General features: G+C 74.0%; 109 protein-coding genes and 1 tRNA gene (2 of these 110 cut by a window edge). 34 read left to right on the top strand and 76 right to left on the bottom strand.

Features of this window, described 5'->3' with window-relative positions:
- A protein-coding gene (locus JOD66_RS26710) for a cytochrome P450 (protein ID WP_204839800.1) crosses the window boundary here: on the top strand, positions 1-889 show its 3' portion. The gene continues 320 nt to the left of window position 1, outside the view; only the last 889 of its 1,209 coding nucleotides appear in the window; the start codon falls outside the window, past its left edge; the stop codon is at positions 887-889.
- A gap of 3 nt (positions 890-892) precedes the next feature.
- On the opposite strand, the gene JOD66_RS26705 is transcribed toward JOD66_RS26710, so the two are convergent.
- Together JOD66_RS26705 and JOD66_RS26700 are read right to left on the bottom strand one after the other, a co-directional pair.
- Entirely contained in the window at positions 893-1,264 is a 372-nt protein-coding gene (locus JOD66_RS26705) for a hotdog fold thioesterase (RefSeq protein WP_204839799.1), read from the bottom strand.
- The gene (locus JOD66_RS26700) at positions 1,261-2,103 is read right to left on the bottom strand and encodes an SDR family oxidoreductase (RefSeq protein ID WP_204839798.1); all 843 of its coding nucleotides are present in this window, start codon (positions 2,101-2,103) and stop codon (positions 1,261-1,263) included. Before JOD66_RS26700 ends, JOD66_RS26705 begins: the two co-directional genes overlap by 4 nt.
- A 102-nt stretch (positions 2,104-2,205) precedes the next feature.
- Here JOD66_RS26700 and JOD66_RS26695 point away from each other — a divergent pair, with 102 nt between their 5' ends.
- Positions 2,206-2,940, top strand: a complete 735-nt coding sequence (locus JOD66_RS26695; RefSeq protein ID WP_204839797.1) for a PaaX family transcriptional regulator C-terminal domain-containing protein — start codon at positions 2,206-2,208, stop codon at positions 2,938-2,940.
- A 17-nt stretch (positions 2,941-2,957) separates the two neighbouring features.
- Complete coding sequence (locus JOD66_RS26690; protein WP_204839796.1) at positions 2,958-3,983, top strand: cation diffusion facilitator family transporter; 1,026 nt, start codon at positions 2,958-2,960, stop codon at positions 3,981-3,983.
- Between the two features lie 26 nt (positions 3,984-4,009).
- Here JOD66_RS26690 and JOD66_RS26685 read toward each other — a convergent pair whose 3' ends face one another.
- The 4 genes from JOD66_RS26685 to JOD66_RS26670 all read right to left on the bottom strand — a co-directional run bounded on the left by JOD66_RS26685 (position 4,010) and on the right by JOD66_RS26670 (position 8,328).
- Complete coding sequence (locus tag JOD66_RS26685; protein ID WP_204839795.1) at positions 4,010-5,221, bottom strand: Fic family protein; 1,212 nt, start codon at positions 5,219-5,221, stop codon at positions 4,010-4,012.
- An 80-nt stretch (positions 5,222-5,301) separates the two neighbouring features.
- Positions 5,302-6,270 carry an AurF N-oxygenase family protein gene (locus JOD66_RS26680; RefSeq protein WP_204839794.1) on the bottom strand — a complete coding sequence of 323 codons (969 nt, stop codon included), beginning with the start codon at positions 6,268-6,270 and terminating at the stop codon, positions 5,302-5,304.
- A 243-nt stretch (positions 6,271-6,513) separates the two neighbouring features.
- A complete protein-coding gene (gene curA, locus JOD66_RS29695; protein ID WP_204839793.1) occupies positions 6,514-7,530 on the bottom strand; it encodes an NADPH-dependent curcumin/dihydrocurcumin reductase in 1,017 nt (338 codons plus the stop codon).
- A 9-nt stretch (positions 7,531-7,539) separates the two neighbouring features.
- On the bottom strand, positions 7,540-8,328 hold the full coding sequence (locus tag JOD66_RS26670) for a helix-turn-helix domain-containing protein (RefSeq protein WP_204839792.1): 789 nt from the start codon (positions 8,326-8,328) through the stop codon (positions 7,540-7,542).
- Positions 8,329-8,448: 120 nt separating this feature from the next.
- Between JOD66_RS26670 and JOD66_RS26665 the strand changes: the two genes are divergently transcribed.
- On the top strand, positions 8,449-8,799 hold the full coding sequence (locus tag JOD66_RS26665; protein ID WP_204839791.1) for a nuclear transport factor 2 family protein: 351 nt from the start codon (positions 8,449-8,451) through the stop codon (positions 8,797-8,799).
- 42 nt (positions 8,800-8,841) lie between these two features.
- Here the strand turns inward: JOD66_RS26665 and JOD66_RS26660 are convergent, their stop codons facing one another.
- From JOD66_RS26660 to JOD66_RS26545, 24 genes are all read right to left on the bottom strand, one after another.
- Complete coding sequence (locus JOD66_RS26660) at positions 8,842-9,687, bottom strand: helix-turn-helix domain-containing protein (protein WP_204839790.1); 846 nt, start codon at positions 9,685-9,687, stop codon at positions 8,842-8,844.
- 164 nt (positions 9,688-9,851) lie between these two features.
- Positions 9,852-10,694, bottom strand: coding sequence for a helix-turn-helix domain-containing protein (locus JOD66_RS26655; protein ID WP_204839789.1), 843 nt, complete (start codon positions 10,692-10,694; stop codon positions 9,852-9,854).
- 336 nt (positions 10,695-11,030) lie between these two features.
- Positions 11,031-12,470: an oligosaccharide flippase family protein gene (locus JOD66_RS26650; protein WP_204839788.1), complete on the bottom strand. Its 1,440-nt coding sequence runs from the start codon at positions 12,468-12,470 to the stop codon at positions 11,031-11,033.
- Positions 12,467-13,591, bottom strand: a complete 1,125-nt coding sequence (locus tag JOD66_RS26645) for a GNAT family N-acetyltransferase (protein WP_204839787.1) — start codon at positions 13,589-13,591, stop codon at positions 12,467-12,469. Before JOD66_RS26645 ends, JOD66_RS26650 begins: the two co-directional genes overlap by 4 nt.
- A complete protein-coding gene (locus JOD66_RS26640; protein WP_204839786.1) occupies positions 13,588-14,373 on the bottom strand; it encodes a phosphotransferase in 786 nt (261 codons plus the stop codon). The genes JOD66_RS26645 and JOD66_RS26640 overlap by 4 nt, the downstream gene beginning before the upstream one ends.
- Positions 14,370-15,392: a UDP-glucose 4-epimerase GalE gene (gene galE, locus JOD66_RS26635; protein WP_204839785.1), complete on the bottom strand. Its 1,023-nt coding sequence runs from the start codon at positions 15,390-15,392 to the stop codon at positions 14,370-14,372. Before galE ends, JOD66_RS26640 begins: the two co-directional genes overlap by 4 nt.
- 3 nt (positions 15,393-15,395) lie before the next feature.
- On the bottom strand, positions 15,396-16,196 hold the full coding sequence (locus JOD66_RS26630; protein ID WP_204839784.1) for a hypothetical protein: 801 nt from the start codon (positions 16,194-16,196) through the stop codon (positions 15,396-15,398).
- A complete protein-coding gene (locus tag JOD66_RS26625; protein WP_204839783.1) occupies positions 16,193-17,284 on the bottom strand; it encodes a glycosyltransferase family 4 protein in 1,092 nt (363 codons plus the stop codon). Before JOD66_RS26625 ends, JOD66_RS26630 begins: the two co-directional genes overlap by 4 nt.
- Positions 17,281-18,390, bottom strand: coding sequence for a glycosyltransferase family 4 protein (locus JOD66_RS26620; protein ID WP_204839782.1), 1,110 nt, complete (start codon positions 18,388-18,390; stop codon positions 17,281-17,283). Before JOD66_RS26620 ends, JOD66_RS26625 begins: the two co-directional genes overlap by 4 nt.
- A 2-nt stretch (positions 18,391-18,392) precedes the next feature.
- Positions 18,393-21,164, bottom strand: coding sequence for an oligosaccharide flippase family protein (locus JOD66_RS26615; RefSeq protein WP_204839781.1), 2,772 nt, complete (start codon positions 21,162-21,164; stop codon positions 18,393-18,395).
- On the bottom strand, positions 21,161-21,592 hold the full coding sequence (locus tag JOD66_RS26610) for a hypothetical protein (RefSeq protein ID WP_204839780.1): 432 nt from the start codon (positions 21,590-21,592) through the stop codon (positions 21,161-21,163). Before JOD66_RS26610 ends, JOD66_RS26615 begins: the two co-directional genes overlap by 4 nt.
- A gap of 71 nt (positions 21,593-21,663) precedes the next feature.
- A complete protein-coding gene (locus JOD66_RS26605) occupies positions 21,664-22,800 on the bottom strand; it encodes a cellulase family glycosylhydrolase (RefSeq protein ID WP_204839779.1) in 1,137 nt (378 codons plus the stop codon).
- Complete coding sequence (locus JOD66_RS26600; protein WP_204839778.1) at positions 22,797-23,600, bottom strand: polysaccharide deacetylase family protein; 804 nt, start codon at positions 23,598-23,600, stop codon at positions 22,797-22,799. Before JOD66_RS26600 ends, JOD66_RS26605 begins: the two co-directional genes overlap by 4 nt.
- Positions 23,597-24,169 carry a YveK family protein gene (locus JOD66_RS26595; RefSeq protein ID WP_204839777.1) on the bottom strand — a complete coding sequence of 191 codons (573 nt, stop codon included), beginning with the start codon at positions 24,167-24,169 and terminating at the stop codon, positions 23,597-23,599. The genes JOD66_RS26600 and JOD66_RS26595 overlap by 4 nt, the downstream gene beginning before the upstream one ends.
- Positions 24,166-25,476 carry an O-antigen ligase family protein gene (locus JOD66_RS26590; protein ID WP_204839776.1) on the bottom strand — a complete coding sequence of 437 codons (1,311 nt, stop codon included), beginning with the start codon at positions 25,474-25,476 and terminating at the stop codon, positions 24,166-24,168. The genes JOD66_RS26595 and JOD66_RS26590 overlap by 4 nt, the downstream gene beginning before the upstream one ends.
- Positions 25,473-27,608, bottom strand: coding sequence for a glycosyltransferase (locus tag JOD66_RS26585; RefSeq protein ID WP_204839775.1), 2,136 nt, complete (start codon positions 27,606-27,608; stop codon positions 25,473-25,475). The genes JOD66_RS26590 and JOD66_RS26585 overlap by 4 nt, the downstream gene beginning before the upstream one ends.
- Before the next feature lie 50 nt (positions 27,609-27,658).
- Entirely contained in the window at positions 27,659-28,765 is a 1,107-nt protein-coding gene (locus JOD66_RS26580; RefSeq protein WP_204839774.1) for a glycosyltransferase, read from the bottom strand.
- Position 28,766: 1 nt separating this feature from the next.
- Positions 28,767-29,474 carry a sugar transferase gene (locus JOD66_RS26575; RefSeq protein WP_204839773.1) on the bottom strand — a complete coding sequence of 236 codons (708 nt, stop codon included), beginning with the start codon at positions 29,472-29,474 and terminating at the stop codon, positions 28,767-28,769.
- Positions 29,471-29,854, bottom strand: a complete 384-nt coding sequence (locus JOD66_RS26570) for a hypothetical protein (protein WP_204839772.1) — start codon at positions 29,852-29,854, stop codon at positions 29,471-29,473. The genes JOD66_RS26575 and JOD66_RS26570 overlap by 4 nt, the downstream gene beginning before the upstream one ends.
- Positions 29,855-29,889: 35 nt before the next feature.
- Positions 29,890-31,230 (bottom strand): tyrosine-protein kinase domain-containing protein, encoded by a 1,341-nt coding sequence (locus tag JOD66_RS26565; protein ID WP_204839771.1) that lies wholly within the window; start codon positions 31,228-31,230, stop codon positions 29,890-29,892.
- 46 nt (positions 31,231-31,276) lie between these two features.
- Positions 31,277-32,197, bottom strand: coding sequence for a hypothetical protein (locus tag JOD66_RS26560; protein ID WP_204839770.1), 921 nt, complete (start codon positions 32,195-32,197; stop codon positions 31,277-31,279).
- 50 nt (positions 32,198-32,247) lie between these two features.
- Complete coding sequence (locus tag JOD66_RS26555; RefSeq protein WP_204839769.1) at positions 32,248-32,655, bottom strand: hypothetical protein; 408 nt, start codon at positions 32,653-32,655, stop codon at positions 32,248-32,250.
- 295 nt (positions 32,656-32,950) lie between these two features.
- The gene (locus tag JOD66_RS26550; protein ID WP_204839768.1) at positions 32,951-33,631 is read right to left on the bottom strand and encodes a response regulator transcription factor; all 681 of its coding nucleotides are present in this window, start codon (positions 33,629-33,631) and stop codon (positions 32,951-32,953) included.
- Complete coding sequence (locus JOD66_RS26545; protein ID WP_204839767.1) at positions 33,628-34,308, bottom strand: sensor histidine kinase; 681 nt, start codon at positions 34,306-34,308, stop codon at positions 33,628-33,630. Before JOD66_RS26545 ends, JOD66_RS26550 begins: the two co-directional genes overlap by 4 nt.
- 169 nt (positions 34,309-34,477) lie before the next feature.
- On the opposite strand from JOD66_RS26545, the gene JOD66_RS26540 reads away from it, so the two are divergent.
- Positions 34,478-35,452, top strand: a complete 975-nt coding sequence (locus JOD66_RS26540; protein WP_204839766.1) for a glycosyltransferase — start codon at positions 34,478-34,480, stop codon at positions 35,450-35,452.
- Positions 35,453-35,657: 205 nt separating this feature from the next.
- Here the strand turns inward: JOD66_RS26540 and JOD66_RS26535 are convergent, their stop codons facing one another.
- Positions 35,658-36,287, bottom strand: a complete 630-nt coding sequence (locus tag JOD66_RS26535; protein WP_204839765.1) for a hypothetical protein — start codon at positions 36,285-36,287, stop codon at positions 35,658-35,660.
- Between the two features lie 111 nt (positions 36,288-36,398).
- Here JOD66_RS26535 and JOD66_RS26530 point away from each other — a divergent pair, with 111 nt between their 5' ends.
- Complete coding sequence (locus JOD66_RS26530) at positions 36,399-39,230, top strand: fibrinogen-like YCDxxxxGGGW domain-containing protein (protein ID WP_204839764.1); 2,832 nt, start codon at positions 36,399-36,401, stop codon at positions 39,228-39,230.
- Positions 39,227-40,273, top strand: coding sequence for a glycoside hydrolase family 16 protein (locus JOD66_RS26525; RefSeq protein WP_204839763.1), 1,047 nt, complete (start codon positions 39,227-39,229; stop codon positions 40,271-40,273). Before JOD66_RS26530 ends, JOD66_RS26525 begins: the two co-directional genes overlap by 4 nt.
- A gap of 29 nt (positions 40,274-40,302) precedes the next feature.
- Here the strand turns inward: JOD66_RS26525 and JOD66_RS26520 are convergent, their stop codons facing one another.
- The 13 genes from JOD66_RS26520 to JOD66_RS26460 all read right to left on the bottom strand — a co-directional run bounded on the left by JOD66_RS26520 (position 40,303) and on the right by JOD66_RS26460 (position 56,478).
- Positions 40,303-41,847, bottom strand: a complete 1,545-nt coding sequence (locus tag JOD66_RS26520; protein WP_204839762.1) for an oligosaccharide flippase family protein — start codon at positions 41,845-41,847, stop codon at positions 40,303-40,305.
- Positions 41,834-43,090: a hypothetical protein gene (locus tag JOD66_RS26515; RefSeq protein WP_204839761.1), complete on the bottom strand. Its 1,257-nt coding sequence runs from the start codon at positions 43,088-43,090 to the stop codon at positions 41,834-41,836. Before JOD66_RS26515 ends, JOD66_RS26520 begins: the two co-directional genes overlap by 14 nt.
- Complete coding sequence (locus JOD66_RS26510; RefSeq protein ID WP_204839760.1) at positions 43,087-43,998, bottom strand: sulfotransferase family protein; 912 nt, start codon at positions 43,996-43,998, stop codon at positions 43,087-43,089. The genes JOD66_RS26515 and JOD66_RS26510 overlap by 4 nt, the downstream gene beginning before the upstream one ends.
- Positions 43,995-45,290, bottom strand: coding sequence for a Wzz/FepE/Etk N-terminal domain-containing protein (locus tag JOD66_RS26505; RefSeq protein WP_204839759.1), 1,296 nt, complete (start codon positions 45,288-45,290; stop codon positions 43,995-43,997). Before JOD66_RS26505 ends, JOD66_RS26510 begins: the two co-directional genes overlap by 4 nt.
- 56 nt (positions 45,291-45,346) lie before the next feature.
- Positions 45,347-46,270, bottom strand: coding sequence for a glycosyltransferase family 2 protein (locus JOD66_RS26500; protein WP_204839758.1), 924 nt, complete (start codon positions 46,268-46,270; stop codon positions 45,347-45,349).
- Complete coding sequence (locus JOD66_RS26495; RefSeq protein WP_204839757.1) at positions 46,267-47,577, bottom strand: O-antigen ligase family protein; 1,311 nt, start codon at positions 47,575-47,577, stop codon at positions 46,267-46,269. The genes JOD66_RS26500 and JOD66_RS26495 overlap by 4 nt, the downstream gene beginning before the upstream one ends.
- A 114-nt stretch (positions 47,578-47,691) precedes the next feature.
- On the bottom strand, positions 47,692-48,189 hold the full coding sequence (locus JOD66_RS26490) for a serine acetyltransferase (RefSeq protein ID WP_239547174.1): 498 nt from the start codon (positions 48,187-48,189) through the stop codon (positions 47,692-47,694).
- A 190-nt stretch (positions 48,190-48,379) separates the two neighbouring features.
- On the bottom strand, positions 48,380-50,938 hold the full coding sequence (locus tag JOD66_RS26485) for a CHAT domain-containing protein (protein ID WP_204839755.1): 2,559 nt from the start codon (positions 50,936-50,938) through the stop codon (positions 48,380-48,382).
- Complete coding sequence (locus JOD66_RS26480) at positions 50,935-51,525, bottom strand: hypothetical protein (RefSeq protein WP_204839754.1); 591 nt, start codon at positions 51,523-51,525, stop codon at positions 50,935-50,937. Before JOD66_RS26480 ends, JOD66_RS26485 begins: the two co-directional genes overlap by 4 nt.
- Positions 51,522-52,157 carry an RNA polymerase sigma factor gene (locus JOD66_RS26475; protein ID WP_204839753.1) on the bottom strand — a complete coding sequence of 212 codons (636 nt, stop codon included), beginning with the start codon at positions 52,155-52,157 and terminating at the stop codon, positions 51,522-51,524. Before JOD66_RS26475 ends, JOD66_RS26480 begins: the two co-directional genes overlap by 4 nt.
- A gap of 182 nt (positions 52,158-52,339) precedes the next feature.
- Positions 52,340-53,854: a GTPase gene (locus tag JOD66_RS26470; RefSeq protein WP_204839752.1), complete on the bottom strand. Its 1,515-nt coding sequence runs from the start codon at positions 53,852-53,854 to the stop codon at positions 52,340-52,342.
- Positions 53,851-55,488, bottom strand: coding sequence for a dynamin family protein (locus JOD66_RS26465; RefSeq protein WP_239547173.1), 1,638 nt, complete (start codon positions 55,486-55,488; stop codon positions 53,851-53,853). Before JOD66_RS26465 ends, JOD66_RS26470 begins: the two co-directional genes overlap by 4 nt.
- A gap of 357 nt (positions 55,489-55,845) precedes the next feature.
- On the bottom strand, positions 55,846-56,478 hold the full coding sequence (locus JOD66_RS26460) for a hypothetical protein (RefSeq protein WP_204839750.1): 633 nt from the start codon (positions 56,476-56,478) through the stop codon (positions 55,846-55,848).
- A 238-nt stretch (positions 56,479-56,716) separates the two neighbouring features.
- On the opposite strand from JOD66_RS26460, the gene JOD66_RS26455 reads away from it, so the two are divergent.
- Positions 56,717-56,790 (top strand) — tRNA-Pro (locus tag JOD66_RS26455).
- A 48-nt stretch (positions 56,791-56,838) separates the two neighbouring features.
- Here JOD66_RS26455 and JOD66_RS26450 read toward each other — a convergent pair.
- The 3 genes from JOD66_RS26450 to JOD66_RS26440 are packed head-to-tail and all read right to left on the bottom strand — an operon-like array spanning position 56,839 to position 60,942.
- Complete coding sequence (locus JOD66_RS26450; RefSeq protein WP_204839749.1) at positions 56,839-60,144, bottom strand: error-prone DNA polymerase; 3,306 nt, start codon at positions 60,142-60,144, stop codon at positions 56,839-56,841.
- 40 nt (positions 60,145-60,184) lie between these two features.
- The gene (gene arr, locus JOD66_RS26445) at positions 60,185-60,619 is read right to left on the bottom strand and encodes an NAD(+)--rifampin ADP-ribosyltransferase (protein WP_372442816.1); all 435 of its coding nucleotides are present in this window, start codon (positions 60,617-60,619) and stop codon (positions 60,185-60,187) included.
- Entirely contained in the window at positions 60,592-60,942 is a 351-nt protein-coding gene (locus JOD66_RS26440) for a TraR/DksA family transcriptional regulator (protein WP_204839747.1), read from the bottom strand. Before JOD66_RS26440 ends, arr begins: the two co-directional genes overlap by 28 nt.
- A gap of 67 nt (positions 60,943-61,009) precedes the next feature.
- Here JOD66_RS26440 and JOD66_RS26435 point away from each other — a divergent pair, with 67 nt between their 5' ends.
- Together JOD66_RS26435 and JOD66_RS26430 are read left to right on the top strand one after the other, a co-directional pair.
- Positions 61,010-61,492 carry a nuclear transport factor 2 family protein gene (locus JOD66_RS26435; RefSeq protein ID WP_204839746.1) on the top strand — a complete coding sequence of 161 codons (483 nt, stop codon included), beginning with the start codon at positions 61,010-61,012 and terminating at the stop codon, positions 61,490-61,492.
- A gap of 41 nt (positions 61,493-61,533) precedes the next feature.
- A complete protein-coding gene (locus JOD66_RS26430) occupies positions 61,534-61,746 on the top strand; it encodes a hypothetical protein (RefSeq protein ID WP_204839745.1) in 213 nt (70 codons plus the stop codon).
- A gap of 17 nt (positions 61,747-61,763) precedes the next feature.
- Here the strand turns inward: JOD66_RS26430 and JOD66_RS26425 are convergent, their stop codons facing one another.
- Positions 61,764-63,068 carry a phospholipase D-like domain-containing protein gene (locus JOD66_RS26425; RefSeq protein ID WP_204839744.1) on the bottom strand — a complete coding sequence of 435 codons (1,305 nt, stop codon included), beginning with the start codon at positions 63,066-63,068 and terminating at the stop codon, positions 61,764-61,766.
- A 153-nt stretch (positions 63,069-63,221) separates the two neighbouring features.
- On the opposite strand from JOD66_RS26425, the gene JOD66_RS26420 reads away from it, so the two are divergent.
- Entirely contained in the window at positions 63,222-64,022 is an 801-nt protein-coding gene (locus JOD66_RS26420) for a 2-phosphosulfolactate phosphatase (protein WP_204839743.1), read from the top strand.
- Here JOD66_RS26420 and JOD66_RS26415 read toward each other — a convergent pair.
- Positions 64,019-64,531, bottom strand: coding sequence for a hypothetical protein (locus JOD66_RS26415; RefSeq protein WP_204839742.1), 513 nt, complete (start codon positions 64,529-64,531; stop codon positions 64,019-64,021). The genes JOD66_RS26420 and JOD66_RS26415 overlap by 4 nt on opposite strands.
- Before the next feature lie 142 nt (positions 64,532-64,673).
- On the opposite strand from JOD66_RS26415, the gene JOD66_RS26410 reads away from it, so the two are divergent.
- On the top strand, positions 64,674-65,969 hold the full coding sequence (locus tag JOD66_RS26410) for an ATP-binding protein (protein WP_204839741.1): 1,296 nt from the start codon (positions 64,674-64,676) through the stop codon (positions 65,967-65,969).
- A gap of 17 nt (positions 65,970-65,986) precedes the next feature.
- Here JOD66_RS26410 and JOD66_RS26405 read toward each other — a convergent pair whose 3' ends face one another.
- From JOD66_RS26405 to JOD66_RS26395, 3 genes are all read right to left on the bottom strand, one after another.
- Complete coding sequence (locus tag JOD66_RS26405) at positions 65,987-67,633, bottom strand: DNA polymerase Y family protein (RefSeq protein ID WP_204839740.1); 1,647 nt, start codon at positions 67,631-67,633, stop codon at positions 65,987-65,989.
- Entirely contained in the window at positions 67,633-68,238 is a 606-nt protein-coding gene (gene imuA' / locus JOD66_RS26400; RefSeq protein WP_204839739.1) for a DnaE2-dependent mutagenesis accessory factor ImuA', read from the bottom strand. Before imuA' ends, JOD66_RS26405 begins: the two co-directional genes overlap by 1 nt.
- Positions 68,239-68,729: 491 nt before the next feature.
- Positions 68,730-69,614 carry an SDR family oxidoreductase gene (locus JOD66_RS26395; RefSeq protein ID WP_204839738.1) on the bottom strand — a complete coding sequence of 295 codons (885 nt, stop codon included), beginning with the start codon at positions 69,612-69,614 and terminating at the stop codon, positions 68,730-68,732.
- A gap of 87 nt (positions 69,615-69,701) precedes the next feature.
- On the opposite strand from JOD66_RS26395, the gene JOD66_RS26390 reads away from it, so the two are divergent.
- From JOD66_RS26390 to JOD66_RS26365, 6 genes are all read left to right on the top strand, one after another.
- Complete coding sequence (locus JOD66_RS26390) at positions 69,702-70,463, top strand: enoyl-CoA hydratase family protein (RefSeq protein WP_204839737.1); 762 nt, start codon at positions 69,702-69,704, stop codon at positions 70,461-70,463.
- Positions 70,460-71,353, top strand: a complete 894-nt coding sequence (locus JOD66_RS26385; protein ID WP_204839736.1) for a CoA transferase subunit A — start codon at positions 70,460-70,462, stop codon at positions 71,351-71,353. The genes JOD66_RS26390 and JOD66_RS26385 overlap by 4 nt, the downstream gene beginning before the upstream one ends.
- On the top strand, positions 71,350-72,120 hold the full coding sequence (locus JOD66_RS29690) for a CoA-transferase subunit beta (RefSeq protein ID WP_204839735.1): 771 nt from the start codon (positions 71,350-71,352) through the stop codon (positions 72,118-72,120). The genes JOD66_RS26385 and JOD66_RS29690 overlap by 4 nt, the downstream gene beginning before the upstream one ends.
- A complete protein-coding gene (locus tag JOD66_RS26375) occupies positions 72,117-73,184 on the top strand; it encodes an NAD(P)H-dependent flavin oxidoreductase (RefSeq protein ID WP_204839734.1) in 1,068 nt (355 codons plus the stop codon). Before JOD66_RS29690 ends, JOD66_RS26375 begins: the two co-directional genes overlap by 4 nt.
- A 119-nt stretch (positions 73,185-73,303) precedes the next feature.
- Positions 73,304-73,591: a hypothetical protein gene (locus JOD66_RS26370; protein WP_204839733.1), complete on the top strand. Its 288-nt coding sequence runs from the start codon at positions 73,304-73,306 to the stop codon at positions 73,589-73,591.
- A 54-nt stretch (positions 73,592-73,645) separates the two neighbouring features.
- Positions 73,646-74,020 (top strand): hypothetical protein, encoded by a 375-nt coding sequence (locus JOD66_RS26365; protein ID WP_204839732.1) that lies wholly within the window; start codon positions 73,646-73,648, stop codon positions 74,018-74,020.
- A gap of 16 nt (positions 74,021-74,036) precedes the next feature.
- On the opposite strand, the gene JOD66_RS26360 is transcribed toward JOD66_RS26365, so the two are convergent.
- Both JOD66_RS26360 and JOD66_RS26355 read right to left on the bottom strand, forming a co-directional pair.
- Positions 74,037-74,201 (bottom strand): hypothetical protein, encoded by a 165-nt coding sequence (locus JOD66_RS26360; protein WP_204839731.1) that lies wholly within the window; start codon positions 74,199-74,201, stop codon positions 74,037-74,039.
- Entirely contained in the window at positions 74,201-74,581 is a 381-nt protein-coding gene (locus JOD66_RS26355; RefSeq protein WP_204839730.1) for a VOC family protein, read from the bottom strand. The genes JOD66_RS26360 and JOD66_RS26355 overlap by 1 nt, the downstream gene beginning before the upstream one ends.
- A gap of 69 nt (positions 74,582-74,650) precedes the next feature.
- Between JOD66_RS26355 and JOD66_RS26350 the strand changes: the two genes are divergently transcribed.
- Positions 74,651-75,313, top strand: a complete 663-nt coding sequence (locus JOD66_RS26350; RefSeq protein ID WP_204839729.1) for a PilZ domain-containing protein — start codon at positions 74,651-74,653, stop codon at positions 75,311-75,313.
- Positions 75,314-75,335: 22 nt separating this feature from the next.
- On the opposite strand, the gene JOD66_RS26345 is transcribed toward JOD66_RS26350, so the two are convergent.
- From JOD66_RS26345 to JOD66_RS26325, 5 genes are all read right to left on the bottom strand, one after another.
- Positions 75,336-76,325, bottom strand: a complete 990-nt coding sequence (locus tag JOD66_RS26345; protein WP_204839728.1) for a hypothetical protein — start codon at positions 76,323-76,325, stop codon at positions 75,336-75,338.
- Positions 76,322-76,828, bottom strand: coding sequence for a SigE family RNA polymerase sigma factor (locus JOD66_RS26340; protein ID WP_204839727.1), 507 nt, complete (start codon positions 76,826-76,828; stop codon positions 76,322-76,324). Before JOD66_RS26340 ends, JOD66_RS26345 begins: the two co-directional genes overlap by 4 nt.
- Before the next feature lie 76 nt (positions 76,829-76,904).
- Positions 76,905-78,068, bottom strand: a complete 1,164-nt coding sequence (locus JOD66_RS26335) for an acetyl-CoA C-acetyltransferase (RefSeq protein ID WP_204839726.1) — start codon at positions 78,066-78,068, stop codon at positions 76,905-76,907.
- Between the two features lie 32 nt (positions 78,069-78,100).
- On the bottom strand, positions 78,101-78,904 hold the full coding sequence (locus tag JOD66_RS26330) for an SDR family oxidoreductase (protein ID WP_239545455.1): 804 nt from the start codon (positions 78,902-78,904) through the stop codon (positions 78,101-78,103).
- Positions 78,901-80,103 (bottom strand): acyl-CoA dehydrogenase family protein, encoded by a 1,203-nt coding sequence (locus JOD66_RS26325; RefSeq protein ID WP_204839725.1) that lies wholly within the window; start codon positions 80,101-80,103, stop codon positions 78,901-78,903. Before JOD66_RS26325 ends, JOD66_RS26330 begins: the two co-directional genes overlap by 4 nt.
- 97 nt (positions 80,104-80,200) lie before the next feature.
- On the opposite strand from JOD66_RS26325, the gene JOD66_RS26320 reads away from it, so the two are divergent.
- From JOD66_RS26320 to JOD66_RS26310, 3 genes are read left to right on the top strand one after another with little or no spacing between them, the layout of a single operon-like run.
- A complete protein-coding gene (locus JOD66_RS26320; protein WP_204839724.1) occupies positions 80,201-81,349 on the top strand; it encodes an acyl-CoA dehydrogenase family protein in 1,149 nt (382 codons plus the stop codon).
- Positions 81,346-82,233, top strand: a complete 888-nt coding sequence (locus JOD66_RS26315) for an acyl-CoA dehydrogenase family protein (RefSeq protein WP_204839723.1) — start codon at positions 81,346-81,348, stop codon at positions 82,231-82,233. Before JOD66_RS26320 ends, JOD66_RS26315 begins: the two co-directional genes overlap by 4 nt.
- Positions 82,233-83,225 (top strand): acyl-CoA dehydrogenase family protein, encoded by a 993-nt coding sequence (locus JOD66_RS26310; RefSeq protein WP_204839722.1) that lies wholly within the window; start codon positions 82,233-82,235, stop codon positions 83,223-83,225. The genes JOD66_RS26315 and JOD66_RS26310 overlap by 1 nt, the downstream gene beginning before the upstream one ends.
- 9 nt (positions 83,226-83,234) lie before the next feature.
- Here JOD66_RS26310 and JOD66_RS26305 read toward each other — a convergent pair whose 3' ends face one another.
- The 6 genes from JOD66_RS26305 to JOD66_RS26280 form a co-directional block, all read right to left on the bottom strand.
- Positions 83,235-84,560, bottom strand: coding sequence for a trypsin-like serine peptidase (locus JOD66_RS26305; protein ID WP_204839721.1), 1,326 nt, complete (start codon positions 84,558-84,560; stop codon positions 83,235-83,237).
- A gap of 94 nt (positions 84,561-84,654) precedes the next feature.
- Positions 84,655-85,290: a flavin reductase family protein gene (locus tag JOD66_RS26300; protein ID WP_307823732.1), complete on the bottom strand. Its 636-nt coding sequence runs from the start codon at positions 85,288-85,290 to the stop codon at positions 84,655-84,657.
- Between the two features lie 20 nt (positions 85,291-85,310).
- Positions 85,311-86,207: an iron-dependent extradiol dioxygenase HsaC gene (gene hsaC / locus JOD66_RS26295; RefSeq protein ID WP_239545453.1), complete on the bottom strand. Its 897-nt coding sequence runs from the start codon at positions 86,205-86,207 to the stop codon at positions 85,311-85,313.
- Positions 86,207-87,094 carry a 4,5:9,10-diseco-3-hydroxy-5,9,17-trioxoandrosta-1(10),2-diene-4-oate hydrolase gene (gene hsaD, locus JOD66_RS26290; protein ID WP_204839720.1) on the bottom strand — a complete coding sequence of 296 codons (888 nt, stop codon included), beginning with the start codon at positions 87,092-87,094 and terminating at the stop codon, positions 86,207-86,209. Before hsaD ends, hsaC begins: the two co-directional genes overlap by 1 nt.
- Positions 87,094-88,281, bottom strand: coding sequence for a 3-hydroxy-9,10-secoandrosta-1,3,5(10)-triene-9,17-dione monooxygenase oxygenase subunit (hsaA, locus tag JOD66_RS26285; protein ID WP_204839719.1), 1,188 nt, complete (start codon positions 88,279-88,281; stop codon positions 87,094-87,096). The genes hsaD and hsaA overlap by 1 nt, the downstream gene beginning before the upstream one ends.
- A gap of 139 nt (positions 88,282-88,420) precedes the next feature.
- Positions 88,421-89,566 carry a calcium-binding protein gene (locus JOD66_RS26280; RefSeq protein WP_204839718.1) on the bottom strand — a complete coding sequence of 382 codons (1,146 nt, stop codon included), beginning with the start codon at positions 89,564-89,566 and terminating at the stop codon, positions 88,421-88,423.
- A 149-nt stretch (positions 89,567-89,715) separates the two neighbouring features.
- Here JOD66_RS26280 and kstD point away from each other — a divergent pair, with 149 nt between their 5' ends.
- From kstD to JOD66_RS26265, 3 genes are all read left to right on the top strand, one after another.
- Positions 89,716-91,374, top strand: coding sequence for a 3-oxosteroid 1-dehydrogenase (gene kstD / locus JOD66_RS26275; protein ID WP_204839717.1), 1,659 nt, complete (start codon positions 89,716-89,718; stop codon positions 91,372-91,374).
- The gene (gene chsH3, locus JOD66_RS26270) at positions 91,364-92,251 is read left to right on the top strand and encodes an enoyl-CoA hydratase ChsH3 (RefSeq protein ID WP_204839716.1); all 888 of its coding nucleotides are present in this window, start codon (positions 91,364-91,366) and stop codon (positions 92,249-92,251) included. The genes kstD and chsH3 overlap by 11 nt, the downstream gene beginning before the upstream one ends.
- Before the next feature lie 107 nt (positions 92,252-92,358).
- Positions 92,359-92,799, top strand: a complete 441-nt coding sequence (locus tag JOD66_RS26265; protein ID WP_204839715.1) for an OsmC family peroxiredoxin — start codon at positions 92,359-92,361, stop codon at positions 92,797-92,799.
- On the opposite strand, the gene JOD66_RS26260 is transcribed toward JOD66_RS26265, so the two are convergent.
- Positions 92,771-93,238, bottom strand: a complete 468-nt coding sequence (locus JOD66_RS26260) for an MOSC domain-containing protein (RefSeq protein WP_204839714.1) — start codon at positions 93,236-93,238, stop codon at positions 92,771-92,773. The two genes, JOD66_RS26265 and JOD66_RS26260, sit on opposite strands and share 29 nt — an antisense overlap.
- A gap of 24 nt (positions 93,239-93,262) precedes the next feature.
- Between JOD66_RS26260 and JOD66_RS26255 the strand changes: the two genes are divergently transcribed.
- Entirely contained in the window at positions 93,263-93,853 is a 591-nt protein-coding gene (locus JOD66_RS26255) for a hypothetical protein (protein ID WP_204839713.1), read from the top strand.
- Positions 93,854-93,866: 13 nt separating this feature from the next.
- Here JOD66_RS26255 and rpe read toward each other — a convergent pair whose 3' ends face one another.
- Positions 93,867-94,568, bottom strand: coding sequence for a ribulose-phosphate 3-epimerase (gene rpe, locus JOD66_RS26250; RefSeq protein ID WP_205126574.1), 702 nt, complete (start codon positions 94,566-94,568; stop codon positions 93,867-93,869).
- A gap of 10 nt (positions 94,569-94,578) precedes the next feature.
- Here rpe and JOD66_RS26245 point away from each other — a divergent pair, with 10 nt between their 5' ends.
- From JOD66_RS26245 to JOD66_RS26230, 4 genes are all read left to right on the top strand, one after another.
- Positions 94,579-94,992 carry a nuclear transport factor 2 family protein gene (locus JOD66_RS26245; protein WP_239545451.1) on the top strand — a complete coding sequence of 138 codons (414 nt, stop codon included), beginning with the start codon at positions 94,579-94,581 and terminating at the stop codon, positions 94,990-94,992.
- 82 nt (positions 94,993-95,074) lie between these two features.
- A complete protein-coding gene (locus JOD66_RS26240) occupies positions 95,075-95,281 on the top strand; it encodes a hypothetical protein (protein WP_204839711.1) in 207 nt (68 codons plus the stop codon).
- Between the two features lie 43 nt (positions 95,282-95,324).
- Positions 95,325-95,822 carry a SigE family RNA polymerase sigma factor gene (locus JOD66_RS26235; RefSeq protein ID WP_204839710.1) on the top strand — a complete coding sequence of 166 codons (498 nt, stop codon included), beginning with the start codon at positions 95,325-95,327 and terminating at the stop codon, positions 95,820-95,822.
- On the top strand, positions 95,819-96,931 hold the full coding sequence (locus JOD66_RS26230) for a beta propeller repeat protein (protein ID WP_204839709.1): 1,113 nt from the start codon (positions 95,819-95,821) through the stop codon (positions 96,929-96,931). Before JOD66_RS26235 ends, JOD66_RS26230 begins: the two co-directional genes overlap by 4 nt.
- A gap of 7 nt (positions 96,932-96,938) precedes the next feature.
- Here the strand turns inward: JOD66_RS26230 and ligD are convergent, their stop codons facing one another.
- Positions 96,939-97,886 carry a non-homologous end-joining DNA ligase gene (ligD, locus tag JOD66_RS26225; protein ID WP_204839708.1) on the bottom strand — a complete coding sequence of 316 codons (948 nt, stop codon included), beginning with the start codon at positions 97,884-97,886 and terminating at the stop codon, positions 96,939-96,941.
- A gap of 18 nt (positions 97,887-97,904) precedes the next feature.
- On the bottom strand, positions 97,905-98,450 hold the full coding sequence (locus JOD66_RS26220; RefSeq protein WP_204839707.1) for an NUDIX domain-containing protein: 546 nt from the start codon (positions 98,448-98,450) through the stop codon (positions 97,905-97,907).
- Positions 98,451-98,479: 29 nt separating this feature from the next.
- On the opposite strand from JOD66_RS26220, the gene JOD66_RS26215 reads away from it, so the two are divergent.
- The 3 genes from JOD66_RS26215 to JOD66_RS26205 are packed head-to-tail and all read left to right on the top strand — an operon-like array spanning position 98,480 to position 100,556.
- Positions 98,480-99,199: an AAA family ATPase gene (locus tag JOD66_RS26215; protein WP_307823730.1), complete on the top strand. Its 720-nt coding sequence runs from the start codon at positions 98,480-98,482 to the stop codon at positions 99,197-99,199.
- A gap of 32 nt (positions 99,200-99,231) precedes the next feature.
- The gene (locus tag JOD66_RS26210; protein WP_204839706.1) at positions 99,232-99,750 is read left to right on the top strand and encodes a SigE family RNA polymerase sigma factor; all 519 of its coding nucleotides are present in this window, start codon (positions 99,232-99,234) and stop codon (positions 99,748-99,750) included.
- Positions 99,747-100,556 carry a hypothetical protein gene (locus JOD66_RS26205; RefSeq protein ID WP_204839705.1) on the top strand — a complete coding sequence of 270 codons (810 nt, stop codon included), beginning with the start codon at positions 99,747-99,749 and terminating at the stop codon, positions 100,554-100,556. Before JOD66_RS26210 ends, JOD66_RS26205 begins: the two co-directional genes overlap by 4 nt.
- A gap of 6 nt (positions 100,557-100,562) precedes the next feature.
- On the opposite strand, the gene JOD66_RS26200 is transcribed toward JOD66_RS26205, so the two are convergent.
- Positions 100,563-101,714 (bottom strand): MFS transporter, encoded by a 1,152-nt coding sequence (locus JOD66_RS26200; protein WP_204839704.1) that lies wholly within the window; start codon positions 101,712-101,714, stop codon positions 100,563-100,565.
- A gap of 70 nt (positions 101,715-101,784) precedes the next feature.
- On the opposite strand from JOD66_RS26200, the gene JOD66_RS26195 reads away from it, so the two are divergent.
- Complete coding sequence (locus JOD66_RS26195; RefSeq protein ID WP_204839703.1) at positions 101,785-102,162, top strand: MerR family transcriptional regulator; 378 nt, start codon at positions 101,785-101,787, stop codon at positions 102,160-102,162.
- A gap of 127 nt (positions 102,163-102,289) precedes the next feature.
- Here JOD66_RS26195 and JOD66_RS26190 read toward each other — a convergent pair whose 3' ends face one another.
- The 6 genes from JOD66_RS26190 to metK all read right to left on the bottom strand — a co-directional run.
- Positions 102,290-103,306, bottom strand: a complete 1,017-nt coding sequence (locus JOD66_RS26190; protein ID WP_204839702.1) for an LLM class flavin-dependent oxidoreductase — start codon at positions 103,304-103,306, stop codon at positions 102,290-102,292.
- A gap of 42 nt (positions 103,307-103,348) precedes the next feature.
- Positions 103,349-104,665 carry an RsmB/NOP family class I SAM-dependent RNA methyltransferase gene (locus JOD66_RS26185; RefSeq protein WP_307823729.1) on the bottom strand — a complete coding sequence of 439 codons (1,317 nt, stop codon included), beginning with the start codon at positions 104,663-104,665 and terminating at the stop codon, positions 103,349-103,351.
- 31 nt (positions 104,666-104,696) lie between these two features.
- Positions 104,697-105,623, bottom strand: coding sequence for a methionyl-tRNA formyltransferase (gene fmt, locus JOD66_RS26180; RefSeq protein WP_204839700.1), 927 nt, complete (start codon positions 105,621-105,623; stop codon positions 104,697-104,699).
- Positions 105,620-106,165, bottom strand: a complete 546-nt coding sequence (def, locus tag JOD66_RS26175) for a peptide deformylase (protein WP_204839699.1) — start codon at positions 106,163-106,165, stop codon at positions 105,620-105,622. The genes fmt and def overlap by 4 nt, the downstream gene beginning before the upstream one ends.
- Positions 106,166-106,196: 31 nt before the next feature.
- A complete protein-coding gene (locus tag JOD66_RS26170) occupies positions 106,197-108,242 on the bottom strand; it encodes a primosomal protein N' (RefSeq protein ID WP_204839698.1) in 2,046 nt (681 codons plus the stop codon).
- A gap of 181 nt (positions 108,243-108,423) precedes the next feature.
- Positions 108,424-109,590 carry the 3' portion of a methionine adenosyltransferase gene (gene metK / locus JOD66_RS26165; protein WP_204839697.1) on the bottom strand. Its footprint extends 33 nt past the window's final position, so the window shows 1,167 of its 1,200 coding nt (coding positions 34-1,200); its start codon lies beyond the right edge, outside the window; it ends in the stop codon at positions 108,424-108,426.

The following is a 109,590-nucleotide window of genomic DNA, read 5'->3' as shown; positions in this document are numbered from 1 at the left end:
CCGCGCGCTCGAGGAGCCGGTCACCGGGCAGGTCGACCGACTGTGGGCGTCCTCGTTCTCGGGGGCGAGCGGCGACTGGGCGGCGGACCTGGCCGACCGCCTCCCGCTCGTGCTCGTCGCCGAGCTGATCGGGCTGCCGGCCGAGGACGTCCCGGACCTGCTGCGGTGGGCCTACGACAGCACCGAGATGCTCGGCGGCTGGCTCGCCGAGGGCCGGCTCGACGCGACGGTGCGCGCCTCGCTGGACCTGCACCGCTACCTGTCCGAGCGGTTCGACGCGGCTCTCGACCGGCCGGGAGACGACCTGATGGGCGAGCTGGCGCTCCGCGTCCGGCTCGGGGAGCTCGCGCCCGAGACGGCAGTGCTGGTGCTGCTCCAGCTGGTGGGTGCCGGCGGCGAGTCGACGGCCGGCCTGCTCGGGACGGCTGCCCATCGGCTCGCCACGGATCGCTGCCTGCAGAACCTGCTGCGCGGGCAGCCGGACCTGGTGGACGCCTTCCTCGACGAGTGCCTGCGCCTCGAGTCGCCCTTCCGGGGCCACTACCGGCACGTCACCCGCGAGACCAGGCTCGGCGGGGTCGACCTGCCCGCGGGCGGCACCCTGCTGCTGCTCTGGGGCGCCGCCAACCGGGATCCGGAGCGGTTCGAGGAGCCGGACCAGCTCGACCTCGGCCGCAGCGGCGTACGCCAGCACCTGGCCTTCGGGCGCGGCATCCACTTCTGCGTCGGCTCGGCTCTCGCCCGGTTGGAAGCGACCGTCGCGGTCCGCGCGCTGCTCACCCGGACCCGGTCCTTCCGGCTCGACGGCCCCGAGGAGGAGGCCGCCGCCTGGGTACCGAGCATCCTCGTCCGTCGGCTCTCCCGGCTCCGGCTCGCCCTGGAGTCCTAGGACCTAGCGGGTACGCCGGTTGGCGCGTCCGTTGGCCCGCGCCACGAGCTCGGCGCCGTGGGTGACCCGGACGACGAACAGGTCCTCCTTGGCCAGCCGCTCGGCGACCTCGGCGGTGGCCAGCAGCGCATCGCCCACCCGCGCGGGTCGCACGTAGTCGATGTGGACCGCGCTGACCACACCCGAGTGCTCGGCGTCGTTGGCCGCGGCGGCCAGCGCGATGCCGGCCAGCGAGAACAGGAACGAGCCGTGCGCGGTGCCGTGGGGGTTCAGGTGGTCCTCGGTGACCACGACGCGGGCCTCGGCCCGGCCGCCGCCGTGGCCGACGACCTCGACGCCCAGGGTGGCGGCGTACGCGTCACGGGGGCCGCTCACCGGCCGGCTCCCGACGGCGGGTCCACGAAGATGTCGTACTCCAGCTCGCCGGTGCCGCCGTACGCCGACAGGTCGCTCACGCCGGCCTCGCGGAGCACGTCGACGTCGAGCACGGCGTTGCCGGTGAACTCCCGCGAAGGCCGGGTCAGCACCTCGATCGCGGCGTCGGCCATGATCTCGGGGGTCCGGGCCTTCCGCATCGCCGTGTCGCCGCCGAGCAGGTTCTGCACCGCCGACGTGGCGATCAGGGTCTGCGGCCACAGGCAGTTGGCGGCGACGCCGGCCTCGGCGTACTCCGCCGCCCAGCCGAGGGTCAGCAGCGACATGCCGTACTTCGCGAGCGTGTACGCCGGGTGCTTGCCGAGCCACTCGGGCGACAGGTTGAGGGGCGGGCTCAGCGAGAGCACGTGCGGGTTGCTCCCCCCGCGCAGGTGCGGCAGGCAGGCGCGGGTGAGCAGGTAGGTCCCGCGCAGCTGGATCTGCGTCATCAGGTCGAAGCGCTTGACCGGGAGCTCCTCGGTGGGGTCGAGCGCGATCGCCGAGGCGTTGTTGAGGCAGATGTCGATGCCGCCGAAGCGCTCGACGGCCCGGGCCACGGCGTCCGCCACCGACGCCTCGTCGCGGACGTCGCCGACGACCGCGAGCGCCTGACCGCCGACTCCCTCGATCTCGGCGGCGGCGGTGTGCACGGTGCCGGGCAGCCGCGGGTCCGGAACGTCGGTCTTCGCGAGGAGGACGACGTTCGCGCCCTCACGCGCCGCCGCCAGTCCGATCGCCAGCCCGATCCCCCGGCTGCCGCCGGACATCATCAGGGTTCGTCCCTCGAGTCGCTTCGTCATGGCGGCACCGTTACACATCAGCGACAGCCGCGCCAAGAGCGTTAGACACAGATCACAACAGCTCGCCGACAGTCGCGTCGGATCTGTAACATCGCCGGCGTCATGTCTGTCCTCAAGCCCGTCTCCACCCGGTCCGCGCTGCTCACCCTGCTCCTCGGGGCGGAGGTGCCGCGGCTGAGCACCCGCGAGCTGGTCGCGGGTGCGTCGCTCGTCGGCTTCGCCGAGGCGACGGTGCGGGTGGCGCTCTCGCGGATGACCACGGCCGGCGACGTCGTGCGCGACGAGGAGGGCTGCTACCAGCTCTCGGAGCGCCTCGCGGCGCGCCAGCGCCGGCAGGAGGAGGCCGCCCATCCGTCGCTGCGCCCCTGGGACGGCACCTGGGAGCTGGTCGCCGTCACCACCGCCGGCCGCACGGCGAGCGACCGGGCGGAGCTGCGCACCGCCTTGACCGAGCTCCGGCTCGGCGAGCTCCGCGAGGGTCTGTGGACCCGGCCGGCCAACCTCGACCTGGCCTGGCCGGAGGCGGTCAGCGAGGTGTGCGAGCGGTTCACCGGCGCCGCTCCGGCCGCCGACCCCCGGGCCCTCGCCGCCCGCCTGTGGGACCTCGACGGCTGGGCCGCGACCGCCCGCCTGCTGCTGGACGCGACCGCCACCGACGATCCGGTGCTCCGGTTCACCGCCTGCGCCACCTCCGGACGACACCTGCTCGCCGATCCGGTGCTGCCGCCCTCGCTCCTGCCCGACGACTGGCCCGGTGACGCGCTGCGCGCCTCCCACGTCGCCTACAAGCAGTGGGTGGTCGACATGCGGCGCAGCCTCGCCGACGGCGCCGGCTGAGCCAGCACAATGGCTGGATGAGCACCCCCGAGCACGCGGCCATCGACGACGGCGGGGGCGGGAGCGCGGCCGGCGGCGCCGGTGGCGAGCGCAGCGAGAGCCTGGTGACCGTGCTCGTCGCACTGTGCGCCAACGCCTTGATCGCGCTCGCGAAGTCCGTGGCCGCCGGGGTCACCGGCTCGGCGTCGATGACCGCCGAGGCCGCGCACTCCTGGGCCGACACCGGCAACGAGGTCTTTCTGCTCGTCGGCGAGCGCAAGGCGGCCCGGCCACCCGACGCCGAGCACTCCCTCGGCTACGGCCGGGTCGGCTACATCTGGTCGATGTTCGCCGCGTTCGGCCTGTTCACGGTCGGCTCCGCGGTGTCGATCTGGCACGGCGTGCAGTCGCTGCACGCGACCGAGGAGGCGCCGTCGTACGCCTGGGCGTACGCCGTGCTCGGCCTGGCCTTCCTGCTCGAGGGCACCTCCTTCCTGCAGGCGCTGCGCCAGGCCCGCGACGCCGCCGTACCCCGCCGGCTGCATCCGCTGCGCTACCTCCACATCACCTCCAACCCGATGCTGCGCGCGGTCTTCGCCGAGGACTTCGCCGCCCTGGTCGGCCTGGCGATCGCCTTCGTCGGCATCCTGCTCCACCAGCTCACCGGCGACGCGGTCTGGGACGCGATCGGGTCGATCCTGGTCGGCGTGCTCCTGGGCGCGGTCGCGCTCTTCCTGATCCGTCGCAACATGGACTTCCTCACCGGCGAGGCGGTCACGCCCCTGGCCCGCAACATCGCCCTGCGGGCCCTGCTCGAGCATCCCGAGATCGCGCGGATCAGCTACCTGCACATGGAGTGGGTCGGCGCCGACCGGATCTTCCTGGTCGCCGCCGTCGACCTGGTCGGCGACGCCCCGGAGTCCGATGTCGCCGAGCGGCTCGGCGCGGTCGCCGACGCCCTCCACGAGCGGCCGGAGATCGTGCGGGCGGTGCTGACCCTCACCCGGCCCGGCGACGACACCGACCTGCGTCCCAGCGAGCTGCCGGACTGGTATCGCTCGTGAGCAGGTTCAGCCGGGTGAATACAGTCTCAGCCCAGCTCGCGCCGGGCCCGGACGCCGATCCGGACCCCGAGGTCGTCGAGCTCGTCGAGCACGTCGGCGGCTCCCCAGACCTGGTTGCGCCTGCGGTCGGTGAGGCGGCGGACGATCCCGGCCGACGCGAGCCGCTCGACGGCGCGGTAGGCGCTGGCGGTCGGCACGCCGAGGCGGCGCTCGACCTCGTCGGTGGTGAAGATCGGCTCGGCCCCGAGCGCATCGATGAGCCGCGCGGCCGCGGTACCGGCCTTGGGGCGACCGGCCTGCTCGCGCCAGCCGGAGGGAAGCGCCGCGAGCAGGTCCGCCGTCGCATGCGCCTCCTCGGCCGCGATCCGGGCGGAGCGCGCGACCGCCAGTACCACCGGAGCGGCGTCACCGGCCCGGTAGGCGTCGAGCGCGGAGAAGTAGCGCTCACGCTGGGCGACGAGGGCCGACGCGGTCGGGACGACCACGTGGCGGGCGACGCCGCGGCGGCGTACGACGGCCGCGGCCAGCGCCCGGCCGATCCGGCCGTTGCCGTCGGTGAACGGGTGGATGGACTCGAACTGTGCGTGCGCCACCGCCGCCTGGAGGATCACGGGCACGTCGGTGCGGTGGGCGAACTGGACCAGGTCGTCCATCAACCGCTCGACCATCGTGGGGGGCGGCGGCACGTAGAGCGCCCCGCGCGGTGAGTGGTTCGAGCCACCGATCCAGTTCTGCAGGTCCCGCCAGCGCCCGGCGTACGCCGTCTCGCTCGGGTCGGCCGCCATCAGCAGGCCGTGCGCCCGCCTCAGGCCGGCGCCGTCGATCGCGCCGGCGAGCAGGGCGTCGACCGCTCCCCCGGCCGCCACCATCGCGGTGGCCGACGCATTCGCCCGGCTCCCGTGGAGGGCGCGCGCATAGTCCTCGATCGAGGCCTCCTCGTGCTCGATCTTGGACGACGCGACCGACTCGGCGCGCAACAGCAGGGTGGCGAGGGGGCGCAGGTGGTCGCCGCGCGTCGCGTCGAGGGCGGCGACGGCGCGGATCGCCTCGTCACACTCCGCGGCCAGCGCGGCCGGCAGCCACAGGTCGAGTGCCGCGATCTCCGGCGGGATCGAGGTGACCACGGCCCGCAGCTTCCGGTCCTCGGCGGTGCCGCCGCGGTGCGCCTGGCGCCAAGGGACCTCCCGGGCCCCGTGGGCCGGAACGGAGAGATGCACGGCCACGCCGGAGGTGGACATGGGAACAGTGTAGCCGTTGTTCTCATTGGAGCGTCTCTATTGAGAATAGCGTAGGTCTCGCTCTCGGAGATCGCCCGATGTCAGTCGGCCGCCGGCGCCGGCTCGCTGCGGAACCGGTTCGGTCGGCCGGCAATGCCGAGCGCCCGCCAGACCCGGCGCGCGACCGGGTTCATCAGGCCGGTCTCCTCGGCCAGCATCCGGACGTCGCCGAACATGTCGCGCAGGAACTTTCGCGACTCCGGGCTGCGCCACCACACCTCACGCGCGACCTCGCGCGGGATGCCCATGGCGCGGATCGCCTTCGGGCCGGGCACCACAATCGCGTCGCACAGCACCCGCATCAGCACCGGCGTGAGCACCGAGGCGAAGGCCCGCTCGAGCGCGTTGAGCCGGGGCGCGCGGTGCTCGAGGTACTGGTGGGCGAAGCCGATGTGACGGGCCTCCTCGGCGACGTGGATCTGGCTGATCCGCTCGAGCAGCGGGTGCATCGGGGCGCCGGAGCGCAGCATCACCTTCTGCACGTAGTCGATCGGCTCCTCACCGCCGAGCACGCCGACGAAGAAGATGAAGGGCAGGTGCTTCGCGGCCAGGGGCAGGAACGGCCCGAGCGCCCGGAACAGGCTGTGGGCGCCGGGGACGTCCAGGCCGGTCCGGTTCACGAACTCCTGGAACATCTGGGTGTGGTGGCACTCCTCGGTCGCCTCGTGCGTGGAGTACCGGAACTCGGCGCGCCCGTTGGGGAGGTCGAGGCAGTACATCATCAGCCCCGCGATGAGCACCTGCTCGAACTGCAGGCCGACCTTGACCACATTGGTCTGGCGGTAGAAGCCGACCTCGATCTGGCGCTCCCGCGGGAGCGAGCGGTACCACGCGGTGCGGCCGAGCGGGTCGACGTCGGGAAGGATCCAGCGCGGGTCCCGCGGGTCGACGGCGTACGCCGGGTCGTCCCACGCGATGTCGACGAAGGCGTCGAAGTGATGCTCGACCGAGGCCTCGGAGAGAGTCCGGAGCTGGTCCTGGTAGCTGGTCGCGTCGACGCCGATGCCCATGGTCAGATGTTACCGCGAGTAACACCTAAGGCAAGGGTGCCTTTGCGGGTCGGCGGGGCAGGGATTCACCACGGGATGTAGGTGAATGACCGCTTCTGTAGTGGAACTCCGCTACAGAACTATGGGTTCGCCGACATCCCGTGATGAATCCGCGCCCACCAGCCCCAAGCCCGCAACCGGGTCGATGACCAACCAGGCCAGCGCACCCACCCTGGACCCCCGCGGGCCGCATCACCGAGAGGCTCAGTCCCCGACCTTCACCAGCAGCTTGCCGAAGTTGCGGCCGACGAGCAGGCCGCGGAACGCCGCGGGCGCGTTCTCGAGGCCCTCGACGATGTCCTCGCGGTAGCGGATCCTGCCCTCGCGCACCCACGGGGTCATCTCGCGGCGGAACGCCTCGGACAGGGTGGGCTCGAACTCGCTCTGGATGAACCCCCGGACGGTGAGGCTCGAGGTGAGGACCCGGCTCATGAACGCCGGCAGCCGGTCCGGGCCGGCCGGGGCCTCGGTCGCGTTGTAGTCGGCGACCAGCCCGCAGACCGGGATCCGGGCGTACAGGTTGAGCCGCCGGGTCACCTCGGCGGCGACCTGGCCGCCGACGTTCTCGAAGTAGACGTCGATGCCGTCGGGCGTGGCCGCGGCCAGGTCCTCGCGGAAGCTCGGCGAGCGGTGGTCGAGCGCCACGTCGAAGCCGAACTCCTCGGTGAGGGCGCGGACCTTCTCCGCTCCCCCGGCGATGCCGACCGAGCGCGCGCCCTTGAGCTGGGCGATCTGCCCGACCGCCGAGCCGACCGGGCCGGTCGCGGCGGCGACCACGACCGTCTCCCCCGGCTGGGGGCGGCCGATCTCCAGCAGCCCGGCGTACGCCGTGAAGCCCGGCATCCCGAGCACGCCCAGCGCGGTCGAGACCGGCGCCGCCTCGGGGTCGAGGACGCGGGTGTGGCGCGCGTCGGCGACGGCGTGCGTCTGCCAGCCGGTGTAGGCGAGCACGACGTCGCCGACCGCGCGGCGCTCGGACCGGCTCTCGACCACCTCGCAGACGGTCTGGCCGACCATGACGCCGCCCACCGGCACCGGCTCGGCGTACGACTTCGCGGCACTCATCCGACCGCGCATGTAGGGGTCGAGCGAGAGGTAGAGGGTGCGGAGCAGCACCTGGCCGTCGGCCAGGGCCGGCAGGTCCTCGGTTACGAAGGCGAAGTCGTCGTCGGTGGGCTCTCCGACGGGGCGGGCGGCGAGGCGGATCTGAGTGGTCTGCACCCTTCGAACCTAGCGCCGAACCTGGCGCGACAGGATCTCGCGGGTGACCTCGTCGGCGGGCAGGAAGGTCTCCAGTCGCAGCCCCTCCAGCGCGGCGTCGGCGGCGGTCGTCAGCTGGGCCGAGGTGCTGAACATCCGCAGCAGGCCGGCGTCGGTGCGCAGCTCCAGCCCGAGCACCGGCCCGAGGGCCGGGTCGAGCCGGGGTGCGCCGCCGGACAGGTCCACGATCTCGGCGACCAGTGCGTGGTGGCGGGGGTCGTGGGTGCGCTCGGCCCGGCTCAGCGCCTGGTGGTGCAGGTGGCCGGTCCACGCGGCGAGGTTGGCGATCCGCGGCGCCAGCCCGCCCGGGTGGAGGCAGAGCCGCACCACGTTGATCGGCGGCTCGAGCAGCGCGGGCGCGCAGCCGGCCAGCAGCACGCCGGTCGCGGCATTGGCGTCGACGATGTCCCAGTAGTCGTCGAGGAGCACCGCCGGATACGGCAGGTGGGCGTCCAACAGGTCGCGCAGACCGGCCATCACCACGGCCAGCGAGCCGTCGTCGAGCGAGCGCTCGGAGTAGCGGGGTGCGTAGCCCGCGGCGAGCAGCAGCCGGTTGCGCTCCCGCAGCGGCACGTCGAGGCTCTCCGCGAGGTGCAGGATCATCTCGGGTGTCGGGTGCGCACGTCCGGTCTCGACCCGGCTCAGGTGCCGGGTCGAGACCGTCGAGAGGTTGGACAGCTCCTGCTGGCTGAACCGCCGCCGCTCGCGCCAGGAGCGCAGCAGCGGCCCGACCCGGGGGCTCTCCACGGCGGTGGTCATGCGGCTCAGCCTAGGCAGCCGGCGGACGCCCACCCATGACCTCGCAGGTCATGGTCGCGACGCCGTCCGGGGCACCACGGTGGTGCCCGTCCACCACCGCACCACGAACGGAGCAGAGTCATGAACCACGTCGTCGACGCCTACCTGGCCACCTGGAACGCCGCCCCCGCCGAGCGCGAGCGACTGCTGGCCGAGCACTTCGCGCCGGAGGTCGGCTACACCGACCCACTCGCCCAGGTGTCCGGTCGCGCCGCCCTGCACGCCCTCGTCGACGGCGTCCGGGACCAGTTCCCGGGCTTCGTCTTCAGCCCCGTCGGCACCGTGGACGGCCACCACGACCGGCTGCGCTTCCAGTGGGGCCTGGGACCCGAGGGCGCCGAGCCCGTGGTCATCGGCTTCGACGTCGTCGTCCTCGACGCCGAGGGCCGGATCCGCGACGTCCACGGCTTCCTGGACCGGGTGCCGGTCTGAGACCTCGCCCGCCGTCACCACTCCCAGCCGGGTCCTCGGGTCTCACGCGCGGGCGGTCGAGGCGGGACCCAGCTCTCCTCGGAAGGCGCGGGCCGAGCGCTGCATGCGCAGCAGCAGCGTGGCCGAGGGCGTCACCGAGCCGGTGACATAGCTCGACAGCCGCGACGGCGAGGTGCCGATCCGGGCCGCGAACTGACGCTGGGTGACCCCGCTGAGCGCGACCAGGCGCTGGACCTGCCGTCCGACCAGGCGCCGGTCCTGGTCGGTGCGCCACTCGCGGCTCCAACCCACCAGGGTCTCGACGATCTCCAGGTCGGCCGCGTCGGCGCCCTCGACGAGCTCCTCGGCCAGGGGACCCCACGGCTCGGCGGCGAGGCGCCCGAGGGCGCGCCGACCCGCCGCGACCGAGCCGCCCCGGGCGAACGCGACGAGCGCGGAGCGGACCGCGGCGACCTCGTGGGTCGTGCCGGTCTCGACGTCGACGCCGGCGAACAGCAGGGCCCGGCCCAGGTCGGCGGTGTCCTGTGCGGCCAGCAGCCGGTGCACGACGGTCGTGGTGAGCGGGCGGTCGTCGTCGAGCTCCAGCACCCGGCCGGCACGGTGCTGGAGCTGGGCGACGCGCTCGAGTCCCAGCTCGGCACCGAGGGTGGCCGCCCGGTCGACGTCCTCGGGGTCGTCGAGGACCGCGAGCGCGACGAAGCTCGCCAGCACCGCCGCGAAGGTGGCCGGTCCCTTCCGCCCCTGCTCCGCCTCCCAGCGCTCCCAGGCGGCCCCGGTCGCGGGATCCCGGGCCTCGATCCGGTCCGCTCGGCGGCGGACGTCCTGCACGGTGTCCTCGAGGAGGACGGCCGTCGGCAGGGTGGGGACGGAGGCTGGGGAACGGGTCATGGCGGTCACCTTCAGGGGGAGTTCCGAGGAGCTGCCGGCGCGAGCCGACAGCCACTGGACGGAGTGAGCGCGCTTTCATGACGCGATTTCCGCGAGAAGAAGGTAAAAAGTGAAAATCCGTCACCCCTTCGGGTGACGGACGGGCTTGACCTGGGAGACACGCTCTAGTCAGCGGTGTCGCCGCGCCGGACCCGACGGGCGGCCCGGTTGATGCGCAGCAGCATCGCCGCCGACGGGGTGACCGTCCCCGTGACGTACGTCGAGAGCCGCGACGAGGAGGTTCCGACCAGGCTGGCGAACTCGCGCTGGGTCAGCCCGGTCTCGGCGATCGCGTTGCGGATGTGGGCCGCGATGGCGGCGCGCTCCTCGTCCTCGACGATGCGCCGGATCATCTCGCTGACCGCGCGCAGGCAGCTGACCTCGGCGGCGTGCGCCACCGGGTCCAGCAGCTTGAGGTGCTCCTCGCTGACGCCCGACCACGGCTCGGCCCGGCTCGCGGCGACCAGGGCACGCCACGCGGGCACGCCGCCGTCGCGGAACACCGCCAGGACGTCCTCGACGGTGGTCAGCACGGGCGGCTCGGGGTCCGCCGCTCCGACGCACATCAGCCAGATGCCCGCCTCGGCGCAGGCCGTGACCAGGTCCGGGCGCGCGGTGAGGTCGACGCCGCCGGCCGGTGCCGGCTCCAGGCCCCAGGCATGGTGTCCGAGCGCCTGGGCCAGGGCGGTGGTGAGGGGGCGGTCCGGTCCGTCGACGACCCGCAGCCCCTCGTCCTGGAGCTCGGCGACCTGCCGGCCGCCGAACTCGCGCACCAGGCGGTCGAGCAGCTCGAGGTCGGACAGCTCGCCGAAGTGGATGACGGCGAGGGCGTTCGCCACGACGGCGCGCGCGAGCGGGGCGGGCACGCCCCGGCGCACCGTGAGACGGCCGACCGCCCGCGACCAGACCTCGGTCAGCTCCGCGTCGCCGTCCGCCCGTCGTTCGAACGACGCGACGATCCCCCACATTCTCGAGCGCCCCCTTCGCCGGCCGGACTCCGCGCCGTGCGGGACAACATTGCCCTGCCGGGCCAAGCGAGCTCGCGCATTTGCGGCGGCGCGATATCGGATCTGACATCGACGGGCTCGCCCCGCTTCGCGGAACTACGATTGCCGGACCATGTCGTACCGCATCCAGCTGGCCGCGCTCGCCCTTCTCGTCAGCGGGATCAGCGTCCCCGCCCTGGCCGGCAGCTCCCGGCTCTCGGGGCCGATCATCCTGACCCTGAGCGCCAGCCACGGCGTCCACCTCGACGACCTGCTCGTGGTCGCGGCCTGGGCGCTGTGCGTCGGATGGTGCGCGCGTCAGTGGCGACGCAGCCCGCGGGCGTCGCGCACCAGCGCGGGGTCGGCCGCCAGGCTGACCACCCCCGTCGCGACCAGGTACGCCGACCCGGCGGCCAGCACCGCCGGCCACAGCGGCGAGACGGCCGAGCACCAGGTCGCGGCCGCCGCGCAGCCCACGGCGAGGCCGAGCAGGCGGCGTGGTGGGACGAGCGACCCGATCCGCTGATGCACCACGACCAGCAGCACCACCGCCTGGATCGCGAACGAGACCGTCGTGGCGATCGCGGCGCCGAGCAGCCCCCACCACGGGATGAGCACCAGGTTGAGCGCGATGTTGGCCACCAGGGCGAGGACGCTCGCGAACAGCACCATCGGGTCCGGGTGCAGCGCCAGCAGCAGTGAGGCGCACTGGTGCCCGATGCCGAAGAACGCCGGTGCCAGCGCCAGCGCGACGAGCAGTCCCGGGTCGGCGTACTCGGCGCCGAGCAGGGCGGTGACGATGTCGTCGCCGCGCAGCGCCATCAGCACGCCGTAGGGCAGGTACACCGCCAGCATGGCGAGCATCGACAGCTGGCCCCACCGGCGGACGTGGTCGAGGTCGTCGGGCCGGCTCGCCATCACCGGGACCACGCCACGCGACAGGGTCCAGGTCACGAAGGTGACGGTCTCGAAGATCCGGTAGTTGGCCGAGTAGACGCCGACCGCGGTGGTGCCGAGCAGGACGCCCACCAGCGCGGTGTCGATGCGGAACAGGCCCATCGAGGCGAACGCGTTCAGGCCCATCACGGGGACCGCCTGGAGCAGCAGCCGGACCTCCGCGCGGCTGCCCCGCACCTGCAGGCGGACCCCGGCGCGGCGGGCGGCCAGGTGCATCGCGACCACGCCGCCGAGGGTGCCGACGACATACGCCAGCGCGGCCAGGTCGGCCCGCGGCGCCACGGCGAGGGCGCCGGCGACCAGGGCCAGGGTCAAGAAGCGCTGCACCACGAGCACCACCGCCGAGCGGTGCTGCTGCTGCCGGGCGCCGCAGCAGCCGCGGGCGGCGTCGGTGAAGATGTCGAGCAGGCAGGCCACGACGACCAGGCCGACCGTCACCGCCTCGGACGGCGCCATCACCAGCAGCAGGACGGCGAAGGTGACCACGCAGATCGCCGCGCTGAGCACCGCCCGGATCGCGACCAGCGCGCCGTAGCAGCGGTCCAGCAGCTCGGGCTGGGCACTGCCGAGCTGGATCAGCCGGGAGTCGAGCCCCGACGAGGACAGCACGGCGAGCAGCAGGCCCAGGCCGAAGCCGAGGGAGAGCACGCCGAACGCGGCCAGCCCGAGCACCCGGGCGAGCAGCAGGAACATCACGAAGGTGGCGACCTTGCCGAGCAGCTCGGACGCGGCCAGGGCCGCGACCGTCGTACCGGTGCGGCGCAGGGTGTCGTCGGGCGGGGCGCTCGTCGTGGTGGTCACCGCGCGGCGATCCTCCGCAGCGCGGCGCCCGGCAGGGCGGCCTTGACCCGGTCGCGGGCGGCGCGCTCCCAGCGGTCGAGCCGTGCCACCGCCGGCCCGGAGGTCGCCACCAGCCCGACCCGGCGCTCCTCGTGGTTGCCGAACTTGCCGTCGGTGCGCCCCCGCAGCCAGTCGAAGGTGGTCACGCTCGGGTCGGCCTCCGCGCGGGCGGTGGCGGCGAGGTCGCAGACGAGCGCGCCGCGGTAGTGCTCCAGGCCGTCGGCGACCCGGCCGTCGAACACCCGGTGCACGCCGCGCTCCTCGACGACCATGCCGTAGCCGGCGACGGCGTCGTCGACGAGCAGCAGGTCGAGGGTGAGTGCGCCCGCGGCACACAGGTCCCGCACGAACGCCTCGTGGAAGGCGCGGACCGCGGGATCGTCGAGGTGGCTGCGCCGCCCGCAGGCGTGGTCACGTCGACGTCGAACGTCGGTCACGACGGGCAGCCAGCGCTCCAGCTCCGCGCGGTCGCGGACCACGAGCTGCTCGGCGCGGCGCCCGTCGGCGGCGATCCGGTTGAGCGCGTTGTTGGCCTTGCGCCGCCGGTTGCGGCTCACCCGGTAGTCGGTGCCGATGCCGCGGATCTGCGGGATCGGCGCGCCCGGCTCGAGCCGGGCGCGGGGCAGGCGCGCGAGCAGGCCGGCGACCACCGGGTCGTCGGCGGGCAGCTGCGCCAGGTCGAGGGACCAGGCGGCGTGCTCGGTCACCACCCACGCGGCGAGGGCGTCGGCGAGGGCCGCGCCGGCCGCGGCGTCGTCGTGGTGGAGCCGGCCGTAGTCGTTGAGCTCACCACCGAGGAGCTCGATCCGCCAGATCCCGCGGCGCCGGGTCCGGCTGAGGGCGGCGACGCCGGCGACCGGCCCGTCGGCGGAGCCCACCGTGAGCACGACCGGCTCGCCGGGCAGGTGGGTCGCGGCCGCCGTGAGCCAGGCCGCGGTCGTGCAGTACGCCTCACTCGCGGCGTCGAGGTGGTCGGCCAGCTCGCGGATCCGGGCGCCGGCCGCGGCACCGGTCACGACCCGCGTGGTCCAGGGCGGGGCCGCGGTCAGCTGTTCGGTCACGATCCTCCAGTGCGTGCTCACGGCCGGTTTGATCCACGCGGTCGACGCAGGGACGACGACCACCGCCGGGCCTGCCGCCAACGCTTGCGGTTGTGGGCGCGCTGCGCGACGTCGCGGTCCGGGTCGGCCGCGGTGAGCTGCGAGGCGTAGGTGCGCAGCGCGAGCCACGGGAACTGCCGGCCGATGAGCTCGTGCTCGGCGGCCGGAGCCTGGCGGAGCAGCAGCTCCCAGCCCTCGTGGGCGAGGTCGTCGTCGCGGACGTTGACCAGGAGCTGGAGGAAGTCGCGGTGCGGGGGGCCGGGGGTCAGGAACTCCCAGTCGATGACCGCGACGCCGGCTCCGGCACCCAGGTCGAGCACATTGTCGCGGTGGAAGTCGTTGTGGATCATCGCCGTGCTCGGCACCCGCTGAGCGGTGGCGCGGGTCGCGACGTACTCGCGCGGGCTCACTCCCCCGGCCGCCAGCCGCGCGGCGTTCGCGACCGCTGCTGAGCGCGGCGCCTTCCAGGCGTCGGCCACGGGGGCCAGCCGCGGGCGGGGGGCGTGCTGGATCCGCTGGGCGACGTCGAGCGCGGCCTGCAGGTACGCCAGGCTGACGCCCGGCCGGTCCTCGAGCCGGCGGCTGACCAGCCAGGCACCGTGGCGGCCGACGGCGACCGTCTCCGCCGTCGGGATGCCGTGCTCGGCGGCCCACTGCCGGCCCTCGACCTCCCGCAGGATCCGGGCCCGGTCAGCGGGCCGGCGCGCCTCGTCGATGACGAGGGACGGGTCCCGGCGGAGGTCGTCGAGCAGCTGCCGGCTCATCGGACCGCCGTCGCGAGATCGGGCAGCACGCTGCCGCGGTGGACGGACCAGGCCAGGGCGTCCCGCACGCCCGCGGCGAGGTCCAGCTCGGCCTTCCAGTCCAGCAGCTCGGCCGCCCGCTCGCACCGTGCGTAGCCACCCACGGCGTCGCCGTCGCGGCGCGGCGCCTCGACGACCTCGACGCTCCGACGGGAGACCGCGGCGAAGGTGTCGACCAGCTCGCGGACGCTGGTGCCGCGGCCGGTGCCGAGGTTGATCACCTGGTGCCGGGATCCGGCGAGCGCCCGGTCGAAGTCCTCGACCGCGGCCACGTGGGCGCGGGCCAGGTCCCAGACGTGGACGTAGTCGCGGATCCCCGTGCCGTCCGGCGTCGGGTAGTCGACGCCCGTGAGCCGGAACGGCTCGCCCCGGCGGGCACACTCCACGAGCCGGCCCAGGACGTGAGCGGGCACCGGCTGCTGCGGGCCGGTGCGCAGCGCCGGGTCGGCCCCCATCGGGTTGAAGTAGCGCAGGGCGAGGGTGCGCAGGCCGGTCACCGCGCTGACGTCGGCGAGGACCGCCTCCATCATCGCCTTGGTCCGCGCGTAGGGGCTGCTCGGTCCGAGCGGCGCGTCCTCGTCCAGGCCGAGGGCCTGCCCGGCGTCGGGCCCGGCGGCGTACACCGACGCGGAGCTGCTGAACACCAGGTCGCGCACGCCGCCGTCGGCGAGCGCGGCCGCCAGCTCGAGGGTGCCGGCGACATTCGTGCGGTAGTAGCCGACCGGGTCGGTCACCGACTCGGGTACGACGACCCGCGCGGCGCAGTGCACCACGGAGCGGAGGTCGGGATGGGCGGTCAGGATCCGGCGTATCAGCGGCTGGTCGGCGATGTCACCGCGGTGGAAGGGCAGGCCCCGGACGAACTCCGCGCGTCCCGAGGACAGGTCGTCGAGGATGATCGGCCGGTGCCCGGCGTCGAGGAGCGCGGAGACCACGGTGCTGCCGATGTAGCCGGCGCCCCCGGTGACCAGGACCTTCATCGCTCAGCACCGGCCCTTGCCACCGTGGGGCACGCCGTCGGGGATCGAGTGCGCCACCACGCGGTCCAGGCGCAGGTCGGCGGGCACCGGCCGGTAGAGCTCGAGCCGGATCCGACGGCGGGTGCCGGGCTCGTAGCACCAGTAGCGCCCGGAGATCACCTGCGCGAGGTTCCCCGCGGAGTCCACCAGGATCGCCTGGGCGGCGACGTGGTCGCCGACCGGTCCGGTGGCCCGCAGCGTCACGGTGACCACGGTGTTGTCGTCGGTGCGCTCGAGCCGGCCCTTGCGCGCGACCACCCGCGCCTCCTCCGGGCGGACCGGGCGGAAGTCGGTCGAGACGTACTCCACGGTCACGTCGGTGATCTCGGCGGCGGCCGGGTCGATCGGGGCGTAGACCCCGAACTCCTCACCCGGCGGGAGGCCGAAGACGGTGCAGCACACGTCGTTCTCGGGGCCGCTGGTCGACACCACGACGTTGCCCGCGGCGCTGCGCCCGGTGATCCGCACCCGGGCCTCGTCGAGGACCTGGTCCGAGTCGTTGCGCAGGACGACGGCGAGCTGGCGGCCCTCCTGGCCCCAGGACACCACCTCGGGACCGACTCCGGCGGTGCCGGCGGTCGCGCCTCCGTCGCCGGGCGTCGCGGGGGCCGGCGAGGCCGCCGGTGGCGGCGCGTCGTCGTGCGACCCGCCGTCGCCGCCGAGCATGCCCGACATCAGCAGTGGGCCGGTGACCAGGCCCGTGGCGATGCAGCCGGCGCCGAGGTACAGCAGCCACCGGCTGTGGCTGTCACGGGTGGGACTCATGGTGAAACTCCCGTCGTCGTGGGGATCCGGACCGAGCTTCCGGTCATGGCGGCTTGGAGGTCGCGGTAGCGCGCGATCATCGGGTCGGCGGCGAAGCGCCGGTCGAAGGCGAAGGTGCCGGCGGCCGACAGCCGCGCCCGCAGCGCCGGCTCGACCAGGACGGCACGCAGTCCGGCGGCGAGGTCGGCGGCGGAGCCGGGCGGGACGACGTGGACCGCGTCACCGAACTGGTCGGTGATGCCGGGCACGTCGGAGGCCACGACGGGCAGGCCCGCGCCGAGCGCCTCCAGCACGGCGATCGGCAGGCCCTCCCAGTCCGTGGCCAGGGTGAGCAGGTCGCTGGCGGCCAGCAGCCGGGGCAGGTCGGCCCGCTCCCCGAGCAGCCGGACCCGGTCGCGCAGTCCGTGGCGGGCGATGGCGGCCGTGACGTCCGGGCGGCGCGGTCCGTCGCCGGCGAGGAGAAGCAACGGCGGCCGGTCCAGGGCGGCCCAGGCCTCGACCAGGAGATCGTGGCGCTTCTGCTCGACCAGCCGGGCCGGGCACAGCGCGACGACCTCGTCGGGCGCGATGCCGAGCTCGGCCCGCGCCCGCTGCCGGGGGTACGCCGGCAGCCGGTCCACCCCGTTCGGCACCACCGAGACCCGGTACGCCGGGAAGCCGTGCACGAGCAGCCGCTCGCGCAGGTGCGGGGAGACCACGACGACGTGGTCGGCGGCCCGGCGCAGGATCCGGACGGCGGTCCCGAGCTCGTGGTCCGCGACGCCGTGGAGGGTGACGAGGAGCGGGGCCCGGTGTCCGAACGCGAGGCGGCAGAGCAGCGCGGCCTTCGGGTTGTGGGCGTGGACCAGGTCGGGCGGGGGCAGCCGGCGCAGGCGCACGACGGCGCGCAGCAGGTCCCTGGGCCGCCGGCCCATCGTGGGCAGCGCGGTGTGCGCGATGCCGGCCGCGGTGGCCTCGGCGACGCGGAAGCCCGGGGCGCTGGCGATGCGGGAGTGGTGCCCGTCGGCGGTCGCGGCCCGGGCCAGGGTGAGCGCGACCACCTCGGCGCCGCCGGCGCCGAGCTCGGGGATGACGGTCAGGATCCTCATCCGGCGACCCCCTCGTAGACGTCCACCAGCGCCCGGGTGGTGCGGTCGATCGCGTAGTTCTCGCGAACCCGGAGCCGGGCACTCTCGCCCAAGCGGCGCCGGAGCACGGCGTCGGTGGCCAGGTCGGTCAGGGCCCGGGCCAGCCCACCGACGTCGCCGGCGTCGACCAGGAGGCCGTCGCGTGCGTGGCGGACCAGCTCGGGGACGCCCCCCACGCGGGTGGCGAGGACCGGCCGGCCCAGCGCCATCGCCTGCAGCAGCGCCATCGGGAAGGCCTCGGCCGCCGACGGCAGCGCGACGACGTCGGCGGCGCGCAGGGCGCGGACCGGGTCGGGGTCGAAGCCCGCGAAGGCGAACCGCTCGGGGTGGGTGGAGCCGGCCGCGGCGGCCTCCACCCGGGACCGCTCGGGACCGTCGCCCACCAGCCGCAGCCGGACGCCGGGCACCCGGTCGACGGCGGCGACCAGGTCGGGGAGTCGCTTCACGGGCTGCATCAGGCCGAGCCAGACGACCCGGACCGGGCCGGGGTCCGCCGCCGGGCCGGTCTGCTGGCCGAGCCAGTGCCGCCCGACTCCGTTGGGGACGGCGTGCACCCGGTGCCCGGCGATGCCGACGTGGTCGCGGGCATAGGCGGCCAGCGCCTGGCAGGGGGTCACCACCGCCGAACGGGGCGTCCGGGCGAGCAGGCCCTCGAGGCCCAGGTAGCGGAGCCGGTCGCGGCGGCGGGGCCGCGCGAGCGGGAGGTTGCCGGGCACCAGGCCGGCGAGCCGGTCGGGGACGCCGTGCAGCGTGTAGACCGTCGGGACCGACCGCGGTCCGGCGAGCACCCGCCCGACCAGGCCCGCCCGGCGGTCCTGGAGGTGGACGACGTCGGGGTCGACCGCGGCGAGCACCCGGCGCACCTCACCCACGCCGCGCAGGTCGCCGGCCCGGTCGACGGGCGCGACGTGGACGGTCACGGCGTGCTCGGCGGCCGCGGCGAGGTGGGGACCGGGCGGGCCGGCCAGGTGACTGTCGTGGCCCTGCCGGGCGAGCTCGATCGCCACCTCGACGGCGTGGTCGACCGGGCCGCCCCGGCCCTGGGTGATCAGCTGGAGGACGCGCATGCTCAGACCCGCCTCTCGGAGGCGACCGGCCCCGGGTCGAGGGCGACGCCCAGCGCCACGAGCAGCCAGACCGGCAGGTAGAACTGCTCGCTCAGGAAGCAGGCCGCGGTGAGCGTCCCCGCGAACCCGAGGAGCACCGCGTCCGCCACCACCCGGCGCTCGGGGACGCGCCGGGCCCGCGCCGCGCCGCGCGCGGCGTAGCCGAGCAGGGCGAGGAAGGCGACCAGCCCGAGCAGGCCCAGCTCGGACGCGACGTCGAGGTACATGTTGTGCACCACCGTCTGCGGCACCGCGGCCACGTCCCCGGGGACGAACGCCGGCGTCGCCGCCGCGAACCCGCCCGGGCCCTGGCCGAGCAGCGGGCTGTCGGCGGTCATCTCGGCCGCCATCGTCCAGGTCGTGTAGCGCGAGTCGACGTTGGCGGCCGCGATGTGCTCCTTCTCGGCGATGCTGCGCTCGACGAGGTCGGCATGGCTCGCCCACAGCAGCCCGAGCGCGGCCGACGCCGCGAGCCCCAGCCCCACCACGGTCGTCAGCCGCAGGGTGCGCAGCGCGAGCGCCGCGAGCAGCATGACCACGAGCGCGAGCAGCGCTCCGCGGGAGAAGGTCGCGCAGGTCGCCACGACCAGCGCCGCCGCGCAGGCCAGGACGCCCGCCGTCGCCAGCGGCGAGCGCCGGTGCGCGACCACGAACCCGAACGGCAGCGCGGCGACCAGGAAGAAGGCCAGGTCGTTGGGGTCCTCCAGCGGGCCGGCGGCCCGGCCACCCGTCGAGAGGAAGCGGAGGGTCGCGACCACGGCGGCCGCGGTGCACGCGAGGAAGAAGCAGGTGGCCAGCCGCCGCGCGACCGCCTCGGCACCCGGGCGGCCCCGGCGTACGGCGTCGACCAGGGCCGCCACCACGAGGGCGTACGACGCATAGCTGACCGCGTGGTCGAGGCCGACCGCGAGATCCATCCCCCGCAGGACGGACGACGCCAGCAGGGCCAGCACGATCACGCCGAGCGCGCCGCCGGCCGGATGCCGGGTCACGGACGGGCCCGCGCCGGCGACCAGGCGCAGCAGCCAGGAGGCGAAGAGCAGCAGTCCGACCGCCTTGACCGCCTCCGGGTGCGCCTCACGGAGCAGGTCGCCGAACGGCTCGGCGACGACCAGCAGCACCGCCGCCCACTCGAGCCGGGCGAGCGCCGCGGCGACCACGGCTCCCCCGGCGAGGGTGACGAGGACGGGCACCGGCGCCAGCACCGCCAACGCGGCGGTGGCGAGCGCGGCCGCGGTCAGCCCGGCGATCATGGCCGACGGCGCGGCCCAGCGGCCCGGGCGCAGCACCCGCCCCAGGCCGGTGCGGCCGGCCCGGTCGAGCAGCACGACGGTCGTCAGGTAGGCCACCGACGCCGCCCCGCCCGCCGCGAGGACGCCGACGAGCGAGCTGCGGGCGACGGGCAGCAGGCCGCCGACGGCGAGGGCGGTCAGCCCGAGCGCCCCGCCGCCGGCCGCCACCGGGAGCAGGCCGCGACCGAGCTCGGGCCAGGAGATCGACGGGACCCGATGTGCGACCAGGACGCCCGCCGCGACGACGGTCAGCACCACCGCGCCGAGCTGGGCGGCCGCCACGGCGGTGATGCCGCGGTCGACGACCAGGAGCAGCAGCACGAGCAGCAGCACCAGGTGGAGACCGGTCAGCGCCAGGACGTCCGTGGTCCGGCCGGCCGCCTTGAGGACCACCACCAGCACCTCGAGCGCGCTGAGCACCAGGCCGTAGGCCGCCAGCCAGCGCAGCGCGGGGACGGCGGGCGCCCACTGCTCACCCAGCAGGGTCAGGCCCGGGGCGAGCACGAGCAGGCCGACGTACAGCGGGACGACGAGCGCGTGGACCAACAGCGCGGCGTCGACCGCGGCCCGGCCCACGGCTGCGGCGCGCATCCGGCTGAGGTGGGCGAACAGGCTGCCGCCGATCACCATCGCGATGAGCAGGTACGGCATGTACGCGAGCCGGAACGCCATCGAGTAGGTACCGACGTCGTGGGCTCCGAGCCGGTGGGCGACGAGCAGGAAGTCCAGGTTGAGGATCAGCAGCGTCAGCAGGCTGCTGCCGGCCCAGCCGCCCCCGAAGGCGAGCAGCGCGCGGACGTCGCCGCGGGACCAGCCCGGGAGCACCGGACGGCGCAGCGCCCAGAACAGCAGCTGCACCAGCGCCGCCTGCACGAGCTGGCCGGTCACCAGCGCGAACGCGCCCTGACCGGCCGCGAGCGCCGCGACCGTGACGAGCGCACCGACGAGATTGCCGCCGATGTCGGGCAGCACCCGGCGCCGGAAGTCGAGCGAGCGACGCAGCAGCTCCGCGCTGACGCCGGCGGCGGCCGCCAGCGGCAGGCAGAGCACGATGCCGCGGAGCACCCCCGCCCCCTCGGCGCCGATCCGGAGCTGGACCGCGAGCCACGGGGCCGCCAGCCACACCACCGCGACGATGGCCGCCGACAGGGCCAGGGCGAGCGACAGCGCACTGCGCGCCGCCCGCTCGGCGTCGCCCCGGAACGGCACCAGGGCGGTGCTGGTGCCGAGGTCGGCGAGCACGACGCACACATTCAGCAGCACGGCGGCCAGCGAGATGATCCCGAACTCGTCGGGCGCCAGCACCGCGGCGAACACGAGCAGGACGGCCGTCTGGCAGGTCTTGGCCGCGACCGCGCCCAGACCCAGCCAGCCCGAGCCCGCGACCGGGCTCACCGGCGGCGGGCTCACGCGCGGCGGGCCGGTGGTGACGGCGGCCGTCATCGGATCCGCTCCTCGTCGAGGATCCGCGTCAGGTCCCGCTCCCCCGCGCGCAGCGCCGCCAGCGCGGCGTCCAGTCCCGCGAGCACCTCGACCGCGGCGGCCCGCAGCGGCAGCACCGCTCGCACCCGCTCGGCCAGCTCGAGCCGCGCGGCCGCCCGGTCCGTGTCCGCCCGGAGCGCCGCGCGGACGGCCTCGCCCACGACATGGGCCAGTGCCCGCGCCTGGGCCTCGTCGACCGCGGTCACCCGCGCCCGGGCGCGGATCAGGTCGGCCGCCTCGGTGCGGTCGGCAACCAGCCGGGCCAGCACCGTCTCGACGTACGCGAGCCCCTGGTCCCAGCCGGCGACCTCCTCGACCGCCCCGTTCGGGGGCAGCACGAGGGCGCCCTCCTCCGCGGAGGGCTCGCTCGAGCGCGTCGGATCAGCCATGGCCCCTCACCAGTGCGGGCGGCGGGCCGGGTTGATCCATCGGGGGCCGAAGTGCCGGCCGGGTGACCTCGTCATTCGCCCCGCACCGCCGCTTCGAAGGACCGCAGCGCCGGCTTGGCGCGCAGGTCGGGGTGCAGCAGGCCGAAGCCGTCCTGGTACGCCTCCGTCGGGCCGTCGACGTCGCGGTACCAGATGATCGGCCCGACATAGGGATACTCCGCCCGGACCAGGCGCACTGCGCGGCGCAGGAAGTCGGCCTGCTGCGGGACGGAGACCGGTCGGTTCCAGGCGTTGCCGTCGTTCTCGGTGCCGGTCGACCAGCCGAGCTCGGTGATCCAGATCTGCTTGCCGCCGTCGCCCCAGGTGGTCATCACGTCGTGCACCATCGGGGTGCTGGTCAGCCGCCACACGGCGCCGACCGACGCGGTCTCGGGGGCCGCGTCGCTGGGCCCGATGTAGGGGTGGACCGCCAGCGCGTCGAAGCAGCCCGCGGCGCCGGCCTCGTAGGCCCGGGTCAGCCAGGGCGCGTCGTTGTACATGATGCCGCCGAACAGGACCGGGGCGTCGTCGTACTCCTTGACGGCGGGGTACGCCGCGCAGAGCAGGTTCACGTAGGTCTGCGGGTCGGCGCCCTCGAAGAAGCCCTCGAAGTTGGGCTCGTTCCAGATCTCCCAGGCGTCGACGAGGTGGCCCCAGCGCTGCGCCGCCCGGCCGATGGCGCCGGCGTAGGCGCCGGGGTCGGTGGGTGGGGCATAGCTGCTTCCGTTGGGGCTGGCCCAGGCCGGGGTGAGCCAGAACTCGAGGATCACCTGGATGTCGTGGTCGCGGGCCGCGGCGAGCACGTCGTCGATCAGCTCGGCGTACCACCGCTCGAAGGGGCCGGTCCGGTTCGGCTGGAGGGTGGCCCAGCCGACGTCGACCCGGACCCAGCGCGCGCCCGACCGCGCCAGCCGTGCCAGCACCTTGCGGGCATATCCGGGGCCCGGCCGGTGGTGGGCCGAGAGCTGGACGCCGAGCCGGAGGTCGGGAACCGCGGCGGCGGCCGGCTCGCCCGGATCGGGCGTCGGGTCGGGTGTCGCCGTCGGGGCCGGGCGGGCCGGTGGCGGGTCCGCCGACTGCGCGGAGTTCAGCTGGGTGACCAGGGTGCCGGCGGCCCACAGGACCACCACGGCCACCGCGATGAGCACCCGGCGCAGCAGCCGCCTCATGGGCGCGCCACCGCCAGCGCGCCGGAGTCGTCGTGGGCGCTGCCGAGCAGGTCGTGGACCAGGCGCCTGGCGCGGGGCACGTGCCGCGAGGTACGCCGGGCGGCCGGGTAGAGCCCGTGCAGCTTGACCCGGAGCGTGCGCAGGGTGTCGGTCGCGTTGACGTCGACCCGCTGGATGCCGAACCGGCCCGCGGCCTCGTGGACGGAGAAGGCGGCACGGTAGCCGGCCGCCGCCACCGCGTCCCGCACCCGCGCGTCATGGGCGCCGTACGGGAAGGCGAAGGTCGGCACCTCGGTGCCGAGGAGCTCGGCGAGGGTGTCGCGGGTCTCCTGCGTCTGGCGGAGCAGCTCCGCGTCGCCGAGGCGGGTGAGGTCCGCGTGGTCGAGGCCGTGGGCTCCGATCGCCATCCCCTGCGTACGGAGCCCCTGCACCTCCCCAGCGGACAGCAGTGGGTAGCGGAGCCGGTCGCCGAGCCAGTCGGCCCGCCCGCCCAGCAGGCCGACCGGCACGTAGAGCACGCTCGGGATCCCCAGCGACTCCAGGATCGGCGCGGCATGCTCGCCGACGCCCTGGTAGCCGTCGTCGAAGGTGATCAGCACCGCCCGGCGCGGGAGCCGGTCGCCGCCGAGGGCCGCCAGGTAGGCGTCCTCGGTGACCGGGACGAACCCGGACTCGAGCAGCAGCTCCATCTGGGCCCGGAAGTTGGCCGGCGTCACGAACATGCCGTGCGGGTCGCGCTCGCGACCGACGTGGTCGACACCGTGGTACATCAGCACCCGGGCAGGTGCGCGGGTCCTCACGTCCGCTCCCGGATCCGGTACAGCCCGCCCGCCAGCACCAGCGCGGCGAGGCAGAGCAGGGCCGCGATGTAGAGCTTGCGGGGAGGGACGGCGGACACGCCGGCGACGCCCGCCTCGACGACGGGGACCACGCGGGTGGTGGTGTCGTCCTCGCCCTGGGCCACGGCGTACGCCGCCAGCTCGTTGGCGACCTGGATCGCGGCGCTCCGGCTGGTCGAGGCGACCACGATCCGCAGCGTGGCGGTGCCGGGGTCCTGGACGGTGCTCACCGACACGTCCGCGTCGTTGCTGCCGGCCGTCCCACCGGAGGCAGCGTCGGAGCCGGCCAGGTCGGCGGTCTCGGCCGAGCTGAGCGAGACGCCGTACTCGTGGGCGAGCATCTCGACCGTGTCGGCCGGGACGTCGGCCGCGAGCGGGCGCAGCGCCACCGCGCTGGTGGCGGTGTAGGTGGTGGGGATCAGCAGGATCAGCTGGATCCCGAAGCCGATCGCGAGCGCCAGCCCACCCACCAGGATGCCGATGTAGCGCCATCGGTCCCGCTGTCGTTGGGCCTGTCCTGCGGTGGTCATGGGGTGGTCCTCGCTTCTTGCTGGGGGGTGCGGACGGTCGGGACTGCGGCCCGCGCGGAGCCGGCGAGCGGAACGGTCTCGGCCACGATGGCCATGCCGAGGAGGGTCCAGGTGAAGACGTAGACGATGGGGTTCCACAGCGGCATGTCGAAGACGCCGTGGACGGCGATCGCCAGCAGCCCGGCGAGCACCGCCAGGCTCCGCGCCGACAGCACGGCACTCTCCTGGTCGTCGACGCGGGCCGCGGCGGCCTGGGCGAGCAGGTGCCGACGACCGGCGACCAGGCAGCCGGCAAGGACGACGATCCCGGCGGTCATGCCGATCACGCCGCGCTCGACGAGGACGGTGAGGTAGAGGTCGTGGGCGTGGTCGGCGCCGTACGCCGAGACGGTGCTCACCGAGTCCGTCGCGGCGACCCGGTAGCCGTCGGGGCCGACACCGAACCACGGGTGGTCGGAGATCTGGCGCCATGCCTCGCCCCAGATCAGCGGACGGGCGTCGTACTCGTTGGCGCCGGTGTTGCCCATCGAGCGCAGCCGGGTGCCGAGGATGCCGAGCAGCGGGACGCCGGTCGGCAGCACCAGGGCCAGCACGCAGGTCGCGACCGCGGCCGCGCCCGCCCGCCGCAGCAGCCGTCGGGTCCGCGGCACGGCGATCGCGATGGCGACGAGCGCCACGCAGCCGCCGATCCAGGCGCCCCGCGACATGCTGAGCACCCAGGCCAGCACGATGCTCGACGTGGCCACCGCGAGCACGACGGTCCGGGCCCGCGAGCGGGCGGTCACCAGGCAGGTGACGGCGACCGGCAGCAGGCCGGCGCAGAAGATGCCGAGCTCGTTGGGCTGGGAGAACGGGCCGGTCAGCCGGCCGTCGACGACCCAGCCGCCGGCCGCCGCCTGCAGCGCGCCGGCGCCCGACAGCGCGTAGGCGCCCACGCAGCCGCCCATCACCACCAGCAGGTCGAGGCCGCCGTGCTCGAAGCCGGGCCGGTGGGCCATGGCGATGCCGACGGCGTAGCCCAGGGCGATGCAGGCGATCACCACCCGGATCACCGCCTCCCCCGGGTTCACTCCCCCGGCCGCGGCGACCAGGCTGGTCACGACGCCCAGGCCCAGGCCGAGGAGCAGCAGCGAGGCCGGCACCGGCCGCTGGTCGGTCACCAGGAACCACAGCGCGATCGCGGCGGGCAGCGCCATCGCGAGGAAGGCGACGCTGAGCACGATCGAGACGGCGCCACCGAACGGCAGCACGGCGATCACGGCCATGACCGCCAGCGCGGGCACCGGAGGGCGGGCCGGGAGCGTCATCGCGGTCGGCTCCGACGGCGGGAGGCGGCCGCGAGTGCGCCGTACGCCTTGGCGAGGTCGCGCGCGGCCGCGATCGGCGGCACCAGCGCCGTGGAGCGCAGCGGGTCGGGGCCCTGGACGGCCCGGGCCACGGGCAGGGAGAGGTAGGCCGCGAGGCCGGCCGCCGCGGCGGCCCGCGCGCCCCTCGAGCCACGGACCGCGACGCCCGCGGCCGCGGTGTAGGCGGCCACCCGGGCGAGGTCGCGGCCGAGCAGCCGAGGGTCGAGCGAGTTGCCGCTGCCCTCGCCGTAGCGGCGGAACATGGTCAGGTTGGCCCGGAGGGTCGGGCGCTGCGCCCAGCTCACCTCGGCGTCGCGCACCATCCGGGCGGTGCCACCGGCCGCGACGATGCTGCGCCCGAAGAGCACGTCCTCACCGGTCTGCAGATCCTCCGGGAAGCCGCCCACGCTCGCCCAGGCGACGCGGGCGAAGGCCACCGAGCGGCCGGTCGGCATGGACGCGTCGAAGGCGCGCCCGAAGAGCCGGCCGTAGGCGCGGACGAGCGGGGTCGGCCGGGCCAGCTCCTCGACCTGCGGGTAGCCGACCGCGGCGAGCGCGTGCTCCCAGGGCTGGTGCGACTCGACCCGGTAGGTCCCGGTCCACAGGTCGACCTCGGGGTGCCGGGCGAAGGCCCGGCGGAAGGCCGTGAGCCAGCCGGGGGCCGGCACGCAGCCGGCGTCGGTGCAGGCGATCCGGTCGTGAGTGGCCGCGCGGATGCCGATGTTGCGGCCCCGCGAGATGCCGGCGCCGGGCTCGACGATCAGGCGCACCCGCTCGTCGAACGCGGCGAAGGCCCGCACGACGCCGACCGTGTCGTCGCGGGACCCGCCGTCGACGACGATCACCTCGTCGTCGGGGCCGAGCTGGGGCACGAGTGCGGAGAGCAGCTCCTTGGCCGCCGCCTCGTCGTTCAGCACGGTGGTCACCACGCTGATCGCGGGCCCCGTCGTCCGCTCGCCGACGCCGGGCCGGTGCGCCAGGTCCGCGAGGAAGTCGACCAGGACGCCGGCCGCCGTCGGTGCGTCGGGATACGCCGCGGCCACCCGGGCGCCCGTCGCGCCCCGCCGGGCGCGGGTGCCGGGGTCGGCGAGGGCCACCAGCGCCGCCGCCACGTCGGCCGGCGCGCCGGGGCGGACCTCGACGCCCCCGTCCTGGGCCATCGCGCCCAGCGGTGGCGTGACGACGACGGGGACGCCGGCCGTGAGCGCCTCGAAGGCCGCCATCCCGAACGCCTCGCGGTGCCAGGGCATGGTCGCGGTCGGCTTGGTCAGCACCAGCACCGCGTCGAAGGCCCGGGCGAGCCGGCCGAAGCCGGGGACCTCGCCCAGAAAGCGGACCCGGCCGCCGACGCCGAGCTCGTCCGCCAGTGCGGTGAGCCGGTCCTGCTCGCCGGTGTCGTCGGGGTCGTGGATGCCGGCGACGACCAGGTCCCAGGCCTCGGTCGCGGGATCGGCGAGGGCCCGGATGGCGTCGTCGATGCCCTTGCCGTGGACGATGCGGGTGCCCATCGCCGCCACCAGGCGGTCCTCCGGGCGGTCGACGCCGAGCGCGGCACGCGCCTGGTCCCGCGTGAGGTGGTCGGTGGTGCGGGGTGGGTTGAGCAGCAGGGAGCGGGCGGCGTGCCGGCCCTCGAACAGCCAGGAGCCCGTGGAGATCTGGCCGTCGGTGACCCGGTCGAGGAGAGCGGTCGGCCAGCCGGCGAACGAGCCGTCGTGGCGGACCCACACGAAGGGGATGCCGAGCGCCCGGGCCGCCGGGGCGGCGGCGAGCGCGGCCTTGACCCCGTGGGCGAGCACGACGTCGGGCTTCGCCGAGCGCAGCGCCGCGCCCACCCGGGCCGCGAGCAACGGGATCCGTGCGGCTCGCCGCTCGGAGCGCACCCGCGCCACCGGTACCCCCCGGCGCCGCCAGGCGTCCGCGGTCGGACCGCCGCCGAGCGCGATCACGGCGAGGTCCAGCCGGTCGGTGGCCTCGGCGAGCGTGAGCTGCCAGCGCTCGGCCCCGCCGAGCACGCCGCCCTGCTGGACCACGGTGACCCGCAGTCGCTGCGGCTCGCCCGCGGGCACGGTCACGGCATCGAGGACCGGGGTCATCGTCGTACTCCGCTCTGATGGGGGGAAGCCGGCCCGTCGGGGGCCGGCCGTCACCGAACCAGTGCGTCGGGAAGCCGGTCGTGATCCATCCCGGCCCCGGGAATTTCGGGACGCCGGCGGGCCGCGGCGGGCACGTGCCGGTAGGCGGTGGTGAGGCGGTAGCGCTGGAGGGACACCGAATGGTCGTCGGAGAAGGCCAGGGAGCGCCGGTGGGCACGGGTCCACGCCAGCTGACCGCGCAGGTCGAGCAGCCGCTCGGCCAGGCCCTCGACCGTGGACTCCAGGCCGGGGACGTCGTCGCTGACCAGCGTGGGCAGCGCCCGCGCGACGATCGGCAGACCGATGGCAGCCGCCTCGAGGATGCTGACCGGCGCACCCTCCCAGGCCGCCGTGTGCAGGTACGCCTGGGCCGAGCCCAGCCGCGCCAGGACCTCGGTGCGCGGCAGCCAGCCCGACACCTCGACCCCCGCGTCGCGCAGGGCGTCCTCGCCGTCGGCGTCGCCGCTCCCGAGCCACTCCCAGCGCAGCGGCTCGCTCTCGTCCGCGACCGCCTGCCGGTCCGCCTCGCGCTTCACCGCGATCAGGTGGCGCCAGTCCTTCTGAGCAGCGACCCGGCCCACGGCCACGACCCGGAACGGCTCACCACGGCGGACCCGGCCCTCCGGCGGGTGCAGCGCCCGGTTCGGGACGGTCACCACCCGCCGGAAGCCGAGCTCGGCGGCCAGGCCCGCCTCGTGGGGCGAGCACGCCACCAGGACGTCGGTCCGACGCACCAGCGACCGCTCGACCTCGCGCAGCGCCGTCCGGCTCATCGTCCCCAGGTCGGTGCGCTCGAAGGCGAAGCAGTGGGGGCTGTAGGCCACCGGCACGCCGAGGTCCGACGAGCGGGCCAGCACGCCGGCGTACGACGAGTGCGCGTGGACCAGGTCCGGCGCCAGCGCGGCCACCAGGTCGCGCAGCGAGCGCGCGGCCCGGTGGGGCGGGCCGGGCAGGTCGTGGACGCCGCCGAACACGGCGCGCTGGTCGCCGGTGTCGGCATGCTCGCGTCGATGCCAGATCGCCAGCTGGTGGTCGATGTCGGAGGTCGCGTCGACCATGCTGAGCACCGAGCTCAGCACTCCCCCGCCGAGCGACTCGACGACGTGCAGGACCCGCATGTCAGTACGCTCCGCGGCCACCGAAGACGGCCGGCAGCGTGCGCAGCAGGATGGCCAGGTCCATCCTCAGGGAGTGGTGGTCGACGTACTCCAGGTCCAGCCGGATCGCCTCGTCCCACTCCAGGTCGCTGCGCCCGTTGACCTGCGCCAGCCCGGTCATGCCGGGGCGCACGGCGTGCCGGCGGTGCTCGGCGGGCGCGAAGCGCGCGACCTCGGTCGGCGTGTTCGGGCGCGGGCCGACCAGGGCCATGGTGCCGTTGACGACATTCCACAGCTGGGGCAGCTCGTCGAGCGAGACCCGGCGCAGCCAGTGCCCGACCGGGGTGACCCGCGGGTCCGACCGGAGCTTGGTGAGCGGCCCCGAGCCGTCGTTGTGCGCGCTGAAGACCTCGGCGGCGCGCGCCTCGGCGTCGGCGTACATGGTGCGGAACTTCAGCACCTCGAACACCCGGCCGCCGTGACCGACGCGCTCCTGGCGGAAGAGCACCGGGCCGCGGCTGGTGGTGACGACGAGCAGCGCGACCAGCACCACCACGGGGAGCAGGGCGACCAGCAGCAGGCCGGCCAAAGCGGCCTCGGTGACGCCTCGCACCCGGCCGTGGCGCTGGACCCGGAAGAAGGGGACGTCGGCCGAGGGCTCCTCGACCTGGGCCGGGACGAGAGGGACCGCGACGGAGAGCAGCTCCGGGGAGCTCTGCTGGGCGGTCACGGCGCGGGCTCCGGATCCAGCCGCTCGGCCCGCAGCTCGATGTCGACGGCGGTGCGGGCCGCGGCGGTCACCCGGTCGGCCTCCGCGACCCGGTCGTCGAGCGCGACCAGTGCGGAGCGCAGGATCCGCTCGGCCTGGGCCGTGGACTGCGCCACGATCCGGTCGGCCTCGCGACTGCCCTCGTCGAGCATCTCGGTGGTCCGGCGGAAGGTGCTGCTGCGGACCCGGCGGGCGTGGTCGGCCAGCGAGCGCAGCACGTGCGGCGCCTCGTCGGCGTCGACGGTGACGGCGTACTCGAGGTGGGCGAGGAAGCCCGCCATGCCGGCGAAGGTCTCGGGACGCTCCGAGCTGTCGGGCGGAGCCTGGGTGGTGGTGCTCATCGGTGCCACTCCTGGGAGATGTTCGGTCCGAGACGTCAGGCAGAGCGGGGACGACGCTTGCGGCGGCCGGGCCGGGCGCCGACGAGGACGGTGCCGAGGACACGCAGCCGGATGGTGCGCAGGTGCTCCGCGGCGCGCTGCACCGAGCGGGGGTGCACCCGGCCCGATGGCACGGTGAGCACCATCGCGCCGTGGATAGCCATGATCCGGGCGTCCTCGGAGCTCGCGACCGAGGCGGCGTGGACGATCACCACGTCGTAGAGGCCCTCGGTGTCGTCGAGCATCCCGCGGAAGCGCATCTCGAGCAGGCTGGGCGCGGCGAGGTGCGCCTGACCGAGCGGGAGCACGTCGATCCGGGGCGCCGGGCCGGCGATGACGACGTCGCGCAGGTCGCAGGAGCCCGCGAGCACGTCGTACAGGCCGGGCTCACCAGGGTTCTCCAGCGCGGGGTGCACCTTGGCGTCGCGGTCGGCGTTGATCACCAGCACCCGGTGGCCCACGTCGGCCAGGGCGGCGGCGACGTTGACCTCGAGCCAGCCGGCGGCCGGCTCGGAGGTGCTGGCCGAGGACACGACGAGCAGCCGGCTCGGGTCCTCGACGCTGGCGAACTCGATGGCGATCCGCAGCGCCCGCAGCGCCTGGAACTCGTCGGCGCGGGGCTCGATCGCCGGCACGCTGTCGAGGTCCTCGGGCTTGGGGATCACGCCGAGCACGGAGGTCTGGGTGATCGCACCCACCTCCTCGGCCTCGGTGACGGTGCGGAAGAGCCGGTCGACCACGGCGGCCGCGATGACGGCGAGCAGCAGCGCGAGCAGCAGTCCGGCGAGCGCGGTCACCGGCACGTTCGGCGAGCTGAACCGGTCGGGGGCGACGGCCTCCTCGGTCACCTTGAACTCGAAGGAGCCGCTGCTCGGGTCGTGCTCGGGCAGCGCGGCGACCACCAGGTTGGCGATCTCGGCGGCCCGGTCCGGGTCGGTGTCGTGGACGGAGACCTGGATGATGACCGTGCCGGGGATGACCTTGCCCTCGACCTCGTCGCGCAGCTTCGAGACCGAGCGGTGCGAGACCTGGGCCGCGACGTCCTGGAGGAGCGGACGGGACCGGGCGACGTCGGCCACCGTGCCGAGCAGGTCGGTGTAGCTGGCCGGCGAGCCGGTGGTCGCCGTCGCCGGCGGGGTCGCCGCGACCCGGGCCGACGCCGTGTACTCGCGCGGGGCGATCACCAGGCCGGCGGCCACCGCGTTGATGACGAGGGCGAACACCAGCAGGACCACCCAGCGGCGGCGCCAGACGAGGGCGCCCAGTGCCCGGAAGCCCCCTCGGGCCACCGACGACACCGACGGCTGGTCGGTGGGGTCAAGGAGTGTGGTGGTCATGACTGGTCCTCACTGGATGTACGGCGTGCGGTGATGGGGCGAGCGGTCAGCTGGCCTGGTCGCGGAAGAGCGCGCCGAGCTTGCGGGAGCCGTCGGCCGGCTCCTCGGTCTGGGCCGTCGCGGCGGTGTCCTGGTCGGTCTGCGCCGCCGGCTCGTCGGCCGGCTCGACGGCCGGCTCGTCGCTCGCGGACGAGGGCTCGGGTGCGGGCGCCGGCGCGGCCGCCGAGTCCCGGCGCACCTCGTCGAGGAGGGCGTCGATGGCCTGCAGCTGGTCGCTCACGGCCCCGGTCGCCAGCTGGAGGACCTGCACCAGCTCGCCGAGGGAGGTCTGCAGGTCCGAGCCGAGCTCGGCGGCGCGGTGCAGCACCTCGCGGGCCGTGCCCCGGATCTCCTCGGCGTCGCGGGCGCCGCGGGCGGCCGCCTCGCCGACGTAGAGCCGGGCGGTCTGCTCGGCCTCGATCATCGCCGAGCGCATCGCCTCGGTGCGGATGTTCTCGGCGTCGCGCTCGGCGTTGCGGGTCAGCAGCGCGGTCGCGCTCTCGACGCGGCTGCGCTGCTCCTTGACCCACTCGACGGCCTCGAGCCGGGTGCGCTCGGCCTCCTCGTCCGCCGCCGCCCGGACCTGCTCGGCCGCGGTCTTCGCCTCGAGCACGATCTGCTCGGCCTGGTCGGTGGCCTCGCTGCGCGCGGTGGCGGCGAGGGCGAGCATCTCCTCGGCCTTGTGCTGGGCGTCGCGAGTCGCCCGCAGGGTCTCGGCGTGCTCGGTGATCCGGTCGGTCACCGACGGAGCCGGGGCGGCGGCCGGGGTCGCGGTGGCCTCGGCGCCGTCGCCGCCCTCGGGGGCGTCGGTGGCCGCGGCCTCGGTCGTGTCGTCGGCGGACGTCGAGCCGAGCTCGGCGAGCACGTCGTCGAAGGCGGAGGCGATCGCGGACTGCTGTCCGCTCTGGTTGCGCGGGCGGTTGAACATCGGTTCCTCCAGGGAAGGGTCGTCGGGGGTGGTCGCGGCGGTGGACGCGGTCAGGCGTCCCTGAGGTCGGTGGCGCGCAGCTCGAGGCGGAAGGCCTCGCGGACCGTCGCCATCAGCTGGTCCGCCTCGTCGAGGCGGGAGTTGAGCGTCGCGAGCCCGACGCTGCGCATCGTGTCGGCGTGGCTGAGCGCCTCGCTGAGGATCCCGCTGGCCTCCCGATCGGCCTCCGCGAGCTTCTCCGTGGTCATCCGCAGCGCCATTGCCCGCAGCCGCTGCGCCTCCTTCGAGATCATCCGCAGCAGGCGGGCCGCCTCGGCGGGCTCGACGGCGGCGGCGTTCTCGATGCGCTCGAGCAGCCCGTCGATCTCACGGTGGGGGATGAACGCCGGCCAGCTCGGCCTCTCGGCCGCGGCGGGGTCGCCGGGGTGCGGGGCGGCGTCATCAGTCGGGTCGGCCAACGGAACAGCTCCTGTGTCGGTCAGGGATGGGGTGCCAGGTCGTCCGGAAGTGGGGCCGGACGACCTGACCTCCCTCCAGTGCGGGCCGGGGCGGGCGTTGATCCACCGCGGCGGAGATTTCTTCGAGGCGTCGCTAGATGACTGACTCCAAGGGATCGTGCAAGCGAGCGGCGCTCAACGCGTGCGATGACAAGGAACCGTCGCGATGGCATACCGGGCGTACGTCGAGCGTCGGCAACGCCGTCAGCGTGCGTGGTGAGCGTCGCGGAGCGTGCGAGACCTTGGAGTTGGTCATCTAGGCGGGCACCGGCGGGCGCCAGTTGCTGCGGTGGGCGAGGGTCACCGCCGCCAGCTGCGACGACACGTCGAGCTTGGTCAGGATGGAGTGCACCTGGGAGCGCACGGTGGCCTCCGAGACCACCCGGTCGACGGCGATGTCGCGCACGTGCATGCCCTCCATCAGCAGGCCGAGGACCCGAGCCTCACGCGGGCTGAGCCGGGCCAGCCGGACCTCGTCGGCGCCCCGCTCCGCCAGCCGCTCGCGCCAGGCGGCGATCAGCTCGGCGCGCTCCTCGGGCGTCAGCACGGCATGGCCGTCGTCGACGCGGCGCACCGTCGAGATCACCTCGATCAGCGCGCTGGCCTTGGACAGCACCGTGTGTGCCCCCTCGGCCAGGACCCGGCCCCACCGGGCCCGGTCGGTCTCCCCCGTCAGTACGACGACCCGCACCCCGGCCGCGCGCAGCGGCGCGACCAGGACCGTCGCGTCGCCGAAGCTGCCGAGGTCGAGGTCGAGCAGCAGGACCCGAGGACGCAGCCGGACCAGCGCGTCGACGAGGGTCCGGGGCGCGCCGCCGTCGGCGGGCACCGGGACCCGGCGCACGTCGTACCCGTGGACGGAGAGCGCGATCTCGAGCGACTCGGCGAGCAGCTCGTGGTCGTCGAGGATCGCGACCCGGCGCTGGACGGTGCTCATCGGCGGCCCACCGGCAGGTCGATGACGAAGGTCGTGAGCGGCGCGGCCTCCAGGCGCAGGTCGGCATTCCACTCGCGCAGCCGGCCCCGGGCCACGGCGAGGCCGATGCCCTGTCCGGGCGAGTCCTGCCGGTGGCGGCCCCAGCCGAAGACCTCCGCGCCCAGCTCGGGCGGGACGCCGGGGCCGGAGTCGACGACGCTGACCTCCACGCGGTCGGCGTACCGGCGGGCGTCGATCCGGATGTCGTCGGGCGTGCCGTGCCGGGCGGCGTTGTCGAGGAGCACGTTGACCGCCTCGCTCAGCACGTCGGCGCTGCCGGCCGCGTGCAGCCCGCAGCCGGACCAGTGCACCGTCCGCCCGCGGGCGGCGTGCGCGGCGACCAGCGGGGCGAGCACCTCGTCGACCACGATCTCGCCCCAGGCGGTCGCGGGCTCGCCGACGATCACCCGCTGCAGGCGGCGCAGCTCACTGAGCATCATCGTCTCGAAGCGCGCGCGCTCGGCGCCGGGCAGCAGGGGCAGCAGCTCGGCCGCCGAGGCGAGCCCGGCGACGGTGGCGTTGATCTCGTGCAGCTGCGCCTGGTAGCGGCGAACCTGGGCGTCGGCGGTGGTGCCACCCGGATGACGAGCGGGCCTCGGATGCTGGGCGGGACGCGACCGGGCCTGGCGTGTCGTCATCGGGCTTCCTCACTGTCTCGCTGTCGAGCGGGTCTCACCGAGCGCCCGAACCCGGCGCTCCCCTCTCCAGTGCGGGAACCGACCACATCTGATCCATCGGCTTCGCCAAGATTGTTGAAGCTTTCCGATCGGCCACCACTCGGGTGATCGGCGGAGGTTGCCTCGGTGCATGGCCCGTACCGCTCTCGACCCGGTCCTGCTGACGTCCTCCGTCGGCGGGCACTTCAACGAGCTCGAGTTCGTCGTCGACGCGCTCGAGATCCCGCGGGCGGAGCGACACTGGGTGCTGCCCCGTCACATCCAGACCGACGAGCGGCTCGCCCGGGAGCAGGTCACCTGGTCCCCGCTGGTCCAGTCGGGCGAATACGTGAAGGCGGCGCGCAACCTGGGCTTCGCCGTCGCGCTGCACCGCCGGCTGCGGCCCCGCCTCGTGGTCTCGACCGGAGCCGCCCAGTCGACGCCCCACCTGGTCGCGGCCGCGCTGCTGCGCACCCCGATCCTGTACGTCGAGTCGGTGGCCCGGATGGACAGCCCGTCGGTCACCGGGCGGCTGGCCGCGCTGCTGCCGAAGGCCCGGCTGCTCGCGCCGCAGCCGGGCTGGCCGGCGCCGTGGGAGCACGGTCTCGACGCGTTCAGCGCCTTCGAGGTGACGGCCGGCCACGCCGACCTCCCGCTCCGCCGGGCCATGGTGGCCCTCGGCAGCGAGCACTTCCCGTTCCCGCGCGCGGTCGACGCCATCGTCCGCGCGGTGCCCACCGGCGTCGAGGTGACCTGGCAGGTCGGTGAGACCCTCGGCAGCGACGGCGCCGACCGCAACCGCTGGCTCACGGCGAAGCAGATGACGGCCTCGATGCGGTCCGCGGACGTCGTGATCACCCACGGCGGCGCGGGATCCATCCTCACCGCGCTCGACGCGGGCCAGGTCCCGGTCGTGCTGCCGCGGCACGCCGCCCACGGCGAGCACGTGGACGACCACCAGGTCCGGATGGTCCAGAGCCTGGCCGCGCGCGGGCTGGTGGTCGCCGTACCCGACCCGGCCCAGCTGAGCGTCGACCACCTGCGCCGGGCCGCGACGCTCGCGGTCACCCGACGCAGCCGGCCGGCCCTGGTGCCCGTGCCGGCCGCGATGTCGCACGTCGCCTGAGCAGGCCCCGGCGTACCCGGTTCGTCAGGTCGTGGTCGTCGACCCGGCTTCCCGGTGGGGTGGGGTGGGGATTCACCACGGGATGTAGGCGAATCCGTGGTTCCGTAGCGGAGTTCCACTACAGAAGCGGTCATTCACCTACATCCCGTGGTGAATCCCCAGCCGGACACCCCGCTCACGAGGACGCCGACCTGAGAGACCAGCCCTAGCAGTCGGGGTCGGCGGGGAAGGTCTGCTCGACGACCTGCCAGCCGGCGTCGGTGCGCACCAGCGTGAAGATCATCCAGGTGCGGGGCGCGCCGGTGCCGGTCGGCAGCCGGTTGCCGGCGCTGTCGGTGACCACGACGGCGGACTGGTCGACGCAGGCCCGGACCCGGACCCGCGCGCCCTTGCCCCGCACCACCGTGCGCACGATGGACGGCTGGCCGGTGACGGTCCAGCCGTTGTCCTCGTACTCCGCCGCCTGTGCGAGCAGCGCCTCGCGCGCCGCCCCGGCGACCACCGCGTCGTCGAGGAGCGAGGCCGCCTCGGCCGGCGTCCCCAGCGCGGCGTTGAGGGAGGCGAGCGCCTGGCCGACGGTCGCGGACGCCTCGGACGCGGTCGCCGACGGCACGCCCTGGGCGCGGACCTGGGGCGGCGCCGGACTCGCGGCGCCCGGGCTGCCGCTCGGGGCTCCGCTCGGGGCGCCGCTCGGGGCGGAGCCCGAGGACGACGTGGCCTCGTCCGCGCTCGGCGAGGCCGCCGGCCGGTCCGGGTCCTCGCCGCCGGAGCAGCCCGCCACCAGGACCGCGGTCGCCAGCGCGAGCGCGACCCGCGGCGTGACCTGTCTCACCATTCCTCGACCTCTTCTTCAACAACCTTGTGGACGACGCGGGGCGGCCGCTCCGACCACACTCGTGCCCGCATGGGGCACACCCTCCCATGCCCGACACGTCAGGATCCCCCGTTGCCCAAGCTTCGCGTCCGTGCCGCGGTCCTCAGCTCCCTCGCCCTCGCCGCCGGCCTGGTCACCCTCACCGACCCCGTGCCGGCCACCGCCGCGGTGGCGAGCCAGCCGATCCCGGCGGCCCAGCTCGGCAACGCCCCCGAGACCGCGGCCGGCTCCTGCTGGGAGATCAAGCAGCAGCGCCCGAGCGCGCCGAGCGGCAGCTACTGGCTGCTGACGCCCGCCATGGCCGAGCCGCTGCAGGTCTACTGCGACCAGACCACCGACGGCGGCGGCTGGGTGATGGTCGGCAAGGGCCGCAACGGCTGGACCACCGACTACGACGGCCGCAACGCCGACGCCGGCCTGCTCGACCCCGGCTACGCCGGCGGGCAGGACGTGCACCAGATGGCGAGCGCGACCATCGACCAGCTCCTCGACGGCGGCCGGGTCGACGCCCTCGCCGACGGCATCCGGCTGCGCCGCGCGGCCAAGAACGACGGCTCCAGCTGGCAGGAGACCCGGTTCAAGCTCGCGCGCCGCGACCGCTGGGTCTGGAACTTCGACGCGCTGCACCCGATGTCGTCGTACACGATCGCGGGGACGGTCAAGACCGGCGGCACGACCAACGCCTTCGGCACCGACAGCACGTGGAAGTGGGTCGACACCCGCAGCCGCGAGATCACCGGCTGGAACTACGGCTTCGCCTACGGCTCCAAGGCGATCGGGTCCAACGCCGCGTCGGCGTACCTCTACTCGCCGACCAACGCCGGCAGTGCGCTGCCGGTGACCCAGGTCTACCTGCGCCCGCGGGTCACCTCGACCTCCTTCGCCGCGATCCCCGACGGCGGCACGCCCGCCGTCCTGCAGCGGGCCCAGGCGGCCTCGCTGGCCGACTCGCTCAACTGGAGCGTCTCCGGTCTCGCGTCCAACGCCTCGGCCGAGGGCGACGTCGAGGTCCAGGCGTTCACCCAGTCCGGCAACCGGATGTTCGTCGCCGGCAACTTCCGCTACGTGACGACCGACGACGGCAGCCAGTGGGAGCAGCCCTATCTCGCCGCGTTCGACGTGAACACCGGCAACTGGATCTCCTCCTTCCGGCCCACCTTCGATCAGCAGATCCGCACCCTCGCGACCCTGCCCGACGGCCGGATCGTCGCCGGCGGCCTGTTCAGCCAGGTCAACGGCCGGCCCGCGGCCGCCCTGGTCGCCCTCGACCCCCAGACCGGCGCGACCGCGACCGACTGGTCCACCCAGGTCGAGAACCGGCTCACCGGAGGCGTCGCCTCCGTGCGCTCGCTGGCCGTGGTCGGAGACAGGCTCGTCGTCGGTGGGGGCTTCACCCACCTCAAGGCCGACAGCCAGTCCGGCTGGTCCTACATGCGCAACCTCGCCCTGCTCCGGGCGTCCGACGGGGTCCCGGTCTCGGGCTGGAATCCCGAGCTCAACGGCACCGTCGCCAGTGTCGCCGGCTCGGAGGACTCCGCACAGGTCTACGCCGTCGGCTTCTTCTCCCAGGCCAAGGGCGCGGTGAGCGCCCGCCGCGCGGCGGCCGTCCTGGTCGCGGGCTCGGGCTCCCTGGCCACCCCGGCCTGGAACCCGACCTGGAGCAACACCAACGACTACCAGCGCACCGTCGCCACCGGGCCCGGTCAGGTCTGGGTCGGCGGCTCGGAGCACAGCATGTTCGGCTTCTCGCCGACCACCTTCGCCCGCCAGCGGACCACCATCTTCGACCCGCACGGCGACCTCCAGGCATTCGGCCGCGACGGCGACGTCATGTACGCCGGCTGCCACTGCAACGCCAACTCCTACACCGACGCCGTCACCTGGCCGCTGAACTCCACCCCGTGGACCCAGGCCGACACCGTGCACTGGGCCGGTGCCTTCGACGCCGCGACCGGCGAGCGGATCCCCGGCTTCACGCCGACGCTCAAGTCGCGCCTCGGCAGCGGCATCTGGGCGATCACCACCGACTCCAACGGCCGGGTCTGGATGGGCGGCGACATCGTGACCGCCGCGTCCGCCCGCAGCGCCAAGGACCCCTCCGGCGGGTTCGCCCGGTTCAGCCCGCGCGACGTCAGCGCGCCGTCGCGGCCCACCAACCTGCGCGTGGTCGGCCAGACCGACACCTCGGTGACCCTCGGCTGGGACGCGAGCAGCGACCCCAGCGGCGTGCGCTACCAGGTGCTGCGCGGCGACCGCCCGATCGTCACCACGACCGCCACCACCATCACGCTCCCCTACGACGGAGCCGCCCGCTACTTCGTGCGCGCCGCCGACGGCGCGGGCAACGTCTCGGCCAGCACCCCCGTGCTCACCGTCGCCCAGGTCCGGGAGCTGGTCGCGAGCAACGCCTCCTGGTCCTGGTGGTACCAGAGCACCGCGCCCGGTGACCGCTGGGCGCAGCCGGACTACGACGACGCCGCCTGGCCCAGCGGCTCCGCGGTGCTGGGCTGGGGAGCCACCTCGGTCACCACGCCCATCGACACCTTCGCCGCCACCAAGGACCGGCCGCTGACGGCCTACTTCCGGCGCACCGTCGACATCGCCGACCCGAGCCGGCTCGCCTCGCTCAAGCTGATCGCGCTCGCCAACGACGGCGCCGCCGTCTACGTCAACGGGGTCGAGGTGGGCCGCAAGGGCCTGCCCGACGGACCGCTGACCTCGACGACGTACGCGACCGCGGCGATCCGCGACGCCGCGGCTGCCGCGGATCCGCTGGTGATCGAGGTACCGTTGGGCCTCCTGCGTGCGGGGGCGAACGAGATCGCCGTCGAGACGCACCTCAACTACCGGGCGACGCCGGACCTGACCTTCCGGCTGCAGGCACTCGCGACCGACGCGGGATGACCTGGCTGACCCCGGGCCCGACCTGGGAGGGACTTCGGCCGATGCCCGCCGCGCCCCGTCGCCGCCGCGTGTGGCTCGGGCTGGCGCTGGTCGCCGCCCTCGCGACCGCGCTGGTCGTCGTACGACTCGACGAGGCGGCCGTCCGCGGCGAGGGCGCCGACGCGGGCGGCGCGGACGCTCCGGCCGCGCCCACCCGGCCCTCCGGCGTACCGACGCCGTCGGGGCCACTCACCCTCACCGACCTGCGGCAGGTCCCCGCCGCGAGCCGCGGCTGCCTCCTCGGCCGGCCACGCTCGGTCATCTCCCCCGACCTCCCCGCGAGCTCCGCGAAGTGGCGCTCCGACCTCACCGAGGACTTCGACCGGCTCCGGCCGAGGATCTGGCGCACCCGCGACCAGACCCTGCTGAACCACGACTCGGCGTACCTGCTCGAGCGCAATGTCACGACCCGCAACGGCCGGCTCGCGATCACCGCCCGCCAGGAGTCCGCCGGCGGCCGCAGCTACACCTCCGGCTACGTCGACACCGACGGCCGCTACGCCCTCCCCACCACCTTCCAGGTGGCGATCCGGGCCAAGACCCCCTCGCGCCAGGGCTTGTGGGCCGCGCCCCTGTGGCTGCGCCCCACCGACCGCAGCGGCGGGGAGATCGACCTCGTCGAGACCACCCGCCGCCCCGGCGAGCCGCCCCGCGTCAGCCAGAGCATCCACACGGCGTACGGCGACGACCACCAGGTCTCCGCCCGCCGCTTCGACCTGGCCGACCTCGGCGACCGCACCGGCACCGCCTGGCACGACTACGTCATCCGCAAGACCCCCGGCCTGATCGTGATGTGGATCGACGGTCGGGTGACCTCGGCGTTCTGCGCCGGCTCCCCGAGCTGGTACGAGGAGTACTACGACGCCGGCAAGCGCTGGAGCCTGCGGGTCAACCTCCAGGTCGGCGGCTGGGGCGGCCAGCCCCGGCCCGGCGACGACTGGTCCGGCCAGCGGGCCACGATGCTCGTCGACTCGCTCCGCACCTGGGTGCGCAAGGGCGCCTGACCGGATCGGCGCCGATCACCCGCGACGGCTCAGGGACCACCCGCCGCGCCCCGCCGCCGCACGATCCCCGAGAACTGGTCGAGGTGCAGGAAGGACCGGCCCACCCGGGCCGCGGCGAGGACGCCGACACCGGTGAGGACCAGGGCGACGGCGAAGCCGAGGAGCGACTGGCCGCCGACGGCGATGCCGACGAGCGCGGCCGGGGCGGTGACGGCGGTGCCGGCGCCGATCCCGGCGGCGATCCGGCCGACGGAGGGACGGATGCCGGTGAGGCGGCTGACCTGGACCGCGGAGAGCAGGCCGTCGAGGATCCAGCACAGCGCCCACGTGGCGGCGGCGCCGGCGATCCCCCAGGCGGGGATGAGCAGCAGGTTGCACCCGACGCCGGTCGCGACGACGACCACCTTGTTGACCAGGGCCCGGCCGCTGCGGCCGGTCATCAGCAGCAGCGACTGGAGGTTGCCGGCGGCGAGGAGGGCCACCCCGCCGACGCAGAGCACGATCATCGCGGTCCGGCCGCCCGCGAACTCGGGACCGGGGATGGACAGCACGAAGGGCGCGAAGCACGCGAGCAGCACGTAGATCGGCACGCCGAAGAAGACGATCCAGGTGGAGGTGATCGCGTACAGCCGCCCGGCCTCGGCGTTCTCTCCGGCGGCGAGCCGGGCGCTGAACTGGGGGGCGACCACGATGCGCAGCGCGGTCATCAGGACCAGGCCGCCGGCGACGAAGCGGGACGCGACGCCGTAGACACCGGCGGCGGCGGGCCCGAGCAGGATGCCGACCAGGACGACGTCGAGCCAGCCCAGGGCCTGCTCGAGCAGCGTCGACACCGTGCGAGGTACGCCGAAGCCGAGGATCTGGCGCACCAGCGCCCGGGACGGCCGTCCCGTCCCCGGTACGCCGAGCACCCGCTCGGCGCCGCGCAGCCGGCGGGCGAGCACCAGGACGGCGAGCACCGCCCCCGGGACGAGCACGACGGCCCAGCCGGTCGCCGCGGCGACGGCGGAGCCGCCGAGCGCGCCGATCACGACCACGATCACCGGGCGCAGCCCGGGCACGGCGATGTTGCCGATCAGGTTGAACGGCAGCACCCCGCCGAACCCGCGGGTGGCGGCCAGCGCGGTCATCATCACCGCGCCGAACGGCAGCGCCCAGGCCACCGCGGAGAAGGCGTCGTCGACCCGCGCGTCGCCCAGCACGGTCCCGCCGGTCGCAGCGTCGACGACCGGCCAGGCCAGGGCCACGACGCTGCCGCCGAGCGCGGCGACGACCAGGAGGGTGGTGCACGCGGCGCGCAGGGCGCCGGGGTCCTGGGTCCGCAGCCGGGGCAGCAGCCAGACCGCGGTGGTGTCGGTGCCGACCCGCCCCAACGCGAGGGCGAGGGTCGCGACGGCGATCACCTGCTGGACGACGCCCGCGCCGGTGGCGCCGAACTGCCGCGCCAGCACCATGGTGAGCACGAAGCCCATCGCCGTGCTGGTCGCGGCGCCGGCGACGGTCACCACGCCGCCGCGGGCCGCGGACCGCAGCTCGGCGCCGACCTCCGGCCGGCTGGTCTCAACCGCGGACATCGGCCCCGGTCCGCTCGGGTGCGAGCGCGCGGGCGTGCGCGACGAGCGCTACAGCCTCGTCGCGGCGCAGCCACGCGTCGTCCCACCGTCCGTTGCCGACGGCCAGGGCGACCGCGCGCTCCACCAGGGAGGCCACATAGAGCAGCGGTACGACGGCCGCGCTGGCCCGTGAGTGACCGGCGGCGGTGAGCGCGGGACCCGCCTGGCGCAGCGCCGCGGCGAGCAGGGCGCCGTCGTAGCGGGCGCCGGTCATGGTGGCGCCGCCCGCGACCCAGTGCACCGCGTCGAGCCCGGCCACGGCGTCCGCCTCGGTCGACTCCCAGTCCCAGCACCACAGCCGGTCCTGCTCGTCGCGCGCGGTGTTCCACGCGGTGAGGTCGCCGTGCCAGCGGGCCGCGACCGGCACCTCGGTGTCGGCCAGCCGGTCGAGCAGGTCGTCGAGGGCGTCGACCAGCTCGGCGTCGACGCCGGCGGCCCGGAGCCCGTCGATCCGGTCGCGCAGGCCCTGGAACTGCCCGGAGCGGGCGACCAGGTCCCGGCGCACGACCGGGCACAGCGCGAACAGCTCCTCGGCGCTGGGCAGCGCCCCGGCCGCGGGGCGCCGGCTCGCGGCCGGCAGCGGCTCGGTGACCAGGTAGGGCCGCCCCAGCCAGGTCCCCCGCGCCAGCAGTCGCGGCGCGCGGACCCCGTCGACGCCACCGCCGAGGGCGTGCAGCGCCGCTGCCTCCGTGGCGACGGCGGTGGTGCTCGCCTCGTCCCAGGCGAACTTGGCGAAGCCGACCGCCGCGCCGTCGTCGTCGACGAGCTGAAGGGTGGCCTTGCGGTTGGAGCCGGTGCGGACGCCGATCGACGCGTGCACCCGCGGCAGGCCGAGGTCGACGGCGACCTGCTCGGTCGGCAGCGGCACCCGGCCGGCGCCGGACCGCGCCTGGAGCCGGACGTGCGGGAAGGGCAGGGGCAGCCCCCCGGCCACGACGGAGCCGAGCACCCGGCGCTGGGCCCGGGTCCGCGGGTCCCGCAGCCCGCGGAAGTTCAGCAGCGAGCCGGCCAGCACCCGCCGGTCGGCGGTGGGGAGCAGCATCGTCGCGGCCGTGACCGACGGCAGCGCCTGGTAGGTCTCCACGTCGGTCCAGCCGGGGGTCGGACCGCGGCCGACCTCGAGGCGCAGGTCGCCGGTGGCGATTGCCGGAGCCCACAGCTGCTCGACCAGGTGCGCGAGCGCGCCGAGCTCTGCCCCGCTCATCGCAGTGCGCCCGGTGCGGTCCAGCCGAGCTCGCGCCCGAGGAACTCCTCGAGCGCGCGGTTGTGCGGCTCGAAGAACTCCGCCAGCTCGCGGCGGCACGGCTCCGGGACCGAGGACTTGGTCCGGCTGGCGTTGCGGGGTCGTAGGTCGGGCAGTGCGTACTCCCGCACCCCGAGGAAGGCGCAGATCCGGTCGAAGACGGCCTGCACGTCGTCGTACATGTCCTCGCTGCGCAGCACCAGTAGCTGGTCGGCCGGGAAGACCGAGAGCCAGTTGCGCAGCTGCGGCAGGTAGACCCCTCGGGCGCGGTAGGTGTACCAGTCGTGCGCGGTGCTGTGGTACGTCGGGTCGGCGAGCATCCGCTCCAGCTCCCCGGCCGTGCGGGACTCCTCGGCGGCCAGCGCCTCGGCGAAGCCGAGCGGCTCGACGCCGTTCTCGGTGCGCTCCTGGTAGTGCGACCAGGCCCGCTCGACGGGATCGCGGACCAGGGCGATCGCCTTCACCTGGGGATAGGCGGCGTGCACCCGGCGGGCGATCCGCGGGTCCCACAGGTAGTACGGCGACGCCTCGCCACCCAGCGGCCGCTCCCCCTCGCGGCGGGCGACCCGGCTGCGATAGGCCTCGGTGTGGAAGTGGGAGCGGTACCAGCGGTCGCTGTGCTGCCCGGAGGCGAAGAAGTGGTCGGTGCTCTTGCGGCCGCGGGGCTGCGGGAAGAGCCCGAGCAGCGAGGGGTGCTGCTGCAGGTAGTTGAAGAGCGAGGTGGTCCCGCCGCGCTTGGTGCCGACGACCAGGAAGTCCGGTCCGGGACGGGTCGCGGAGGTCCCGAGGGCGTAGCCGCGGGTGGTCAGGTTGGCGACGTCCTTCAGCCAGCGGGGCGCGGCCTCCCGGCGCTCGGCGAGCATGCTCATCGCGACTCACCCTTCTGCAGCTCGGCGGCCGGGGTGGCCGCCTCGGCCGGTGCCGGCGAGCCCGTGCCCGGCTGGGTGGCGACCGGCTCGGCGAACCGGTGCGCCACGACCGTCCCGGCGGGCTCGACGCCGACCGCCCGCAGGTGGTCGGCGAGCACGGCCAGCCGGCGCACGGTGGTGCGCCCGTCCTCGGCGACCAGGACCACGACGGTGGCCCGTGGGGCGAGGGAGAGCGCGACGGCGTACCCCTCCTCGGCCGGCACGGCCAGCGCGCGGACCCGGCGCGAGACCTGGGGGCTCGCGTCGTCGACGGCCGCGGCGGCGAGCTCGAGCGCCCGGGCCACCTCGGCGACGGGTGCGCCGACGGAGGCGCCGATGACCAGGATCACCGGGATGTCGTCGGCGATCTGGATCCGCAGCCGGTGCCAGACCGAGCGCAGCGCGTCGGAGTCGGCCGGGTCGTCGAGGTCGGCCATGGTGCGGGCCCGGAGCCGGGCGAGCAGCGGACCGCCGTTGCCGTCGACCACGTCGCCGGTGTCGTAGACCCGGCGCCGAATGATGTCGCCGAGGACGACCACGACCGCGCCGAGGATCAGCCCCAGCACGCCGGCGCCGAGCAGCAGGGTGGACGCCTTGGTGCCGGTGGCCGGCGTGGTGTCGCTCGCCTTGACCAGGACGGTGCCGCCGGAGGTCGCGAGGCCGGACACCTTGGTGATCTGGCTGAGCACCAGGTTCAGCTCGCTGAGGATCGCGCTCCGGCCGGCGTCGGTCTGCTGGAGCTGGGCGTTGAGCGCGTCGCGGCGGGCGACGAGCGGCTCGAGCGCGTCCTGCTGACGGGCCGTGGCCTGCTCGCCGCGGTAGGCGAGGTACTCCGTCGCGACCGCGTCGGCGACCTCCTGGGCGTGCCGTGGGTCGGCGCCGGTCCAGCTGATCCGCATCACCGTGGACCCCGTGACCATCTGGGCGTCCAGCCCGGCGCGCACCGATCGGGCGGTGGCGCCCTTGCCGAGGTCCGCCGCGGCCCGCTCGACGACCTCCGACGACAGCACGATCTGGCGCTCCGTCGCCGCGTCGATCAGGTCGGACGACGTGCGCTGGGCCGCGAACGGGTCGGTGGCGATCACGTTGACGTTGACCTGGGTGGTCGCGGTCGCCGAGCTCGGCGCGAGCACCAGCCACAGGCTGGCCAGCACGACCAGGCCCGCCGTCACCAGGGCCACGACCGCCCACCGGCGCCGCAGCACCAGGACCAGGCGGCCGATCTCGACCGTGGACTGCAGGTCTGCGCTCACTGTCCGGGTTCCCTCTCTGCTGGTGGTGATCTGCTGCTCGGTGTGCGTCGGCGCGCTCACACGCCCCTCCCGAACCGGTGCAGCGTGTTGAGCACCCGCTCCGCGTTGGGCGGGTGGGGCAGCACGGCGAGCGCCACAGCCGCGCGCCACTGGCGCGGGTCGGTGCGCAGCGTGCGCCGGATCCACTGCCAGGACTCGGCGCGCTCGCCGGCGGCCGCCGTGCCGAAGGCGAGCTGGCCGTAGACCCGGGCGGCGCCCCTGCTGTCGGCGGCGATGGCCGGGTGGAGCTGCAGGATCGCCCGCAGCGCGGCGTTCTTGGAGTCCCAGCGGCGGGCGAACATGGAGGCTCGGCCCCACTGCACCACGGTGAGCGGCTCGTCGAGGTGGGCGATCGGCCGTCGCTCGGCGGCGCGCAGCTTGATGTCCCAGTCCTCGAGCTGGCTCTGCGGCAGCTCTTCGTTGATCAGGCCGATCTCGTCGACCAGCGCGCGGCGGTCGAAGAAGAAGCAGGAGGAGTGGAGCATCGCGTAGATCGACCGGGTCAGGTCGGCGTGGGTGACCGTGTCGGTGCCGGCGAAGCGGTCGGTGCGGGTGCCGTCGTAGTCGACGGTGATCGAGCAGGTCACCAGCTCGGGCCGGTCGGGCTGCTCGGCGCGGGCGACCTGCCGGCGTACCTTCGACGGCAGCCAGTGGTCGTCGTCGTCGCAGAAGGCGACGTACGCCGTGTCGAGCGCGAGGATGCCGGTGTTGCGGGCCCCCGAGAGGCCGGCGGTGCGCTGGTTCGTGACCACGCGGACCGGGCGCCGGGGCTCGGCCGACGCGAGGCTCGGGTCGGGCGCGGTGCCGTCGTACACCACGACGGTCTCGACGACGCCCGGGTAGTCCTGGGCGACGACCGACGCGATCGCCCGGCGCAGCAGCTCGGGACGGGCGCGGGTGGGGATCACCACGCCGACGCGGGGCGGGGACGTCGCGGTCATGAGGGGTCTCCTTCGGTGAGGACGAGGCGCTCGGGACCGCGGGCCGCGACGGCGGCGGCGATCATGAGGAGCGGCAGGCCGTAGGGCAACATGCCGTAGAACAGCAGCTGGACGGTGCCGACGAGGAGCGTCGTGCACGCGGCGACGCCCAGCGGGTCTCCTCGGTGCCGGCCGCGGGCGTACATCGCCAGGAAGAAGGCGACCCACGCCAGCGCCGCGACCGGTCCGTGGGAGACCAGCATCATCCACAGCTGACCCTGGGTGCCCACGCTCGGCTCCTCGGGGTTCGCCGACGGGATCGGGGTGGCGTGTCCGAGCAGCGGCGATGAGGCCACCGCCGAGAGCGACTGCTCGTAGAGCGAGAGCCGGGCGGTGTTGCTGGTGCCCTCGGCCTCCTCGTTGAGCCGCAGCCCCATCCGCTCGCTCACGGGCAGCACGTTGAACAGCACCACGCCGAGCACCGCGCTCAGCGCGACCGCGGCGACGATCGCGCCCTTGCGCGCGAGCGCGGCCCGCACCGCCAGGTAGGCCACCGCGATGCCGAGGCTGATGAACATGCCGCGGTTGAGGGTGAGGAAGGCCGGGATCGTCGACACCAGGAGCAGCACCGCCACGGCCGCCCCACGCCGGGTGCGCCAGGTGTGCAGCAGGTAGACGAGGACGAAGGGCGCGAGCAGCGAGTACACGCTGCCCCAGTTGTTGGTGTAGAGGAAGGGCGCGGTGGGCCGCGGCGAGACCTCCAGGAAGCCGTTGGGGTTGTACTGGGCGAACGGCCGGACCGTCATCTGGCCGATCAGCTCGTTGGCGCGCGCGGCGCCGGGCAGCAGGTGGCTGGCTGGGGTGCGCAGCGATCCGGTGGGGACCGCGAGCCCGAGGTAGCCGCCGACGGTGACGTAGAGGAACCAGAGGGTCAGCGTGCCGGTGAGATAGCGCGAGGTGATCGTCGCCCGGGCGTTGAAGACGTAGGCGAAGATCACGCCGGCGGCCACGCACAGCAGCCAGCGGTAGCCGAAGAGCACGATCCCGGCCGCGCGGTCCAGCATCACGACGGAGGCCAGCGCCCACGCGCAGTAGAGCACCCACCAGCCGAAGCCCCGCGGGACCCGGATCCCGCCGGCGCGGGCCATCAGCCAGGCCATGAGCAGCGCGAAGGGGATGGTCACCACGTCGAGCACGCCGCTCGCCCACCACAGCGGCAGCCCGGCGAAGAGCACGCCGAGCGGCCAGGTCGGCAGGTCGGGCGCCGAGCGCGGCCGCCCGTCCGGCCGGCCGGGCGCCTGGCTGGTGGGGTGCTCGCGCACGTTCATCGGTCGATCGGGCCTTCTGCTGGGTGCTGGTGTCCTTCCACCAGTGCGTCCCGGGCCCCGCCCTGATCCAGTGATCGCCGATTTCTTTCACCGATCACCGACAACGCTCGGACCTCAGCGCAGGCGCATCGGGTTGCCGACCGCCACGGCACCGGCCGGCACGTCCTTGGTGATCACCGCGTTGGCGCCGATCCGGGCGCCGTCACCGACGGTGATGCCGCCGACGATGACCGCCCCGGCGCCGATCTCGACGTCGTCGCCGATCACCGGGCACGGCCCGCCCGCCCGGGCGTTGCCGATCGTCACGCCGTGCCGCAGCAGCACCCGCGCGCCGATCACCGAGCGGTCGTTGACGACCAGGCCGACACCGTGGCGCAGCCGGGCCCCGGGCCCGATCGAGGTCTTCCAGGGGATCTCGATGCCGAGGACCCACTCGACGAGCACCCGGTAGAGCAGCCCGTACGCCGTCGCGGGCACCCGCCAGGCCCCGGACCGGTTGCGGCTGGCGCGGTGGGCGAGCCGGAAGGCGGCCAGCACCAGCCGGCCACGGGGGTCGGGTCGGTTGGCCCGCCAGTCCTGCAGGACCTCGGCGCGAAGGGACGTCGGCGGCATGCTCACGTCGCACTGGTGCGCGCCGCCGGCCCCCGTGATCCCGCGAGCCCGGAATTTCCGCCCGATGGTGGATCAGACCCGGCCCCACCACGCACCAGTGGTGCATGAGGCCGACGTCCACACCCCCGACCACCGAGCCGAGCTGCCGCTGCCACCCCTGCTACCACGACCTCGGCGTGCACGCCCCGGGCTACGACGCCGGCGTGAAGTAGCGGAAGGCCGCCCAGTAGTAGGGGTGCGGGTAGGACGCTGCGACCCGTCGGCGCGCCAGGCCGAGCGCACGACGTGGTGTGTCGCCCGCCGCGAGATGCCGGTAGAACTCGGTCATCAGCTCCACGGTGACCGCGTCGTCGACCACCCACAGCGAGGCGACCACGCCGGCGGCGCCGGCGTTGAGACAGGCCCACGCCAGACCGATCGGCTTGACCAGGTTGCCGGCCGCGCGGCCCGAGCCACAGGCGCTGAGCACGACCACCCGGTCGTGCATCGGGTAGCTGCCGTCGACCAGCTCGGCCGCCGTCAGCCAACCGTCGGAGAGGCGGAGCGCGGAGAACAGCGGGTTGCCGGCGTGGAAGCGGCCGTGGGTCGCGAGATGGACGACGTCGGCGTCGACCATCCGCTCGGCGAGCACCTTCGAGGTGGCCGCCTCGCCACGGTGCACCTCGGCGTCCGGCAGCAGGGCGGCGATCATGTCGGCCTCGGTGGCGATCTCGGGCGCGTCCTCGTCGGCGAGCGCGAGCACGAGCACCGAGGTGCCGCAGGCCGCGGCCTCGACCGGCGCGTCGACCAGGTCGCGCACCGGCGCGAACCGCTCGCGCCACGGCGCGCCGACGTCGAGCAGCGCGTCGAAGGGCACGCCGAGCAGGTGCCGGTGCGCGGCGACCGAGAGCGGCTCCAGCTCGAGGTCGCTGAGCAGGTCGGCGAGCGGGGCGACCAGCACCTCGTAGAGCGCGTCCAGGCGGGAGGACGTCGGGCCGGTGGCTCCGAGCGCGGCGACCATGTGGCACTCGTGCCGCCAGCCGTCGACCAGCCGCGCCGTCTCGGAGCTGATCCCGGTCAGTCGGCGCACGAACACCTGCGCCTCGCGGATCACGAACGCGATGACGTCGTTGCCGATGACGTAGTAGTCGACCGCCGGCCCCTCCGGCACGGGCGGCAGGTCGGGCGCGTCGGCCCGGCCCGGGTCCGTCGTACGACGGCGCGCGGCGTCGATCAGGTCGTCGGTGTCCGCGACCGAGCCGGCCGCGTCGTCGACATGCCAGCCGGCGGTGTGCTCGCGCAGCGTGGTGAACGCCGACGCCTTCGAGGCGCGGACCCGCTGCCAGGCCTCGATCACGGTCGAGTGGCGGCCGTCGGCGACCAGCAGGTCGATCAGCTCGTCGCTCGCCTCGGCCAGCAGCCCGCCGCGGCTCGAGGTGGCGCGGGGGCGCTGGGCGAGCAGCGGCTGCATCGCGCAGGCCGCGCGGAGCTCGTCGGCGGCGTCGCTCGTGCGGCCGGCCCGGCGCAGGAAGCGGGCGCGCGCGAGGCGCAGCTCCATCCGCAGCTCGGGGCGGGCCAGCCGGTCGACCTCCGCCGAGGCGCGCGCGATCCGGGCCTCGGCCTCGTCCGGGTCGGTGGCGGCCCAGGCCGCGAGCACCATCGCCCGGACCCGGTTGACCTCGAGGGTGGTGTCGTCGCTCTGGATCCGCGCCAGCCGCATGCCGACGGCGGTCTGGTTACCGTCCAGGTGGGCGATCCGGGTCAGCAGCAGCCGCGCCTCGTCGCGGGTCACCACGTCGCCGCACTCCTCGCTGAGCCGCTCGGCGGCGTCCAGCGAGCGGGCGGCGGCGTCGGTCCGTCCGAGCCGCAGTGCCGCGGCGGCGCAGACCAGCTCGGTGCGGCCCAGGTCGGCGATCCGGCCGGAGTCGCGGAAGCTGTCGCGGGCCGAGGCGGCTCGCGTCAACGCCTCCTCCGCCAGTCCGGCGCTGAGCAGGGCCTCGGCGAGCACCCGGTCGCGCTCGGCCAGCCCGACTCCCTGGGCCTCCAGGGTCGGCGCGATCCGCTCCAGCAGCTCCATCGCCGACACCGGCGTGCCCGCGGCGGCCAGCGCCTCGGCGATCGGGATCACGGCCTTCGCCGCGTCCAGGGTGGCGCCCTCGCGCAGCAGCTCGCGCCGCGCGTCGCAGAGCACGTCCAGCGCCCGGTGCACCAGCCCGTCGGCGACCAGCACCCGGCCGCGGTGCAGCCCGATCTTCGCCACGGACAGCCGATCGCCGATCCGGCGGGCCAGGTCGTCGGCGAGGTCGAAGTGGCGCACGGCGGCGGCCAGGTCGCCGACCGCGGCGTGGGCCGAGCCGAGCTGCTGGTGGGCCCGGACGTGGAGCCGGGTCGCGACGTCCTCGTCGCCGACGCTGCCCCGCTCGATGCCAGTGAGGATCCGGCCGACGACGAGCACCACGTCGGCATACTCCCCCGCGGCCAGCATCACCGCGGTGCGCCCGAGCATGGCCTCCCGCGCCTCGAGCGTGCGGCCGGCGGCGAGCCAGTCCATCCGCGCGATCTGGAACGCCGTGATCGCGCCGATGAGGCTGCCGCGGTCCAGCTCGATCTCGCCGCGCAGCACGCCCAGCCGGGCTCGGCTCGCCGGGTCGTCGGTGTCCTGCAGCAGGGCCGAGATCCGGTCGAGCAGCTTCGCGCAGCGAGGCAGGTCCTGATGCTGGATCCGCTCGGCCTGGTCCAGCAGCCGGGCGACCTCGTCGGCGCGGTTCATCCCAGCTCGAGCGGCGCCGCGACCCGGACCCCGTCGAGCGAGATCCGCAGCTCGTCGACGACGACCGGCACCTGGTCGAACTCGAAGCGGCCGTCGGAGGTGGACACGGCCCGTCGGCGTACGACGCCGCCCTCGAGCAGGGTGACCTCGGCCGCGACCGGGGCGCGCTCGGTGAGCAGCAGCCCGCGCAGCTCGACGTGGCCGGCGGACGCGGGCCCGGTCTCGAGCACGAAGCGCCCGGCGTCGCTGTCGAAGGCGAGGTGCGACTGGCCCGGCGTGTCGGGTCCGCGGACGCCGGCGACCCGCGGCTCCCGAGTGTCGTAGAGCAGCCGGGCCCGAGTCCAGCCCTGGTCGGCGGGGAAGTTGGCGGGCTCGCGGAACATCGCGCGCAGCTCGCCGCGCAGGTCCGACGGCGGCGCCTCCAGCTTGAGCCGCTCGGTGGTCGCCAGGAAGTCCTCGACCCAGGCCGCGGCCTCCGCGGCCTCGTCGTCGCGACGTACGGCGTCGGCGACGCCCTGCCCGCGCTCGGCCGGCAGCCGGCCCTCGATCCAGTCGACGATCTCGGTGAACGTCGCGCGCCGGGTCACCAGGCACCTTCCTCGGTCAGGATGCCGCGCAGCTTGTCGAGGCACCGGCCGCGCAGCGGTCCGATGCCGCCGATCGAGCGCCCGAAGCGCTGGGCGATCTCGGCGTAGCTCGGCGACTCGGGGTCGAGGTAGAGCGCCTCCAGCAGGTCCTTGCAGGTGCCGCCGAGCTCGGCGAGCGCGTCGTGGAGGGCGAGGGTCGCGGCCCAGTCCTCCTGGGACTCGTCGACCTCCTCGGGCGCGACCTCGAGCTGGACGTCGCGCCGGCTGAGGTTGCGCACCCGCCAGGACTGGCGTCGGGTGACGGTCATCAGCCAGGACGCGAGCCGCTCCTCGTCCTTGATCCGGTCCAGGGAGTCGATCAGGGTCAGGAAGGTGCCCTGGGTGATGTCGGCGGCGTCGTCGGCCGAGAGGCCGTTGCGGCGCGCCACCGAGTAGACCAGCCGCTCGTAGCGGCCGACGAGCAGGTCCCAGGCCTCCGGGTCGCGCTGGCGGCAGCGGGCGAGCAGCTCGCCGTCGGTCGGCTCGGCCTCCGTGGCGCGCGGCAGCGACCGCAGCGGGATCACCTTCGCCACGGGGGCGTCCTGGTCGTCGGTCTCGGGGTGGGCGGGAGCGCCGCAGGAGGGGATGGCCATGGTCCTTCGCTTGGTTCGAGGCGGGAGGCGCGGGTCACGCGCGCGACGCCCAATACGGGTGGTGCCCGGATGCGGGCCCCGAGCCCCCACTCCGACGCTCATCCAACGGGCACGTGGAGACCCCGTCACGACATTGGGTCGCAGCGTTCTCAGACCTGATATGACGTCTCGCCAAACCTCGCTCAGCGTGTTGCGCGGCTCACAGTCGCGGCGTCCAGGCCCGCCCGGAAGCGGTGGTACGACGCGAGCTCGGCCTGCACCGGGTCGACCACCTGGGCGCGCACCACCCGGCCGATCACCTGCTCGCTGTCGGCCGCCAGCGCGCGGCCGTCGTCGAGCGCCCCACGGCGGCGCGCCGAGCGTGCGGCGAGCCAGCCACCGGCGCCGACCAGCACCGCCAGCGCGCCGAGCACGGCGCCGAGGACCGGCCGGCCGAGACCGGCCAGGACGCCGGCGCCGACCAGGGCGAGCAGCGCGACCCCCGCGGAGCCGGCGAGGGTGCCGCGACCGGCGTCGGCGCCGAGCGAGGGGCGCACCGCCCCGAGCTCGGCGTCCAGCCGCTCGGTGAGCAGCGGCAGCCGCCCCGTCGCGGCCGCGCGCACCGGCGCCCCCCAGACGTCGGTGAGATCACGGGCCGCCTGGTCGGCGAAGGCACGCACCGCGGCGCTGACTGCGGCGCCGTCGACCGGACCGACCCGGACGCCGGCGCGCTCGCGGCGCTCCGCGCGCTCGACGCGGACCGCGGCGCCCGGGACGCCGCCGGCCTCGGCCACCCGGCGGACCAGGTCGTCGACCCACACGTCGGGCACGGTGCGCGGCGCGTCTCCGGCGGCCCGGGCCAGGGTGGCGGCGGCCGCGTCGACGTCGGCGGCCATCCGCTCCTCGGCGTGCTGGTTGTCCTCGACCCGGCGGCGTACGGCGGTGCGCAGCTCGTCGACGCCGAGGCCGCCGCGGGCGCTGATGCCGAGCACCCGGGGATCGCGCATGCCGTCGGCCACCAGCACCTTGCGCAGGTCGCGCAGCAGGCCGGGCCGGTCCTCCTCGGCGACGGTGTCGACCTGGTTCATCACCACCATGGTGACGGCGCGGTGGCCGGCCAGGGGACGCAGGAAGCGCTGGTGGATCGCGGCGTCGGCGTACTTCTGTGGGTCGACCACCCAGATCATCGCGTCGGCGAGCTGGATCACCCGCTCCGCCTCCCGGTGGTGAGCGGTCTCGACCGAGTCGTGGTCGGGCAGGTCGAGCAGGATCAGGCCCTCGGGCAGGATCCCGCGCGGCGGCGCGTCGGGCAGCGTCGAGCGGAAGAACTGGTGGGCGGGCGGCACGCCGAGCCAGGCCAGCAGGTCGCTCACCTCGGCGTCCGGCTCGCCCCAGACCAGGGCCTTCGCGACCGCGGTCGTCGGGCGCTGCGCGCTCGACTCGGAGAGCGGCACGCCGGCCAGTGCGTTGAAGGTGGTCGACTTGCCGGATCCGGTCGCGCCGGCGATGGCGACCACCGTGTGCCGGGCGGACAGGCCGAGCCGGCCGTCGGCACGCGCCGCGGTCGCCTCGATCTCGTCGAGCAGGCCGTCGTCGAGGCGGCCGCGCGCCTCCTTCACCGCGCTTCGCAGCCCGTCCAGGCGGCGCTCGAGCGCCGACTGGCGGCCCACCAAGGACGCCGGGGCGTCGCGGAACACCGCTCCCAGACCTCCGCTCATGCCGGCACCTTCCTCTCCCGCGGCGCCATGGCCGGCATCGAGCTGGGTCGTCCCAGGACCTCGTCGACGGTCCTGCGTGCGCCACGGACCAGCCGGGGCGCGTCGGGCGTCAGGCCCCAGGTCATGACGGGGCGCAGGTAGCGGTCCCGTTCGAGCGCCATCAGGTCGCCGAGCAGCGCCTCCAGGCTGGTGCGGGCCGCGGGGACCGCTCCCGGGCCGGTCAGGGCGCCGACCGCCAGCGCGACCGACAGCAGCCGGGCGACCCGGCCGGTCTCGTCGGCTCCGCTCGCCGCGCTCCCGAGGGCCCGGCGCCAGGTCGCGACGGCCGACCGGCTCCGGGCGGCGAGGGTGCGGCCGGGCCGGGTGAGGTCGTCGGCGGACCAGTCCAGCAGTGCAGCGCCGTACGGCGTCGCCCGCAGCTCACGGCCGGTGGCCTCGGCCGCCTGCTCGGCGTGCTCGAGGACGAGCGCCTCCAGGGCCAGGTCGAGTGCGAGCTCGATCGCGTCCAGCTGCTCGGGCGCCACGGTGGCGCCGCGGTCGCGTACCCGCTGCAGCAGGTCGGCGGGCGCGAGCGGCTCGTCGGTGCCGACCAGCTCCTGCCAGCGCGCCAGCAGGCCGCCGCGCAGCACCGAGCCGTCGGTCGCGGCGCGGACCAGGGCGGCCTGCGCGGCGTCGTAGGTCCGGTCGGCGACGCGCAGCAGCTCGCCGACCGCCCCGACCTGCTCGTCGGCGGCGGCCGCGACCTGGTCGGCGACCTTGCCGGCCTCGCGCAGCGCGCCGGCCACGCACTGGGCGGCGATGTCGCGGCGGATCACCGGCGCCGCCGAGAGGTCCTGGATCGCGCCCCGGATGGCGTCGACCTGGTCGGTGTCGAGCAGGCCGTCGGCCACCCGGCCGTGCTCTACGATCACGACCTTGCCGCGCCCGATCCCGCGGCGGTTGAGCTGGCGGACCAGGTCGGTCGAGACCACGTCGAGGTCCTCGGGCTGGATCCGGTTGAGGACCACCATGAGCGGGGTGTCCCGCTGGCGGGCGATGTCGAGCTGGTGCCAGGGCACCTGGTCGGCGTACCTGTTCGCGGAGGTGACGAAGAGCCACATGTCGGCCGCCGCGAGCAGCCGGGTGGCCAGGCGCCGGTTGGCGTCGTCGATCGAGTCGAAGTCGGGCGCGTCGAGCAGGGCGGTGCCCCGCGGGACGGCGGTGGTGGGCACCAGCTGGAGCACGCGGGGGTCGTCGGTGGTGTGGTCGACCCGGTCGAAGGCCGCGAGGATCCCGTCGCGCGCGAACCACGGGGCGTCGTCGGGATGGTGGATCAGGACGGGCGAACGAGTCGTCGGCCGGATCAGCCCGGACTGGCTGACCCGCTCACCCACCAGGGTGTTGACGATGGTGGACTTCCCGACGCCGGTCGGGCCGCCCACCACGATCAGCAGCGGCCGGTCCGGCTCGGACAGCCGGGGCAGCAGGTAGTCGTCGAGCTGGTCGAGCAGGATCTCCCGGCGCTCGCGCACCGGCTCGCTCCCGGGCAGCGCGAGCGGCAGCACCGCGGCCCGCAGGGCGTCGCGCAGGGCTCGGGTCGCCTCGGCGCCGGGCCGGCCCAGGATGTCGGGCGAGAGGAGGTGGCCCGCGCCCATGGCGCTCACCGGCGCTCACCTCGACCCGGCCGGATCTGCTCAGCGCCCACCAGTCACCTCGTCCTCGCACCGCCCGCGCCGGGGTGCACCCAGCCTGTCGAGACACCAGTGCGCCGGCCGGCGACAAAAGATCCGCGCCGCGCCGAGAAAAATCGCCACCGCCATCGGGTCCGCGCGACCCCCGCGCGGTGCTGACCAGCGTTGGGCGGTTGGGCGGTCGTGCTGGGTGGGGATTCACCACGGGATGTAGGCGAATGACCACTCCTGTAGTGGAACTCCGCTACAGAACCACGGGTTCGCCTACATCCCGTGATGAATCCCCACCTGCCAGCCGCCACCACTGACCGCCGGGTACGCCTAGCTAGGGCCTGTCCCCGAGCCGAGGGCGACGCTGACCCGCAGGTCGTGGTTCTCGGCGACCAGCTCACGCAGGTCGTCGGGCAGCGAGGCGAAGCTGAACCGGCCCAGCCGGTCTCCCTCCACCGTCCGGAAGGTCTCCCCGCCCGCGACCACCGACGCCTCGAAGACCGTCGAGGTGGCGGCGTCCGCCGGCAGCACCTGCCCCTCCAGCCGGACCCGGTCACCGGCGAGTGGCGTCACGTCGACCATCACGTCGACCTCGTCGCTGCCGAAGGCGAGGTGGAAGGTCTCCGCGGCGCCCGCGGAGGCCTTCTCGTCACCGGACCGGGTGCCGGTGCGGGCCCCGGCCCGGCGGCTGTCGAAGATCAGCCGGGCCACCACGCTGCGCGGCGACGTGCGGTCGACCGGGCGGGCCGCCCAGTCCTGGAACGCCTGGCGCAGGTTCTGGCGCACGATCGGCGGGGGCGAGGAGAGCTGCAGCGAGGCCGCCGCCGCGTTGAACCGCTGCAGCCAGCGCACCGCCTTCCAGGTCCGCTCGTCGCCCGCGTCCAGGGCGCGCTGCACCTGGGCGGCGGCGGTCGGGTCGAGCCGGCCTTCGTACCAGTCGACGATGTCGGTGAATCGGACCATCGGGATCACCAGAGCCTGTTCTCGGTCGGCAGGGACCGGAGCAGGACCGCAGAGGGGAGCATGAGTCTCGGCAGCCTTCGAACGAATCGGGGGGTTGGGGGGTTTCCGAGAAGCCCCCACCCTACGACGCGACGCGACGCGCGTCATGCAGGCCGCGCCACGACAGGGGCGATTCGGGGGTGCCCGAGGGGCTGCGGTAGTGTTCCGTTCGCCCCACCGGCCGTCTGCGGCGGGGCTTCGGGCTGTAGCGCAGCTTGGTAGCGCACCTGACTGGGGGTCAGGGGGTCGCAGGTTCAAATCCTGTCAGCCCGACCGAACGAGCCGGCTCCGACCACACCAGGTCGGGGCCGGTTCCGCTTCTCACCGGAAGTCCCGCGACGACTGCCGCGCCTGCAGCGCGTCGCCCGTGCCGGGCAGGACGACGTCGAGCGGCTCGACCCGGTCGGCGACCAGGTTGGTGACACCGTCCTGACGCTCGACCAGACCGCGGATCACCACGGCGACCCGGTTGCGCGCGGCCTGCCGGTGGGCGCGCATCACGCCCGGCGAGCAGACCACGTTGAGCATGCCGGTCTCGTCCTCGAGGTTGAGGAAGGTGATCCCCCCGGCCGTGCCCGGGCGTTGGCGGTGCGTGACCAGGCCCGCGACGTGGACCCGGCGGCCCGCCTCGGTGGTCGGCAGGTCCCCCACCGCCTTGATGCCGGCGGCGCTCAGGGTCTCGCGGAAGTGCTGGATGGGGTGGACGTCGGTCGAGATCCGCGTTGCCCACAGGTCGGCGAGGGTCACCTCCAGCGGCGTCATCTCCGGCAGGGTCGGCGGGGCCGGCGCGGGGGTGCTGCCGGGCAGCTGGGCGCCGTCCTCGGCGTACCCGGCCATCCACAGCGCCTGGCGCCGGTCGAGCCCGAAGCCGTCGAGCGCGCCGGCGGTGGCGAGCGCCTCGAGCTGGGCGGGGATCAGCCCGGCGCGGCGGGACAGGTCGCGGATGTCGGCGTACGGTGCCTCGCCGCGAGCCGCCACGATCCGGGTCGCGACCTCGGCGCCGATCCCCTTGACCGCGTCCAGTCCCAGGCGCACCGCCAGCGCGCCGTCGTGGCGCAGCGGGTCGTCGCCGGTCGGCTCGCACGGCTCCAGCCCGGCCTGGACGCCGGAGCGCGCCAGGTCCGGAGGCAGGACGACGACGCCGTGGCGGCGGGCGTCGGCGACCAGGGACTGGGGGGAATAGAAGCCCATCGGCTGGTTGCGCAGCAGCCCGGCCAGGAAGGCCGCCGGATAGTGGAGCTTGAACCAGGACGAGGCGTAGACGAGCAGCGCGAAGCTGAGGGCATGGGACTCGGCGAAGCCGAAGCCGGCGAAGGACAGCACCTGGACGTAGATCGCGTCGGCCGCGTCACCGGTGATGCCCTTGCGGGCCATGCCGGCGTACAGCTTGTCCTTGACCTTCTCGATCCGCTCGATGCCGCGCTTGGAGCCCATCGCCCGGCGCAGCAGGTCGGCGTCGTCGGGCGTGCAGTCGCCGAGCGCGACCGCCATCTGCATGAGCTGCTCCTGGAACAGGGGTACGCCGAGCGTGCGCTCGAGGATCGGCTCCAGCAGCGGATGGGGATAGCTCACCTCGTCGCGGCCGGTCTTGCGGCGGATGTAGGGGTGGACCGCGCCGCCCTGGATCGGGCCGGGGCGGATCAGCGCGATCTCGATGGCGAGCTCGTAGAAGCGGTTCGGCTTGAGCCGCGGCAGGGTGCCGATCTGGGCCCGGGACTCGACCTGGAAGACGCCGATCGAGTCGGCCCGCCCGAGCATCTCGTAGACCGCCGGCTCCTCCTTGGGCAGTGTCGCGAGCGTCCACTCCTGGCCGAGGTGCTCGGCGACCAGGCGGATCATGTGGTCGAGGGCGCCGAGCATCCCGAGACCGAGCAGGTCGAACTTCACCAGTCCCATCGACTCGCAGCCGTCCTTGTCCCACTGCAGCACGGTCCGCTTCTCCATCCGCGCCTTCTCGATCGGGCACACTTCGCCGATCGGGCGCTCGGTGAGGACCATGCCGCCGGAGTGGATGCCGAGGTGGCGGGGCGCGCCGATCAGCTCCTCGGCGAGGGACACGACGTGGTCGGGGATGCCGAGGTCCCGCTCGACCTCGCTCCCCCAGCTGTCGACCTGCTTGGACCAGGCGTCCTGCTGACCCGGCGAGTAGCCGAGCGCCTTCGCGGCGTCGCGCACCGCCATCCGCGGCCGGTAGCTGATCACGTTGCAGACCTGCGCGGCGTTGCGGCGGCCGTAGGTGTCGTAGACCCACTGGATCACCTCCTCGCGCCGGTCGGAGTCGAAGTCGACGTCGATGTCGGGCTCCTCCTCGCGGTGCTGGGAAATGAACCGCTCGAAGGGCAGGTCGTAGAGCACCGAGTCGATGGCGGTGATCCCCAGGGCGTAGCAGACCGCGCTGCTCGCCGCCGATCCCCGCCCCTGGCACAGGATCTTCTTCTTCCGGGCGAACTCCACGATGTCGTGGACGATGATGAAGTAGCCGGCGAAGTCCTTCTCGAGGATCACCCGCATCTCCGCCTCCACCCGCTGGCGGGCCGCGTTCGCGTGGGGCAGGTGGGCGTACCGCTCGGCGAAGCCCCGCTCCAGCAGGAACCGGAGGTGCTCGGCCGGGGTGCTGCCCTCGGGGATGCCCTGCTTCGGCAGCCGCGGCGAGGCCTTGCGCAGGTCGAAGGCCAGCTCGCGGGACAGGACGACGGAGCGGTGGACGGCGTCCGGCCGGTGCGCGAACCGCCGCAGCATCTCGGCGCCGCTGCGCAGGTGGGCACCGCCGGACAGGTCCAGCCAGCCGTCGAGCTCGGCGATGCTGCGCCGCGCCCGCACCGCGGCCATCGCCGCGGCCAGTCGCCGCCGCTCGGGGACCGCGAAGTGGACGTTGCCCGTGGCCAGGACCGGCAGTCGGCGGTCGTCGGCGAGCCGGGCCAGCAGGTCGTTGTCCTCCTCGCCGCCCGGCTGGTCGCTGGCGGTCAGCTCCACCACGACGTGCTCGTGTCCGAACCGGTCGGTCAGCTCGTCGAGCACCGCGGCCGCCGCCGCGGGGCCCGCCGCGGCGAGGGCCTGGCGGACCGGGCCCTTGCGACATCCGGTCAGCACCACCCAGTGCCCGCGCCCCCGCTCGGCGAGCTCGTCGAGGTCGTGGGCGGGGCTGCCCTTCTCCGGCGCCCGCAGTCCCGCCTCGGTGATCGCCCCCGACAGCCGGTGGTAGCCCTCCACGCCACGGGCCAGCACCAGCAGGTGGCTGCCCTCCGGGTCCGGGATGCCGTTCTGGGAGCGGTGGACGCCGAGGGTCAGCTCGGCGCCGTAGACCGTCCGCAGCTCGTAGTCGGCCCCGGCCTCAGCGAACAGCGGCGCCCCCGCGAACCCGTCGTGGTCGGTCAGCGCGAGCCCGTCGAGGCCCAGCCGGACCGCCTCCTTGACCAGCTCGACCGGCGAGCTGGCGCCGTCGAGGAAGCTGAAGTGGCTGTGACAGTGGAGCTCGGCGTACGGCGTCGACGCGGCCGGCCGGACGACCTGGTCCGGCTCGACCCGAGGGCGCTTGCGGCGCGACACCGGCGCCTCGAGCGCGGGCGCGCGCCCCGACAGCCGCCGCTCGAGCTCGTGCCACGGGACCGGTGGGTTGTTCCAGCCCATGCGGCCAGCCTAGTCGAACAGGTGTTCGACCGCCAAGGCGTCAGTTGATGATCTCGCCGCGCTCGCTCTCCCGCAGCTCCGCCAATCGCTCCCGCCAGGTCGCCAGCGCCTCCGGCGTCAGCCGGGTCCAGTCGTGGACCTCGCCGACGACGCGGAGCGGGTCCCGGCTGCGGTAGGAGCGCGTGGGGTTGCCCGGGAACTTCTTGTCGGTGACATTGGGATCGTTCTCGAAGGGCCCGGTCGGCTCGACGGCGTACACCCGCGGCTCGGCGTCCCCCGGCGCGAGCTCGGCCGCCAGGCCGGCACCGTCGGGGAGGGCGGTGAAGTAGACGTGGTTCATCACGACCTCGGGCCGGTAGTTGGACCGGAAGCCCGCGGTCAGCAGGTCGCCGACCCGCAGATCGGCCTTGGTGCCATGGAAGAACGGCCCCTCGTCGAGTACGTCGCTCACCGGGCCAGCGTAGGCGGGGCACACCCGACGCAGGTGCGGGCGGTGGGCCGCGCCTCGAGCCGGGCCGCGGCGATCGGCCGCCCGCAGGCCTCGCACCGGCCGTAGCCGCCGGAGTCCAGCCGGGCGAGGGCCGCGTCGATCTCGGCCAGCCGGTGGCGCACCTGGGCCACCAGGGTCGCCAGCTGGGAGCGCTCGAACGCGATCGTCGCGCCCTCGGGGTCGTGCTCGTCGTCGGCGTTGGTGTCGCGCGAGGCGGCGACCACCTCGGCGAAGCTGCCGGTGAGGCCGGCCAGCCGGCGTACCGCCTCGTCGCGCTCGGCCAGCAGCAGGGTCCGCGCGTCGTCCACCCACCCGATGCTGCCACCCGGCGCCGACACCCTCGACCAGATCTAGAACACGTTCTACAGTGCCGCCATGGACCTTGTCGCGATCGAGGAGATCAAGCGCCTCAAGCACCGCTACTTCCGCACCCTCGACCTCAAGCTGTGGGACGAGTACGCGGACTGCCTGGCCGCCGACGTCAGTGCGCGCTACGGCACCCAGGCGATGGGCGAGCCGCTGCACTTCGACAGCCGCGACGCGGTCGTGGCCTACATGGCCGAGAACCTCGGGCCCGGGATCATCACCGTCCACATCGCCAACCACCCCGAGATCGACGTCGACGGCGACACCGCGACCGGTTCGTGGGCGTTCGAGGACACCGTGATCGTGCCCGACCTCAAGGTCCGGATCCGGGGCGGGGGCTACTACGTCGACAGCTACCGCCGCGACCCCGACGGCGCCTGGCGGATCGCCTCGACGCGCTACGAGCGCATCTACGAGGCGCTGACCTCGCTCGACGACCTCCCCAGCTTCAGGCTGATCGCCAACCGGTGGGACGCCGCGCTCGAGCACTGAGCGCGGCGTCTGCGCCCGGGAGCAGCGGGTACGGCGCCCTCATGACCGAGACCCATCCCGACCAGCCCGACCGGCCCGACCGGCCCCGCGACGACGAGCGCGTCGCCGAGCGCGCCGAGCTGCTGCCCGAGGAGCGGGAGGCCGGCAGCGACGCCCCCGAGGACCAGGCCGCGGCGATCCTCGAGGAGTCCGACGAGCGCACGGACGACCCCGAGGGGACCCGCCGGGACAGCAGCCAGACGCCCGGCGGGTGAGCCCGCCCGCGGCGGGCTCAGCCGAGCTCGAGCTCGTGGAACGGGTAGTCCTTCGGCGCGAGGAACTCGGTCCCCGGCACGATCCGGCCGTTCGGGTCGGCGGAGTTGACGTAGTTGTTGATGCTGCGCGGCGCCTGCCGGTAGATCAGATCCACCTGGTCGGCGTACTTCGCCGCCAGGGCGGCGTCGTCCCAGAAGATCACGTTCTGCTCGTCGGAGTGCCAGCCCAGCTGGGTCCAGTTCTCGCTGCTCGACAGCACCACGTTGCCGTCGGCCCGGCCACCCACGTTGCCCTGCACCGACAGGCCCTTGAGGTGGACATAGCGGTCCTTGAACTTGTTGGCCGTCGCGCCGGTGATGTAGACCATCTGCTTCGCCGGCAGCCCGCGCAGGATGTTGCGGATCTTGAGCGGCATCATCATGAAGACGATGCGTACGTCGCAGCCCGCGTTGGCGAGGGCACGCACCTTGCGGGCGACCTTCACGCCGCGCTGGTCGCCCCACACGGCGTTGGCGATGCGCACCTTGGTCCGTCCGCCCGGGACGTTGCTCGCGCCCGTGCACTGGACCTGGTTGAGCACCTTCAGCGCCGGGTCGACCTTCTTCTTGTGCGGCGCGAAGATCGAGGTGATGGTCGAGCCCGGGGTCGTGGTGCTCGGCACGGTGAATCGCAGCGGCTTGGTGTTCTTGTCCTTCTTCGCCTGCTTCCACATCGTCATCCAGCCGTCGTAGAGCGGCTGGTTCTCGGTGATGGTGGTCCAGTCGTTGAACTGCTGCACCGCCGCGGCACCGGTGAAGTTGCCCGAGCCCTGCATCGCGATCCAGCTCGTCGCGCCGGAGCGGCTGACCAGCATCAGCTTGGAGTGCATCGCGCCGCCCTTGCCCCGGCAGGTCGAGGCGCAGGTTCGGATCCAGCTCCGCAGCGGCTTGGGACGGTCCGCATTGCCCTTCGCCAGGGCCTTGCGCAGCGTCGGGTACGAGCGACCGGGCCCCTGCGACTTCGCCAGCCCCCGCGCCATGATGATCTGCACCGACACGCCGCGCTTGTGGGCGTTGACGAAGACCTTCGTCAGCTTCGGCGAGTCGAAGTTCCAGGTCATCAGCCGGATCGTCTCCCCCGCCGGGACGTTCTTGACGGTGCTGATGATCTTGCGCTGGATCCGGGTCTTCTTCTTGGTGCTGCGGAAGGGGTGGTTGAACACGATCCCCGGGGTCACCACGCGCGCCGGGTCGGGCGCCCGCTTCGTCGCGGCCGCCTCGGTCCGTCCCGGCCCGGCCACCAGCAGCCCGGCCGTGAGCAGGACCGCGACCGCCGTCGCCACCACCCCCCGCGTCGTACCGACGACCGACCGAACTCCCGTGAACCGCACGATCTCCCACTCCCTGTCATCCCGAGCCCTTGTCTCCCCCTCACAGCGGCCGGGACCACGGATTCGTTACAGGAGTGACCCGTCCGGCTCGCCTAGGCTGCGGCGATGGCCCACCCTCCCCCTCGTCGACCGGCCCCCGCGCACCACCAGGCGCGCCACCGGATCCGGCTGGAATGGGGACCGACCGGCGGCGCCGCGGTCGTCGAGGGAGCCGACATCGCGGTCGTGGTGGACGTGCTCTCCTTCACCACGAGCCTGTCGGTCGCCGTCTCCCGCGGCACCCTGGTCCATCCCTTCGCGTGGAGGGACGAGCGCGCCCAGCAGTACGCCGACCAACGCGACGCCGTCCTCGCCGTCGGCCGGCTGGAGGCGCGCCTGCTCGCCGAGCCGGCCCCGAGCCTGTCGCCGGCGCACCTCCTCGCCGGACCACAGGTCGCGCGGCTGGTGCTCCCCTCGCCCAACGGCTCCACGATCTGCTCGGCGCTGCGCGCCGGCGCCCCGGACCTCCTGGTCGTCGGCGCGGCGCTGCGCAACCGCTCCGCGGTCGCCCGGTGGCTCGTGCACCGCATCGAGGAGGGAGCGAGCGTCGCCGTCGTCCCCGCCGGCGAGCGCTGGCCGGACGACTCGCTGCGTCCCGCGGTCGAGGACCTGTGGGGCGCCGGCGCCGTCCTCGACGCACTGCCGGCCTCGCTGGCCGGTCTCCTCGCGCCGGAGGCGAGGCACGCCCTGGCGGCGTACCGGGCGGTGGCCGGCACGCTGTCCGGCGCCCTCGACGAGTGCGCGAGCGGGCAGGAGCTGATCGACCTCGGCTTCGGCGCGGACGTGGTGGTCGCCGCGGACCTGGACGCCGACGACGTCGTACCGGTGCTCACCGGCGACGGGTTCGCCCCCGCCGAGCGCTACTAGCTCAGCAGCCGGTCGATCTCGGCGAGCACGCCCTTGCGGTTCCTGCCGGTCACCTCGCGCTCGCGGACCCGCCGCAGCTCGTCGGGGCCGAGCGCGGCCAGCCGGGGCTTCACCTGCGCGATGGTGAGACGGGCGAGGTCGGGGACGACGAGCGACTCCACGTTGTCCGGCACGTCGGCCGCGGGCACCGGCGCCAGGTCGGTGCGCCGCCGGCCGGGCCGCAGCTGCGAGGGGATCGGCGGGAGCGGCAGCTTCGGCACCGGCAGTCGCGCCGGCTGGCGCACCGTGTCGAGCACCTGCAGCAGCGCCTGGGAGTAGGCCCGGCCGGTGCTGACGAGCTGGCCGAGCAGCTGGTCGGCCTCGGCCCGGGTCAGCGAGCCGCGCGCCACCAGGTCGTCCATCAGGCCCTGCAGGCGGGCCATCTGGATCGTGACGCTGTGTTCGAGCGCGCCGTGGAGGGCGCGCAGGTTGCGCCCGACCAGGTCGGCCGACTTGCCGGTGCGTCCCATGACTCCTCCAAGGGTGACGCCCTCCCTCCAGCAGGGTAGGTCGCGGGCGGTCCGGATATCCAGTGGCGTGGCGGGCGGAGGTCACCGCACACTGGCCGACTGTGCCCCGTACCCGTCCCCGATCGAACCGAAGGTGGTGACCATGACCGACATCGACGCCCTCGAGCTCCTCGCCGAGGCGCCCGCCCCCGCCCTGCGGCTGCTCGCCACCGCGATCGACCGCGAGTTCGAGCGCCGCGAGCAGACCGAGCCGACTCCCTACGAGCATGCCGCCGCCTGGCTCGGTGTCGCGGTCCCCGACCTGGTCGTGCTGAGGGAGGCGCCGGAGCACCCCGTCGCCCACGCCGTCGGACACTGGCTGTTCGAGGCGCGGGCACGCTGGAGCGCCGAGCATGTCGGCGCGTCGCCGTCCCGGCCCGCGCGGTCCGAGACGGTCCCGGGTGCACGCGGCGACGTGCGGGCCTTCAGCTCGGTCACCATGTCGCTGCCGGCCGGCACGCTCGCCGGCGTCCCCGTCGTGGTCCGGCTGGCATCCGACCGGTTCGGCACCGAGCTCGAGCTGATCGGCCGTCCTCGGGACGCGGACGGGCTGCCCGACCTGCTCGACGGGCTCCTGCGTCGCTGCCGCACCACCGGCTCGCCGTACCGCCAGGGCACCTATCGGCTGAGCGCCGGCAACCGGGGGCTGGTCCTCGAGCGCTGGACTCCCCCGGCCGCGTCGCGCGACCTGCTCAAGCTCGACGCCGCCGTGTGGCACACCGTGGACCGCGGCGTGCACCGGGTGCTGGAGCTCGCCCCCGACCTCGCCGCCCGCGGCCTCGGCACCAGCACCGGGCTGCTGCTCGTCGGACCTCCCGGCACCGGCAAGACCCAGCTCGGCACGGTGATCGCCCGCGAGCTGCACGGGACGACGACCGTCCTGGTGCCCGACACCTACGTCACCGAGCACTTCCTCACCGAGCTCTTCGACCTCGCCGCGGACCTGTCGCCCAGCCTGATCCTGATGGACGACCTCGACCTGATCGCCGGCGAGCGCGGCCAGACCAACCCGCACCGGCTGCGGGAGTTCCTCAACGTGATGGACGGCGGCCTCGCCGACCGCAGCGGCGTCGTGGTCGTCGCGTCCACGAACGACCACCGGAAGATCGACAAGGCGGCCCGCCGCTCGTCCCGCTTCGACACGGTCATCCGGATGGAGCCGCCGGGCGTCGAGGGCCGGCTCGCGATCCTCCGGCGCTATCTCGCCTGGTGCGACGCCCCGCTCGACCTGACGGCGGTGGCGCGGGCCACCGAGGGCGCGACCGGCGCGGACCTGAAGGAGCTGGTCCGGGCCACGGTGCTCGAGACCCGGGACGCGGTGACCACTGCCGCGCTGCTCTCCCAGGCGGGCGAGGGCGGGTGGCGTCCGTCGGCACCGGCGGCCGGCGACTACCTGTGAGGCTCAGGCAGCCAGGCTCAGTCATAGGCCGCCTCCACCTCCCAGCTGCCGGGCGAGCGCCAGCACATCAGCCAGGCCCGGCCGTCCACGCCGACCAGCTGGAACCGGGCCGCCCGGCCCGCCTCGGCGCCCGAGCCCGAGCCGGCTGAGCCCGGCGCCAGCCACCAGCCCTCGTCGACCGGCCACGGCCCGGCCCAGGAGGCGACGGGGCACCAGCGCCGGCCGATCCGCAGCCGCCACGGCTCGCCGGTCACCAGCCCGCGCGCGGTGACGGCCACGGCGACCCCGACCTCGTCGACCACCTCGGCCTCGAGCGGGGCGGCGAAGACCCGGCTCGGGGCGGGGCCGGGGATCCGGCCGGGCCAGGGGCGCTCGACCGGACGCAGGCCGACCGGCCGCTCCCCCCACGGCACCAGCGCCTGACGGTCCGCGGCGCCGCGCCCACCCTGGAGCACGGGGACCCGGACGGCGTCGTACCCGACCATCGCCTGGACCCGGGCGACGCCGCGGACGACCTGCTCCTCGGCACCCCCGCCCCACAGCCCGTCGGCATGGTCGCCGGCCGGCTCGACGACATCGGGCAGGAAGCGGACCAGGGTGACCGCGGAGGTGATCGTCTCGCCGGTGCCCTTGCGGCTGCGCAGCCCCGAGGACGCCATCCCGGCCTGGAGCTGCCAGTGCACCCGGTCGACGAGGTCGCGGGAGCTGAAGCAGCGGGGATGGAGCCAGGTCCGCGCGGAGACCCCGTCCTCGAACTCCGCCTCGATCCGCACCGAGGTCGCCACCAGCTGCCGGTCGGCCAGTCCGGCGACGAAGCGCTCGGCGGTGGTGCGGACGCTGAACGTGACCGCCTCGGCGGAGTCGAGGGGCGGCTCGAAGGCGATCTCGCAGGCGAGCTCGGGAGGAGGAGTGCGGGAGGCGAGCCGGGTCACCTCCCGCCCCTGGACCCGCCGCCACACGTCGGCGCCGTAGCCGCCGAACCGGTTGGCGACCTCGCTCGCCGTGAGCCGGGCGAAGTCGGCGAGCAGCACCAGGCCGAGCCGGCGCAGCAGGTCGGCGAGCTCGGCGCCCTCGGGCCCGTCGTCGGCGAGGACCGTGACGGGCAGGCCGCGGAGGAACTCCGCCGAGGACCCCGGCGCGATCGAGAGACATGCCTGAGGCGGCGCCTCCCGCGCGGCCCGCTCGGCGGTGTAGAGGTCGTCGGCCGCGCCGAACCGGCTGTCCCACACCCCGGCCTGGACGAGATGCTCGGCGAGGACCGCCGCCGCGGCCTCCTCGCCGTCGATCGCGCCACCGGCCCCACGGCGGGCGAAGTAGCGTCCTGGCGCCGGGACCGCGAGCAGCCCGGGCCGCAACGGCGCCACCCCCGGCCGCACCGTCTCCACCGCCGTCAGGACCGGCTCGAACCACCGGGCGTCGCGGTCGGGGTTGGCGTCGAGCAGGACCACCTCGGGACAACGCGCCTGGGCGTCGCGGCGCCGGTGCCCCCGGCGTACGCCCTCGGCGCGGGCGGCGGCATTGCACACCACCACCTTGTTGTTGGCCAGGACGACGGCCGGCGCCGCGGCATCCAGCGCCACCCCCTGCTCGGCGCCGGAGTCCGCCAGCTCGAGCAGGCCAGCCGTGACCGACCAGTCGGGGCACCAGAGCACCATCGTCCGCATCACAGCACCACCTCCGCCCGCATCGGCATCCGCCCGCCGCCCCGGGCGACGAGGGTGGTCCGCCGCTCGCGCAGCCGGCCCCGCCCCTGACCGATCCCCTCCCAGCTGACCTGCTCGGCACTGATCCGCGCCTCACAGCGCGGCCACTCCCCCTGCACGACCAGCACCGCCGACCGCGCGCGCAACCGGGCCTCGAGGAGCGAGGCGGAACGGGCGTCGACCCCGCCCGGCGGCCGCAGCACCACGACCTTGAGCACGTCGACCAGCGCGGCGGTCACCTCGAGCCAATGCTCCCCGGGGGTGGGCACCAGGACCGTGCGGCCGAGCACGATCCCCTGCTGCTGGGCTGCCTCGGCGCCGAAGTCGTCCCAGCCGGCGAACCCGACCCACTCCCCGGCCTGGGACGCGCCCGCCGCGAGCGCCAGCCCGAGCGTCGCCGAGTCGACGCCGTAGACCCCGCCGGTGCGCAGCTGGACCAGCCCGGCGAGCAGGGGCAGCACCGGCACCCCCAGCCGGGTCGGACCACCCTCGAGGGCAGCGATCCGCCCCCGCAGCTGGTCGACGACCGACCGGGGGTCGTCGATCTCGAGGGGGCGGACGCTCATCCCACCATGTTCGAACAAGTGTTCGAACAAAGCAAGTGGTGGCCCCGCCGCTCCCGCCGACCTCCGGGTCAACGTGATTGCGGTTTGGGACCAAACCGCAACATTTCGAGCCGATCACCTGCAGTCTCTGCCCAATCCCGAGCTGGCCTGACCACCTCGCCACCCGGAGCGCGACACCACGCCGACCTCGGCGCCACCCCCGAACCCCACGGGCCAGCTCAACTGCGGTTTGGGACCAAACCGCAACATTTCGAGCCGATCACCTGCAGTCTCTGCCCAATCCCGAGCTGGCCTGACCACCTCGCCACCCGGAGCGCGACACACCACGCCGACCTCGACAACACCCCGAACCCCACGGGCCAGCTCAACTGCGGTTTGGGACCAAACCGCAACATTTCGAGCCCATCACCTGCAGTCTCTGCCCAATCCCGAACTGGCCTGACCACCACCCGCCCCGCGAACCAAGAGCGGCCGGTCAGCAAGCACCGCGCTCAGGCAGTCCCGTACACCGGCTCCGGGGTCGGCGCCTCGGCGAGCAGGTCACGCAGGGCGACACCGACCTTCTCGGCCTCCCACCGGGCGCCGTTGTCGCGCGCGGGGCCGTGCGACCACCCGTTCTCGACGGTGATGACCGATCCGTCGATCTCGATCACCCGGCCGGTGACGTCGCCGGCCTCCTCGGAGGCGAGCCAGGCCACGACGGGCGAGTTGTCCTCGGGCAGCGCCATGGCCGAGGTGTCGAACGCGCCCTCGGTCATCCGGGTCTTGGCGACCGGCGCGATCGCGTTGACGGTGACGCCGTACCGGCCCAGCTCGACGGCCGCGACCAGGGTCATGCCGGCGATGCCCGCCTTCGCGGCGGAGTACGTCGTCTGGCCGAGTGAACCCTGGAGGCCGGCGCCGGAGGAGGTGTTGATCACCCGGGCCGCGCGCTGGCGGCCCTCCTTGGCCTCGGCGCGCCAGTACGCGCCGGCGTGCCGGAGCGGGGCGAAGTGGCCTTTGAGGTGGACCCGGATGACGGCGTCCCACTCCTCCTCGCTGGTGTTGATCAGCATCCGGTCGCGCAGGAACCCGGCGTTGTTGACGAGGATGTCGAGCCCGCCGAAGGTGTCGATCGCCTGTCGGACCATGGCCTCGGCGGCGGCGAAGTCGGCGACGTCGGCACCGTTGACCACTGCTGCTCCGCCCATCGCCTCGATCTCGGCGACGACCTGGTGCGCGGGCGACTCGTCGGTGCCCTCGCCGGCGGCGGACACGCCGAAGTCGTTGACGACGACCTGCGCGCCATGGCGCGCCAGCTCCAGCGCGTGGGCGCGTCCGATTCCTCGTCCGGCACCGGTCACGATCGCGACCCGGCCTTCCAGCAACCTGCTCACTTCGGTCTCCTCTACGACGTCGGTTCGCCCACTCCGATGCGGGACAGGACGCACAATACCAAGCAAATGCTTGGTAGCATTCCCGGCATGACAGTCACCAGCGAGTTGCGGCCGGACGGGATCCGCGTCGTCACGATGAACGCTCCCCCGGTCAACGCCCTCACGGTCCAGGGCTGGTTCGACGTGGCCGCCGCACTCGACGAGGCCAGCGCCGATCTGGCGACCAAGGTCGTCGTGCTCCGCGCGGAGGGCAAGGGCTTCAATGCGGGCGTCGACATCAAGGAGATGCAGAACACCAGCGGCTTCGACGCCCTGCTCGGAGCCAACAAGGGCTGCTTCGCCGCCTTCAAGGCTGTCTACGAGTGCTCGGTCCCCGTCGTCGCGGCCGTCAACGGATTCTGCGTCGGCGGCGGCGTCGGCCTGGTGGGGAACGCCGACATCGTGGTCGCGAGCGACGACGCGTTCTTCGGCGTACCCGAGGTCAACCAGGGCGCCCTCGGCGCCGCGACCCACATGGCGCGCCTCGTCCCCCAGCACATGATGCGCACCCTCTACTTCACCGCCCGCACCATCCCCGCGCGAGAGCTCGTGCAGTTCGGCTCCGTGCTCGAGGTCGTCCCCCGCGAGCAGCTCGACGAGGCCGCCTTGAAGGTCGCCGGGGAGATCGCCGCCAAGAACACCAAGGTGATCCGGGCCGCCAAGGAGGCGCTCAACGGGATCGACCCGGTCGACGTCAACAAGTCCTACCGCTGGGAGCAGGGCTTCACCTTCGAGCTCAACCTGATGGGCGTCAGCGACGAGCTCCGCGACGACTTCGCCGGAACCACCAAGGCCGGAGGCGCCCAGTGAGCCGCAAGCCCCGCGACAAGCGGACGTCGATCGACGACGTGATCGCCTCGCTCGAGAGCGGGATGACCATCGGGATCGGCGGCTGGGGCCCGCGGCGCAAGCCGATGGCCCTGGTCCGCGCGATCTGCAACTCCGACCTCGAGGACCTCACCATCGTCAGCTGGGGCGGTGCCGACGTCGGCCTGCTCGCCCGTGCCGGCAAGATCCGGCGCCTGGTCTACGCCTTCGTCAGCCTCGACTCGATCCCCCTGGAGCCGAACTTCCAGCGCGCCCGCCAGACCGCGGCGATCCCCGAGATCGTCGAGCTCGACGAGGGGATGTTCCAGACCGGACTCAAGGCCGCGGCCGAGCGGCTGCCGTTCCTGCCGATGCGCGCCGGGCTGGGATCCGACGTCCTGGTCAACAACCCGTGGATCAAGACCGTCACCAGCCCGTACGACGACGGAGTCGGCCACGAGGAGCTGGTCGCCGTGCCCGCGCTCAAGCTCGACGTCGCACTGGTCCACCTCAACCGCGCCGACATGCACGGCAACGCGACCTACCTCGGCCCGGACCCGTACTTCGACGACCTGTTCGCGATGGCGGCCGACCGCACCTATCTCAGTGTCGAGCAGATCGTCGACACCGCCGGGCTCACCGTCGACACCCCCGTCCAGCGGGTGCTGCTGAACCGGATGATGGTCACCGGCGTGGTCGAGACCCCCAACGGTGCGCACTTCACCAACTGCGTGCCCGACTACGAGCGCGACGAGCGCTTCCAGAAGGCGTACGCCTCGGCGGCGTCCGGATCCGACGAGGACTGGCAGGCATTCCACGACCGCTTCCTCGCCGGCGACGAAGCGGCCTACCAAGCGGCCGTTCGGGCCTTCACCGAGGAGAACGCCAAGTGAGCGACTACACCCGGGCGGACGTCTGCGCCGCCGCGATCGCCGACGCCTTCAAGGACGACGGCGAGATCTTCGCCAGCCCGATGGGACTGCTGCCCATGCTCGGCGTCCGGCTCGCCAAGCTCACCAGCAACCCGGACCTGGTGATCTCCGACGGCGAGGCGTTCTTCCTCGCCGGTACGCCGCCGCTGTTCGCGAAGGGCGACGTCGTCGAGGGCTGGATCCCGTTCCGCAAGGTCTTCGACGTGATCGCCTACGGCCGGCGGCACGTGATGATGGGCGCCACCCAGGTCGACCGCGACGGCAACCAGAACATCTCCGCGATCGGGCCGTTCGCCCAGCCGACCCGCCAGCTGCTCGGCTCCCGCGGGGCGCCGGGCAACACGGTGGGCCACCGCACGTCGTACTGGGTCCCCCGCCACTCCCCCCGCGTCTTCGTCGAGCGGGTCGACACCGTCTCCGGCGTCGGCCCGAAGCGCGCGAAGGCCGCCGGCATCGGCGCGAGCCGCTACAACGACATCCACCGGGTCGTCAGCAACCTCGGGGTCTTCGACATGGGGGGCGCGGACGACACGATGCGCCTGGTCTCGCTCCACCCCGGCGTGAGCGTCGACGACGTCGTCGCCGCCACCGGGTTCGCGCTCGAGATCCCGGCCGAGGTCGCGTCCACCCGGGAGCCGACCTACGAGGAGCTGACCCTGATCCGCGAGATGCTCGACCCGAAGGGTCTGCGCTTCAAGGAGGTTCCCCAGGAAGAGGTGGCGCAGTGATCGCCCAGCAGCTCCGTACGCCCTTCACCGACCTGGTCGGCGTACCTCACCCCGTCGTCCAGACCGGCATGGGCTGGGTCTCCGGCCCGCGCCTGGTGTCCGGCACAGCCAACGCCGGCGGCCTCGGCATCCTCGCCTCGGCGACGATGACCTTCGCCGAGCTCGAGGCCGCGATCATCGAGGTCAAGGGCCGCACCGACCGGCCGTTCGGCGTCAACCTGCGCGCCGACGCCGGTGACGCCGCCGACCGCTGCCAGCTGCTCATCGACCACGGGGTGAAGGTCGCGTCCTTCGCACTCGCCCCCAAGCCCGAGCTGATCGCCAAGCTCAAGGAGCACGACATCGTCGTGATGCCGTCGATCGGCGCGGCCAAGCACGCGGTCAAGGTCGCCTCGTGGGGCGCCGACGCGGTCATGGTCCAGGGCGGCGAGGGCGGCGGCCACACCGGCGCCGTACCCACCACGCTGCTGCTCCCGACCGTCCTCGACGCCGTCGACATCCCGGTCATCGCCGCGGGCGGCTTCTTCGACGGCCGCGGTCTCGCCGCCGCGCTGTCGTACGGCGCGGCCGGCGTCGGCATGGGCACCCGCTTCCTGCTCACCCGCGACTCCGCGGTCCCGCAGGCGGTCAAGGAGCTCTACCTGTCGAAGGGCCTGTCCGACACCGTCGTCACGACCAAGGTCGACGGCATGCCGCACCGGATCCTGCGCACCGACTTCGTCGAGTCGCTCGAGGAGACCTCCGCGGTACGCCGGCTCGGCCCGACCGCGCGCCGGACCCTGGAGTTCAAGAAGGCGTCGGGCATGTCCTGGGCCGAGCTGCTCAAGGACGGTCGCGCGATGAAGAAGGCACAGGGGCGCACCCTCGGCCAGATGGCACTCGCCGCCAACACCCCGACCATGCTGCGTGCCGGGCTGGTCGAGGGCGACACCTCCGCGGGGGTGCTCGCCAGCGGCCAGGTCGTGGGCGTGATCGACGACCTGCCGTCGTGCGAGGAGCTGATCGAGCGGATCGTCGTCGAGGCCGCCGGCGAGCTGAAGCGGGCATCGTCGTACGTCGTGTGATCGATCTCGCGAACGAGGGCGCGACGGGCAGGTCCCGTCGCGCCCTCGCCGCGTCTCCTCGCCGCCCCCACCCCCGTTGTGTCGGACCCCTCCCCTAGGGTCGGTCGGGTGAGTGGCCGATGAGCAAGATGGATGCAGTGCGCGCGATGCGCGAGGCCCGGTACGCCGAGGCCCAGGCCCGCGCGGGTGGTTCGGCCCCGGCCGCGAAGCGGGCCACGCCCGCCAAGGCCGCTACGCCGGCCAAGGCGGCGAAGGCCACGAAAGCCGCGAAGGCCGCGAAGGCTCAGCCGGCGGTGGCGCCGGCCGAGGACGGCGCCGACGAGGCGCTCTGCGGGCACCGCAACATCAGCGGCCGCACGTGCACCCGCGAGCGCGGGCACGCGGCGAAGAGTCACCGGTACTCCTAGCTCAGGCGCTGCTCCGATGCGGGCCCGGCCCGCGCCCACCGATACCCTGGGCTCGTGAACCAGACGTCGCAGCAGGGGGCCGGCCCGAACCCAGCGAGCCCTCGCCGCCGTCACCTGATGGACCCCAACGCGCCCCGCAAGGCGCCGGACCCGAAGGACATCGAGCGCCTGCAGCGGGTGCAGCGCCGGGTGGTGTCGGTGCTGGTGGTCACCACGATCCTGCACCTCTCGGCCGGCTTCGTGATCGCGGCCGACCACGTAGCCGACGACCGGATGGACGCCCGGATCGGGCTCAACCTCATCGCGGTGGCGTTCATGGTCGGCGGGATCGCCGCCACGCTCGTCATCAACGGCCGCTCATGGCGTTCGCCGTGGCTGCTGCTGGGACTGGTTCCTGGGATCGTCGGCCTGTGGTGGACGGTGCTCTGAGCCCGACCGGCGGCGTTCAGTCCTCGATGTCGGCCTCGTAGACGTCGTCGACCCCGTCGGCGACCGTGAACACCCAGCCGGTGTCGCGCCGCTCGTGATCGGGGTCGAGGCGCGCACCGTGCAGCACCTCGACCTCGGGGGTGACGCCCCGCGCCAGCATCGGGGCGAGGTCGGGGCTCATCAGGCGTCGGGGGCGTGACCGTGGAAGACCGCCTCGATGTTGTTGCCGTCGAGGTCGCGCACGAACGCGCCGTAGTAGCCCGGGTGGTACTCCGGCCACGCCCGCGGCGCGTGGAGCACCTCGGCGCCGACGGCGACGGCCGCCTCGTGGAAGGCGTGGACGGCGGCGACGTCCGCCGCGCGGAACGCGACATGAACCTCGCGCTGGGCCGGCATGTCGGCGTAGCTGCTCAGCCAGAAGGCGGGATCGCCCTCGGGGCCGTAGCCGACGGCGACGTCGTAGTCGAGGACCCGGCCGTAGCCCAGCGGCGCGAGCACCTGGTCGTAGAAGGACTTGGCCGCCGCGAGGTCGGCGCAGTTGATGCCGAGGTGATCGATCATGAGGACATCGAAGCAGTCAGGTCCGACATCCTCGCTCAGGTACGACGGCGCGCGGCCGATCGGGACGGCATGCAGCACACGCACGTCCCGCCCGATGTGCATCCCGGCGTGCTGCAGACGGTCAGCCTGACCCTGCGGCCGACCGCCGGAGCGCCGGTGGCGCTGGAGGCCAGGGTGCTCGACCTCGAGCCGCAGGCCGACGGCTCCACGACCCTGGTCGTGGCCTGTCCGGCCGGCCTGGACCCGCAGGAGTACCACTTCGACGCCACGGTGGCCTGGACCTACCCGCTCGGGCGGATGGAGTGCCCGGTCAGCACCCGCCCCGGACGTCGTGCGTACGGCGAGGTCTGGCTGCTGCGCCCGACCGCACCCGCCGCTCGGCTCCAGGAGCGGGCCTACTTCCGCGCCCGGATCTCGATGCCGGTCCTGCTCCGCTGGCACGACGACCTCGTCGAGGACGAACGGGAGCTGATCGGTGTCGTGGTCGACGTCAGCGAGGGCGGGCTGATGGCCAGCGTCCGCACCCAGCCGCCGCCGGTCGGCGCCCCCGTGCAGGCCACGGTCCGGCTCGCCGGCGACAACCTGGTGCAGGCCGCCACGGTCGTGCGGCACGTCCGGTTCGCCAGCGGCGGGCTCGGCGTCGCGGTCGGCTTCGTCGACCCGTCCGTCCACGGCGACCGGATCCGGCGGCTGGTCTTCGAGACCGAGCGCCGCCGGCGCCGCCGCAGCTGAGCTCGGCTGACCTGGGCCCGGATCAGCGCACCTCGCAGTCGACCGGGTCGTCGCAGTCGCGCAGGGGGTGGTCCTCGATGACCTCACCGGAGGCGTCGTACGCGATCACCCGCGCCAGCGGCCCGGCGACCTCGCCGAAGAACATCGACTCCCCGGGGACCAGCGTCCCGGCCAGGACCGTGCCCTCGACCTGGGCGCCGTCGGTGCCGACGAACACCGCGCGCGCGACGTCGGTGCCGTCGAGCCCGGCGATCGCGAGCGTCCCCGGCACGCCGTCGGCGTCGGACTCCGTGGTGAAGACCTCCATCGGCGCACCGCGCTGGAGGAAGCGCTCGGTGCCCATTCCCCACTCGTAGTTCCAGCTGTCGCCCTGACGGGTCAGCATCGCGGGGTAGCAGGTCACCCCCTCGGGCAGCTCGCCCGCGCCTTCCGTCGTCACGCAGCCGAGGTAGCGCGGTCCGGCGTCCACGGCGACGCCGGTGAGGTCGGTCGTGCCGGTCTCCCAGCCGTCCTCCTCGTCGCCGGCGGCCCTCTCGGTCGCCTCGGTGCCGTCGTAGAGCCAGGCCGGCAGGTCCTTGCGGTCGAACAGCGTCACGCCGAGGAATGCCTCGTCGGGCAGCTCGACGGCCTCGCCGTGCACCTCGACCGGGATGTCGCCGCCGAGGGAGCGCGATCCCGGCGCCGGGATCGCCACCAGGGACGGCGAGACCTGCTCGGCGCCCGGGATCTCGGCCAGCGCCCGGCGGGCCAGCTCGCTGAGCCCCTCCGACGTGGGTGCGGCGGACCTCGTCGGCGCCGCGGGGTCGGCCGCCCGTTCCGACCCGCCCGTGGCCGCCACCGCGATCACCGTGACCAGCGTCGCGCCGGCGACGACGGTGCCGGCCGCGCCGAGACGCCGCACCCGCCGGCGGCTCCGTCCACGACGGCGGATCAGGTCCAGGTCGGGTCCCGGGCCGGACGCACCGGTCCCGGTCAGCAGCTGCTCCAGCTCGGCCACATCTCGCTCGCTCACAACGCACCCCTCAGCTCGTCGGTGTCCTCGGTGATCGACACCCGCAGCTTGGCGAGGGCGCGCGACAGCGCGCTCTTCACCGTGCCCGGAGCGATGCCCAGCTCGGCCGCGACGGCGGCCTCGCTCAGGTCGCAGTAGTGACGCAGCACCACCACCCGCCGCTCCCGCTCGGTCAGTCCGGCGAGCAGGCGCACGATCAGGTCCCGGTCCTCGACCGTGGACCGCCCCGCCTCCGGGACGACGTCGAGTGCGGCGTCGCCCACCTCCACCACGCGCCTGCGGCGCAGGCGGTCGATGTTGAGGTTGAGCAGCACCCGCCGTGCGTACGCCGGGGCGTCGCCGGCCCGGACCCGGCTCCAGGAGGAGTAGGTCCGCACCAGCGCCGCCTGGGCGAGGTCCTCGGCCAGGTGGTGGTCGCCGGTCAGCAGGTAGCCGATGCGGTGCAGCCGCGGCCATGCGGTCGTGGCGAACTCGTCGAACGCCTCGTCGTGCTGGTTGCGCATCGCAGCTCCCTTCAGGTGTCACCCTCCCTTACGCAGGGAGGGCACACCGGGGTTCCGCGGTGAGCGGTGCGACTTCTCAGAGACGCTCGATGATGGTGACGTTCGCCTGCCCACCGCCCTCACACATGGTCTGCAGGCCGTAGCGCCCGCCCGTGCGCTCGAGCTCGTTGAGCAGCGTCGTCATCAGCCGGGCGCCGGTCGCGCCGATCGGGTGTCCGAGGGCGATGCCGCCGCCGTTGACGTTGACCTTCTCGTGCGGGACCCCGGTCTCCTTCATCCACGCGAGGACGACGGAGGCGAACGCCTCGTTGCACTCGAACAGGTCGATGTCGTCGACCGACATCCCGGACCTGGCAAGCGCATGCTTGGTCGCCGGGATCGGGCCGGTCAGCATCCAGACCGGGTCGTCGCCGCGCACCGACAGGTGCACGATCCGAGCCCGCGGGGTGAGCCCGTGGTCCTTGACGGCCTGCTCGGAGGCCACGAGGAGCGCGGCGGAGCCGTCGCAGATCTGCGAGGCGACGCCCGCGGTGATCCGGCCGCCGGGAGCGAGCGGCTGGAGGGCCGCCATCTTCTCGAGCGAGGTGTCGCGCGGGCACTGGTCGGTGTCGAAGACGGTTCCGTCCTCCAGCGCGTACGGCGCGATCTCGCCCGCGAACCGGCCGGCATCGATCGCGGCCCGGGCCCGCTCGTGCGAGGCGAGCGCGTAGCGCTCCATGTCCTCGCGCGAGACGTCCCACTTCTCCGCGATCATCTCGGCGGAGCGGAACTGGCTGACCTCCTGGTCGCCGTAGCGCTTGAGCCAGCCCGGCGACTCGGCGAACGGCGTGGAGAAGCCGTACTGCTGACCCGCGAGCATCGCCGCCGAGATCGGGATGGCACTCATGTTCTGCACGCCGCCCGCGACCACCAGGTCCTGGGTGCCGGACATCACCGCCTGGGCCGCGAAGTGCACGGCCTGCTGGGACGAGCCGCACTGGCGGTCGATGGTCACGCCGGGGACGTGGTCGGGCAGGCCCGCGACGAGCCACGCCGTACGGGCGATGTCGCCGGCCTGGGAGCCGAGCGTGTCGCAGCAGCCCAGGATGACGTCGTCGACGGCGCCCGGGTCGATGCCCGTGCGGTCGACGAGCGCGCTGATCGAGTGGGCGCCGAGGTCGGCGGAGTGGACGCCGGCGAGCGCGCCGCCGCGCTTGCCGACTGCGGTGCGGACCGCGTCGACGATGTAGGCCTCAGCCATGGCAGGTCTCCTTGCGTTGGAAGTTCGGGGAATCAGGCGTGCTGGCTGCTGACCGAGATGACCTCGCCCGTCAGGTACGACGAGTAGTCGCTCGCCAGGAAGACCATCACGTTGGCGACCTCCCAGGGCGCGGCGGCCCGGCCGAACGCCTCACGCTGCTTGAGCTCGACGAGCAGCTCGGGCGAGGTGACCTTCTCCAGGAAGGGGTGCATCGCCAGCGACGGCGAGACCGCGTTGACCCGGATGCCGTGCGGCGCGAGGTCGAGCGCCGAGCAGCGGGTCAGCGCCATCACGCCGGCCTTGGCGGCGGCGTAGTGGGCCTGGCCCTCCTGGGCGCGCCAGCCGATGACCGAGGCGTTGTTGACGATGACGCCCTTCTTGCCCGCGGCGACGAACCGCTGGCCGACCGCCCGGGTGGCCCGCATGGTACCGGTGAGCGTGATGTCGATGACCCGGTTCCAGACCTCGTCGGTGACCTCGAGGATCGAGTCCGTGCCGCCCAGGCCCGCGTTGTTGATCATGATGTCGACGCCGCCGAACTCGTCGGCCGCGTCGAGGAGGGCGGTGATGTCCTCCTCCCTCGTCACGTCGCAGACCAGCTGGCGGACCCGGTCGGCGCCGAACTCCGCGGCCAGCGCCTCCTCGGCCTCCTTGAGCCGGCGCTCGTGGGTGTCGCTGAACACCACGGCCCTGGCGCCCTCCTCCAGCGCCCGGCGTACGACGGCCGCACCGATCCCGGCACCGGCCGCGGCGGTCACGACGACCACCTTGCCGGCCAGCAGGTCGTGGCCCGGGACGTAGTCGGGGGTCGGCTGCTCGGGTCGCATGGCGGTCATCCGCGGGGCTCCTTCGGTAGGCCGAGCACGCGCTCGGCGAGGATGTTTCGTTGGATCTCGTCGCTGCCGCCGTAGATCGTGTCAGCACGCGAGAAGAGGAAGAGGCGCTGGTGGTCGTCGAGGTCGTACGACGATCCGCCGCGCGTGAGCAGGCCGTCGCGGCCCGCGACGTCCATGGCGACCTCGCCGAGGGTCCGGTGCCAGCCGGCCCAGGCCAGCTTGAAGATCGAGCCCGCTCCCCCACCGGCGGCCGAGTCCTGGCCCCCCTCGACGAGCGCGAGCGCACGCAGCGCGAAGCTGCGGATCACGGCCAGCTCGGTCTTGAGCGCGGCGAGCCGGTCGCGCACGACGGGGTCGTCGATGGAGCCGTTGTCCTTGGCCCGCGCGACGACGCTCTCGAGCTCGCGCGCGAAGCCGACGGTCTGGCCCAGGGTGGACACGCCACGCTCGAAGCCGAGCAGGCCCATCGCCACTCCCCAGCCACGGCCGGGCTCGCCGACCACCAGGTCGACGGAGGTGCGTGCGCCGGTGAAGAAGACCTCGTTGAACTCCGACCCGCTGGTGAGCTGTTCGATCGGGCGGATCTCGACCCCGTCCTGGCGGAGTGGGACGAGCAGGAAGGAGAGGCCCTGGTGCCGCTGTGAGCCCGGCTCGGTCCGCGCCACGACGAAGCACCAGTCCGAGAGGTGCGCGAGCGAGGTCCACACCTTCTGCCCGTCGATCACCCACTCGCCGGCCGACTCGTCCAGGCGGGCCCGGGTCTGCACGTTGGCGAGGTCGGAGCCGGCACCGGGCTCGGAGTAGCCCTGCGCCCACAGCTCGCGGACGCCGACGATCTCGGGCAGGAAGCGCTGCTGCTGCTCGGGCGTGCCGAAGGCGATCAGCGTCGGACCAAGCAGCTGCTCGCCCAGGTGGTTGACCCCGGCCGGCGCGTCGGACCGGGCGTACTCCTCGTGGAAGATCACCTGCTGCCACAGCGACAGGCCGCGACCACCGTGCTCCGTGGGCCATCCGACCGCGGTCCAGCCGTGCTCGGCGAGGTGCCGGTTCCACGCCAGCCGCTCGTCGTGGGCCTCGTGCTCCCGCCCCGGGCCACCCAGCCCACGCAGCGCGGCCCACTCGCCGGTCAGGTGGTCGCCGAGCCATTCCCGGATCTCGGCGCGGAACGCGCGGTCCTCAGGCCCCTCGGTGAGGTTCATGACTGGTACTCTACCAAGCAAATGCTTGGTTTGGGCATCGCCCTCGCCTACATTTCCCCTGTGCCGACCGCCACGCCGATGAGGAACCCCGACTGACATGGATCTCGAACTGAGCGAGTCCGAGCTGGCCTTCCAGGCCGAGGCCCGGGCCTGGCTGGCGGCGAACGTCCCCGCCGAGCCGCTGCCGTCCCTCGACACCGCGGAGGGCTTCGTGCTGCACCAGGAGTGGGAGGCCAAGCTGGCGGCCGACCGGTGGTCCGTCGTGTCGTGGCCCACGGCGTACCACGGTCGCGAGGCGTCGCTCGTCGAATGGGTGATCTTCGAGGAGGAGTACTACCGGGCCGGCGCGCCGCTGCGGGTGTCGCAGAACGGCATCTTCCTGCTCGCGCCCATCATCTTCGAGCACGGCACGCCCGAGCAGCGGGACCGCTTCCTGCCCTCGATGGCGACCGGCGAGCGGGTCTGGGCGCAGTGCTGGAGCGAGCCCGAGGCCGGCTCCGACCTCGCCTCGCTCAAGTCGACGGCCCGGCGCGACGACCAGCGGGGCGGCTGGGTGCTCAACGGCCAGAAGATCTGGTGCTCGCGCGCCGCCCTGGCCCACTGGGGCTTCGGACTGTTCCGCAGCGACCCCGAGGCGCAGAAGCACGCCGGCCTCACCTACTTCCTGTTCCCCCTCGACGCCGAGGGCGTGACGGTCCGCCCGATCGCCCAGCTCGACGGCGAGGAGGGCTTCGCCGAGGTGTTCTTCGACGACGTGTTCGTGCCCGACGCCGACGTGCTCGGTGCTCCCGGCGACGGCTGGCGGGTAGCGATGAGCACCGCCGGCAACGAGCGCGGGCTCTCGCTGCGCTCCCCCGGCCGCTTCACCGCGGCCGCCGACCGCCTGCTCGCGCTGTACGACGAGCAGCCCGACCCGCGCGTCGCCGACCGGGTCGTCGACGCCTGGCTGGCCGCCGAGGCCTACCGCCTCTACACGTGGGGCACGGTCACCAAGCTCAAGAACGGGGGCGATGTCGGCGCTGCTGGATCGGTCAACAAGGTCTGGTGGAGCGAGCTCGACGTCGCCCTCCACGAGACCGCGCTCGACCTCCTCGGCGCGGACGCGGAGCTCGAGTCCCGCTGGCTCGACGGCTACACATTCTCGTTGTCCGGACCGATCTACGCCGGCACCAACGAGATCCAGCGCAATATCGTCGCCGAGCGGATCCTCGGCCTGCCCCGCGAGCCCAAGGGAGTGCAGAAGTGAGGTTCGAGCTCACCACCGACCAGCAGGACTTCGCCGCGTCCCTCGACGCGCTCCTCAGCGCCGCCGACCCGGTGGCCGCGGCCCGGGCCTGGGCCGCGGGCGACCACGACCCCGGCCTGCGCCTGTGGGAGCGGCTCGCCGAGCAGGGCCTGACCATGCTCGCCACCGAGGCCTCGCCGGTGGAGGTCTGCGTGGCCTTCGAAGCGCTTGGTCGGCACGCCGTCCCTGGTCCGTGGGTCGAGTCCGCGGCCTACCTACCGCTTGCTCTGGGCGTCGAGGTCGACGGCGTCGCCACCGTCGCGATGCCGCGTGCTTTGGACGCCGACGTCGCGGACGCCATCTACACGGTCGTCGACGGCGCCCTGCACACCGCCACCGCCGCGACCGCCCACACCTCGGTCGACCGCAGCCGCCACCTGTTCGACGTCACCCCCGGCCCGGCCGTCGAGCACGGCGACCTCGCGGCGGCGTACGACCTCGCGGTGCTCGCCACCGCCGCCCAGCTGTTGGGCGCGGGCGAGCGGGTGCTCGCCGACGCCGTGACCTACGTGAAGCAGCGCAGGCAGTTCGGCCGCGAGATCGGCTCGTACCAGGCGATCAAGCACAAGCTCGCCGACGTGCGGATCGCGCTCGACTTCGCGCGTCCGCTGGTCTTCGGTGCCGCGCTCGACCCGACCCCGCGCGCGGTGTCGGCGGCGAAGGTGGCCTGCTCCGACGCGGCGTACCTCGCCTCGCGCACCGGGCTGCAGGTGCACGGTGCGATCGGCTACACCCAGGAGTTCGACCTCAGCGTCTGGATCACCAAGATCCGCGCCCTGGTCTCCGCCTGGGGCACGCCCGCCGACCACCGCGCCCGGATCCTGGCCACCCTGCGGAGCGCATGATGCGGTTCGAGCTGAGCGAGGAGCAGGCCGAGCTGGCCGCCACCGTCCGCGGCCTGCTCGACAAGCGGGCCGACTCGGCCGCCGTCCGCGCCGCGTCGGTCTCGGACCGGGGCTATGACGAGGCGCTGTGGACGACGCTGTGCGAGCAGATCGGGGTGGCGGCACTCGCCGTTCCGGAGGAGTACGACGGCGTCGGGGCCACCTTCTTCGAGACCGCGGTCGTCCTGGAGGAGCTGGGCCGCACCGTCGCGCCGTCCCCGCTGCTCGCCACGACCATCGCCACCGAGGCGCTGCTGGCCGGCGGTACGCCAGAGGCCCGGCAACGGCTGCTCCCCCGCCTCGCCGCGGGCGAGATCGGCACCCTCGCACTCGACGAGGGGCCGGTGCTCGACGGTGACCGGGCCGCCGTAATGCTGGCGGTCCGCGGCGACGACCTGGTCGAGGTCGTCGGGGCACGCGCCACCTGGGCGGAGTCCATGGACCAGAGCATCCGGCTGGCCCACCTCGAGCTGTCCGACGCCGAGCTCACGGTGGTGGGCGACGGCGCCGCCGCCCGCGCCCGGGCCGAGCTGATCGGCGCCGCGGCCGGCGCCGCCCTGGCGGTCGGTCTCGCCGACCGGGCGCTGCAGATGACCGTCGGCTACCTCCAGGAGCGGGTGCAGTTCGGCCGCCCGATCGGTTCCTTCCAGGCGCTCAAGCACCGGATGGCCGACCTGCTCGCGCGGGTCGAGCTGGCCCGCTCGGCGAGCTGGGCGGCGTCGTACGCGCTCGCCGACACCGCGACCGATCCGGACGAGGCGGTCTTCCTGACCCACACCGCTGCCGCGTACGCCGTCGAGACCGCGACCCTGGCCGCCAGCGAGTGCGTGCAGCTGCACGGCGGCATCGCGATCACCTGGGAGCACGACGCCCACCTGGTGTTCAAGCGCGCCCACGCGCTCGGGCAGCTCGCGGGCGCGCCGCACCGCCACCGGGCGGCCGTCGAGCTGTAGGGGCGCCGGTCAGCCGACCGGGCTGGTGCAGCGGACCGCGCTGAGCACCCCCGGCGAGCGGTCCAGCGGCAGCGGGCAGGCGCCGACGGTGACCGCGACCGGGGCGCTGTGCCGTCGGGTGCCCCGCTCGCGGATCCGGTACCAGCGGGTGCCGGGCGGCGCCGCCTGCTCGAACACCCGGACGCCGCCACTCATCCGGGCCCGGGCGACGCGCTGCCAGGGTCCTCCCGGCACGGTACGCATCTGGAGCACGATCCGCCGGACCCGGCGGGTCTCGGCGACCAGCTGGTAGGTCTCGCCGTAGCCCACGCTGGCGCTCATCGCGACCAGCCGCAGCCTGCGCTTGGGACGTGCCGGCACGGCTCGGCCGGTGACCGGCCGTGCGGCAGCGCTCCGGGCCGCGCCGAGCAGGCTCTCGATCGTGGAGTCGAAGGGCACCGCGAAGAGAAGGGGCGTGCCGTCCTTGGGCCGGCGCGAGGTGACGGCGAAGATGAAGCCGGTGTCGGCACCGGCCATCCGCAGGAACCACGGCCCACCACTGGCGCCACCCGTCATCGGGCAGGCGATCTGGGCGTCTCCCACGGTCGAGGTGTAGCCCGAGGCGGTCGTCGATCCGCCACACTCCTGGCGGCTCTCGCCGTCGTACGGCGCCTGGGCGGGCCACCCGACCACGCGCACGCCGTCCTCGCGGGCCGGGTAGTTCCAGGCCAGCCCGTTGCCGCCGACGACGTCGACCAGGTTGACGCCACCGCGCGGCGCGAGCTGGACCAGCGCCTGGTCGTGCGCCTCGTCCTCGGCGCTCACCCAGGTGGGCTGCGCCACGACGGCCACGCCCACCCAGCTGCCGTAGGGCGCGGCGCCGTGGTCGTAGCCGGGCACGAACAGGAAGTTGCCGTAGTAGTGGCGCGCTCCGCACAGCAGCTCGCAGCCGAGCCGCAGCCCGTGGACGCAGTGCCCGGCGGTGATGATCAGGTTGCGCTCGGCGGTGTTGACCGACGACGCCGAGCACACCGCGGTGCCGCCGGCGTCGCTGAAGTACAGCTTGCCGGTGCTGCGCAGCCCACTCGGCGCGGCCGCCGCGGTGGTGCGCCCCCGCACGGCGGAGCCAGGGAGCGAGCCCGACGCCCCGAGGTCCAGGGGCACGGCGTCGCGCATCCGCTGGGGCGTCCAGAAGTCCCGGACGCCGGCGTGGGGCACCGGGCGCACCTCGACGGCGGGTCGCGCCGGGTCGCGCGGACCGGACGGAGTCGCGCTCGCCCCGGGCAGGGCTCCGAGCACGCCGACGACCAGCGTGACCACCAACGCGACCACCAACGCGACCGCCAGCCCGGCCACCACCGGCATCTCGGCTGAACAGCGCCTGCGCATCGATCCCCCCGGATCGCTCGTCGTACTCGATCAGGGGCTCAACGGCCCGGTGGGGTCCGGGTCACGAGTCGGTGGTGCGGTACCGGCCTCGGAAGAAGAGCAGCGGCTCGGTGACCGTGGCGTCCTCGGGGTGGGCCTCGAGGTGCTCGACCCTGCCGACCACGATGAAGTGGTCGCCGCCCTCGTAGACGGCGTGGATCGTGCAGTCGAGGTGGGCCAGCGTGCCCTGGATGACGGGCGAGCCCGTCACCTCGGCCGGCTCCCACGAGATCCCGGCGAACTTGTCGATGCCCTTGGTCGCCATCTGCCCGGAGACGTGCTCCTGGTCGGCTGCCAGCACGTTGACGCAGAACCGTCCCGAGCGCTGGATCGCCGGCCAGGCGCGAGAGCTGCGCGCCGGGATGAAGGTGATGAGCGGCGGGTCGAGCGACACGCTGGAGAACGACTGGCAGGTCATGCCGACCGGCTCGTCGCCGCTCATCGTGGTGATCACGGTGATGCCGGACGCGAAGCAGCCGAGGGTGTCGCGGAAGCGACGGGCGGCGGCCCGGGCGTCCGGGTCGTCGTGGACCGCGACCTCCTCGCCGGGCCGCAGCTCGAAGTCGACCTCCGCGTCCCCGAGCCAGGACTGGATCAGCTCGGGGTGCGGCCAGGTCTCCCGCGCGTCGGGGCTGATGCCCTCGGGGATCTCGCTCACACCGGTCACGCTAACGCGGCTCACTGGCCGCCGAAGACGTGGCCCCAGTACGACACCGCGGTCGACTCGCGGGCGACCCAGCGGGCATCGTCGACGGTCATCCCCTCGGTGCCGAACTCCACGTCGAAGCCGCCGGGCGAGCGGACGTAGAACGAGATCATCTCGTCGTTCATGTGCCGCCCGAGCGTTGCCGACAGCGGCGCCTGGTGCTTGCGGACCCGCTCCAGCGCGCGGCCGACGTGGTCGAGCTTGTCGACCTCGAGCATGACGTGGACGCACTTGCTCGGGTTGGGCATCGGCAGGAACGCGAGCGAGTGGTGGCGCGGGTTGACGCCGAGGAAGCGCAACCAGACCTTGCTGCCCGGCTCCTTGCCGACGAACTCGCCCGGCATGCTCATCGAGTCGCGCAGCCGGAAGCCGAGCACCTCGGTGTAGAAGCGCAGCGCCTCGACGTCGTCGAGCACCGGCACCACGATGTGCCCCATGCCCTGCTCGCCGGTCACGAAGGTGGCGGCGTACGGCGTGACGACGGGTCGCGCCTCGTAGGTGATGCCGTGGAACAGCTCGAAGACGTTGTCCCACGGGTCGCGGAAGCGGACCAGCTCCTGCACCCGGCGCTCGGCGAGCTCCTCGGGCGTGCCCTCCTCGAACTCCACGCCGGCCTTCTGCAGGTGCTCGCGGGCGTTCTGCAGCGCCTGGTGGTCGGCGAGCTCCCAGCCGGTGCAGTCGAGCTGGTCGACGTCGGACGGGAAGACCACGATCCGCGCGGAGACCTCGTCGATGCGCCAGTACTGGTGGTCCGGGTTCGGGCCGCGGCCCTCGGCGAGGCCGAGCACCTTGCCGGCGAACGTGGTCCAGGCCTCCAGGTCGGTGCTCGCGACCCGGATGTAGCCCATCGACTTGATGTCGATCGTCATCAGGCGCCCCTCTCTCGGTGGCGGTTCAGGAAGCCGACGGTGATCTCGCGGAACTCGTCGGCGGCCTCGATCTGTGCCCAGTGCCCGCAGTTGGGGAACACGTGCAGCTGCGCCTTCGGGATCAGCTTGAGCGCCGCGAACGCGCCGTCGAGCGGGTTGACCCGGTCCTCGCGGCCCCAGGTGAGCAGGGTGTGCTTGCGCAGCCGGTGCGCCTCGCGCCACAGCATGCCGTCCTCGGCGGTCTCGGGGTTCCAGAAGGACATGCCCATCGAGCGCATCGCGTCCTGCGCGCCGGGCGCGGTGGCGTCGGCGAAGCGCTCCTCGACCAGCTCGTCGGTGACCAGCGCCTGGTTGACGACCATGGTCGAGATGAAGGCGCGCAACGACTCCCGACTGGGGTGGGCGCCGAAGTCCATCAGCCGCTGCACGCCCTCGGTCGGGTCGGCGTGGAACAGGTTCAGCGAGAGCCCGCCCGGTCCCATCAGGACCAGCCGGCCCACCCGGTCGGGGTAGCTCAGCGCGAGCCGCATCGCCGTCCCGCCGCCGAGGCTGTTGCCGAGCAGGTGCACCTTCTCGATGCCGAGCTCGTCGAGCAGGGCGACGACGGCGTCGGCGGCGAACCGGTAGAAGTTGCCGACCACCGGCGGCTTGTCGGAACCGCCGAAGCCCGGCTGGTCGACCAGGATGGTGCGGTAGTGGGCGGCGAAGCCCTCGAGCGCCGGGCCGAAGTTCGACCAGGAGGACGCGCCGGGGCCGCCGCCGTGGAGCATCACCAGCGGCAGCCCGGCGCCCTCCCCCGCCTCGTAGTAGTTGAGCGTGATCTCGCCGGCCGCCTCGGTCTTGACCTGGGCGCTGCGACGGGTCGCCTCCTTCGAGAAGTCACCCATCAGTACATCCCCGGGTCGACCTTGTGGCCGAACTGCTGGCCGCCGTACATCTGCAGCGCGCGCTCGGGGTCGTTGGCGGCATGCACCCGGCCGGCGTGCGCGTCGCGCCACGCCCGCTGGAGGTAGGTGCCCTCCGCGAGCGCCCGGCCGCCCGACGCCTCGAACAGCGCGTCGATCGCCTCGATCGAGCGCGCGGTGCCGAGCACCTGGTCGCGCCGCACGCGCAGGCGCAGCTCGAGCGGGATCTGCTCGCCCTTCGCGACGTGGGCCTGCTCCTCGCGGATGTTGTTGACCAGCAGCGCCCAGGCGGCGTCGATCTCGGAGGACGCCCGAGCGATCCGGACCGCGGCGAACGGGTCGAGGGACGCCTTCTCGCCGAGGTAGGCCGCGCGGACCCGCTTCTGCTGCATCTCGACGTGCTCGGCGTACGCGCCCTTCGCCATGCCGATGATCGGCGTGGCGATGGTGCTGGTGAAGATGGAGTGGAACGGCAGCTTGTAGAGGTCGCTGTCGTTGACCGCCTGGCCAGGACCACGGCAGGCGCCGGTCTCCCCCATCGAGAGGGTGAACGCCTCGGGGATGAAGGTCTCCTCGACCACGATGTCGTTGGAGCCGGTGCCGCGCAGCCCGACGACATTCCACACGTCGACGATCTGGTACTTCTCCCGCGGGACCATGAAGGTGCGGAAGTCGACGACCTGGCCCTCCTCGTTGAACACCAGGCCACCGAGCAGCACCCAGCTGCAGTGGTCGGAGCCGGACGAGAAGCTCCACTTCCCGGAGAGCCGGAAGCCGCCCTCGGTGATGACGGCCTTGCCGGTCGGGGCGTACGACGACGAGAGTCGCACGCTCTGGTCGTCACCCCACACCGCCTGCTGGGCCTCGTCGGCGAACAGCGCCACCTGCCAGGGGTGGACGCCCACGACGCTGGCGACCCAGCCGGTGGCGCCGTCGGCGGAGGCGATGTCGCGCACCGCGGTGTAGAAGGCGACCGGGTCGGCCTCGATGCCGCCGTACCGCTTCGGCTGGAGCAGCCGGAAGAAGCCGGTCTCCTCGAGCTCCTTGATCGAGGCGTCCGGGATCACCCGGAGACGCTCGCCCTCCTCGGCCCGCTCACGGATGGTCGGGAGGAGGTCACGCACGCCGTCGAGGACGGCGGTCACCTCGGGGGCGAAGTCCTGGTTCATGGGAGCTCCTGTGTCTGCGACAGTGTGTGCTCGACCAGATTAGAACAGGTTCTACTTTTGGCACAAGCGGGCGCGCCCCAGGACGCGAACGGGGCGCCGGACCCACCGGTCCGGCGCCCCTGGTGCTCACCGCCAGCCGTCAGTGACGCAGCTGGCGCCACCACACGGCCTGCTCGCCCGCGGGGTCGAAGTAGAAGGGGGTCTTGCCGTACTGGACCGACTCACAGCCCTTGGTCTTGACCTTCTTCACCGCGATGTTGAAGAACACCCGGTCGGCACCCGGACCGCACTTGATCGTCATGCCCTTCGACGGGTTCTTGATGTAGAGCGTGTCATTGCCGGCGCCGGGCTTGAGCTTGGTGCCCTCGTCGACCTCGCCCACCCAGTAGGTGTCGTCGCCGGGGCCGCCCACGGCGCTGAACAGACCGGTCAGCAGAGCCCCCCGGTCGCCGAAGGTGTCGTTGCCGGGGCCGCCCTTGAACACGTCACCCTCGGCCGCGACCTGGCTGCCGACGTACGACGCGTCGTCGATCTCGACGAAGCGGTCGTTGCCCGGGCCGCCCTTGACCTTGTCCTTGCCGGGACCACCGGAGAGGTAGTCGTCGCCCCCGCCACCGGAGACCTTGTCGTCGCCGCTGCCGCCGAGAACCGTGTCGTAGCCGTTGCCGCCGACGACCTTGTCGTTGCCGGCCTGGCCGTAGAGGCTGTCGGAGCCCTCGGAGCCCTTCAGCTTGTCGTTGTCGTCGCCGCCCGCCAGGACGTCATTGCCGAAGCCGCCCCAGAGCTTGTCCTTGCCGCCGTCACCCGAGAGGTTCGCGCCCCGGTAGCCGTCGGGCACCTGGGTCTTGGTCGCCTCGTCCCAGCGGGTCTCGGGAATGGTCGGGTCGCCGTTGCCGGCCCGGATCTTGTCGTTGCCGTCGGCTCCGGCCGCGCTGTCGGCGCCGTCGCCGGTGTTGATCTTGTCGTTGCCGGCGCCGCCGTCGATGTAGTCGCGCCCCGCCTCGCCGAAGATCTTGTCGTTGCCCTCGCCGCCGATCAGGGCGTAGTCGTCGCCGTTGCCGCCCCAGATCTTGTCCTTGCCCGGGCCACCCTCGATCCGGTCGTCGCCCTCGCCGCCCCAGAGCTTGTCGTTGCCACCGAGACCCATGATCTGGTCGCTGTCGGCGGTGCCGACGATCTTGTTCTTCTTGGGCGTGCCGACCAGGTCCGCCGCCATGGCCGGCGCCGCGGTCCCGAGAGCGAGTGCGGCCGCGAGCGCGCAGCCGACCGCGTTCGTCTTCTTCATGCTTGTCCCCCAATGCGGAGTGTGACGAATGATTCGTTCTGGAACTGCCCGGACGAGGCGAGATGAAACCCCCGGGAGCGCCACCCCTGCCGCGCCACACCGCGCCGGCGGCCCCGCCGCCACCAACTAGAACCTGTTACAGTTTTGCCATGAAGGACTCCTACGACGTCGTCGTGGTCGGCGCCGGCGGTGCTGGCATGTCGGCCGCGCTCGCCGCCGCCCACCACGGCCTCGACACCGTCCTGGTCGAGAAGAGCGCCCACTTCGGCGGCTCCACCGCCCGCTCCGGCGGCGGCGTGTGGATCCCCGGCAACTACGCGCTCCAGGCCGCCGGCCAGGTCGATGCCGGCGACCGGGAGGCGGCCCGGACCTATCTCGACTCGATCGTCGGCGACGTCGTCCCGAAGGTGCGCCGCGACACCTACCTCGACCGCGGCCCGGAGGTGCTCGACTTCCTGCGCGAGAAGACGCCGCTGCGCTTCACCTGGGTCCCGGAGTACGCCGACTACCTGCCCGAGCAGCCCGGCGGCCGCCCGCGCGGGCGCAGCGTCGAGCCGGTCCCGATGGACGCCCGGTTCCTCGGCGAGGAGCTGGCGCGGCTGCACCCGCCGTACACCAAGGCGCCGGCCAACCTGATCGTCACCCAGGCCGACTTCCGCAAGCTCAGCCTGGGCCTGCGCACCCTGCGCGGTCCGCTGACGATGGTCAAGGTGATGGTCAAGCGCCTGCTCGCGATCCTCACCGGCAAGAAGATGTTCGCGATGGGCAACGCGATCGCGATCGGGCTGCGCAAGGGCCTGGTCGACGCCGGCGTACCCGTCGCGTACGACACCGCGCTGCTCGACCTGCTCGTCGAGGACGGCAGGGTCGTCGGCGTCGTGGTCGAGTCCGGCGGGGCCCGTCGGGAGATCCGGGCTCGACGCGGCGTGGTCCTCGGCTCCGGCGGCTTCGAGCACAGCCAGGAGCTGCGCGAGAAGTTCCTCCCCCAGCCCACCTCCGCGGAGTGGTCCACGGGCGCCGCGTCCAACACCGGCGCCGGCCTGCTCGCCGGTACGGCGGCCGGTGCCGCCACCGACCTCCTCGACGACGCCTGGTGGGGACCCACCATCCCGCTCCCCGGCCGGGCCTGGTTCTGCCTGGCCGAGCGCAACCTGCCCGGTTCGATCATCGTCAACTCCGCCGGCCGCCGGTACATGAACGAGGCGCTCCCCTACGTCGAGGCGACCCACGAGATCTACCAGGGGCAGGCCACGGGCGTCGACCACGTGCCGTCGTACATGGTGTTCGACCAGACCTACCGCAACCGCTACCTGTTCGCGGGCGTCCCGGGGCGCCAGCCGTTCCCCGGGCGCTGGTACAAGGAGGGCGTCGTGGTCCGGGCGGACACGCTGGCCGAGCTGGCCGGCAGGCTGGGCCTGCCCGAGGGCTCCCTCGACGCGACGGTCGCGCGGTTCAACGGCTTCGCCCGCTCGGGCGTCGACGAGGACTTCCACCGCGGCGAGTCGGCGTACGACAAGTACTACTCGGACCCGACCGTGAAGCCGAACTGCTCGCTCGCGCCGATCGAGAAGGGCCCGTTCTACGCCGTCAAGATCGTGCCGGGCGACCTCGGCACCAAGGGCGGCCTGGTCACCGACGAGCGGGCGCGGGTGCTGCGCGAGGACGGCTCGGTCATCCCCGGCCTGTACGCCGCCGGCAACGTCTCGTCTGCCGTCATGGGCAACACCTACCCCGGCCCGGGTGGCACGATCGGGCCCGCCATCGTGTTCGGATATCTCGCCGCAGAGGACATCGCCCATGCCGATTGACCCGTCCATCGCGATCGGCGCCGACCTCGGCGCCCGCACTTTCTCCTGGACCGAGTCCGACGTCCTGCTCTACCACCTGGGCATCGGCGCCGGCTCGCGCGCCGGGGACAACCTGTCGCCCTCGGCGCTGCGCTACACGCTCGACGACGCGGCGCTCCAGGTGCTGCCGTCGTTCGGCGTCGTCGCCCCGACCTTCCACGAGACCGACCCGCCGCCGCTCGACCTGCCGGGCTGCGACATCAACCTGGCCCAGGTCGTGCACGGCTCGCAGTCGATCTCGGTGTCCGGACCACTGCCGACGTCCGGCACCGCCACGGTCCGCACGTCGATCACCGACGTCTGGGACAAGGGCAAGGCGGCGGTGATCTGGCAGGAGGGCGTGGCGACCGCCGGTTCCTCGGGCGAGGGCGAGGAGCTGTGGCGGGTGCGCTCGTCGATCTTCGTGCGCGGCGAGGGCGGCTGGGGCGGCGACCGGGGCTCCTCCGAGCCGGTGGTGGTGCCGTCACGGGAGGCCGACCACGTGTCGTCGTACGCCGTGACGCCGCAGCAGGCCCTGCTCTACCGCCTGTGCGGCGACCGCAACCCGCTCCACGCGGACCCCGGCTTCGCCAAGGCCGCCGGCTTCCCCGCGCCGATCCTGCACGGGCTGTGCTCCTACGGCATCGTCCTGCGCGAGCTCACCGACGGCCTGCTCGGCGGCGACGCCACCGCGGTCGGCGGGTTCACCGGCCGGTTCGCCGGCGTGGTCTTCCCCGGCGAGACGATCCGGGTGGCGGGCTGGCGCGAGGGCTCCTCGATCATCGGCTCGGCGACCATCGAGGGCGGCGAGCGGGACGGCTCGCCCGTGCTCGCCGACTGCGTGCTGACGGTGGCCTGAGCCTGGCTGAGGCGGGCGTCGGGCATTGCGGTTTGGTCCCAAACCGCAACAATTGGGGCCGTCAGCATGCAGTCTGTGCCCAATTGCAACCCGTTTCGGAGGATCTCATGCCCACGCGCACTTCCCGCACCGCCTGGAACGGCGGCCTCCAGGACGGCTCCGGACAGGTCGAGCTGACCTCCTCCGGCGCCGGGACCTTCGAGGTGTCCTTCCCCAAGCGCGCCGCCGACGACGCCGACGGCACGACCAGCCCCGAGGAGCTGATCGGCGCGGCGCACTCCGCCTGCTACGCCATGTCGCTCTCCAACGAGATCGCCAAGGCCGGTGGTACGCCGATCGCGCTCGACATCTCCGCCGACGTCACCCTCGGGCCCGACCCGGCCGGGGGCTTCCAGCTCACCGGGATCACGCTCACCGTCCGCGGTGAGGTCGAGGGCCTCGACGAGGCCGGCTTCGCCGCGGCGGCCGGTGCCGCCAAGATCGGCTGCCCGGTCAGCAAGGCGCTGACCGGCGTCGAGATCACGCTGGACGCGGCGCTGGAGAGCTGACCGCGAGGTCGACCGGGTCGCCGACCCGGATCGTCCCGCCCTCGAGCACCCGGAACACGGTTCCCGCGCGGCGCCGGAGCGCCTCCTGCGCTCCGGCGCCGATCGTGTCGTCGAGCAGCTTGCACGGTGCGGCCACCCGGACCACCTCGAGCAGCACCTCCCCGACCCGGATCCGGGCTCCCGGCTCCCGGGGCACCACGCCGTGGCTGATCGTCAGGTTGCGCCGGGTCAGCTCGCTGGGCACCGGCCGGCCGTACGCCGCGGCCGCCTCGTCGAGCGTCTCCCGGCTCTGCACGGTGACGTGACGGTGCCGGGTCCCGTGGTACCTGTCGCCGACGATGCCACGCCCGGCCTCCACCTCGACCGCGTCCTTCGCCTGCATCGGCAGCCGAGACGCCTTGGCGAGGTGGATCTCGGCGACGACGGGCGGCTGGTCCATGCCGACAAGGCTAGGGTCCGGGTCATGGACGTCCGCCTGCCCGCCCCCGCCGGTGGCCGGCCGCCGCTCGCCCTGGTCGCCATCGGGGTCGGCGCGGTGCTGCTCGTGGCGCCCCTCGCCGCGATCGCCAGCCAGGGCCTCTCGCCGCTCGATCGCCTCGACGCGCTGATGCTCGCACTGGCCGGAGTGGTGATCCTCGGCTGGGGCGTGCTCCGCACCGCCGGCCGCCGGGCCCGGCTGCGGCACCCCACCGTCGTCCAGCTCGACGGGGTGGGCGTGACGGTGCGCGGCCCGGACGTCGCGGCGACGCTCGCCTGGTCCGACGTGGCGCTCGTCGAGGTGCGCTGGTGGGAGATCGTGCCGCCGTACGTCGAGGAGGCCCGCCACCTGCCGGTGCTCCGGTTCGTGGCCGCCCACGACGCCGACATCACCGTGCAGGGCAGCCCCACGATCAGCGCCGACCTGGCCCACGCCTTCGGCATCTCCCCGGCCGCCGCCGCGCTGAGCGTCGTGGTGGGCGCCGACGGACTCGAGCCGCTGCAGGAGGTGCTCACCTGGGCCGGCGGCCACCGGCCCGACGTACCTGTCGAGGTGGGAGCGCCGCCGGAGCTGTAGCGGGTCGAGGAGACTAGGCGCGGGCGGCCGCGGCCTTGTCCCGCAGCGCGGCCACCATGGCGTCGGGGTCCGCGGCGGAGTAGACGGCCGAGCCCGCGACGAACACGTCGGCCCCGGCCTCCGCGCAGCGCTCGATGGTGTCCAGCGAGACCCCGCCGTCGACCTGGAGCCAGGTCTCGACGCCGTGCTTGTCCATCAGCGCCCGCGCGCGGCGGATCTTCGGCAGGCACAGGTCCAGGAACCTCTGGCCGCCGAACCCGGGCTCGACGGTCATGATCAGCACCATGTCGAGCTCGGGCAGCAGGTCCTCGTAGGGCTCGATCGGCGTCGCGGGCTTGAGCGCCATCGAGGCCCGCGCGCCGGCCGCTCGGATCTCGCGGGCCAGGCGCACCGGCGCCTTGGCCGCCTCGACGTGGAAGGTGACCGAGCCGCAGCCCGCCTCGACGTACGCCGGGGCGTTGCGGTCGGCGTCCTCGATCATCAGGTGCGCGTCGAGCGGCACCGGGCTGACCCGCGCCAGCGCCTCGACCATCGCCGGGCCGAAGGTCAGGTTCGGCACGAAGTGGTTGTCCATGACGTCGACGTGCACCCAGTCGGCACCCGGGATCCGGGCGACCTCCTCGCCGAGCCTGGCGAAGTCGGAGTTGAGGATCGACGGCGTGATCTGGATGTGGCCCACGGGCGGCCAGTCTAGGGGTGCGCGTCGTTCGGGCATGATCGTGGGCATGCCCGACCAGGATGCCGACGACCGGGCGGTCCGCGCCGTGGTGGACCGCTTCTTCGCCGCCTTCGTGAGCGGTCCCGAGGCGGCCGCCCGCGCCGAGGACCTGCGGGCGGTGCTGCTGCCGGAGGCGCTGCTGGTCAGCGCCGCCGGAGCCGGGCTCACGACGTACGACGTCGAGTCCTTCATCGCGCCCCGGGTGGCGCTGCTCGGGAGCGGCGCCCTGTCCGACTTCCGGGAGTGGGTCGAGAGCGCACGGGTGGACCGGTTCGGCGAGATCGCCCAGGTGTGGTGCACCTATGCGAAGTCGTGGCGCCAGGACGGTGAGCCGAGGACCGGGTCCGGCGCGAAGTCGCTGCAGCTGGTCCGCACCGCCGGCGGCTGGCGGATCAGCGCCGTCGTGTGGGATGACGCCTGACCCCACCAGTTCGGGCAAATCGCTCCGCCGCGGCATCGATCGGCCGATCATGGGAGCCCGAGCACACGTGGGGGAGGCACCGATGCCGATGATGAACAGCGAGGCCCGCAAGCGAGCCGTCGAACGCGCTCTGGAGGCCGACCCGCGGGCCGAGGCGCACCGCCTCGCCGACGCGTGGGACCGCGAGGCCGACCACGAGGACGCGTGCGGCAACGGCTTCGCCGCCGTGATCCTGCACGCCCACGCCCGGGAGCTGCGCGCCGCGCTGGACGAGCCGCTCAGCGCCTGAGCCGCGCAGGCAACCATTTCGGCCGCTCGGGCGTCCTCGGTTCATGCACGACCACACCGACCGGGACGACGCCGCCTTCGACGCCTTCGTCGCGGCGCGGCTCCCCCACCTGATCCGGCTGGGACGCGCCCTGGCCGGTGACGAGCAGCGGGGCGCCGACCTCGTCCAGGACGCGCTCGAGCGCGCACTGCCCCGCTGGCGGCGCCTCGACGATCCCGAGGCCTTCGTCCGACGGGCCATGGTCAACCGGAGCATCTCGGTCTGGCGCAAGCTGCGCCGCGAGCGGCCGCTGCCCGAGCGCGACCCCGGATCGGTGACGACGGACCGGCCCCACGACCACGACCTCTACGCCGCCGTACGCCGGCTGCCACCGCGCCAACGGGCGGTGATCGCGCTGCGCTTCTACGAGGACCTCACCGAGGCGCAGACGGCCGACGTGCTCGGCTGCTCGGTCGGCACGGTGAAGAGCCAGGCCCACCGGGCGCTGGCCGTGCTGCGTGCCGAGCTGCCCACCTTCGCCGACGTCGAGGAGACCTCATGAACCGGATCGAGGACCTGCTGCGCGAGACCCTCGCGGCCGAGCCGGCGCGGGGCGTGGACGCCGCCACGATGACCGGCCGGGTCCGCGACGGCGTCCGACGGCGGCGGGCCGCCCGGGTTCGCGCGGTCACCGTCGCGACGGTCGCCGCGGTGGTGGTCGCCATCGCCGTCGGCGCTGTTCGGCTCCGGGAGGTCCCACCCGACCCGGCGCCCAGCCCCACGGGCCTGCACGGCATCGACACGACCCCCTGGCCGGACCAGGCGCGGCACCTCGCGGTGGGCGGCCGCACCGCGTACGCCGTCGTCGTCGACCGCTACGGCTGCGGCTGCTCCGTGCTGCACCGCTATCGCGACGGGGCGTGGCGCCAGGTGCACACCTTCGCGGCGCCCGACGTGCTCTCGATCGGCGCCGCCGACGACGGGCGCGCCCTGTGGGCGGTCGAGGACACCGGGCTGGTGGCCAGCGCCGACGGCGGCGAGCACTGGACGCCCGTGGAGCTGCCGGGCCGAGCGTCGCCCCCGGCGTCGCCGCCCGTCGTCATCGTCCACGGCGACGCGGCCTGGGTGAGCGACGGCGACCTGGTCTGGCGGGTCGCCGCGGGCGGCTCCCGGGGCGTGCCGGTCACCGTTCCCGTCGACCGGCCGGACCTGCTCTCGGTCGGCGATGCCCTGGTCGCCGTACCGGCCGAGGGTGAGGGCGAGGCGTGGGTCAGCACCGACGACGGCGCCGACTGGACGCCCCTCGCCGGGCCCTGCGCGCCGACGGCGTCCGCGGGCGACCACGCCTACGGGTTGTGCAGCGACACGGTCTTCCGCTGGACGCCGGACGGCACCACCACCGCGATCGGCGAGGCCCCCGAGCCCGGGCTCACTCTCCTGCCGCTCGCCGAGGGTCGGGTCGCGCTGCTCGGCGCGGACTCGGACGGCTGGGTGCTGGCCGACGACGGCAGCCTGGGCGAGACCCGCGGCCTCCCCTACGCCGGACTCACCGACGCGGTCCGGATCGGGAAGGTCACCTTCCAGGGCACCCTGGAGGGCGTCTACCGGACCACCGACGGCGCGCACTGGGAGGCGACCGACCCGAAGGTCCCCGGCGCCGGGCTCTACTGAGCCGAGCTCACTCGGTCGGGTCCTCCGCGCCCTCGGCCTCGTCGCGGTCCGCCCACGCCACCAGCGGCGCGATGTCGAAGACGTGGTCGTCGATGTCGTGGTGGAGGTCGCCGAGCTCGGCGAACCGGGCGGGAACGGTGCGGATGGTGAAGTCCCGCGGGTCGGCGTCGTCGATCTCGTCCCAGCGGACCGGGGTGGAGACCCGGGCGTCGGGCAGCCCGCGCACCGAGTACGCCGCCGCGATGGTGTGGTCGCGGGCGTTCTGGTTGTAGTCGACGAACACCGCGGCCGGGTCGCGGTCCTTCTTCCACCAGGTCGTGGTGACCAGGTCGGGCGCGCGTCGCTCGACCTCGCGGGCGAAGGCGAGGGCCGCCCGCCGTACGCCCTTGTGGTCCAGCTCCGGCTTGATCCGGACGTAGACGTGCAGGCCCTTGCTCCCGCTGGTCTTGGGGTAGCCGACGGCGCCGAGCTCGTCGAGCACCTCGTGGGCGACGTGGGCGACCCGCCGGATGTCGTCGTACGACGACGCGGGGCCGGGGTCGAGGTCGATCCGCCACTCGTCGGGCTGCTCGGTCGCGCCGCGGCGGCTGTTCCACGGGTGGAACTCCACCGTCGACATCTGCACCGCCCAGATCACCGAGGCCAGCTCGGTCACGCACAGCTCGTCGGCGGTGCGCTTCCAGCGCGGGAAGTACAGCTGCACCGTCTCCACCCAGTCGGGAGCGCCGGCCGGGAGCCGCTTCTGGTGCACCTTGTCGCCGTCGAGGCCCTTGGGGAAGCGGTGCAGCATGCACGGGCGCTCCCACAGCGCGTTCACGAGCCCCTCGCCGACGGCGAGGTAGTACTCCACCAGGTCGAGCTTGGTGGCGCCGATCTGCGGGAAGTAGACCCGGTCCGGGTTGCTCACCCGCACGATGCGGCTCTCGACCTCGATCTCGACCGCGGGGGACGCCATGGCTGCTGAGGGTACCGGTCAGCCGACCCGGCCGAGGGCCACCAGGGCGAGCAGCAGGCAGGCCAGGCTCTCGCCGTCGCGGATCTCGCCGCGGCCCACCCGGGCGAGCAGCTCGGTGAGCGGCACCCGGTGGACGGCGCGGATGCCGTCCTCGAGCAGGGCCTCGTCGCCGACGTACGTCAGCTCGCGCGCCAGGTAGACCACCTCGGGCGCGTCGGCCACGCCGACCAGCGCGTTCATCCGGCCGATCTCCTGCCAGTGCGCCGCGACCAGGCCGGTCTCCTCACGCAGCTCACGCTGCGCTGCGGCGAGCACGTCCTCACCGTCGGAGCCGCCGGCCGGCAGCTCGAGCGAGGCGCGCTCGCCGATCGTGTAGCGGTCGATCTCGACGAGGACCACCTCGTCGTCCTCGGTGAGCGGCACCACGAACACCGCCGGGTTGCGGACCTCGACCACGCCGTAGATCCCGTCGCTGCCGTCGGGGCGGACCACCTCGTCCTCGCGGACCCGGATCCAGGGGTTCTCGTAGGCGATCCGGGTCGTGCGGCGCTGCCAGGGCTGCATCCGCCCAACCTAGGACATAGCGTGAGCGCGTGGACTTCGACCAGCCGCCCGTCGTCCGGGTCAGCGCCGAGGAGCGGCTCGACCCGCGGGCCTGGCCGATGACGATCCCGGCCGTAGCGCAGGTGGTACGCGAGGGCCTCGAGCTGGCGAAGGGGGTCACCTTCCTGGTCGGCGAGAACGGCTCCGGCAAGTCGACCCTCGTCGAGGCGGTCGCCGTCGCGTACGGGCTCTCCCCGGAGGGCGGCACCACCCAGGGCCGGCACACGACCCGGGAGTCCGAATCACCGCTGCACCGCGCGCTGCGGCTCCAGCGCGGGCTCGGCGCGGGGCGGTGGGGCTTCTTCCTGCGTGCGGAGACGATGCACGGCTGGTACAGCTTCCTGGAGGCCCACCCGAGCCGGGGCTCGGAGCCGGTGTTCCACGAGATGAGCCACGGCGAGTCCTTCCTCGAGGTGCTGCGCACCCGGTTCGACTCACCCGGCTTCTACTGCCTCGACGAGCCGGAGGCGGCACTCTCGTTCTCCTCGTCGCTGGGGCTGATCTCGGTGCTCGACCGCGTCGTCGGCGAGGGCGGGCAGGTGCTCTGCGCGACGCACTCCCCCGTCCTGGCGGCGATGCCGGGCGCCACCATCCTCGAGGTCGGCGACTGGGGCCTGCGCCGTACGACGTGGGAGGAGCTCGAGCTGGTGCAGCACTGGCGGCGCTATCTCGACGACCCGCGGCGCTACCTGCGCCACGTCCTGGACTGACCTGTCACGCGGCCTCGGGTCCGGAGCGTCAGATGGGTGTGAAGGCAGACCGGCAGGCCGAGGAGTTCTCGGCGTTCGTGCGCGAGACCGGCACCCAGCTCCACCAGGCGGCGATGCTGCTCACGGGTGACCACCATCTCGCGGAGGACCTGACCCAGGCGACGTACGCCAAGGTCTTCGTATGCTGGCCACGGGTGCGCTCGGCGGAGAGTCCGGTGGCCTACGCCCGGACCGCCCTGCTCAACACCTTCCTGTCCCACCGACGGCTGCGTCGCAACGGCGAGCGTCCCAGCGAGCTGAGCGACGCCGACGTCGGCCCGCCGGACGCCGGCGTCGACCCGGACCTCAGGGTGGACCTGCTGGCCGCGCTCGCCGGCCTCGCCCCGCTCGACCGCGCCGTCGTGGTGCTCCGCTACTGGGAGGACCGCAGCGTCGCCGACACCGCCGCCGACCTCGGGCTGAGCGAGGTGGCGGTGCGCACCCGCGCCCGCCGTGCCCTGCAGCGGCTGCGGCCCCTGCTCGCCCCGATCTCCGAGAGGACCCTGCCATGACCGACCTCGACTCCCTCGGACCGCTCGTCGGACCTGCCCTGCGCGAGCGCGTGCGGGACGAGCGTCCCGACCTCGAGCACCTCGCCGCGACCGCCCTCGCCTCCGGGAGACGGCTGCGCCGCCGGCGCCGGCTCGCGGCGTCCGGCGCGCTCGCCGGCGTGGCCGCGGTCGTCGTCGTATCGGTGGCGGCGAGCGCGCTGTCCGGCGGCGGTACGGCGGCTCGGGACCGCTCCGTCGCGGCCGCGCCGACGACCAGCGCGGCGCCGTCCGGCCTCCAGGTCGGACAGGTGCTCGACCTCGGCAACGGGCTGACCGCGACCATCCGCGACGACGAGAACGGCCTCTACGAGCTGGGCGGAAGCATGGCGACCGGCGCCGGCACCGGCTTCGTCGCCGTCGTCAGCGGCCCGGTCGACGTGATCCAGCAGTGGTGGTCGGACGGCTTCGCCCTCCCGCAGGACCTGCCCGGGATCACCTTCGCGATCTCGATGGCCGACGCGGAGGCGCTCGGGATGCTCGGCAAGGTGGACCGGCCGCCGGTCACGGTGCCCGCGGGGTGGACCTGCGAGTGGTATCTCGTCGACGACAAGGCCGGCTGCACCTCCGCCGACGGCGGGGTGGCCAGCCTGGTGATCCGCGACGCCGCCGAGCGTGACGCGTGGCTCTCCTCGCCCGACAAGGGCGCGGATCCGGGTGTCTACGTCACCGAGGCGCACGACGGGATCTTCCTCAGCGTGCAGGGCGGCCAGGGCACCACCGACGCCGAGATCCGGCAGCTCGGCGAGGGCCTGGTCTGGGTCGACTGAGAGCCCTCACCGGGTGGCTCGGGCCAGCCCCGCCGCGGCCAGCAGCACCAGCGCCGCGGCGGGCAGCCCCAGCCCGCCGACGCCGTACGCCGCCACCAGGCCGGACGCGAGCGCCGCACCCACGGCGATGCCACCGTTGAACAGGACCGGGATGAGCGCCCCCGCCAGGGCCCGGTGCCCGGGGCCGGCGAGGCGCAGCACCAGGGTCTGCGCGAACGGCGGCAGCGCGCCCGACGCCAGCCCCCACAGCGCCACCAGCGGCAGGCTGCCGAGGGTGCCGACCGCGAGCACGGCCAGCGCCGTGAGCACCGTGCTGGCGACCAGCCCGAGAGCCGTGCGCTCGACCCGGCCCGCCAGCACCACGCCGACCGCGGACGCCAGGCCGAAGACCAGCAGCGCCACGGCCGGCGGCCCAGCCAGGCGGGTGACGAAGGTGTACGCGCCGTAGTGGCCGACCAGCGCGAGCGCGACCAGCAGGGTCACGACCAGCATCGGCCGCAGCTCACCGGTGCCAGGTGCGCTGGCGGTCGGCACCGCGCTCGCGACCGCCGGTGGCACCACCCGCAGCACCAGCACCGCCGCCACCAGGCTCGCTCCCGCCAGGACCGCGAAGGACGCCCGCCAACCGGCCACGTCCGCGACCACCCGCCCGATCGGCGTACCGAGCACCATGCCGAGGGTCGCCCCGCCGAGCACGATCGACGTCGCCCGCCCGAGCTGGCGGTCCGGCACCAGGTCCGCGACGTGCGCGTTCACCGTCGACCAGAGCAGCCCCACGGCCGCGGCGCCGAGGGTGCGCGCGACCAGGACGACGGCGTACGTCGGCGCGAGGGCGGTCGCCGCCGCGGCCACCGCGAACGCCACCAGGCTGGCGGCGATCACCGCCGGCCGCGGCAGCCCACGGGTCAGCCGCACCAGCGGGATGCTGGCGACGACCACGACCGCCGCCCAGATGCTGACCAGCAGCCCGGCCGCGGCCTCCGAGACGTCCAGGCCGCGGCTCATCGGGCCGAGGACCGCGGTCGGCAGCATCTCGCCGGTCACCATGACCAGGGTCGCGCCGCCGAGGGTGAGCAGGACCGGCCAGGGCAGCCGGTCGGTCGTCGCGGTGGTGGGGCTGTTGGTGGGTTCGCTGGCGGTCGGGGTGGAGAGGGTCATGCCATCGACGCTAGAGTTTCACACTGATGTCAATGTCAAGGCTGGGCGCCGAGAATGTGAGGCAGCAGACATGAGAATCGGAGAGCTCGCCGAGCGCACCGGCGTGGCCGCCCGGCTGATCCGCTACTACGAACAGCAGGGCCTGCTCGCCGCCGACCGTCTCCCCAACGGCTACCGCACGTACGGCGACAGCCACGTCGAGCGGGTCGAGCGGGTCGCCGGACTGGTCCAGGCCGGCGTACCGACCCGGCTGGTCAAGGTGCTGCTCGAGGCCGAGGCGGCCTGCGCGCTCGAGCAGCCCACCTGCTCCGCCGAGGTCGCCACGCTGCTCGCCGACGAGCTGGTCGGCCTGGAGAAGCGGATCGAGTGCCTGAGCAGGAGCCGCGACACCATCCGGCGGTTCCTCGCGCAGGTCGGCAGCGGCGGGGGCGTCCCGAACAGCGTTTAGGTCGGCTTGCGGTTTGGTCCCAAACCGCAACATCCGGGCCCGAATTCATGCGGTTTGGGACCAAACCGCAACGCCCGCACCCCCGAATCGTGCGGTTTGGGACCAAACCGCACGTCGGCGCCGGCCCTCAGCGCCAGCCCAGCGCCGGCGCGACGTGGGTCAGGATCGACTCCAGCACGTGCGCGTTGTAGTCCACGCCGAGCTGGTTGGGGACGGTGAGGAGCAGCGTGTCGGCCGCCGCGATCGCCTCGTCGCCGCGCAGCTGCTCGACGAGCTGGTCCGGCTCGGCGGCGTACGAACGGCCGAAGATCGCGCGCATGTCGTCGATCTGACCGACCTGGTCGTCATCGGGGCGGCCGCCGAAGTACATCCGGTCCTCGTCCGAGACGAGCGGGAAGATCGACCGGCTGACCGACACCCGCGGCTCGGCGGCGTGCCCGGCCGCGGCCCACGCCTCGCGGAAGACCCGGATCTGCTCGGCCTGCTGAACGTGGAAGGGCTGGCCGCTCTCGTCCTCCTTGAGCGTGGAGCTCATCAGGTTCATCCCGAGCTCGGCGGCCCAGCGGGCGGTGCCGTTGGACGCCGCGCCCCACCAGATCCGGTCGCGCAGACCCTCGGAGTGCGGCTCGAGGCGGAGCAGGCCGGGCGGGTTGGCGAACATCGGGCGCGGGCTGGGCTGGGCGAAGCCCTCACCCTTGAGCGCCTCGAGCAGCACCTCGGTGTGCCGCCGGGCCATGTCGGCCTCGGTCTCGCCCTCGGCGGGCGCGTAGCCGAAGTACCGCCAGCCGTCGACCACCTGCTCCGGTGAGCCGCGGGAGATCCCGAGCTGCAGTCGTCCGCCGGAGATCAGGTCGGCGGCTCCGGCGTCCTCGACCATGTACATCGGGTTCTCGTACCTCATGTCGATCACGCCCGTGCCGATCTCGATCCGGCTGGTCCGCGCACCGATCGCCGCGAGCAGCGGGAACGGGCTGGCGAGCTGGCGGGCGAAGTGGTGCACCCGGAAGTACGCGCCGTCCGCGCCCAGCTCCTCCGCCGCGACCGCGAGGTCGATGGACTGCAGCAGCGTGTCGGCCGCGGTCCGGGTCTGGGAGTGCGGGCTCGGCGTCCAGTGGCCGAACGAGAGGAAGCCGATCTTCTTCATGACTGGTTGAACCGTCAACTTTCCTGGTTCATTCCGCGGGGCTCACTCCGTGCGGAGCAGGGCCAGGAACATGGCGTCGGTGCCGTGGCGGTGTGGCCACAGCTGGACGGTGCCGGGCAGCGGTCCCTCCGCATCGGGTACGACGGGCAGGTGCGCGGCCACGTCCTCGAGCCGGACGTGCGGATGGTCGGTGAGGGCGGCGGTCACGACCTCGGCGGTCTCGGCGAGCACGGGCGAACAGGTCGCGTACAGCAGCGCTCCCCCGGGCCGCAGCACCCGCACCGCCTCGGCCAGCAGCGCACGCTGCAGCTCCGCCAGCTCGGTCACGTCGGCGGGACGACGCCGCCAACGCGCCTCCGGGCGGCGTCGGAGCGCGCCGAGGCCGGTGCACGGCGCGTCGAGCAGGATCCGGTCGGCGCTCGCGTCGGCGAAGGGCGCGTGCGTGGCGTCGGCTTGCACGACACCGGCGAGTCCCGCGCTGGATGCGGCCGCACGAGCGACCAGCCGGGCCCGGTGGTGGTGCAGCTCGACGCCGGTCAGGCGCGCGCCGCGCTCGGCGGCGAGCGCCGCCAGCAGGGACGCCTTCCCGCCGGGACCGGCACACAGGTCGACCCAGCGCTCGTCACGTCCCTCGACCGGCGCGGAGGCCAGCGCGAGCGCGACCAGCTGGGAGCCCTCGTCCTGCACACCCACGCGTCCCTCGGCCACCGCCGCGATCCCAGCGGGGTCGCCGCCGTCGAGGACGACGCCGTACGGCGAGTACCGGGTCGGCGTACCGGGCAGCTCCTCCCGCGTCGCGAGGCCCGGCCGGGCCACCAGGGTCACCCGCGGCGGGTCGTTGTCGGCGGCCAGCAGCGCGGGCAGCTCCTCGGCCCGGCCGCCGAGCGCGCGGCGCAGCTCGTCGACCACCCAGGCGGGGTGACTGTGCGCGACCGCCAGGTCGTCAGGTGCGACGTCGGCCAGCCAGGAGTCGAGGTCCCGGGCGGCCACCTTGCGCAGCACGGCGTTGGCGAACCCGGCCGCGCCCTGGCTGACCTGGTCGCGCACCAGCGAGACCGTGGTGTCGATCGCGGCATGGGTCGGCACCCGCATCGCGAGCAGCTGGTGGGCCCCGAGCCGCAGGGCGTCGAGCACCTTGGCCTCGACCTTGCGCAGCGGGCGGTCGCTGCAGGCGGCCAGCACCGCGTCGTAGGTGCCCTGCCGGCGGATCGTCCCGGACGCGAGCTCGGTCGCGAACGCGGCGTCGCGGCCGCTGAGGCCATGGCGGGCGAGCGTCGCCGGGAGCAGCAGGTTGGTGTAGCCGTCGTCGACCCGCACCGCCTTCAACACCTCGAAGGCGGCCAGCCGGGCGGGATCCACCGCCCGCCGCCGCTGCCTGCCCGAGGACGGCCTACTCAAAGCGCGCGGCCTCCGGCAGTCGTACGCCGCGGGCCCAGTCGGCCGCGCCCATCTGCCTCTTCCCGAAGGCCTTCACCTCGGTCAGCCGGACCGGGTCGCTCGCCGTACCGACGAGGACCTCGTTCCTGCCGACCTGGATCGCCCCGGGGGCGAGCTCGGGGCCGTCGGCGACGATCTCGACCCGGCCCAGCTTGATCCGCTCGTCGTCGAGGGTGGTCCAGGCGCCGGGTCCGGGCGTGCAGGCCCGGATCCGCCGGTCGACGCCGACCGCCGGCTCGGTCCAGTCGACCCGGGCGTCGTCGACGCTGATCTTGGGCGCCAGGCTGATCCCGTCGGCGGGCTGCTCGCGGGCCTCGAGCGAGCCGTCGGCGATGCCGTCGAGGGTGGCCACCAGCAGGCTCGCGCCGCCCTCCGCCAGCCGGCCGAGCAGGTCGCCGGCGGTGTCGGTCGGGCGGATCCGCTCGGTCATCACGCCGAAGGTCGGGCCGGCGTCGAGCGCCTCCACGATCCGGAAGGTGGTGGCGCCGGTGTAGTCGTCGCCGCCCCAGATCGCGTGCTGCACCGGCGCCGCGCCCCGCCAGGCCGGCAGCACCGAGAAGTGCAGGTTGACCCAGCCGTGGACCGGGATGTCGAGCGCGCTGCGCGGGATCAGCGCGCCGTAGGCGACCACCGGGCAGCAGTCGGGCTCCAGCGCCTCGAGGGCGTCCTGAAACTCGGGCTCGCGCGGGTGCGCCGGCTTCAGCACGGGTACGCCGAGCTCCGCCGCCCGCAGCGCCACCGGGCTCGGCGTCAGCTTCCTCCCGCGCCCGGCCGGGGCGTCGGGCCGAGTGACGACGCCGACCAGCTCATGGGCGGAGGCGGCGATCGCGTCGAGCGCCGGGACGGCGACCTCAGGCGTGCCGGCGAAGACCACCCTCATCGGCCGAACCCGCCCGTGGCGTGCGGGGAGACCCGGACCGTGGGCCGGTCCAGGCCGAACCACTCCGACTCCCGGATCTCGCGCATCGCGGCCTTGCGGCCCGCGTCGTCGAGGCGGTCGATGAACAAGATGCCGTCCAGGTGGTCGGTCTCGTGCTGGATCGCGCGCGCCAGCAGGTCGGAGCCCTCGACGGTGATCGGCTCGCCGTGCATGTCGAAGCCGGCGGCCACCACCGAGAGCGCCCGCAGGCAGTCGTAGGTGAGCTCGGGCAGCGACAGGCAGCCCTCGGGGCCGTCCTGGGTGTCGTCGGACAGCTGCAGGCTGGGGTTGACCAGGTGGCCGACCTCGCCGTCGACGTACCAGGTGAACACCCGCAGCCCCACGCCGATCTGGGGTGCGGCCAGGCCGGCGCCGGGCGCGTCGAGCATGGTGTCGGTCAGGTCGGTGACCAGCTGACGCAGCTCGGCGTCGAAGTGGACGACCTCGATCGCGGGCTTGCGCAGGACGGGGTCGCCGAAGAGTCGGATGGGTCGGATCGCCACCGCGTCAGCCTAGTGGCTGCCCATCGGGGGTTCAGAGTTCCCATGGGTCCACCTGGATCCGCACCGGCTCCAGCTTGCGCGCCGAGCGCAGCCGCTGCGCCTCGCCCAGCGATCGGGCCAGGGCCACCCCCTCTCCCCGCGGCACGCGCAGCACCAGTCGCTCCACCTCCGGATCGCGGGTCGGCACCGGACCGAGGACCTCGGTGGGCTCCGGCAGCTGGAGCAGGGCACGCAGGTCGTCGAGCGCGCCCGGGGGGCCGGTGACCGTCGCGATCCGCGCGGCCGGGGGCAGCCGGGCCTCGCGCCTCTCCTCGGCCTCGCGGGCCGCGAACCCCGCCGCGTCCCACCGCACCAGCGCCTGCAGCGCCGGGACCCCCGGATCCCCGACCGCGAGCGCCCGCCCCCCGGGGGCGACCAGGCCGACCGCGTTGCACCAGCGCCGCACCGCCTCCTCGGCCGCCCGCAGGCTGTCACGCCCCAGCGCCCACCAGGTGTCGAGGAGCACGACGACGGCGTACCCGCCCTCGGCGACCGGCTCCGCCCCCGGCGTCGCGACCACGATCCGCGGCTGCGGCCCGACCCGCGCGCGGACCTGGTCGCCCGACGACGACACCACAGCGACCTTGGGGAAGCTGCGGCCGAGCTCGTCGGCGGTGCGGGCGTCTCCGACGACCGGGGCGCGCAGGCCGGTGGCGCCACACTCCGGACAGGACCAGCTCGGCGCCTCCGTCGCGCACCAGCGGCAGCGCGGCGGCGTCGTGGGCCCGGTGAGCTCGAGCGGGCCCGCGCACGCCCGGCACCGGGCCGGAGTGCGGCAACGCTCGCAGGCCAGGCGCAGGGCATAGCCCGCCCGCGGGGTCTGCACCAGGACCGGTCCGCGCTCCAGGCCCCAGCGCAGCGCGTCGTGGGCCTCCTTCGGCACCCGGGCCGCGCCCGCGGTCGGGTCGCGGTCGAGCGCCACGTCGCTGGCACCGCTCACACCGATCAAGGCCCGCTCCCGCAGCGTCGCGCGCGGCAGCGCGATCTCGCGGGCCCAGCCGGTGTGGAGGAGGTGCTGCGCCTCGACGGTACGCGCGAAGCCGCCGACCAGGGCGGCCGTGCGCTCCTGCTCGGCGCGCAGCAGCAGCACCTCGCGCACGTGGGGGTAGGGCGCCCGCGGCTCGGCGTGGAGGTCGTCGCCGTCGTCCCACACCACGACCAGACCGAGATCGCGGACGGGGGCGAACGCGGCGGAGCGGGTGCCGACCACGATCCGCCGCTCGCCCCGGGAGACCGCGAGGAACTCGCGGTAGCGGGCGGCCGGACCGGGGTCGGCGTGGAGTGCGACGTGATGTCCCTCGCCGAGTAGCTCGCTCAGCGCGGCGTCGAGGCGGGCGACGTCGCGGTGGTCGGGCAGGCACAGCACGCTGCCCCGCCCCGCGGCCAGGGCGGCGCCGGCGAGCTGGGCGAGCAGCGCCGGCCAGTCCTCGCCCGGGCCGGCCGACCACACGGCGCGGGGCGGATGGCCCTCGCGCAGGTGGGCGAGGAAGGGAGCAGCGGCGGGGTAGGCGGCCCAGGCCTCGTCGGCGGCCGTCGGGACGAGGACCAGCGGCGGCTCGGGAGGCGTCGGCTCCTTCTCGGTGGTGGCATGGCGGGGTGGCACCGCCAGCCGGCGTACGTCGGCGCTCACGCCGGCGTACCGCTCGGCGACCCGCTCGCACAGCGCCGCCACCGCGGGACTCAGCACCGGCTCGGCGCTCACCAACCGCCGCAGCGGCGCCAGCCGGCCGTCGTGGTCGGAGGCCGCGGCCCGGGCGACCACGAACCCGTCGACGTCCTGACCGCCGAAGCGCACCTTGACCCGGACCCCCGGCACCGCCCCCGCCGCCATCGCCGCGGGCACGGCGTAGTCGAAGGTGCGGTCGAGATGGGCCAGCGGGAGGTCGAGCACCACCCGCGCCACCGGGTCGACCTCGGCGATCTCGGCCTCGGCGACCTTGCGCGCCCGGGTGGCCGCCGCCTTGGCGCGCCCCTCGGCCGCACGGTCCCGGACGAGACCGGGCAGCTCCAGAGCCGGCTCGTCGGGAGTGGGGGTCATGGCGGCAGTTGTACCAGTGGGGTCCGATCCATCCCGCGACCCGTCAGAAACTGGCTCCAAAAATGCGCCGACCCGGCAGAAAGTGGCCTCGTGGGAGGTCATTTTCTGCCGGGTCAGCGGGAAATCAGCGCCACTTTCCGCCGGGTCGGCGAGAAAACCGGGCCAGTTCGAGCCGGGTCGCTCAGACGCCCGCGGCGGCCTTGAGGGCGTCGGCGCGGTCGGTGCGCTCCCAGGTGAACTCGGGCAGCTCGCGGCCGAAGTGGCCGTAGGCGGCCGTCTTGGCGTAGATCGGGCGGCGCAGGTCGAGGTCGCGCAGGATCGCGGCCGGGCGCAGGTCGAAGACCTCGAGCACCGCCTCCTGGATCTTCTCGTCCGGCACCACGCCGGTGCCGAAGGTCTCGACGAAGACGCCGACCGGCTTGGCCACGCCGATCGCGTAGGCGACCTGGACCTCGGCGCGGCGGGCCAGGCCCGCGGCGACGATGTTCTTGGCGACCCAGCGCATGGCGTAGGCGGCCGAGCGGTCGACCTTGGACGGGTCCTTGCCGGAGAACGCGCCGCCACCGTGGCGGGCCATGCCGCCGTAGGTGTCGACGATGATCTTGCGGCCGGTGAGGCCGGCGTCACCCATCGGGCCACCGACGACGAACTTGCCGGTCGGGTTGATGTGGAGCTTGTAGCCGTCGAACGGGACGCTCGTCTTGAACTGCTCGAGCACCGGCTCGATGACCTTGGCCTTGATGTCGGCCGCGATCTGCTCCTGGCTGACGTCCTCCGCGTGCTGCGTGGACAGCACGACGGTGTCGACGCGGACCGCGCGGTCGTCCTCGTCGTACTCGATGGTGACCTGGGTCTTGCCGTCGGGACGGAGGTAGGCGAGCGTGCCGTCCTTGCGGACCTCGGTGAGCTTCTCGGCGAGCGTCTGCGCGATCTTGATCGGCAGCGGGAACAGCTCGGGGGTGTCGTCGCAGGCATAGCCGAACATCAGGCCCTGGTCGCCCGCGCCCTGCTTGTCGAGCTCGTCGGAGGAGCCGCCGAGGCGCACGTCCTCGGCGGTGTCGACGCCCTGGGCGATGTCGGGCGACTGGGCGCCGATGGCGACCTGCACGCCGCAGGAGTTGCCGTCGAAGCCCTTGTCGGAGGAGTCGTAGCCGATCTCCAGGATCTTGTCCCGCACCAGCTGGGCGACCGGGGCGTACGCCTCGGTGGTCACCTCTCCGGCCACGACGACCAGTCCGGTGGTCAGCAGCGTCTCGACGGCGACCCGGCTCTTGGGGTCGTGCTCGAGCAGGTAGTCGAGCACGGTGTCGCTGATCTGGTCGGCGATCTTGTCCGGGTGACCCTCGGT

The organism is Nocardioides nitrophenolicus (assembly GCF_016907515.1).
In the GTDB taxonomy this organism is placed as follows: Bacteria; Actinomycetota; Actinomycetes; order Propionibacteriales; family Nocardioidaceae; genus Nocardioides; species Nocardioides nitrophenolicus.
The sequence above is the reverse complement of the archived record's forward strand: the minus strand, read 5'-3'. Positions and strand labels throughout refer to the sequence as shown.

What these genes read in the sequence shown, in the direction of transcription:
- JOD66_RS26700 (WP_204839798.1), bottom strand. Translation starts at nt 2,103, where the DNA reads ATGACGAAGCGACTCGAGGGACGAACCCTGATGATGTCCGGCGGCAGC.
- JOD66_RS26695 (WP_204839797.1), top strand. Translation starts at nt 2,206, where the DNA reads ATGTCTGTCCTCAAGCCCGTCTCCACCCGGTCCGCGCTGCTCACCCTG.
- JOD66_RS26690 (WP_204839796.1), top strand. Translation starts at nt 2,958, where the DNA reads ATGAGCACCCCCGAGCACGCGGCCATCGACGACGGCGGGGGCGGGAGC.
- JOD66_RS26685 (WP_204839795.1), bottom strand. Translation starts at nt 5,221, where the DNA reads ATGTCCACCTCCGGCGTGGCCGTGCATCTCTCCGTTCCGGCCCACGGG.
- JOD66_RS26680 (WP_204839794.1), bottom strand. Translation starts at nt 6,270, where the DNA reads ATGGGCATCGGCGTCGACGCGACCAGCTACCAGGACCAGCTCCGGACT.
- JOD66_RS26670 (WP_204839792.1), bottom strand. Translation starts at nt 8,328, where the DNA reads ATGACCACCGCCGTGGAGAGCCCCCGGGTCGGGCCGCTGCTGCGCTCC.
- JOD66_RS26665 (WP_204839791.1), top strand. Translation starts at nt 8,449, where the DNA reads ATGAACCACGTCGTCGACGCCTACCTGGCCACCTGGAACGCCGCCCCC.
- JOD66_RS26660 (WP_204839790.1), bottom strand. Translation starts at nt 9,687, where the DNA reads ATGACCCGTTCCCCAGCCTCCGTCCCCACCCTGCCGACGGCCGTCCTC.
- JOD66_RS26655 (WP_204839789.1), bottom strand. Translation starts at nt 10,694, where the DNA reads ATGTGGGGGATCGTCGCGTCGTTCGAACGACGGGCGGACGGCGACGCG.
- JOD66_RS26640 (WP_204839786.1), bottom strand. Translation starts at nt 14,373, where the DNA reads ATGAGCCGGCAGCTGCTCGACGACCTCCGCCGGGACCCGTCCCTCGTC.
- galE (WP_204839785.1), bottom strand. Translation starts at nt 15,392, where the DNA reads ATGAAGGTCCTGGTCACCGGGGGCGCCGGCTACATCGGCAGCACCGTG.
- JOD66_RS26630 (WP_204839784.1), bottom strand. Translation starts at nt 16,196, where the DNA reads ATGAGTCCCACCCGTGACAGCCACAGCCGGTGGCTGCTGTACCTCGGC.
- JOD66_RS26625 (WP_204839783.1), bottom strand. Translation starts at nt 17,284, where the DNA reads ATGAGGATCCTGACCGTCATCCCCGAGCTCGGCGCCGGCGGCGCCGAG.
- JOD66_RS26620 (WP_204839782.1), bottom strand. Translation starts at nt 18,390, where the DNA reads ATGCGCGTCCTCCAGCTGATCACCCAGGGCCGGGGCGGCCCGGTCGAC.
- JOD66_RS26615 (WP_204839781.1), bottom strand. Translation starts at nt 21,164, where the DNA reads ATGACGGCCGCCGTCACCACCGGCCCGCCGCGCGTGAGCCCGCCGCCG.
- JOD66_RS26610 (WP_204839780.1), bottom strand. Translation starts at nt 21,592, where the DNA reads ATGGCTGATCCGACGCGCTCGAGCGAGCCCTCCGCGGAGGAGGGCGCC.
- JOD66_RS26605 (WP_204839779.1), bottom strand. Translation starts at nt 22,800, where the DNA reads ATGAGGCGGCTGCTGCGCCGGGTGCTCATCGCGGTGGCCGTGGTGGTC.
- JOD66_RS26595 (WP_204839777.1), bottom strand. Translation starts at nt 24,169, where the DNA reads ATGACCACCGCAGGACAGGCCCAACGACAGCGGGACCGATGGCGCTAC.
- JOD66_RS26590 (WP_204839776.1), bottom strand. Translation starts at nt 25,476, where the DNA reads ATGACGCTCCCGGCCCGCCCTCCGGTGCCCGCGCTGGCGGTCATGGCC.
- JOD66_RS26585 (WP_204839775.1), bottom strand. Translation starts at nt 27,608, where the DNA reads ATGACCCCGGTCCTCGATGCCGTGACCGTGCCCGCGGGCGAGCCGCAG.
- JOD66_RS26580 (WP_204839774.1), bottom strand. Translation starts at nt 28,765, where the DNA reads ATGCGGGTCCTGCACGTCGTCGAGTCGCTCGGCGGGGGAGTGCTGAGC.
- JOD66_RS26570 (WP_204839772.1), bottom strand. Translation starts at nt 29,854, where the DNA reads ATGAGCACCACCACCCAGGCTCCGCCCGACAGCTCGGAGCGTCCCGAG.
- JOD66_RS26565 (WP_204839771.1), bottom strand. Translation starts at nt 31,230, where the DNA reads ATGACCACCACACTCCTTGACCCCACCGACCAGCCGTCGGTGTCGTCG.
- JOD66_RS26560 (WP_204839770.1), bottom strand. Translation starts at nt 32,197, where the DNA reads ATGTTCAACCGCCCGCGCAACCAGAGCGGACAGCAGTCCGCGATCGCC.
- JOD66_RS26550 (WP_204839768.1), bottom strand. Translation starts at nt 33,631, where the DNA reads ATGAGCACCGTCCAGCGCCGGGTCGCGATCCTCGACGACCACGAGCTG.
- JOD66_RS26545 (WP_204839767.1), bottom strand. Translation starts at nt 34,308, where the DNA reads ATGACGACACGCCAGGCCCGGTCGCGTCCCGCCCAGCATCCGAGGCCC.
- JOD66_RS26540 (WP_204839766.1), top strand. Translation starts at nt 34,478, where the DNA reads ATGGCCCGTACCGCTCTCGACCCGGTCCTGCTGACGTCCTCCGTCGGC.
- JOD66_RS26535 (WP_204839765.1), bottom strand. Translation starts at nt 36,287, where the DNA reads ATGGTGAGACAGGTCACGCCGCGGGTCGCGCTCGCGCTGGCGACCGCG.
- JOD66_RS26525 (WP_204839763.1), top strand. Translation starts at nt 39,227, where the DNA reads ATGACCTGGCTGACCCCGGGCCCGACCTGGGAGGGACTTCGGCCGATG.
- JOD66_RS26520 (WP_204839762.1), bottom strand. Translation starts at nt 41,847, where the DNA reads ATGTCCGCGGTTGAGACCAGCCGGCCGGAGGTCGGCGCCGAGCTGCGG.
- JOD66_RS26515 (WP_204839761.1), bottom strand. Translation starts at nt 43,090, where the DNA reads ATGAGCGGGGCAGAGCTCGGCGCGCTCGCGCACCTGGTCGAGCAGCTG.
- JOD66_RS26510 (WP_204839760.1), bottom strand. Translation starts at nt 43,998, where the DNA reads ATGAGCATGCTCGCCGAGCGCCGGGAGGCCGCGCCCCGCTGGCTGAAG.
- JOD66_RS26500 (WP_204839758.1), bottom strand. Translation starts at nt 46,270, where the DNA reads ATGACCGCGACGTCCCCGCCCCGCGTCGGCGTGGTGATCCCCACCCGC.
- JOD66_RS26495 (WP_204839757.1), bottom strand. Translation starts at nt 47,577, where the DNA reads ATGAACGTGCGCGAGCACCCCACCAGCCAGGCGCCCGGCCGGCCGGAC.
- JOD66_RS26490 (WP_239547174.1), bottom strand. Translation starts at nt 48,189, where the DNA reads ATGCCGCCGACGTCCCTTCGCGCCGAGGTCCTGCAGGACTGGCGGGCC.
- JOD66_RS26485 (WP_204839755.1), bottom strand. Translation starts at nt 50,938, where the DNA reads ATGAACCGCGCCGACGAGGTCGCCCGGCTGCTGGACCAGGCCGAGCGG.
- JOD66_RS26475 (WP_204839753.1), bottom strand. Translation starts at nt 52,157, where the DNA reads ATGGCCATCCCCTCCTGCGGCGCTCCCGCCCACCCCGAGACCGACGAC.
- JOD66_RS26470 (WP_204839752.1), bottom strand. Translation starts at nt 53,854, where the DNA reads ATGAGCGGAGGTCTGGGAGCGGTGTTCCGCGACGCCCCGGCGTCCTTG.
- JOD66_RS26465 (WP_239547173.1), bottom strand. Translation starts at nt 55,488, where the DNA reads ATGGGCGCGGGCCACCTCCTCTCGCCCGACATCCTGGGCCGGCCCGGC.
- JOD66_RS26460 (WP_204839750.1), bottom strand. Translation starts at nt 56,478, where the DNA reads ATGGTCCGATTCACCGACATCGTCGACTGGTACGAAGGCCGGCTCGAC.
- JOD66_RS26450 (WP_204839749.1), bottom strand. Translation starts at nt 60,144, where the DNA reads ATGGGCTGGAACAACCCACCGGTCCCGTGGCACGAGCTCGAGCGGCGG.
- JOD66_RS26435 (WP_204839746.1), top strand. Translation starts at nt 61,010, where the DNA reads ATGGACCTTGTCGCGATCGAGGAGATCAAGCGCCTCAAGCACCGCTAC.
- JOD66_RS26430 (WP_204839745.1), top strand. Translation starts at nt 61,534, where the DNA reads ATGACCGAGACCCATCCCGACCAGCCCGACCGGCCCGACCGGCCCCGC.
- JOD66_RS26420 (WP_204839743.1), top strand. Translation starts at nt 63,222, where the DNA reads ATGGCCCACCCTCCCCCTCGTCGACCGGCCCCCGCGCACCACCAGGCG.
- JOD66_RS26415 (WP_204839742.1), bottom strand. Translation starts at nt 64,531, where the DNA reads ATGGGACGCACCGGCAAGTCGGCCGACCTGGTCGGGCGCAACCTGCGC.
- JOD66_RS26410 (WP_204839741.1), top strand. Translation starts at nt 64,674, where the DNA reads ATGACCGACATCGACGCCCTCGAGCTCCTCGCCGAGGCGCCCGCCCCC.
- JOD66_RS26405 (WP_204839740.1), bottom strand. Translation starts at nt 67,633, where the DNA reads ATGCGGACGATGGTGCTCTGGTGCCCCGACTGGTCGGTCACGGCTGGC.
- imuA' (WP_204839739.1), bottom strand. Translation starts at nt 68,238, where the DNA reads ATGAGCGTCCGCCCCCTCGAGATCGACGACCCCCGGTCGGTCGTCGAC.
- JOD66_RS26390 (WP_204839737.1), top strand. Translation starts at nt 69,702, where the DNA reads ATGACAGTCACCAGCGAGTTGCGGCCGGACGGGATCCGCGTCGTCACG.
- JOD66_RS26370 (WP_204839733.1), top strand. Translation starts at nt 73,304, where the DNA reads ATGAGCAAGATGGATGCAGTGCGCGCGATGCGCGAGGCCCGGTACGCC.
- JOD66_RS26360 (WP_204839731.1), bottom strand. Translation starts at nt 74,201, where the DNA reads ATGAGCCCCGACCTCGCCCCGATGCTGGCGCGGGGCGTCACCCCCGAG.
- JOD66_RS26355 (WP_204839730.1), bottom strand. Translation starts at nt 74,581, where the DNA reads ATGATCGATCACCTCGGCATCAACTGCGCCGACCTCGCGGCGGCCAAG.
- JOD66_RS26350 (WP_204839729.1), top strand. Translation starts at nt 74,651, where the DNA reads ATGCAGCACACGCACGTCCCGCCCGATGTGCATCCCGGCGTGCTGCAG.
- JOD66_RS26340 (WP_204839727.1), bottom strand. Translation starts at nt 76,828, where the DNA reads ATGCGCAACCAGCACGACGAGGCGTTCGACGAGTTCGCCACGACCGCA.
- JOD66_RS26335 (WP_204839726.1), bottom strand. Translation starts at nt 78,068, where the DNA reads ATGGCTGAGGCCTACATCGTCGACGCGGTCCGCACCGCAGTCGGCAAG.
- JOD66_RS26330 (WP_239545455.1), bottom strand. Translation starts at nt 78,904, where the DNA reads ATGACCGCCATGCGACCCGAGCAGCCGACCCCCGACTACGTCCCGGGC.
- JOD66_RS26325 (WP_204839725.1), bottom strand. Translation starts at nt 80,103, where the DNA reads ATGAACCTCACCGAGGGGCCTGAGGACCGCGCGTTCCGCGCCGAGATC.
- JOD66_RS26320 (WP_204839724.1), top strand. Translation starts at nt 80,201, where the DNA reads ATGGATCTCGAACTGAGCGAGTCCGAGCTGGCCTTCCAGGCCGAGGCC.
- JOD66_RS26310 (WP_204839722.1), top strand. Translation starts at nt 82,233, where the DNA reads ATGCGGTTCGAGCTGAGCGAGGAGCAGGCCGAGCTGGCCGCCACCGTC.
- hsaC (WP_239545453.1), bottom strand. Translation starts at nt 86,207, where the DNA reads ATGACGATCGACATCAAGTCGATGGGCTACATCCGGGTCGCGAGCACC.
- hsaD (WP_204839720.1), bottom strand. Translation starts at nt 87,094, where the DNA reads ATGGGTGACTTCTCGAAGGAGGCGACCCGTCGCAGCGCCCAGGTCAAG.
- hsaA (WP_204839719.1), bottom strand. Translation starts at nt 88,281, where the DNA reads ATGAACCAGGACTTCGCCCCCGAGGTGACCGCCGTCCTCGACGGCGTG.
- JOD66_RS26280 (WP_204839718.1), bottom strand. Translation starts at nt 89,566, where the DNA reads ATGAAGAAGACGAACGCGGTCGGCTGCGCGCTCGCGGCCGCACTCGCT.
- kstD (WP_204839717.1), top strand. Translation starts at nt 89,716, where the DNA reads ATGAAGGACTCCTACGACGTCGTCGTGGTCGGCGCCGGCGGTGCTGGC.
- chsH3 (WP_204839716.1), top strand. Translation starts at nt 91,364, where the DNA reads ATGCCGATTGACCCGTCCATCGCGATCGGCGCCGACCTCGGCGCCCGC.
- JOD66_RS26265 (WP_204839715.1), top strand. Translation starts at nt 92,359, where the DNA reads ATGCCCACGCGCACTTCCCGCACCGCCTGGAACGGCGGCCTCCAGGAC.
- JOD66_RS26260 (WP_204839714.1), bottom strand. Translation starts at nt 93,238, where the DNA reads ATGGACCAGCCGCCCGTCGTCGCCGAGATCCACCTCGCCAAGGCGTCT.
- JOD66_RS26255 (WP_204839713.1), top strand. Translation starts at nt 93,263, where the DNA reads ATGGACGTCCGCCTGCCCGCCCCCGCCGGTGGCCGGCCGCCGCTCGCC.
- rpe (WP_205126574.1), bottom strand. Translation starts at nt 94,568, where the DNA reads ATGCCCGAACGACGCGCACCCCTAGACTGGCCGCCCGTGGGCCACATC.
- JOD66_RS26245 (WP_239545451.1), top strand. Translation starts at nt 94,579, where the DNA reads ATGCCCGACCAGGATGCCGACGACCGGGCGGTCCGCGCCGTGGTGGAC.
- JOD66_RS26240 (WP_204839711.1), top strand. Translation starts at nt 95,075, where the DNA reads ATGCCGATGATGAACAGCGAGGCCCGCAAGCGAGCCGTCGAACGCGCT.
- JOD66_RS26235 (WP_204839710.1), top strand. Translation starts at nt 95,325, where the DNA reads ATGCACGACCACACCGACCGGGACGACGCCGCCTTCGACGCCTTCGTC.
- JOD66_RS26230 (WP_204839709.1), top strand. Translation starts at nt 95,819, where the DNA reads ATGAACCGGATCGAGGACCTGCTGCGCGAGACCCTCGCGGCCGAGCCG.
- ligD (WP_204839708.1), bottom strand. Translation starts at nt 97,886, where the DNA reads ATGGCGTCCCCCGCGGTCGAGATCGAGGTCGAGAGCCGCATCGTGCGG.
- JOD66_RS26220 (WP_204839707.1), bottom strand. Translation starts at nt 98,450, where the DNA reads ATGCAGCCCTGGCAGCGCCGCACGACCCGGATCGCCTACGAGAACCCC.
- JOD66_RS26210 (WP_204839706.1), top strand. Translation starts at nt 99,232, where the DNA reads ATGGGTGTGAAGGCAGACCGGCAGGCCGAGGAGTTCTCGGCGTTCGTG.
- JOD66_RS26205 (WP_204839705.1), top strand. Translation starts at nt 99,747, where the DNA reads ATGACCGACCTCGACTCCCTCGGACCGCTCGTCGGACCTGCCCTGCGC.
- JOD66_RS26200 (WP_204839704.1), bottom strand. Translation starts at nt 101,714, where the DNA reads ATGACCCTCTCCACCCCGACCGCCAGCGAACCCACCAACAGCCCCACC.
- JOD66_RS26195 (WP_204839703.1), top strand. Translation starts at nt 101,785, where the DNA reads ATGAGAATCGGAGAGCTCGCCGAGCGCACCGGCGTGGCCGCCCGGCTG.
- JOD66_RS26190 (WP_204839702.1), bottom strand. Translation starts at nt 103,306, where the DNA reads ATGAAGAAGATCGGCTTCCTCTCGTTCGGCCACTGGACGCCGAGCCCG.
- fmt (WP_204839700.1), bottom strand. Translation starts at nt 105,623, where the DNA reads ATGAGGGTGGTCTTCGCCGGCACGCCTGAGGTCGCCGTCCCGGCGCTC.
- JOD66_RS26170 (WP_204839698.1), bottom strand. Translation starts at nt 108,242, where the DNA reads ATGACCCCCACTCCCGACGAGCCGGCTCTGGAGCTGCCCGGTCTCGTC.